This window comes from Nocardiopsis lambiniae (assembly GCF_031845465.1).
GTDB lineage: Bacteria > Actinomycetota > Actinomycetes > Streptosporangiales > Streptosporangiaceae > Nocardiopsis > Nocardiopsis lambiniae.
Map to the genome: position 1 here is coordinate 56175 of NZ_JAVREP010000006.1, position 115343 is coordinate 171517.

Genomic DNA, 115343 nt, shown 5'->3' on the forward strand with positions numbered 1-115343 from the left:
CCCTCGGTGAGGTGGGCGGGGGCCTGGCGGACCAGCTCGGCGCAGATCGAGTCGCCGGGCAGGTCGGACTCCCGATAGGTGTAGCGGGAGGCGTCGGGCGTGATGACGAACGGCGGGTTGGACACGATCAGGTCGAAGCGCTCGTCCTCGACCGGTTCGTACAGGGAACCCTGGAGCAGACGGACGTCGGGCACGCCCGACAGCGCCAGGCTGATCCGGGCCATCCGCAGGGCGCGCGGGTTGAGGTCGGTGGCGACGATCTCCCGGGTGCGGGAGGCCAGGTGCAGGGCCTGCACACCGCAGCCGGTGCCGACGTCGAGGGCGCGTTCGACGGGGCCGTCGACGATCAGCCGGGACAGGGTGGCCGAGGCGCCGCCCGCGCCCACCACGTGATCGGGGCGCGGCACGACGCCGGTGCCGGGGCGCACCTTGGGGTCGGAGACCACGAAGCCGGGTCGGCCCTCCTCCAGCTCCCAGGGGCCCAGGTGCACCAGGGAGCGCACGACGGGTCCGCCGGGGTGCTCGTCCACGGTGACGAGGCCCGCCCCCACGAGTTCGTCGACGGGCAGGACGGCGCGGGCGGCCCGGGCGGGAATGGGGCTCTGGAGCCACCACAGGCGCAGCAGCAGCCCGAGTCGCTCCTCGCCGCCGGTGGCGCGCAGCGCGGGCACGAGTTCCTCGCGCGCCAGCGCGCGGGCCGCGGCGTCGCCCAATCGGTCGCGAACGCCGGACACCGTGTAGTCGGCGTCGATGAGGATGGCGCGCAGTCGTTCGGCGAGTCCGCGGGGAAAGGCTGTCTCAGGCACCCGCCCATTATCGACCACGGGACCCACCAGGGCGTTCGATCAGTCCCTGGAGGAGATCCGCTCGGCGGCCTCGGCCCGTTTGCGCAGGAGGCGGGGGATGTAGAGGAAACCGAACACGCCCAGGCCCGTCCCGGTCGCGCACACGCCGATCCACCAGCGTTCGGACTCGGGCAGGCCCTCGCCCATGGCCAAGAGCACGATCAGCGCGATCACCCAGGCGACGGTGCCGATCGCGGCGGGGACTCGGTAATCGCTCTCGTGGACTTCGGGATCCGGCTGACGAGGTTTGCGCACGACTCCAGGCTAGCCGTACACATCGGAACGCTCCATGGAGGAGGTGAGGCGTCTGCTCTCACCAGGGAAATCTTCGTCACATCCGATCACTCGATCATCCGAACACATGGTGTTTTCTACGAAACTCCTGTGAAACGTGTGTCGGCTGTTGTATGAAGATGCAACTAATCTGGCGCAGAATCCTTGTTGTCCGGTAACACGACCAGGTCAGGCTGACACCGTGAACGCTGCAACCCCATCCCCCGACACAGTGTCCGAGGCGCCCTCGGGCCCCCTGGACCGCTTCTTCCGCATCTCCGAGCGCGGTTCCACCTTCGGCACCGAGATCCGCGGTGGCCTGGCGACCTTCTTCGCCATGGCCTACATCGTCGTCCTCAACCCCCTGATCATCGGCACCGCCGAGGACGTCAACGGCGAGACCCTGGGCATCCCCCAGGTCGCCGCCGTGACCGCCCTCGTCGCCGCGATCTCCTGCGTCCTCATGGGCGTGGTCAGCCGCTACCCGTTCGCCATCGCCGCGGGCATGGGCCTCAACGCGGTGGTCGCCTACGGGATCGCGCCGCTCATGCCGTGGTCCGACGTGTTCCTGCTGATCATCGTCGAGGGTCTGCTCCTGCTGATCCTGGTGCTGACCGGCTTCCGCACCGCGGTCTTCGCCGCCATCCCGCCCGGTCTGAAGATCGCCATCGCGGTCGGTGTGGGCCTGTTCCTGGCGCTCATCGGTCTGGTCAACGCCGGCTTCGTCCAGGCGGGCGCGGGCACCCCGGTGCAGCTCGGCGACGGCGGGCTCAGGGGCTGGCCGATCCTGATCTTCGTCATCGGCCTGCTCATCACCATCGCCCTGTACGTCCGCAAGATCCGCGGCGCGATGCTGCTGGGCATCGTCATCGCCACCGTGCTCGCCATCGCCGTGGAGACCGCGCTGGGCGACGGCGGCGATCGCCTGGGCTGGGGCCTGACCGTTCCCGCGCTGCCCGACGGTGTGGGCGGCCTGGTGTCGCTGCCGGACTTCTCGCTCGTCGGCCTGTTCGCCGACGGCGGCCTCAACGTGTTCGGGCGCTGGTCCGAGATCGGCTTCGCCACCGTGCTGATGCTGATCTTCACCCTGCTGCTGGCCGACTTCTTCGACACCATGGGCACCATGGTCGGCGTCGCCCACCAGGGCGGGCTGGCCGACGAGGACGGCAACATCGAGGGCACCCGCGAGGTCCTGGTCGCCGACTCCCTGGGCACGATCTTCGGCGGTGTGGGATCGGCCTCGGTCGCCACGATCTACGCCGAGTCCACCGCCGGCGTCGCGGAGGGCGCGCGGACCGGTATCGCCCCGATCGTCACCGGTCTGCTGATGGTCGTGGCCACCCTGTTCACCCCGCTGGTGACCCTGGTCCCGTTCGAGGCCGCCACCCCGGTCCTGGTCATCGTCGGTTTCATGATGATGACCCAGGTCGTGAACATCGACTTCAAGGACCCGGCGATCGGCCTGGGCTCCTTCATGGCCATCATCATGATGCCCTTCACCTACTCGATCGCCAACGGGATCGGGTTCGGGCTGCTCACCTACGCCTTCGTCAGCCTCGCCATGGGCAGGGGCCGCCAGGTCCACCCGCTGCTCTGGCTGATCTCGATCGTGTTCCTCGTCCACTTCGCCGAGGCGCCCATCTACGCCCTCATCGGCTAGCCGGCGACGGCCGCGGACCGACTTCCGCATCCGCCCCGCACGGCGGGAATTCCCGAGACGGTGAACGGCGTTGACCCGAATGATGAGTCAACGCCGTTTACTTTTTGTCGCCCGGAACGCTCCGGTCACCGCGTCGGCCCCCCTCCCACCCCCCGGGAGCGGCTGATGCGGCGTAGGGCCATGTTCCGTTCGCTGTCGGTGCGCAACTACCGCCTGTACGCGCTCGGACAACTGTTCTCCAACCCCGGCACCTGGATGCAGCGCATCGCCCAGGACTGGCTGGTCCTCCAGCTCAGCGGCGGCAGCGGCATCGCGCTCGGGATGACCACCGCCCTCCAGTTCCTGCCCATGCTCTTCCTCGGGCTGTGGGGCGGCGCCCTGGTCGACCGGCTGGGCAAACGCCGCCTGCTGATCTGCACGCAGAGCGCCATGGGCGTGCTCGCCGTCGCCCTCGGCGTGCTGGCCACCGTCGGCGCCGCCCAGGTCTGGCACGTGTACCTGTTCGCGTTCGGGCTCGGCCTGATCACAGTGCTGGACAACCCCGGACGGCAGGCCTTCGTCCCCGAGATGGTCGACCGGGAACTGCTGAGCAACGCGATCGCCCTCAACAGCGCCAGCTTCCAGCTCGGCCGGGTCACCGGCCCGGCCGTCGCCGGGCTGTTGATCGCCTGGATCGGCAGCGGTCCCGTCTTCCTCGTCAACGGCGTCTCGTTCGGGTTCACCATCGTGGCCCTGCTGCTCATCCGCACCGCCGAACTCAACCCCACCGAGCCGGTGCCCCGGGGCAAGGGGCGGATCCGCGAAGGGCTGGCCTACGTCAGGGGTCGCCGCGACCTCACGCTGCTGCTCCTGCTGGCGGCGTGCACGCAGTTCTTCGGTGCCAACGGGCAGAGTCAGATCGCCCTGATGGTCAACAACGTCTTCGAGACGGGGGCCGCCGCGTTCGGCGTGGCCGCCGCCTGCCTGGCGGTGGGGGCCCTCATCGGCGCGCTGCTGGCCGCCCGCCGCGAACGCCCGCGCCTGCGGCTGATCCTCATGGGCTCGATGGCCTTCGGCGTCGCCCAGATCGTGGCCGGCCTCATGCCCACCTATCCGACGTTCATCATCGTGCTGGTGCCCATGGGCATCGCCTTCATGACCTACGTGACCACCCTCAACGCCACGTTCCAGCTCACCGTGGATCCGCAGATGCGCGGCCGTGTGATGAGCATGTTCCTGCTGGTCTTCATGGGCGTGGCCCCGATCGGCGCACCGGTGGTCGGCTTCCTCGCCGACGCCTTCGGGCCGCGGACCGGCCTCGTCGTCGGCGGCGCGGTGACCGTGCTCGTGGTCGCGGTGCTCGCGGTACCGCTCTTCCGGGACAAGGGGGTGCGCCCGCGCGACCTGATCCCGGGACGCCGCCGCGCCGCCGCGCGGCGACCGGCACCCGCCGACAGGGGACGGGGCGTCGAGACCGCGGTGGAGGCCGGCGCGGGGGAGACCTCGCCCGCCCCCGAACGGCTCACCGACGAAGACCTCACCGCGCCCCGGTCCCGTTGAGTCCCGCCCCGGCCGGGAGGCCCCTCCCGGCCGGGGCGGACTCGGACGGCGACCGGGCGCACCGGGAAGGGCGCCGGAGGGGCCGGGGCCGCTCCCGCCGGCCCGGACCGGATGCGAGGATGCGGACATGAGACTGTTCGTGGCGCTGTCACCGCCCGCCGACGTGGTCGACGCCGTACTCGCCGCCCGCGCTCCGGGCCCGCGGCACACGTCCGACCTGCGCTGGACCCACCCCTCGGACTGGCATCTCACCCTGGTCTTCCTCGGAGAGGTCCCCGACGGGTCGCTTCCGGCACTCGCCGACGTCCTGGGCGCCGTCGCCGGTGATCACGCCCCCTTCGACCTCACCGTCGACGGGTGGGGCGTCTTCCCCCGCTCGGGCCCCTCCGCCGTCCTGTGGTCGGGCATCGGCGGGGACACCGAGGCCCTCGCCTCCCTCGCCGCCGACCTGCGCGCCGCCGCCGTCTTCACGGGTCCGCCCGGACAGGACCGCCCCTACGTGCCGCATCTCACCGTGGCCCGCTCCCGGCCGCCCCGCGACCTCACCGACCTGCGCTCCGTACTGGGCCGGGGCCCCCGCCACCCCTGGCCCGTGCGCGAGGTGCGCCTCATCGAGAGCCGACCCGGTCGCGAGGACCGTTACCGAACCGCCCGGACCTGGGCGTTAGGCTGGAAAACCGACCCGGGGATATCGCCAGAGCGGAGCACCGCATGAGCATGCTCACCAACAACCGCAAGCAGCGCTGGCTGCTGCCCGTGGTCCTGGGCTTCATCATGCTCCTGGTGCTGCTCGGCGCCCTGCTGGGCTGATCATGATCCCGGTGGGGTGGGGGAGGGGCCACCGCGTTCCCCGAACCGGGAGTCCCGCCATGGGCGTCTTCACCGGTGCCGAACCCGCCCACCTCACCCTCGCGGACCCGCCCGCGTCGCCACCGTCGGACCCGACGGTTCCCTCCGCGTGACACCCGTGGGCTGGTCCCCCGCCGACGACACCACCGTCGTGGAGATCAGCGGTCACGACGTCGCCGGAACGAAGGAGTTCCGCGACGCCCGGCCGCACCGCGTCGTGAGCCGGGGCCGGAGGAGGACGGGCGGCCCGTGCCGCGCAGCGCCCGCGACGTCGGCTGACGGAACGGCGGACTCAGGCCGCGGCGGACGCCAGCGCCACCGCGCGCGCGACCAGTGCCGCGTTGTCCTCCGCCTCTTCGCCGTCGGGCATCCGCATCGTGTCCTCCAGGCCGATGCGGATGTCCAACCCGGCGTTCAGCGCGTCCTCCAACATCGGCCAGGCGGTGGCGTCCGAACCGTGCAGCAGCCGGGGCGCGGACGGGCCCGCGCGGTCCAGCAGCGACAGGATCGCCTCGGCGTTGCGCCGGGCGTCCTCCACCGCGACCTGTGTGGGCTCCACCAGGACCGCGGTCACCGGCACCTTCGTGGCGATGAGGATGCGAGCGGCGTCCACCGTCCACACCCCCGCCTCCACGGCGACCCGGCGATCGTCCAGCAGATGGATGAGGTCCACCGAACCGGCCTCGTGCAGGTTCACCGTCACCGAGTCGGGCAACGACGGCGACGCCCACCGCTGCACCAGGTCGTAACGCCGCCACGGGTCGGACTCGGCGGACAGGGCCGTGGTCAACGAGATCGGGACGTCGGGGCCCTCGGCGCGGAACCTCTCCATGAGAGGGCCGACCACCTGCGGCTCCAGGGATTCGGCTCCCCCCGGATCGCGCGGATGCAGGTGGAGGGCGGTCGCCCCGGCGGCCACCGCCTCGTGGGCGTCGGTGATCAGTTGGTCCAGGGACACGGGAAGAGCGGGGTGCGCACCGGGGCGGCGGTCCCCGTTCAGACAGGCGACGATCCTCATGGCTCTCCTCACGGAACTCCGTATGCCGAATGTGCCCGTTCGCGCCGTCGCGCAAAAGCCGTCCCGGATGCGCGCCGCCCCCGTCCGCCCCTGGCAGGATTGCCGTCATGAGACGACCGCTCGTGTGCGCCGTGGCCGCGCTGTCCGTGTTCCTCCCGGCACCCGCCCTGGCGGAGCCGGAGATCCCCGACGGCGGGACCGGGTTCGACTACCCGCGCGGCGGCGAGGGGCCGGAGGGATCGGAGATCGCCTTCACCTTCCAGGACGAGCGGATCTCGGAGTCCAGCGGGATCGCGCCCTCGCTGCGGCACGAGGGCGTCTGGTGGACCCACAACGACAGCGGTGATCACCCCACCGACGTGTTCGCCGTCGACGAGGAGGGGAACACGCTCGCCACCGTGCGCCTGCTCCTGGAGCTGCGGGACTGGGAGGCGATCGCCGTCGCCCCCGGCCCGGACGGGGAGCCCGCGATCCACGTGGCCGACATCGGCGACAACTTCGGCGGGAGCTGGACCGAAGTGCGGGTGTACCGGTTCACCGAACCGGAGACCCTCGCCGACACGACGATCGAGCCCACGGTGCTGACCTTCGCCTACGCCGACGGTGGCCGCGACGCCGAGTCGATGATGATCGACCCGCGCGACGGGCGGCTGTACGTGGTGTCCAAGGAGTTCGCGGGCGGGCTGTACGCCGCCCCCGAGGAGATCGACCCGGCCGGCGTCAACACCCTGGAACGCATCGACTCGGCGCCGTTGTTCGCCACCGACGCGGCCTTCGGCCCGGACGGCACCCGTTACGCGATCCGGACCTACTGGGGCGTGACGATCTACGACTCCACGGACGGTGTGCCGGGCACCTCCATGGGCGCCTTCGACCTGCCCGAGTCCGACCAGGGCGAGTCGATCGCCTTCACCCTCGACGGCACCGCCCTCATGGCCGGTACCGAGGGTCTCTTCGCCCCCGTGTGGCGGGTCCCGCTGGAGGACCGCTACCGGACCGGCACGGTGGAGACGGAGGAGGAGGCCCGAGAGGAGAGCGCGTCCCCGTCGGAGACCGCCGAGGACGCCGGGGAGCGGGGGAGCGCGGTCCCCTTCATCGCGGCCGGGGCGCTGGTCGCGGTCCTCCTCATCGGCGGCATCGTCCTGCTCGCCCGCAGGGGCTGACGGGGGCCGGGACACGGGCCGCCCGGAAGGGCGACGGGGCGGCCGGTCATGGTGCGCCCTCCTCGTACCGGCGCCGCTCGCACCGGGCGCGTGGACGCCCGTGCCGGGGATCACGTCGACCGTGGCCACGGGCGCCGGGAAGGTCCCGGAGGCGGCGGAGGGCCCGGACGATCCCCTGAATCCACCCCCCGTTCGGGCCCTCTCGGCGTGCGGCGGGTCAGTCGTCCCCGCCGCCCCCGCCCTGGCCGTTCTGCGCGGCCTGCGCGGTGTCCAGGAAGTGTTCGCGCACCAGGAAGGCGTGCCGGGAGAAGTCCGTGAACACCCCGTCCACACCCAGCTCGAAGAACAGCTCGTACTCCGCCGCGAACGACCCGTAGTCCCCCGGGCCGCCGTCCGAGCGCAGCGGGCCGGGCAGGAAGTGGTTCTCGCTGCGGAACGTGTACGGGTGCACCAGCAGCCCCGCCTCGTGCGCGTCGTCCACCAGGGTGGTCGGCTCGACCGGGTCCCCGTCCTCGCCCAGCGGCACGATCAGGGTCTTGGCCGGGCCGATCGCGTGCGCGAACGAGGCCACCTCGGCCAGCCCGTCCGGCGTGGTGTAGTGCCGCCAGTGCTCCTCGGTGCCCAGGAGGAAGACCAGGGGCGACCCCGTCTCGGCGAGCTTGCGCAGGCTCTCCGCCTCGAACGACTGGAGGAACACCGGGACCCGCGGCTCCGGCCCGGTCAGCCCGGCCGCCTTGAGCGCGGCGATCAGCGGCGGCTCCAGTTCCAGGCCCTGCGACACGTGGTAGGAGGGGTGCTTGGTCTCGGGGTAGATCCCGATCGGCCGCTTCAGCTCCGCGGTGAGGGAGAACGCCAGGTCGATGACCTCCTCCAGGGTCGGCACCTCATAGGTCCCGTCCATCATGGCGTTCATCGTGCGCACGTCCTGGAGACGCTCCCGCGCGCGCAGCGTCTTGATCTCCGCCAGGGTGAAGTCCTGGGCGAAGAACCCCGTGATCTCCCGGCCGTCGATGGTCCGGGTGGTCCGCCGGTCGGCGAACTCCGGCCGGTCGGCCACGTCGGTCGTCTCGCCGATCTCCGACTCGTGGCGGCAGATCAGCCGACCGTCCTTGGTGGCGACCAGATCCATCTCGATGAAGTCGCCGCCGTGCCGGGCCCCCAGTTCGTAGGAGGCCAGGGTGTGCTCGGGCCGATGCCCCGACGCACCCCGGTGGGAGATGATCTTGATGGGGTTTTCCTTCTTGTTCCTGCGCACAGTCGACCCGTCCTGGAAATCCGGAAAAGGAGAGAAAAGGGAGGTCGGCCCGCCGTTGGCGGACCGACCTCCATTCTGCCCCTTCACACGGCCGGGACGTGGCCGGGAGATCGACGGGGGCGGAAGGGCTCAGGAGAGCCGGGTGAGCACGAAGTCGACGCACTCGGTCAACGCCTGCACGTCGGCGGGCTCGACGGCCGGGAACATCGCGACGCGCAGCTGGTTGCGGCCCAGCTTGCGGTAGGGCTCGGTGTCCACGACGCCGTTGGCGCGCAGCACCTTGGCGATCGCCGCGGCGTCCACGTCGTCGTTGAAGTCGATGGTGGCCACGACCTGCGAGCGCTTGGCCGGGTCGGTGACGAAGGGCGTGGCGACCGCGGACTTCTCGGCCCAGGTGTACAGGGTCGAGGAGGACTCGGCGGTGCGGGCCACGGCCCAGTCCAGCCCGCCCTGCCCGTTGATCCACTCCAACTGCTCGGCCAGGAGCAGCAGCGTGGCCACGGCCGGGGTGTTGTAGGTCTGGTCCTTGCGGGAGTTGTCGATCGCGGTGGTGAGCGAGAAGAACTCGGGGATGTAACGGCCGCTCGCGGCGATCTCCTCGACCCGGGCCAGCGCCTTGGGCGACATGACGGCCAGCCACAGCCCGCCGTCGGCGGCGAAGCTCTTCTGCGGGGCGAAGTAGTAGACGTCGGTCTCGGCGATGTCCACCGGCAGACCGCCGGCGCCGCTGGTGGCGTCGACCAGCACCAGGGCGTCCTCGTCGGCCCCGGCCACGCGGCGGATCGGCGCGGCCACACCGGTGGAGGTCTCGTTGTGGGTGAGGGCGTACGCGTCCACACCGGCCTCGGCGACGGCCTCACCGTGGCCGCCGGGGTCGGTGGTGATGACGGTCGGCTCGGCCAACCAGGGGGCGCCCTTGGCGACCTTCGCGAACTTGCTCGAAAACTCGCCGAACGAGAGGTGCTGGGACTTCTCGCGCAGCAGGCCGTGCGCGGCGATGTCCCAGAACGCGGTGGTGCCGCCGTTGCCGAGGACGACCTCGTACCCCTCCGGAAGGGAGAACAGGTCGGCCACTCCGGTGCGGACCCGTGACACCAGGGACTTCACGGGCTTCTGCCGGTGGGAGGTCCCCAGGTAACGGGATCCGGAGGAGGCCAGGGCCTCCAGCTGGGCCGGGCGGACTTTGGAGGGGCCACTGCCGAAACGGCCGTCGGAGGGCAGGAGGTTCGCGGGAATCTGAATCTCGGTCACACGTCCCAGGGTAGTGGTGGCACGGGTGATGTCGCCGGTCAGGGGTGTTATTAACACGCGTGAAAAAACGTGAGAACGGATCACCGCCTCACGATCCTCCGGGAGTGGCCGGTATGGGTCAGTGACAATTCTGCTTAAAAGGGTGAAACATCGGTGTCTTTTGTTGTCTAATGAGGTCGCTTCGGGGGGAGTGACCAGAACGATCACGACACATCGGTGAGGTGCCCGCGCGTGCCCGAGGAAGCGACCGGATCCGCGGAACGACGATCCCCCGAGGAACCCGGCCCCCAGGCCGACGCGCGTTTCCTCGCGATCTTCGACGCTCTGCGCGAACGCCCCGGCGGCGGTCGCCATCGGCGCCTGACCCGGATGGAACGTCGGGCGGCCCGCCGCAGGCGGGTCCGCGTGCACGACGGAGTGCAGCGCGGTGACCTTGCCGAACCCCCACCGGTGCTCGACCTGGTCCTCGACGACGCGGCCGACCGCGACGCCCTCCTCGACGCACTCGTGGAACGCTGTGGCAACCAGCCGCCGTGGCGGCTCCCGCCCGACGCCGGGGACACCCTCGACGGACCCCCCGACATCCGCGACCTGTGGGCCACCACCGACGAACTCTACGACCTCGTCCGGGCGCTCCTGGAAGCCGGCGACGCCGCGCGCCCCGGGGCCGAGGGCGTCCGCACGCCACCGCCTCCGCCCCGGTTCGCCCGTCTGCGTTCCCTTCTCCGGCTGCGCGACTGTGACCGCCGGGCCGTCCACGAGAGCATGCAGGGCAGCGTCGCCGGTCAGGGCGACCTCGAACTCGACACCGACCGCCGTACCCAGATCCACGTGGTGGCCGCGCTGCTGCGCATCCGCACCGAAGCGCGTCGCTCCGGTGAGACGAACCGCGCCGAAGCGGGCCGGGGGAGCTGGTTCCTGGCGCGCTGGGCCCAGGGCTACGTCCGTATCGCCCGAAGGGCCGCCATCTGGGTGGCCGCGCTGAGCGCCAAGGTCACCTTCAGCCGGCTCGACGAGAAGCTGCTCACCCCGCTCTCCTTCGTCGTCGGCGCGTTGGCGTTCCTCGGCCCCTTCGCCCTGGGCGCCTTCGGCCTGGCCGCGCTGTTCGGCTCGGCCCTCCAGGGAGTGAACAACTGGGTGACCGTCGGCGCGGCCGTCCTGCTCCTGATCGTCCACATCTCCCTGGCCCCCTTCCTTTTCCTCCCCTGGCGCGCCTACCGGTGGCTCGACGACCACGCGGACTACGAGGAACGCCCCCTCGGCGACCACCGCGCCCGCGGTGTCCACGTTCTCAACCTGCTCAAGAGCGAGGCCGGTCGCGTCGGTCGGCTCTACCCCCTGGCCGATCGGACACCGCCCCGACCCGGGCCCGTGCCGTCCGTTCCCCGCCGTCCCGGTCTGCTCCGCCCTCTCCTCGGCCTGGTGACCGGACGGTCCGCCGACGCGCCGACCGAACCGCCCGCCGCCGCCACCGCACCCCGCCCCGAGTCCGTGGAGGGGCCGCCGCGCGGGTACGAACCCCTGCCCGCCGTCCACCGCCTGATCGTCAACGCCCTCCTGGACGACCTCGCCGACTCCCACGGCGGTTCCGCCCGCTCCCGCTCGCCGCGTCGGGGCCGGGCCCAGCGCCCCGTCCTCCTGGTCGACCAGGACCGTCTCGGCCGGGTCGGCCGCTACCTCGTCCGGCTCATCGAGGACGAGCGGGTGCGCCGAACCCTGCCCGACCCGCTGCTCATCGTCCAGGTGCGCGCCTCGGACGGCCCGTCCCTGGTGGACCCGAACGTCAACGTGCTCCGCTACCCCTCCCTGCCCGGCACCGAGACCGACGGCAGGCAGGAGGAGCTCTCCCTGTGGCTGCGCGCCCGTCACGCCGCAGGCGTCCTGGGCGCCGCCCGTACCCTGAGCGTTCCCGTTCCCCGTCCGCCCGACGACCTCGACGGGCCGGGCCCCGCCGATCGGACCGTGCTCACCGCGGGGGCCCTCGCCTCGGCCTGGATCGGCGGAACGGGAGCGGGGATCTCCCTGCTCCTCCTCCTGCTCTGGGCGTTCGGGCCGGCCGTCATGGCGCCCGTGAACCCCTGCGTCCAGAGCTGGGTCTGGGACCCGGTCGGCATCCGACAGGACGGCAGGGACTGCTACGGCCTCACCTTCGGGGACTTCGTCTTCCACGAACGCCTGACGGAGGTGACCGAGCACATCCGGGAGCAGAACGAGGCCGTCGACAAGGCGGGACGCGACACGACCCACGTCACCGTCGCCTACTTCGGCGCGCTCAGCACCACCGGGGCGAACGACCTCACCCTGGCCGGGGTCCAGGGGGAACTCCTCGGGATCGCCCACCGGCAGGCCCAGCACAACGCCTCCGCCGACGCCTCCCTGCCCAGGATCAAGATCATGCTGGTCAACACCGGCCAGGGGTGGTCCCGCGCGCGGGAGGCCGCCGAGATGGTCGTCGAGCGGGCCGTCGAGACCCATCGCCGAATGGACCGCCCCGTCGCCGCCCTCGGTTTCGGGCAGAGCCTTCAGGGCACCACCGACGCGATCCGGGTCCTGGGCGGCGCCCGGATACCCACGATCGGCACCACCGCGACCTTCGACGACATCGCCCTGGACCCCTCCGGCAAGTACGGCCAGTACTTCTTCCCCCTGGCCCCCGCCAACTCCCGGATCGCCGAACAGGCCGCCGCGTGGGCCTACCACGGCGTGGAGTGGTCCGGCACGGAGCTGGTCGAGGGGGAGCCGGCCCCGGACCTGGAACCCGCGCGCACCGCCGTGGCCATCGCCGACAACCGGAGGGGGGAGAGCTACGGGCCCCACCTGGCGGTCCGGTTCATGACCGGGTTCCGGGAGCTGGGCGGCGAACCCTGGGCCGACCCCGAGGGCGGCGACCCGCCGCCGGTGGGTTTCGCCGACGGCTCTACCGGAGTGGTCCCCGGAGTGCTGCCCTACCAGGACGGGGGCGTGTCGCTCGCCGCCCACCTGGCACGGGTGTGCGCTCAGGATCCGCCCGACCTCATCTACTTCGCCGGACGCTCCACCGACTTCGCCGAGTTCCACCGGCAGTTGCAACAGGAGGGGATGTGCGTGGAGGCGGGGATCGACGTGCTCGGCGGTGACGACATCGCCAAGTTCGTCACCGACCACGCCGAGACGATCGGCATGGCCGGCGGCTACCCCGTCTTCTACACCCCGCTGGCCGCCAGCGGGGCTTGGAGTCGGTACACCGAGGGCAGCGAGCGAGCCTTCTACGCCGAGGCTGAGGCCCTGGTGGAGGAGTTGTACGCCGACCCCGACGACGGGGAGGGCGGGTCCCCGGGAATCCGCGCCGATCTCGACGCCGCCGACGGCGGGTCGCCGTCGATGACCCACGCCGCCGTCGCCGCCGACGCCCTCACCGTGCTCTCCCGGGCACTGCGCGGTATCGACCGCACCACGACCCGGGAGGCTTCGGTGGAGGGCCCCGCCGTGGAGCCCTCGCCCTTCCTCGGCACCGACGACGGGTACGAGGCCGAACGCGACGCGCTGGTGGAGCGGATCCAGAACACCTCCGGGCTGTCGGCGGTCTCCGGTCACATCGCGTTCGGGGAACCCGCGCTGGGCAACTGGCATCCCGAACGGATGGTGCAGCTCGTGGTGGTCGGGCCGCTGGGCGCCGACGGTCTGCGCCAGCACGTTGTGGCGGCCTGCGGGCGGATCAGCGCGGCCACGATCGACCCCGGACCGGGCTGTGTGTGACGCGCGCGGCCCGAGGGGCGGGTGGCGCCGACGGTCCGCGCCGCGAGAGGATGCCCCCTGTGGACCGTACAGACCCCGCCGAGCTGCGCGAACCCTACCTGGGAGCGCCCTTGCGCCGTGCCGATCTCGCCGATCACCCCATGAGCCAGTTCCACCTGTGGTTCGAGGAGGCCCGTGAGTCCGGCCTCGCCGAACCCAACGCCATGGTGCTCTCCTCCGTCGAGCCCGGCGGCGCGCCCCGGGCCCGCACGGTGCTCATGAAGGGGTACGACCGCACCGGTCTGCGTTTCTTCACCAACTACGCCTCCCGCAAGGGCCTGGCCCTGACCGCCGACCCCCGGGCGAGCGTGGTCTTCCCCTGGCATCCCGTCCGCCGCCAGGTCCTCATCGCCGGTCGGGTGGAACGCCTGAGCGACGCCGAGAACGACCGTTACTTCGCGTCCCGTCCGCGCGGTTCCCAGCTGGGCGCCTGGGCCAGTGAACGCCAGTCGCAGCCGGTCGCCGACCGCGAGGAGCTGGACCGTCTCTACCGCGAGTTCGAGACGGTCTGGCCCGAGGACGCCGAGATCCCCCGGCCCGCCTACTGGGGCGGCTTCCGGCTGGTCCCCGAGGAGGTCGAGTTCTGGCAGGGCGGAGCGGACCGCATGCACGACCGTTTCCGCTACCTGAGCGACGGGGAAGGCGCTTGGGAGATCACCCGCCTGGCCCCCTGAGCATCCGCCTCCCCGGTGTCGTCGACCCCCGGTGACCCGCCGCGTCGGGACCGGCGGAGACGGAAGGGCGCGGGGGCACCGCGCCCCGGGCGGCGGCCCTCTTCGAGCCGTGTCACCGGCACGAGGCGTCCTCGCCCGTTCCCGTCCTCGTGCGCGTCCTCATTGTTCGGCGGACTTTCGCCGACCGTTCGCCCACGCCGGGGGGAGATCCGGTGACCGGGGCCGGCCCCCGGGGAGAGGTCGTGCCCGGCGGGCCGACGCCGCGGGGTTCACCGAGGTCCGGACGGGGTGGTCCGGGCTCACCCCGGCCGGGTCGGACGTGTCGGCGCTGTTCGAGAGGGGTCGTGAACGGACCGCGGGGCACACGGCCCGGACACCGGGGTGAGGTGGGATCCGTCGCCCGCCCGAAGGTCCGCCCCCGTACGGAATTTCGGGTCCTTGCCATCACGATATGCTTGCGGTATCGGTGGTCGCTCCCGCGGTCGCGCGGACGCCCCGGTCCCGATCCGGCTTCCGGGAATCGCGTCGCCCCGACCCGTGTTGTGAGAGACCTGCCGTGCCCGCCGTGACCGTGCGCCGGGCGCAGAGTCATGGGAGGGGAGTCTTGACCGCACACGGGCTGATCGACACCACGGAGATGTACCTCCGGACGGTCTTCGAGCTCGAAGAAGAGGGCATCGTCCCCCTTCGGGCACGCATCGCCGAGCGCCTGCACCAGAGCGGCCCGACCGTCAGCCAGACCGTGGCCCGCATGGAGCGCGACGGCCTGCTTCGGGTCGAGAACGACCGGCACCTGGTCATGACCGCCGAAGGCCGCCGACTGGCCACCCACGTCATGCGCAAGCACCGGTTGGCGGAGCGGCTCCTCGTCGACGTCATCGGACTGCCGTGGGAGGACGTCCACATCGAGGCCTGCCGCTGGGAGCACGTGATCTCCGAGGCCGTGGAGGAGCGTCTGGTCACGCTGCTCAACGCGCCCTCGGTGTGCCCCCACGGCAACCCGATCCCGGGCCTGGACGAACTCGGCCTGGACGACTACTCACCGGAACCGTTCACCGACGACTCCATCGTGCCGATGATCGACGTCGCCTCCGGGGCGGACATCACCGTCACCGTTCGACGCATCAGCGAGCAGATCCAGTCCGACGCCGACGTCATGCGCACCCTGCGCGAGGCGGGGGTGCGGCCCGGGTTGGAGGTGGCGCTGCGCGGCACCGACGACGGGGTCCGCGTGATCGGGGGGGACGCCCCCGACACCGAACTGTCCTCGGCGATCGCCGGGCACATCTTCGTCGCGAAGCCGTGACATCGGAGGTCGGTTGCTCATCAGGATTGTCACATTGCGCTGCGAGAACGTTGACGGTGTTGCTACCCTCGCTCCAAGGTGCGGTCGTTCGGGTGACCCGGGGCGGGCATGCGTGCAGCTCATGACGGCGAGGTGGCGGCTAGATGACACGGTGGGGTGAGCCCTTCCGGGAAGGCGACGCGCTCGCCACGGCCGCCGTCGTGGACCGGGCGCAGATCGCCATCGTCGTCATCGACCGGTTCAGTCTCCTGCGCTACTGGAACCCCTTCGCGCGCGAACTCTTCGGTTTCGTCGGTGGCCGCGACTACGTCGGCCTCTCCCTGCTCGACATCGGCATTCACGAGTCCGACCGTGAGCACGCCTCCCAGTTGGCCCGCCGCGTTCTGCGCGGTGAGCCCTGGGAGGGCACCTTCGCCGTGCTCAGGGGCGACTCCACCTGGATCCACGTGCGCGCCCAGGCCGTGCCCATGCGCAACGACGACGGCGAGATCGACGGCATCACCCTCATCGCCCGCGAGGCCCTGCGCAGCGGGCGGGTCGAGGAGCAGTACGGCCTGCTGGAGCGGATCGGCAGCCGGCTGGCCAGCTCCCTGGAGTTCGATTCCACGGTGCGCGGCGTGGCGGGCATCCTGGTGCCCCAGTTCGCCGATCACTGTTTCATCGACCTGTACGACCACGACCGACTGGTCAGACAGGTGTCGGTGCACGCCGAGGGGTGGACGCCCCCGCCGCGCACCTGGTTCGACGTCGGGGAGGAGGTCCGCTACCCCGAGCGCCACTTCGTGACCCAGGCGCTGCGCCGTCTGGAGACGGTCGTCAGCAGCGACTACCTCTTCGAGAGTTCGCCCAACAACCGCTCCGACCGGGTCTCCCGACAGGTCGGCGTCACCTCCGCGATCGCCGCCCCGCTGCGCGCCCGGGGCGAGGTTCTGGGCGTGCTCACCCTCGCCCTTTCCGGGCTCTCCCCGCGCCAGAAGAGCACCTACGGCGGATTCGACCGCGACCTGGTGGGCGCCATCGCCTCCCGCGTCGCGCTCGCCATCGACAACGCGCGCCTGTTCGAGGAGGAGCGCAGCACCGCGCTGGCCTTCCAGAACAGCCTGCTGCCCAGTGACTTCCCGCCTCTGGACGGGCTCACCATCGCCTCCCGCTACCTGCCCGCCGGCCCGCTCCAGGCGCACGGCCACGGTGTCCAGACCCAGGTGGGCGGCGACTTCTACGACGTCATCCCGCTGTCGGCCGGCCGGGTGGGCCTGGTCATCGGGGACGTCGAGGGCCGCGGCCCGCACGCCGCGGCCGTCATGGGACAACTGCGCGCCGCGCTGCGGGCCTTCGCCCAGGCCGACCGCGAACCCGCCGACATCCTCCGCGAACTCGACGAATGGGTGCGCCGACTGGGTCGCCCCATCGAGGGCGGCACCTGGATCCCGAGCGTCAGCTGCCTGTACATGGTCTACGACGCCTGGTCGCGTGAGCTGTCCTACGCCAACGCCGGACACGCCTCCCCGTTCCTCATCACCTCCGACTCCGTGGAGGCGCTCGACCTGGAGGTCACCGACCGCATGCTCGGCGTGCGCGTCAAGGGCGGTGCCGGCGAGGACGTGGTCTACCACCAGGCGGAGCTGAGCCTGCCCACCGGCGCGACCCTGCTGCTGTACACCGACGGCCTGGTCGACCGCACCCCCCTCGGGGGCCGTCCCGACCCCGAGCGGGCGCTGAGCATGCTCACCGAGCGCGTCACCGAGGTCGCCGACAAGGACGTGGAGCAGATCGCCGAGGCGGCGGTGCACAGCGTCCCGGGCGCACTCGACGACGACACCGCGCTGCTGGTCGTGCGCACCGACTCCGACGAGCTGGCGCTGCGCGAGGGCTGGTTCCCCTCGGAGGCCTCCACCGTGGGCGAGGCCCGCCACCTGGCGGCCGACACCTTCAAGGAGTGGGGGATGGACCGGGACCAGGCCGAACTGGCCTGTCTGCTGGTCTCGGAGATCGTCACCAACGTCGTCATCCACGCCACCCCGCACCCCGTGCACCGGGAGTTCACCGGCAACGGGGTGCGCGACTCCGAGACGCCCTTCGAGGAGTCCGCCTCCTTCGACGAGTTCGACGAGGACTGGAGCGACCTTCTCGACGAGGTCGCGGAGGCCGACGAGGCGGACGCGGAGGCCGACGAGAAGGAGTTCCTGCTGCGCCTGCGTCGGGGCGCCTCCCGGGTGTGGGTGGAGGTCTTCGACCACGATCTGCGGCTGCCCCGCATCCGCAGCGCTGCCGCCGACGACGAGGGCGGCCGGGGCCTGTACCTCGTGGAACAGCTGGCCACCCGTTGGGGATCGCGACCGACCCCCGACGGCAAGGCGGTCTGGTTCGAGATGCCCATGCACACCCCCGAGGAGTCCTCGGCCGCGGAGGAGGGCGGGGTGCCCGAGGCGATCGAGGAGCACTCCGCCTCCGGGTGACCGTCCGGTCCTGGCGTGTGACCGTCCGGCTCCGCCCCGTGCCGTGATCGAAAAGACGTGGATTCGCCACCGATCAGGTAGGTAATTTGTACGGATCCCGTCCCCCGTTCACCACGGAGTGAGCCGATGTCCTCCCGTCCCCCGTCCATGTTCGTTCCGCTCGTCGCCGGCGCCGTCCTCATGGCGACCGCGTGCGCCCCCGCCGACGACGCGGCGGCCCCCGAGCCCGGGAACGCCGCCGAATGCGTCCCCGGCGACCTGCCCACCCTGGCCGAGGGCGTGCTCACCGTCGGCACCGACAGCCCCGCCTACCCGCCGTGGTTCGCCGACGACGACCCCACCAACGGGGAGGGCTTCGAGTCGGCCGTCGCCCACGCGGTCGCCGAGGAACTCGGCTACACCGCCGATCAGGTCACATGGACCACCGTGGCGTTCAACAGCGCCATCCAGCCCGGGCCCAAGGACTTCGACTTCGACATCAACCAGTTCTCCATCACGGAGGAGCGGGCGAAGGCGGTCGACTTCTCCAGCCCCTACTACGACGTCCGTCAGGCCGTCGTCGCGCTCGGCGACTCCGAGGCCGCCGGCGCGACCTCGGCGGCCGACCTGGCCGGCCTCACCATCGGCGCGCAGGTCGGGACCACCAGCTACGAGACCCTCGTCGAGACGATCGACCCCGAGGGCGAACCGCTGGTCTACAACAACAACGACGACGCCAAGCAGGCACTGGAGAACGGCCAGGTGGACGCGGTCGTCTTCGACCTGCCCACGGCGTTCTACATCACCGCCGCCGAGCTGGAGGACGCCGTCATCGTCGGGCAGCTCCCCCTGCTCGAAGCGGAGACCGAGCACTTCGGCCTGGTCCTGGACCTGGACTCGCCGTTGACGGACTGCGTCAGCGCGGCCGTGGACGCCCTGCGCGAGGACGGCACGCTGGCCGACCTCGAACAGGAGTGGCTGGCCGAGGCCGCCGACGCACCCGAACTGGGCTGACGTGACCGAACGGATCCCCACTCCCCTCGAAGTCGAGCGGGCCGCGCTGCGCCGTCGCCAGAGTGTGCGGTCGGTGCTCATCGGAGCGGTCTCCACCGCTCTGCTGGGCGCCGCCCTGGTGACCGTCGTGGTCGGTTCGCCCGGCTGGGAACGGGTGCGCGACACCTTCTTCGACGCGGCGGTGGCCCGGGACGCCCTGCCCGCGGTGCTCACCGGGCTGTGGCTCAACGTGCGCCTGCTCTTCTTCTGCGCCCTCGGAGCGCTCGCCCTCGGGCTGATCACGGCGATCCTGCGGACCCTGCGCGGTCCGGTGTTCTTCCCGCTGCGCGCGCTGGCGACCGGGTACACCTACGGCTTCCGGGGCGCCCCGCTCATCATCGTGCTGTACCTGATGGCCTTCGGGGTGCCCGGACTGCGTTTGGAGAACACCCCGAGCGTGCTGGTGCTCGGCGGGATCGCGCTGGTCATCACCTACGGCGCCTACATCGCCGAGGTGTTCCGGGCCGGCATCGAGTCGGTGCACCCGAGCCAGATCGCCGCGGCCCGCTCCCTCGGCCTCACCTACCCCCAGGCGATGCGCTGGGTGGTGCTGCCCCAGGCGGTGCGACGGGTCTCGCCACCGCTGCTCAACGACATGGTGGCGCTTCAGAAGGACGTCGGGCTCATCTCGCTGGCCGGACCCATCGACGCCATCCGCGCCGCGCAGATCGCCACGGCGCAGACCTACAACTTCACGCCCTACATCGTCGCCGGGGTGCTGTTCGTCCTCATGGCGATCCCGCTGGTGGCCTTCACCGACTGGGTGACGATGCGGGCGGCGCGACGGCAGTCGGCGGAGGGGGACCGATGAGCGAACTGGACCGCGCGGCCCGGCTGGAGGGCCCGGCCCCGGTACTGCGCCTGCGGGGGGTCCGCAAGGAGTTCCGGGGCACCGTCGTCCTCGACGGCCTGGACCTGGACGTGCCCGAACACGCCGTGGTCGTCCTCATCGGGGCCTCCGGTTCGGGCAAGTCGACCCTCCTGCGCTGCGCGAACCTGTTGGAGCCGATCACCGACGGCACCATCCACCTGGACGGGGAGCACATCACCGACCCCAGGGTGGACGCGGACCGGGTGCGGCGCCGGATCGGGACGGTGTTCCAGTCGTTCAACCTGTTCCCGCACATGAGCGTGCTGGACAACGTCACCCTGGCACCGCGCCGGGTGCACCGGCGGCCTCGTCGCGAGGCGGAGGACAGGGCCCGGGAACTGCTGGAGCGGGTGGGGCTGGCCGACAAGGCCGCCGAATACCCCGACCGGCTCTCCGGTGGCCAACAGCAGCGGGTGGCGATCGTGCGGGCGTTGGTCAACGGGCCGCGGCTGCTCCTCCTGGACGAGATCACCAGTGCCCTGGACCCCGAACTGGTGGGGGAGGTGCTCGACCTGGTGCGGGGGCTCCGCGAGGACGGCATGACCATGCTGTTGGCCACCCACGAGATGGGGTTCGCCCGCCAGGTCGCCGACACCGTCTGTTTCCTGGAGGGCGGGCGCGTCCTGGAGCAGGGGCCGCCCGAACGGGTGCTGGGAGAACCGGAACAACCCCGGACGCGACGGTTCCTCCAACGCATCATCGACGCCGGACGACTGTGATCCCTCCCCGTGCGTTCGTCGAACGCGCGGGGAACTTCCCGTTGCCCCCGTTGCGCGGGCCCGGTCCGCCCTGGTGTCATCGAAACGGCCGGGACCCTCGCACCCCCCGTTCGTCACTCCGGGTGACCGTGCGCCCCCGTGCGGTGTCTCCGGCCGTCGGCACGACCCCCCGTGCCGGGCACCGAGAGGAGAACCCCCTTGTCGCACCGTACCGAGGCCCCCGCTCCCTCCGGCGGTGGCACCGGGGCCCGCCGCGGCCCCACCCGTCTCGCGCGCCGGGCCCTGGCCCTGGCCGCCGCGCTGGTCCTCGTCACCCCGGGCATCGCCCTCGCCGCGCCCCCGGCGGCCCTGCCCGCCGCCCACACCGCCGAGGAGGCGAAGTGGCAGCCGGCCTTCGACTACGACACCGACGGCTGTTACCCGACCCCCGCCATCGGCCCCGACGGCAAGGTCGCCGGAGGGCTCAAGACGACAGGGGCCCTCAACGGCAACTGCCGTGACCGATCGGACCTGGACAACACGAACTCCTACTCGCGGTCCAAGTGCGACCCGAGCGGATGGTGCGCGTACATGTACGCTCTCTACTTCGAGAAGGACCAGGTGCTGCCGGGCTGCTGCGGCCACCGGCACGACCTGGAGCACGTCGTGGTGTGGGTCCACGGGGGACAGGCCCGCCACGTGTCCGCGTCGGCCCACGGGGGCTACGACACCCGGCCCGCCTCACAGGTGCTCTGGGAGGGCACCCACGCCAAGATCGTCTACCACAAGGACGGGCTCTCCACCCACGCCTTCCGGTTCGCCGCCGGACACGACGACCCGCCGGAGAACCACTACGGCGTCTGGCAGTACCCGGACCTGGTCGGCTGGGATCACTACCCCCCGGGCATCCGTGACATCCTCACCTCGGCGAACTTCGGCAGCGCCCAGCTCGACCTCAGGGACGGCTCGTTCCCCGGAGCCCTGAACAAGGCCAAACCCGCCGGCATCGACTTCGACCCCTGGGCCTAGGTTCACCGACCTGGGAGGCCGGCGACACCGGCCGGAACACGGTGGGAGGCCCTTCGGCGCCGACGCGGATCGGTGACATCCGCACCGGCTCACCGGAGGGCCCCGATACCCCGTGCCATCAGCCCCGAGGCCCGCCCGGCCCGCTCCGGGCGTGTCCTCGCCCCCGCGGGCCGCTCCGGACGTAGTGTGCCCACGTCCGGAGCGGGGGTTCCGGTGAACGGGGGGACATGGACGGCGCGGAATCGGGCACGATGGGCATGCTCCTCGCACTCCTCGTGGCGGCCCTGCTGGCCCCGCTGATCGGCCATCGGCTGGCACGGTGGGTGATCGTGCCGTCCGTGGTGCTGGAGATCGGGTTCGGGATCCTGCTCGGGCCCTCCGTGCTCGGCATCGTGCGGGAGAACGCGACGATCACCCTGCTGGCCGACCTCGGCCTGGCCCTGCTGATGTTCATGGCCGGGTACGAGATCGACTTCCGGCGGATCAAGGGCAGACCGCTCAACCGGGCCCTCCTGGCCTGGGCCTGTTCGGTCGCCCTGGGGCTCGGCATCGGCTGGGCGCTGTTCGGCGCGTCCCGGACCGCGCTGATCGTGGGCCTGGCGCTGACCACGACCGCCCTGGGCACCGTCCTGCCGATCCTGCGCGACTCCGGGGCGCTGGGCGGGGCGTTCGGCACCCGGTTCCTGGCCTCGGGCTCGGTCGGGGAGTTCGGGCCGATCGTGCTGATCGCCCTGCTGCTCAGCGGCTACCGCCCCTGGGAGGGCACGCTCCTCCTGGCCCTGTTCTTCGCCCTGGCCGGGGCTGCCGCGTGGGCCGCCACCCGGCCGCGCTCGGAACGGTGGGCGCTGTTGATCCGGGCGACCCTGGGATCCAGCGCCCAGGTGGCGGTCCGCCTGTGCATGGTGGTGATCGTGGCGCTGGTCTGGCTGGCGTCGGCCATGCATCTGGACGCCCTGCTCGGGTCGTTCGCGGCGGGGATCGTCGTGAAGCTGATGATCTCCGCGAACCACGAGGGGGAGGCGGAGCGCGTGGAGTCCAAGATGGACGCCATCGGCTTCGGGTTCCTCATCCCGGTGTTCTTCGTCGTCACGGGGGTGCGCTTCGACCTGGCCTCGCTCCTGGCGGAGCCGGTCCTGCTGCTGCTCCCGCCGGTGCTGCTGGTCGCGTTCCTGCTGGTGCGGGGCGGGCCCGAGTACCTCTTCTCGCGCGGGGACGTCCCCGAGGCCCAGCGTCCGGCGCTGGTGCTGTTCTCGGCCACGGCCCTGCCCCTGCTCACGGTCCTGACGACGATCGGCACCCGCGACGGCTCCATGGACGGCGCCCACGCGGCGGCCATCGTCGCCGCCGGCATGCTCAGCGTCCTGATCCTGCCCCAGGCGGGAGGCGCCCTGCTGCGCCGGACCGCCGGGACCGCCGCTCCGGCGGAGCGTTCCCGGGAAGAGGAATGAGCGGCCCGGTTCCGGCCCTCACCGCCAGGACCAGGCCCACAGCAGCAGGCACAGGAAGACGAAGAAGACGATGATCCCGCCCGTCGTCCAGGGGATGTGGACCCTGGGTCGCAGCTTGCGCACGCCGATGACGAGCAGCACGACCAACAGGCCCATGACGATGAGGCCGTCCCACGCACCGCTCATGACCGACTCGACCCTTCTGGACGGGGGTTGTCCGGCTACAGGCCCAGGCCGCGACCCACGATCTCCTTCATGATCTCGGTGGTGCCACCGTAGATCGTCTGCACGCGGGTGTCCTGCCAAGCCCGTGCCACCGGGTATTCCATCATGTACCCGTACCCGCCGTGAAGCTGGAGGCAACGGTCCATCACCTTGTTGCACAGTTCCGTGGTCCACCACTTGGCCTTGGCGGCGTCCTCGACGGTGAGTTCGCCCCGGTTGAGCAGCGTGATGGCGCGGTCCACGTAGGTGCGGGCGATGTCGACCTCGGTCGCCAACTCGGCCAGGACGAAACGGGTGTTCTGGAAGCGCCCGATCGAGCGGCCGAAGGCGGTGCGCTCACGGCAGTAATCGATGGTGTGCTGGAGCATGTACTCGGCCGAGGCCACCGCGCAGGTGGCGATGGACAGCCGCTCCTGCGGCAGGTTCTGGAGCAGGTGGATGAACCCCTGGCCCTCCCGGCCGATGAGGTTCGCCGCCGGAACGCGCACGTCGTCGAAGGACAGTTCGGCGGTGTCCTGTGCCTTCATGCCGATCTTGTCGAGGTTGCGGCCCCGCTCGAACCCCGGGGCGCCGCGTTCGACGACGATGAGCGAGAATCCCTGCGCGCCGGCGTCGGGGTCGGTCCGGCAGACCACGATGACGAGGTCGGCGTTGATGCCGTTGGTGATGAAGGTCTTGGACCCGTTGATCACCCACTCGTCCCCGTCGCGAACGGCGGAGGTGCGGATGCCCTGGAGGTCGCTTCCGGTGCCGGGCTCGGTCATGGCGATCGCGGTGATGAGCTCACCGCCGGCGAAGCCGGGAAGCCACCGTCGCTTCTGCTCGTCGTCGGTGAGGCCGACGAGGTAGGGGGCGATGACGTCGTTCTGGAGGGTGACGCCCAGGCCGCTGGCGTGGGCCTTGCAGACCTCCTCGTTGACGATGACGTTGTAGCGGTAGTCGTCGACACCGGTGCCTCCGTACTCCTCGGGGACCCCGTGGCCGAGCAGGCCCACCCCGCCCGCCTTGACCCAGACCTCGCGGGGGACGATGCCGTCCTTCTCCCACCGGGGATGGAAGGGCACGACCTCGCGCTTCAGGAACTCGGCCACCGTTTCGCGGAAGAGGTCGTGGTCGGCGTCGAAGAGTTCCCGCTTCATGCTCTGCTCCGGGGTGTCGTGGATCACGGTTGTCCGCCACAGTAACCGAACCATATTCGGTTTTGAAGAGGGTGAGCCAAGCGGCGGCAAAGTTCCCGCCGGTCCGGGTGTTCCGCACCATTCGCGACGCCCGTCCGCTTCTAAGGTGACCGCACGGTCCGGATGACGGAAGGCGGAGCCGATGCTCCAGGCCCACAGGGAGCGGCGCGAGCGCAAGGGCGGCCGGATCACGGTGATCATGGCCGCGCTCATGCTCACCGTGCTGCTGTCCGCGCTCGACCAGACGATCGTTTCCACGGCCCTGCCGACGATCGTCTCCGACCTGGGCGGACTCAACCACCTGTCCTGGGTGATCACCGCCTACCTGCTCGCCGTCACCGCCAGCACCCCGCTGTGGGGCAAGCTCGGCGACCAGTTCGGCCGCAAGAGACTCTTCCTGGCCTGCATCGCCGTGTTCGTCGTCGGTTCGGCCCTGTGCGGCCTGTCCCAGGACATGCTCCAGCTGATCCTCTTCCGCGGGCTTCAGGGCATCGGCGGCGGTGGACTCATGGTGCTGGCCATGGCGATCATCGGGGACGTCGTCTCCCCGCGCGAACGCGGCCGTTACCAGGGCCTGTTCGGGGCGGTGTTCGGCGTCTCCAGCGTGGCCGGGCCCCTGCTGGGCGGCCTGTTCGTGGACCACCTGTCCTGGCGGTGGGTGTTCTACGTCAACCTGCCCCTGGGCGTGCTGGCGTTCGCGGCGGTCGTCGCGGTGCTGCCGGCGACCCGGCCCACCGGTCGGCGGACCATCGACTACGCGGGGATCGTCCTGTTGGCCGCCACCGCCGTCTGCCTCACCCTGGTCGCAGCCTGGGGCGGTTCCGTCTACGACTGGGCGTCGCCACAGGTCATCGTGCTGGCGCTGGCCGGTGTCGTCCTCGGGATCGGCTGGTGGCTGTCGGCCCGCCGGGCCGTCGAGCCGGTGATGCCGCTGAGCCTGTTCCGCAACCCCGTGGTCGTGGTCGCCATGGCCATCGGGCTGTGCGTGGGGTTCGCGATGATGGGCTCGATGGCGTTCCTGCCGTTGTTCCTCCAGATCGTCCACGGTCTGTCGCCCACGGCCTCCGGGCTGTACCTGCTGCCCATGGTCATCGGCCTGTTCCTCACCTCCATCACCTCCGGTCGACTGGTCACCCGCAACGGCCGGTACAAGCCCTATCCCATCGCCGGGATGGCGGTCACCGCGCTGGGCCTGTTCCTGTTGTCGCGACTGGCCTCGGACACCTCCGACTGGGTGATGTGGGGTTCGTTCTTCGTCCTGGGCGTCGGCCTGGGCCTGGTCATGCAGGTCGTGGTGGTGGTCGTGCAGAACGGCGCCGACTACGCCGATCTGGGCGCGGCCACCTCGGCGGCGACGTTCTTCCGCTCCATCGGCGGGTCCTTCGGCACGGCCGTGTTCGGCGCGATCTTCTCCGGGCACCTGGCCGCGAACCTCGCCGCCCGCGCCGGGGCCATCACCCTGCCCCCGGGTGTGGACCCGGCGGCGCTGGAGAGCGACCCGCGCGTCCTGGACCGGCTGCCCCCACAGGCGCAGGCCTCGTTCCTCGACGCCTACGCCGACGCCATCGACGTGGTGTTCCTGTGGGCGGTGCCGGTGGCCCTGATCGGGTTCGTGCTCGCGCTGTTCCTGCCGGAGGTGCCGCTGCGCACCACGGTCGGACCGGGGTCCGCCGACCTGGGGGAGGCCATCCCGCCGGTGGCCTCGGGGAGCCGCACCGCCATCGAGCACGTCGAGCGGGAGATCTACCGGGTCTGCGGTCACGAGGGGGCCCGGGAGATGTACGACAGGCTCCGGGACGCCGCCGGGTTGGAGATCTCGCCCCGCGCCTGCTGGGTGCTCAGCCACCTGTCGGTGACCGGTCCGCTGCGCCGTTCCGAACTCGTGGAGATGTCCCGGCTGCCCGACGACCGCTGGGAGGCGGCGCACCGGGAACTGCTGGAGGCGGGCTACCTCGTCGACGACGGCGACCCCTGGGAGCTGAACCGCGAGGGCACAGAGGCCGCCCTGCGGATCTTCGACGCGCAGAGGATCGCGCTGCGCTCCCTGCTCGGCGACCACGGCCCCGAGGAGCATCCGGAGGTGGTGGCCGTGCTGGAGCGCATGACCACCGAGACCCTCGGCGACGAGGGTGACGCCGACCGGGTCCTGAAGGCGGACCGGCCCGGCTGAACTGCGCACACGCGCCGAACCCGCCCCCGGGGGCTTGTCGGATCCATGAAACCGAATACAGTTCGGTTCATAGGAAACGTCACCCAGGCCCTTGGAGGACCCCGTGGCCGAGGCATACATCGTCGGTGCCGTCCGCACCCCCGTCGGTACCAAGAAGGGCGCGCTCGCCGCCGTGCACCCGGCCGACCTCGGCGCGCACGTGCTCAAGGAACTCGTCGAGCGCACGGGCGTCGACCCGTCCGCGGTCGAGGACGTCATCATGGGCTGTGTCAGCCAGGTCGGCCCCCAGGCCCTGGACCTCGCCCGCACCGCCTGGCTGTCCGCCGGGCTGCCCGAGAGCGTCCCCGGCGTCACCATCGACCGTCAGTGCGGCTCGTCCCAGCAGGCCGTGCACTTCGCCGCCCAGGGCGTCATGTCCGGCACCCAGGACCTGGTCGTGGCCTCGGGCGTGGAGAACATGGGCATGGTCCCCATGGGCTCCAACGTCCAGTACGCCATCGACAACGGCCTGGACCTGTACGGCGACGGCTGGGTCGAGCGCTACGGCCTCCAGGAGATCTCCCAGTTCCGCGGCGCCCAGCTCATGTGCGAGAAGTGGGGCTTCAAGCGCGAGCAGTTGGAGGAGTACGCCCTGGAGAGCCACCGGCGCGCCGCCGCGGCCATCGCCGAGGGGTACTTCGACTCCCAGATCGCCCCGCTCGCCGGGGTCTCCCAGGACGAGGGCGTGCGCGCCGACACCACCCTGGAGAAGATGGCGGGCCTCAAGGCGCTGCGCGACGGCTGGGAGCTCACCGCGGCCGTGGCCAGCCAGATCTCCGTGGGCGCCGGCGCCGTGCTCATCGCCTCCGAGAGCGCCGTCGAGCGGCACGGGCTCACCCCGCTGGCCCGTGTCGTCCAGCTCTCCCTGGTCGGCGACGATCCGGTCTACATGCTCACCGCCCCGATCCCGGCCACGAGGATCGCGCTGGAGAAGGCCGGTCTGGGCATCGACGACATCGACGTCACCGAGATCAACGAGGCCTTCGCCCCGGTCCCGCTGTCGTGGATCGAGGAGCTGGGCGCCGACCCGGCCAAGGTCAACCCCAACGGCGGCGCGATCGCCCTGGGCCACCCGCTGGGCGCCACCGGCACCGTCCTCCTGACCAAGCTGGTCAACGAGCTGCACCGCACCGGTGGCCGCTACGGTCTCCAGACCATGTGCGAGGGCGGCGGCCAGGCCAACGTCACCATCATCGAACGCGTCTGACCCCGCGCCTCGCACCCCGGGCCGCGCCGCCTCCTCCGAGGCCGCGCGGCCCGCCCGCGTCCGGCGAACGCACGATCTCCGCGTTCGCCCCCGGACGCCCACCCGCTCCGGAACCATGGTCCCGGTGGCGCACGGAGCGAACGACGAAGCGGAACAACGCGGGACCGCGCTCGCCCGCGCGGGTCTCCTGGACGCCTCCGGAGCGCCCCGACGGCGTCCGGACCGGATCTTCTTCGAGCGGGCTCGCCCGGCCGCCGGAAGCGGTACACCGCTGCCCGACTTCTCCATCGGGGCGCACGCCGCGGTCTCCGGTCTCCGACTGCCGACCCGGGACGCGCGCGGATCGCGCACCTACTTCCCGACCGTCGAACTCATCTCGCCGAATCAGCGGGCCAGGGCGGGCCCGCCGGGGCCGTTGTGAAGGCCGAGCCAGGCGGCCATCTCGGTGAGGTGCTCCACCAACCGCGGCAGGGCGTCCTCCGGGGCGCCGTCCTCCAGGGTGATCCGCTGGGCGAGCAGGGTGCCCGAGGCGCGGTCGGCCTTGAGGTCGACCCGGGCCACCAGCTCCTCGCCGAGCAGGAACGGCAGCACGTAGTAGCCGTGCACCCGCTTGGCCGCCGGGGTGTAGATCTCGATGCGGTAGCGGAAGTCGAACAGCTCCTCGGCCCGATCCCGGGTCCACACCAGTGAGTCGAACGGGCTCAGCAGCGCCCGCGCGTTCACCGAGCGCGGTACGCGGGCGTCCTTGTGCAGGTAGGCGGTGCGCTCCCAGCCCCGGACCCGGACGGGCACGAGCTCGCCGGCCTCCACCAGGTCCGCGACGGCCCTGCGGGACTCGACCCCCTTGAGTCGGAAGTAGTCGCGCAGACACGGCTCCGTGGCGATCCCGTGCGCCCGCGCGGCGATGGCCACCAGCTCCCGGTGGGCGTCCTTCTCGGCCGGAGGGGGAGTGGCGTGCACCTCGGCCGGCAGCGCCCTCTCGGGCAGGTCGTAGCGACGCTCGAACCGGGAGTTGCGCCCGTTGGAGGTGAGGTCACCGATCCAGAACAGGTACTCCAGGCACCTCTTCACCTCCGACCAGTTCCACCCCCAGTGGTCCTTGGCGCGCGGCACGTCGTGGGCCAGGGCGGACTCCACCTCGCGGGCGGTGGCCGGGCCGATCCGGGCGACCTCCTCGTGCGCCGCCTTGAGCAGTTGCGGCCGCTCCTCGCGGACGCCGTTCATCCAGCCGACCTTCTCGGTCGTCCGGTTGCGTTCCATGCGGTACCGCATGAGCTGCCGGGTGGCCGGGGGCACCAGGCTCGCCTCGTGCGCCCAGCACTCGACCAGGCGCGCCGGACTCGACCCGACGGCGGTGGTGGTCGCGCGGTCCAGCAGCCCCGGGTCGTAGGCGCCCATCCGCGCGAACACCGGCAGGTACTGGCTGCGGGCCAGCACGTTCACACTGTCGATCTGGAGGATCCCGACCCTCCTGATCACCCGGCCCACATGGGCCAGGTTCGGCGTCCCGGAGGGCCGGGGGTCCGCCAGCCCCTGGGCGGCGATCGCGATCCGGCGGGCCTGGGCGAGGGACAGTTCCGCGTCGCGGCGGGGGTGCGGTTCGGGCATGCCGTCACGTTAGCCCCCGCCGCCGACATTGCGCGGCTCAGCCCATCCGTCGGTGCAGGTTCTCCTCCGTGGAGGGGCCCGGATCGGCCGGGGCGATCAGCGGCCCCGGCAGAGAGGGGTCGAGCACCCCCTCCTCCAGCCACGGGTAGGCGTCGTCCATCACCCGGCGGGCCAGCTTTCCGTCCACGTCGTCGGTGTTGGACCACAGGCCCTCGAACAGGGTCTCCACCCGCAGCCGCGACTGGCGGCAGAACACGTCGGCCATCTCGAACGGCCCGGCCCCCCGCTCGGGGTGGGTGTCCACGTCGTGGCGGGCGCGCACGATCACCGCGCTCATCGCGAACAGCTCCGCGCCGATGTCCACCACGCGGCCCAGGAACCCCTGTTTCACCTCCAACCGGCCCTGCCAGCGCGACATCCCGTAGAAGGTGGACCGGGCCAGTTTGCGGGCGGTGCGCTCCACGTACCGCAGGTGTCCGGACAGCGGACCGAACTCGACGTACGCCGACGGCAACTGCCCCCGGCCCACCGCCAGCGTCGGCAGCCAGGAGGCGTAGAAACCGGTCGCCTTGGTGAGCGCCCGGGCCTTGGTCGCCCGGTCCGCGTCCGGATCGATGATGTCCCCGGCCACCGTCAGGTGGGCGTCCACCGCCTCCCGGGCGATGAGCAGGTGCATGATCTCGGTCGATCCCTCGAAGATCCTGTTGATCCGCAGGTCGCGGAGCAACTGTTCGGCGGGGATCCCGCGTTCGCCGCGCGCCGCCAGCGACGCGGCGGTCTCGAACCCGCGCCCGCCGCGGATCTGCACGAGTTCGTCGGCGATCCGATAGGCGTGCTCGGACGCCCACAGCTTGGCGATGGCCGCCTCGATGCGGATGTCCCTGCGCTTCTCGTCGGCCATCCGGCTCGCCAGGTCGAGCATGGCCTCCATGGCGTAGGTGGTGGCGGCGATGTAGGCGATCTTCTTGGCGACCTCCTCGTGCCGGCCGACCGGCCGCCCCCACTGGACCCGCTCGCGCGACCACTCACGGGCGATCTTCGTGGCCCACTTGCCGGCGCCCACGCACAGGGCGGGCAGCGACAGCCTCCCGGTGTTGAGCGTGGACAGGGCGATGCGCAGTCCCTGTCCCTCCTCGCCGATCCGGTGGGCGGCCGGCACCCTGACCCCGTGCAGCCGGGTGAGGCCGTTCTCCAGCCCGCGCAGGCCCATGAAGCGGTTGCGCCGCTCCACGGTGATGCCCGGGGCGTCCCCCTCGACCACGAACGCGGTGATGCCGCCCCGGTGTCCGGGGCCCTCCGGTACCCGGGCCATGACCACGAGCAGGTCGGCGACGACGCCGTTGGTGGTCCACAGCTTCACGCCGTCGAGCCGGTAGGCCTCCCCGTCCTCGGTGGGCGTGGCGGTGGCCCGCAACCGGGCGGGGTCGCTGCCCACGTCGGGTTCGGTGAGCAGGAACGCGCTGATGGCCTCCCGGGCGCAGCGCGGCAGGAACTCCCGTTTCTGCTCCTCGGTCCCGAACATCGACACGGGCTGGGGCACGCCGATCGACTGGTGCGCGGACAGCAGGGCGCCGATCGCGGGGGAGACCGAGCCGACGAGGGTCAGGGCGTGGTTGTAGTGGATCTGGCTCAGTCCCAGGCCGCCGTACTCGACGGGGATCTTCATACCGAGGGCGCCCAGCTCGCGCAGTCCGGCGATGACCTCGTCGGGGATGCGATCCTCGCGTTCGACGCGCTGGGCGTCGATGCCCTCGCAGAAGTCGCGCAGTCGGGCGAGGAACGCCTCACCGCGTTCGCGTTCGGCCCGGTCGGGCCCGGGCACGGGGTGGATCAGGTCCAGGCGAAGCCGGCCCAGGTAGAGCTCCTTGGCGAAACCGGGCAGGTCGGAGGTGGCCTCGCGGGCCTGCTCGGCCACGGCTCTGGCGCGGCGTTCGTCGATCTCGGGGGTGTCATCGGCCGGGTCGTGGGCGCGGGCATCGGGGTCGACCGTCGCCATGGTCGTTCACCTCGTCCAAGGGGAGCTTGATGTGGTCTGCATCACAGCTCTACCCCCGTGCGGGCCGACCGACTCGCCACCTGCCGATCCTCCCGGGTCGCCCCGGGTGGCGCGTTGTGGAAAACCTTTGGCGAAATGCGAACCTCGGGGCCCCCTCAGCCGTCCTACGGTGCGCGACGGAAACGACCGGGCATGTGCTGGGAGTCCCGTCGGGCCCCGGTGCGGAGGACGGCCGCACCGGGGCCCACTTCCGTCGGCCCTCGCCCCCGCCTCTCCGTCGAGGCCCGCGCCTGTACGGTCGGTGTCGTCTCGAAGCCCTAGGCTTGCGCTGTGCGTATCGCGACTTGGAATGTGAACAGTGCCCGGGCCAGGGTCGAACGGATCGGCGCCTGGCTCGACCGGAGCGACGTCGACGTCCTCGCCATCCAGGAGACCAAGGCCAGGGACGATCAGTTCCCCGCCTCCGTCTTCACCGACCGCGGCTACGAGGTCGCCCACCACGGGCTCTCCCAGTGGAACGGCGTCGCGATCGCCTCGCGGGTCGGCCTGGAGGACGTGCGGATCGGTTTCCCCGGACAGCCCGGTTACGGCGACCCCGAGGAGGCCGAGGCCCGGGCCATCGGCGCCACCTGCGGCGGCGTCCAGGTATGGAGCCTGTACGTGCCCAACGGCCGGGAGATCGACCACCCCCACTACGCCTACAAGCTGCGCTGGCTGGAGGCGCTGCGCGAGGCCGGCACGGCCGCCCTGGCCGCCGACCCCGACGCGCAGATCGCCTACGTCGGCGACTTCAACATCGCCCCGCAGAACGACGACGTGTGGGACATGGCCGCGTTCGACGGCCTCACCCACGTCACCGAGCCGGAGCGGGAGGCCTTCCGCGCCCTCGTCAAGGCGGGGTTCGACGAGGTCGTCCGCGACCACGCCCCCGGCCCCGGTGTGTACACCTACTGGGATTACAAGGGGCTGGCCTTCCCCAAGCGCAGGGGCATGCGCATCGACTTCGTGCTGGCCTCGCCGGCCCTGCGCGCCCGGGTGAGCGGCGCGAGCGTCGACCGTGAGGAGCGCAAGGGCAAGGGCGCCTCCGACCACGCCCCCGTCATCGTCGGATTCGACGGTGAGGAAGGGCTGCCCCGCGACAAGAAGAAGGAGGAGGCGTGAGCGCACCCCGCGTCGCCGTCTTCGGCAGCGTCAACATGGACCTGGTCGCCTACGTGGACGTCGCGCCGGCCACCGGCGAGACCGTCACCGGCACCGCCTTCCGGCAGGTGCCCGGCGGTAAGGGCGCCAACCAGGCGGTCGCCGCCGCCCGGGCGGGCGCCGACACGGTGTTCCTCGGCGCGGTGGGCGATGACGCCTTCGGCGTCGAGCTTCGCGAGAACCTGGTGGCCGCCGGCATCGACACCACCGGCCTGCGCACCGTCACCGGTCCCTCCGGGATCGCCCACATCGTCGTGGACGGGCGGGCCGGCAACTCGATCATCGTCGTCCCCGGTGCCAACGGAGAGGTCGTCGGGACCGTGGCGGGGGACCGGGAGCTGATCGGCGGCGCGGACGCGCTCCTGCTCCAGTTGGAGCTGCCGATGGAGGCGGTCGTGGCCGCCGCGCGCGCCGGTCGCGCACTGGGCGTGCCGGTCCACCTGACCCCCGCCCCGGCGCGGGAGCTGCCCGACGAACTCCTGGAGTCGGTGGACGTGCTCATCCCCAACGAGCACGAGGCGGCGGCGATCACCGGCCGGACCGACCCGCGCGAGGCGATGACGGCGCTCTTGGAACGGGTGCCCGAGGTGCTCATCACCCTGGGCGGGGAGGGCTCCCTCTACGGGACGCGGGACGCCGAGCCCGTGCACGCCCCGGCGCTGAAGGTCGAGGCGGTGGACACCACCGCCGCGGGCGACACGTTCTGCGGCTCATTCGCGGTGGCCCGGGCCGAGGGCGCCGATCCGCGCGAGGCGATGCGCTTCGCCGCGGCGGCGGCGGCGCTGTCGGTCCAGCGGCCCGGCGCGAGTTCGTCCATGGCCTCCCGCGCGGAGGTCGAGGACCTGCTCAGGAGTCATGGCCGATCTGCTTGAGGAAGGGGGCGGGGTCCCGGTCCTGGAGACGGACCTCCAGCACGATGTCGACCTCGTCCCCGACCAGCCGCCCGCCCCAGGGCACCTCACCGCCGTCGCCGACCTTGTGGTCGGACAGGCGGATACGGGTGGAGGCGGAGAAGAACTGGCCGTACACGTCGCCGGGGAAGGCGTAGTCGGGAGCCTCGCCCACCCACTGGGCGTCCAGGGCGACGGGTGCGGTCGTGCCGTGCACGGTCAGGTCGCCGTGCAGCCGGAAGGCGTGGTGCCCGCGTCCGCCGGGTTCCACCCCGCTGGAGGTGAACCGCAGCTCGGGGTGGTTCTCCACGTCCAGGAAGTCGGCCGAGCGCAGGTGGGCGTCGCGCGCGCCGACACCGGTGTTCACACTCGCGGCGTCCATGACCACCTCGACCTTGGACGCGGTGGGATCCTCGGCGACCAGCACCCGCCCCCTGGCCCGGCCGAACGTGCCCTGCACCCGGCCGAAACGCAGGTAGTGGGCGACGAAGATGAGGCTGGAGTGGAGGGGGTCCAGGTGCCATAAACCCGGAGCGGGGCCGACCGGTGTGGATTCCATGGCGATTTCTCCTTTTTGTCTGAATGGGGTGTTTCAACACCCTAGGTCCGTCGTTCCGGCCCTACCCGGGGTTCTGGCGCGGTGAGGGGCGAGAGATCCGACTCGCTTCCTCCCGAAAAGCGGAGGAATCCTGGTGTACAAGGGAATTCGTCCGCTGTGAGAGTTCTCTCGGACGATGACCGGTCCGGGACCATGGCCACACCGACCGCGACCGTCCCGGCCGGCGCACGATCACCCCACCCGACGCACGACGAGGGGCCGGAACGCGCATCCGCGTTCCGGCCCCTCGTCGCGTGCGACGCGCCTACATGTGCTCGGGGGCCTCCACGCCCAGCAGGTCCAGACCCTGGACCAGTACCCGCAGCGCCAGCGCGATCAGGGTCAGCCGCGACTCGCGCTCGGCCTCGGTCGCCGCCGACAGCACCGGGCAGTGCTCGTAGAACGCCGTCAGCGACTGGGCCAGCTCGAACAGGTACGTGGACAGGCGGTGCGGCTGGAGCAGGTCGCCCACCTGCGCCACCACGGCGCCGAACTCCAGCAGCTTCAGCGCCAGCGCCCGCTCGGCCTCGTGGCCGATGGCGATGTCCGCCCGCGCCCGCTCCGGGGACAGGCCGCCCTTGCGGAAGATCGACCGGATCCGGGCCTGCGCGTACTGGAGGTAGGGGCCGGTGTTGCCGGTCAGAGCCAGCATGCGGTCGAAGTCGAAGGTGTACTCGGTGTCGTGCGCCACCGACAGGTCCGCGTACTTGACCGCGCCGATGCCCACCTGGCGGGCGATGGCCGCCTGCTCCTCGGCGGGCAGGTCGGGGCGGTTCTCCCGGACCACCGCTGCCGCCCGCTCGATCGCCTCGTCCAGCAGCGCCATGAGACGCACCGGGGCGCCGCTGCGGGTGCGCAGGATCTTGCCGTCGGACCCCAGCACGTTGCCGATCTGCACGTGCGTGACCTCGACGGAGTCGGGCAGCCAGCCCGCCTTGCGCGCGGTCGCCCACACCATCTTGAAGTGCATCGCCTGCGGGGCGCCCACCACGTACAGGACACGGTCGGCCTTGAGGTCGTCCACCCGGTGCCGGATGGTCGCCAGGTCGGTGGTGGGGTACCCGTAACCGCCGTCGCTCTTGCGGACGATCAGCGGCACCGGCTTGTCCTCGCGGCCGGTGAACCCCTCCAGGAAGACGCACAGGGCGCCCTCACTGATCTCGGCGATGCCCTTGGCCTCCAGGTCGTCGCACACCTCGGCGAGCATGGCGTTGTAGGTGCTCTCCCCGGCGAGGTCGTCGTCGGTGAGGGTGACGCCCAGCTCGGCGTACACCTTGTTGAAGTAGACCTTGGACAGTTCCACCAGTCCGCGCCACAGGCGCAGCGTCTCGTCGTCGCCGCCCTGGAGGGCGACCACCCGGCGCCGGGCGCGGGCCGCGAAGCCGTCCTCCTCCGGGCCGGAGGTGTCGAACTTCGTGCGCGCCGCCTGGTAGAAGGCGTTGGGGTCGGTGGTCAGCAGCCCCGCCTCGGGGGAGTCCTCGCCGACCTCCAGCAGGTGCTCGATGAGCATGCCGAAGGGGGTGCCCCAGTCGCCGATGTGGTTCTGCCGGATGACGTCGTGGCCGAGGAACTCCAGGGTACGGGCCAGGGAGTCGCCGACCACGGTCGTGCGCAGGTGGCCGACGTGCATCTCCTTGGCCACGTTGGGCGCGGAGTAGTCGATCGGGATGACGAGCCGGTCCTGGGCCGGCACGCCCAGCCGCTCGTCGTCCAGCAGAGCGCGGGTCCGTCCGGAGATCCAGTCGTCGCGCAGGGTCAGGTTGACGAAGCCCGGCCCGCTCACCTCGACGGCCGAGCAGACGTCGGAGACATCGAGGTGTTCCATGATCGCCGCGGACACCTCACGCGGCTTTCGGCCCAGTCGCTTGGCGAGCGCGAGCGCTGCGTTCGCCTGGTAGTCGGCGAACTGGGACGGGCGGATGACGGGGTCGGTGTCGGCGTACTCGGGACCGAAAGCGGCCCCGAGGGCGGACTGGACCCGTCGCGAGAGTACTTCCTGCGGGTCGGCCATGCCCCAAGCGTACCGAGCACGGAGGAGTGCGCTCAGCGGTTTTCCGCGGGCCCCTCCGACTGGGCGAGCCGGTGCAGCCATCCGGTCGGGCGGGTGTGCAGGCGGCGGCGGACGTGCTCGCCGATGTCCCCGGCGGCCAGGTCGTGGGCGAGGCGGCAGGCGTGGGCGATGCCGCGGGCCCGGCTGTCGCCGTGGGCGATGACGACGGTGCCGTTGAGGCCCAGCAGCGCGGCGCCGCCGTAGGTCTCGCTGTCCAGGCTCTCCCGCAGCGCGCGCAGCGCCTTGCGCTGGAGCAGTGCCCCGGCCTTGGCCGCCATGGAGGAGGTCAGGGCGGTGCGGACGGCGTCCATGGCGAACGAGGCGGTCCCCTCGACCGTCTTCAGCGCGACGTTCCCGGTGTGCCCGTCGGTGACGATCACGTCCACCTTGCGGGCGAGCAGGTCGTGGCCCTCGATGTTGCCGCGGTAGTCCATGACCGTGGAGTCCTCGGCCGCCGCCGCCAGGAGTTCGGCGGTCCTGCGGACCAACTTGTTGCCCTTGCCCGGCTCGGAGCCGATGGTGAGCAGGCCCACACGCGGGCGCTGCACCTTGAAGGCGGTCTGGGCGTAGGCGCATCCCAGATGCGCGAACTGCACCAGCATCTCCGGTTTGGCGTCGGCGTTGGCACCGGAGTCCACCATGATCGTCGGTGTCTCACCGGTGGGCAGGGTGACCGCCAGGGCCGGGCGCAGCACCCCGTGCTGGGTGCGCAGCCGTACGGTGGAGGTGGCCACGATGCCGCCGGTGGAGCCGGCGGAGACCAGGGCGTCGGCGTCTCCGCGCCGGATCAGTCGACAGGCGACGGCGGCGCTGGAACGGGGACGGCGCCAGCTGGCCAGCGCTCCCTCGTGCATGGCCAGGCTGTCCTCCGCGTGGACGACGGGGATGTCGCGCAGGGCGTCGTGCCTGGTGAGAAGGCCGGCGATCTGGGTACGCCGGCCGACGAGCACGACACGCAGACCCAGTTCGCGCACGGCCATGACGGCGCCTTCGACGATGTCCTCGGGCGCGTTGTCGCCGCCCATGGCGTCGACGGCGATGATCGGTGGCGAGGTGCGCCGCGGGGCGACGGACGCGTCCGCGTCGGAGGTGCCGGTCACGTGGCGTCCTTCACGGTGGGGTGGTCGGTGGGCACGCACCGTCTGCGCAGGTCCCCGCGCTGCTGCGGGCACACGCCGACGGGTGCGCGGGTGGTCTGGCAACACCGTACCGGGTCATCGGGCGGGTCCCGTGATTCGGGTTGTTCGTCCATTCATGCGAGGATGCTTGCTATATGTGCAGCTCAGGGCTGCATTTTGCTCTATTCGGGTACAAAGACCCAAGTAGGGGTATATCCGCTCGCTGGCCTGGTCGTGTGTGACACACCGGGCACGTGTGACAACCGAAGAGCAATTCCCGTTTCCGGAGGTCCCCGGGGTGCCCGCACAACGGACCCCCGGATCAGCCCTGCCCTGACCACGATCCCCCAGGGCGGTCCTGACCCACATGCATGAGAGGAGAGGCGTGAGCGTTACGCCAGAGGCGGCACTGTCCCCGTCCACCGGACGTCGGTTTCGTGCCTACACGACGAAACACATCGACGAGCTCACAGCGCGAGCCGGTCTCACCGCCGATGAGCGGCTCGCCGTGCAGGCGGTGGCCACCGTCCTGCCCTTCCGGGTCAACGGTTACGTCCTCGACGAACTGATCGACTGGGACGCCGCACCCGACGACCCCATCTACCGGCTGGTCTTCCCACAGGCCGACATGTTGCCCCAGAGCGACGTGTCCCGGATCGCCGATCTCATCCGGTCCGGAGCCCCCCGCAAGGAGCTCAACGAGGCGGCCAACGCCGTCCGCGCCCGGCTCAACCCGCACCCTGCCGGGCAGATGGACCTCAACGTCCCCAAGGTCGACGAGGAACCGATCCCCGGGATCCAGCACAAGTACAAGGAGACCGTGCTCTTCTTCCCCAAGCAGGGGCAGACCTGTCACGCGTACTGCACGTACTGTTTCCGCTGGGCCCAGTTCGTCGGCGACGCCGACCTGAAGTTCGCCTCCAGCGAGATCGACCAGTTGGTCGAGTACGTGCGCTCGCACCCCGAGATCACCAGCGTGCTCTTCACCGGCGGCGACCCGATGATCATGAGCGAGGGGGTGATCTCCAAGTACATCGAGCCGTTGCTGGAGATCGAGCACCTGGAGGCCATCCGCATCGGTACGAAGGCACTGGCCTACTGGCCGCAGCGCTTCGTCACCGACCCCGACGCCGATGACACGCTCCGGCTGTTCGAGAAGGTCGTGGCCTCGGGCAAGAACCTGGCGTTCATGGCGCACTTCTCCCACCCGAACGAGATGCGGCCGCAGATCGTGCAGGACGCCGTGCGGCGCATCCGCTCCACCGGGGCGATCATCCGCACGCAGGCGCCGTTGATCCGCACGATCAACGACGACCCGGCGACCTGGGAGGGAATGTGGCGCACCCACGTGCGCCACGGCATGGTGCCCTACTACATGTTCGTCGAACGCGACACCGGTCCCCAGGACTACTTCGCGGTGCCGTTGGCGGAGGCCTACGAGATCTTCCGCAACGCCTACAAGAACGTCTCCGGCCTGGCCCGCACCGTCCGCGGTCCGTCGATGTCGGCGACTCCGGGCAAGGTGTGCGTGGACGGCGTCACCGAGGTCGCCGGCGAGAAGGTGTTCGCGCTCCACTTCATCCAGGCGCGCGACCCCGAGCTGGTGGGCAGGCCCTTCTTCGCCGAGTACGACGAGAAGGCCGCCTGGCTGTTCGACCTCAAGCCGGCGCTGGGCGCCACCCACTTCCCGTGGGAGAAGGCCCCGGTGGGTCTGGGCGGCGGAGCGGACCTCGACCCCACCCGCCTGTAGCGGCGGACCCGGTTCGGCGGAGGAAGCGTCCCAGGCCCGCGCAGGGCATCGATCCGTGCTCCCCGCCGTCTCCGGTCCGTGAACGGTGAAACGAGGAGCCCGGCACCCCTTGAAGGGGCGCCGGGCTCCTCGCGCGTCCGCACCGTGGACGGAAGGCGGTCACCGCGCTGCCGGGGTCCGGCGCGGTGGCCATCGGCGCGGACGGCTTTCCGGGAAGGTCCGTGTCTCGGGGTCTTCGCCCCTCTCGCCCGCCGTGGGGCGGGACCGGGCGCCCGTGGCGTCAGCTCAGGAGGGCGTCGAAGTCACCGGTCTTGGCACCGCGGACGAAGGCCTCCAGCTCGGCGTGCGTGTAGACCAGCACCGGCCCGCGGGGGTCGCGCGAATTGCGCACCGCGAAGCCCCCGTCGGGGAGGGTCGCCACCTCGACGCAGTTCCCATCGGGGTTGCTCCAACTGCTCTTGGTCCACTCGACCTTGGGCAGACGGTCGGCGGGAACGCCGTTGTAGATGGTGTGCATCTCGACCTCCTGGAACTTCGGGGGACGTGTGAGCGGGGGTGTCCACGTACGGTGCCGCCGACACGTCGGGGCGGTCGTGTCGGGTCACCGGGCCACCGGGGGCGGAGGTTGGGGGAGAGATCTCCCCTTTTGCGGTTATCCGTCCTCGGTGCGCGCCCAAAGCGTAGCTTATGCACGTGCATACGTGATTACGTCGGTAATCACGTATGCAAGGGCGATGGGAAGGGAGGCGCATGTCACGGCTAACGCGGGCCCCGGGCGGCGAGGTTCCTCACCGTCCGATCGTTTCCCAGTCGTGGCCGAAGCCGGTCATCGATCCTCGGACCGTGTGCGCACACGGCGAACGCCCGGACGCGGAGCGGTACCGGGCGTTGGGTGAGGGGCCGGGGGACGGGTGGGGTGCGGGTGGCGGCCGTCAGCCGTCGTAGCGTTCGAGGGCGGAGCGCAGGATCCCCTCGGTGGCGGAGGGCGGCGGCGCCTGGGTGGCCAGGTGGTCCATCGTCTGGGCGTACAGACTGGTGTCCTCGTACTTGTCGAAGTACAGGGAGCTGCTCAGCTGTTCGAGGTAGACCACGTCGGGCAGCTGCGGTGTGGGGAAGCGCAGAATACTGAACGGTCCCCCGGCCGCCGGGTGCCCGCCCATGGTGAACGTGGCGATCTGGACGGTGATGTTGGGCCGGCGGGACATCTCGATGAGATGCTCGATCTGGCCGCGCATCACGGCGGCGTCGCCGTAGGGCCGGTGCAGCACGGCCTCGTCGACGACCGCCCACAGACGCGGGCCTCCGCCCTCGGTGAACCTGCGCTGTCTGTGCATGCGCATCTGCACGCGACTGTCGATGTCCTCCTCGGAGATCGCCGATCGGGACAGGCGGATGACGGAGCGGGCGTACCCCTCGCTCTGGAGCAGACCGGGGACGAACTGGACCTCGAAGGTCCTGATGACCGAGGCGGCCTCCTCCAGCCCCACGTAGACACCGAACCAGTGGGGCAGCACGTCGCTGTACTGGTGCCACCAGCCCTGCGCGTTGGCGCTGGTGATGAGACCGAGCAGGGCCTCGCGCTCGCCGGCGTCGTCGACCCCGTACAGCTTGAGCAGGTCCTCGACGTCGCGGTGCTTGAAGCTGACCTGCCCCAGTTCCATGCGACTGATCTTGGCGTGGGAGGCACGGATGGCGTATCCGGCGTCGTGCCGCGAAATGCCCTTCTCCTGGCGCAACTTGCGGAGCTGCGTTCCGAGAAGAATGCGCAGCACGGTCGGGCCACCACTGGAATTGGCCAGGAAATCCCGTGTGACCTGGAAGTTCTCTGCGTGATCGGCGACCACATCGCCTCCCTGTAACGGCTTTGGTGCAAGCGACCGCTCAGTATACCGAGGGGCTTCTCCCGGGAACAGGGGTTCGGAGGTGCGCGCTTCGGCGCCTTCTGTGCCACCTGTTAACCCGGATGCCCGTGTGTGAATTCTTGGATGAGGATCTACCGATAAGGGTTGTTCGTCCTATAGGCTTGCCGGGCGTTGATCTGCACGTGCATATGTGTCTTACATATGTAAGACACACTATGCCTCGCAGGCAAGGCCGAGCGAACCCGCATCACCACTCGTGAGGACCGTGATGAACGCAGAGCTGGTGTCGTCGGAGCAGGGCTCCGGGACATCCTGGAGCCGTCCCTCCCTGGCGGAGGCCCCCCGTGTCCCGGGCGGGCGGTGGACGGACCCGCTGGGCGGTGTGCCCATCGGCCGTACCGAGCGCGCCTCCGACACCGTGACCCGCTCCTTCGGCTCGGTCCCGGACTCCGTGAGCGAGGCCCGCCGCTTCGCCGATCGGGTCCTGGCGGAGTGGGGTGTGACGGAGGTCGGCGACGACGTGCGGCTCATCGTCTCCGAACTGGTCGGCAACGCCTGCCGACACGCGCTCTCCCCCGGCCGCGGTCCCGAGGCGACCCCCGTGGTGGTCCGGCTCGGCCGCACCGACGACCCCCGTGAGGTGGCCTGCCTGGTCGCCGACTCCAGTGACCGCCTCCCGCGCAAGGTGGACGCCCACCACTTCGCCGAATCCGGCCGTGGCCTGAGCCTGGTCGCCGCGTTCAGTCGCGAGTGGGGCTGGAACGCCCTGAGCGGTGGCGGGAAGATCGTGTGGGCCGTGTGCGGCGGGCGCGACTGACCCGCCTCTCCCCGGACCCCCGCCCGCGCTCCGCCGCCCTCGAACACCACCGCCGTCCCCCATGTCGCCGACGGCTCCTGTGGGGCCGTTCGGGCGAGTAGGCTGTCAACGCATGTCGGTATTCGACCGATCGCGTCCGACTGGGGAAGTTTTCCGACGCGGGGAACGAGGCGTGGACGTGCCGGACACGGGACGGGACAGGTTCATCTGCGACGGCGCCACCGTCGTCGCACTGGGCGGTGAGCTCGACCTCGCCACCGCCGAGAAGGCGTACGAGGCCATCGCGGCCGTCGCGGTGCGGGGCTGCGTGGTCGTCGACCTGTCCGAGGTGGCCTTCATCGACGCCTCCGGGGTCAACGCCCTCATCAACGCGATGCGCGTCACCACCCGGGAACGCCACCACCTGGCCCTGGCCCGCCCGCCGCGCCAGCTCTCGCGCATCCTCGACGTGCTGGACCTGCACTCCCTGCTGCCGACCCACGCCGACCTGGCCTCCGCCGTCGCCGCCCACGCCGGTAGCCGCGCCGCCGCCCACTGATCGGCCGTCCCGACCCGGCGAACGCGGCGGGGCGCGCCCGACCCCGTCGGACGCGCCCCGCTCCCCGGGGAGACGACTACTCCACGGTCACGCTCTTGGCCAGGTTGCGCGGCTGGTCCACGTCGTTGCCCTTGGCCAGGGCCAGCTCACAGGCGAACACCTGCATCGGCACCGTCGCCACGATCGGCTGGAGCAGGGTCGGCACCGCGGGGATCTCGATGATGACGTCCGAGTACGGGCGCACCGACTCGTCGCCCTCCTCGGCGATGACGATGGTGCGGGCACCGCGGGCGCGCACCTCCTGGATGTTCGACACGATCTTGTCGTGCAGCACGCTGCGCCCCTGCGGCGAGGGGACCACCACGACGACCGGAAGACCCTCCTCGATCAACGCGATCGGCCCGTGCTTGAGCTCGCCGGCCGCGAACGCCTCGGCGTGCATGTAGGCCAGTTCCTTGAGCTTGAGCGCGCCCTCCATCGCCACCGGGTAGCCGACGTGGCGGCCCAGGAACAGGACGGTGTCGGCGCCGGACAGCGACCGGGCCAGCTCGCGCACCGGCTCGATCGTGTTCAGCACCTTCTCCACCTGCTCGGGCATGGTGGCGAGCTGGGCGATGACGGCGTCGATCTCGTCGCCGAACTTCAACCCGCGCACCTGGGCCAGGTACAGGCCGATGAGGTAGCAGGCGATCAACTGGGTGATGAAGGTCTTGGTGGCGGCCACCCCGACCTCCGGGCCGGCGTGGGTGTACAGCACGCCGTCGGACTCGCGCGGGATGGTGGACCCGTTGACGTTGCAGATCGCCAGCACCTTGGCGCGCTGCTCGCGGGCGTAGCGGACCGCCATGAGGGTGTCCATGCTCTCGCCCGACTGGGAGATGGCGATGACCAGGGTCTGCCGGTCCAGGATCGGGTCCCGGTAGCGGAACTCGCTGGCCACCTCGACCTCGCACGGGATACGGCACCAGTGCTCGATGGCGTACTTGGCGATCAGACCCGCGTGATACGAGGTGCCGCAGGCGATGATGACGATCTTCTCGACCGAGCGCAGCTCCGCCGGGGACAGGCGCATCTCGTCGAGGGTCAGATCGCCCTCCACCGACAGCCGGCCCAGCAGGGTGTCGGCGATGGCGCGCGGCTGCTCGACGATCTCCTTGAGCATGAAGTAGTCGAAGCCGTCCTTCTCGGCGGCGGAGGCGTCCCAGTCGACGTGGTACTCGTTGACCTCGACCTCGTGGCCGTCGTAGTCGGTCACCCGGACCGAGTCCGGGCGCAGCTCCACGACCTGGTCCTGACCCAGCTCGACCGCCTCGCGCGTGTGCGCGATGAACGCGGCCACATCGCTGGCCAGGAAGTTCTCCCCCTCGCCGCGGCCGACGACCAGCGGAGAGTTGCGACGGGCGGCCACCACGAGGTCCGGGTCGTCCACGGAGACGGCCACCAGCGTGAAGGCGCCCTCCAGCCGCTTGCACACCGAGCGCATGGCGGCGGCCAGGTCCTTGTCGCCGCGCTTGACCAGCTCGACGTTCAGCAGGTGGGCCGCCACCTCGGTGTCGGTCTCGGAGAGGAACTTGCGGCCCTCCTCTTCGAGTTCCAACCGCAGGGCGGCGAAGTTCTCGATGATGCCGTTGTGAACGATCGCCACCCGGCCGTCGTTGTCCACGTGGGGGTGGGCGTTGACGTCATTGGGGGCGCCGTGGGTGGCCCAGCGGGTGTGTCCGATCCCGGCCCCCTCGCCGGAGATCGGATGCTCCTCCAGCGCTCGACGCAGGTTCGCGAGCTTGCCCGCCCGCTTCTGCGTGTGCAGGGCGCCCTCGCCCAGCACCGCGACACCCGCGGAGTCATATCCGCGGTACTCCAACCTCGCGAGTCCGTCCACGACGACCTGGAGCGCCGATTGAGGCCCGACGTAGCCAACGATTCCGCACATGGCCGCCAGCGTAGGCGAAAAAGGACGCCGAATCGACCAACCACCGCTTGATACCAATGCTTGTTTTCGCAGGTAACGGTATAGACCATTTGGTGTACCACGGGTAGACCGCGCAGGTGGGGGGCGTGGCGGGGGTCCGAGTGGAACCGATTCCACCCGCCCGCACCCGGCCAAAAAAATATTGTCCGACCTCTGCGTGAACGTGTGCTTTCGACCACGTTCCGTTCTCGGTTCGGGCTTACCCGGGGCCGGCCGCTCGGAGCGGGGTAGGGGCTCGTCTAGGGTGGTCATTCGTGTCTCACGCGACGAAGAACGGCTTCTCGACGCCGTACGTGGAACTGGACCGAGGGGCCTGGGCGGCCTTGCGGGCCTCCACACCGCTGTCCTTGACCGAGGCCGAACTCGCCCGGCTCCGAGGTACCACCGACCCCACGTCCCTGGAGGACGTGCGGGACATCTACCTGCCGCTGTCCCGGCTGCTCAACCTCTACGTCGCCGCCACCCAGCAGCGGCACGCCGCCGTGCGCGGCTTCCTGGGGGAGAGCGACCGCCCCTCGCCGTTCATCATCGGCGTCGCCGGCAGCGTCGCGGTCGGCAAGTCCACCACCGCGCGGCTCCTGCGCTCCCTGCTCGCCCAGTGGCCCAACCACCCCGACGTCGAACTGGTCAGCACGGACAACTTCCTCCACCCCAACGCGGTGCTGGAGGCACGCGGCCTCATGCGCCGCAAGGGTTTCCCCGAGAGCTACGACCGGCGCTCCCTGGTCCGCTTCGTCTCCGAGATGAAGGCCGGCGCGGATCGCATCGACATCCCCGTCTACTCACACCTGTCCTACGACGTCGTCCCCGGCGAGCGACAGACCGTGCACCGCCCCGACATCCTCATCGTCGAGGGCATCAACGTCCTTCAGCCCGCCACCGCCGGCCGACTGGCCGTCTCCGACTTCTTCGACTTCTCGATCTACGTCGACGCCAAGGTCGACAACATCCGCAACTGGTACCTGGACCGGTTCCGGGAACTGCGGCGCACCGCCTTCTCCGACCCGCGCTCCTACTTCCACCACATGGCCACCACCCTGCGCGAGGAGGAGGCCCTGGAGTTCGCGGCCAACACCTGGCGCACCATCAACGAGATCAACCTCGTCGAGAACATCCGACCCAGCCGGGGGCGGGCCACCCTCGTCCTCTACAAGGGCGACGACCACCGGGTCAGCCGGGTCCGACTGCGCAAGACCTGAGACGTTCGACGCGTCGGGCGTCGCGCGGAGGACCGGCCGCGCCGCGGGCGTCCGACGAGCGCGGCGACGGCCGACGAGCGCGAACACCGGACATGCCCTAGGCTGGGTCCCTTCCACGGCCCACCCCCAGGGGACGCCGTGCGCTTCACGAGGATCGGAACGAACCGGGCCCCAGGGCGACCGGGGCGGGACCCGCGCACGCGCGAGGCCGTGCCCCGCCCGTCCCGCCGAGCCCTCCCGAGGTCCGTCATGACCACGACCGATCCCACCACCACGCCCCTCGACCCCGAGCTGGCCGCCGAACGCTCCGCGCTCGACGCCGCCCGCGAGGCCCTGCGCCTGATGCGCGAAGAGGTCGAGAACACCGATCTGATGCTCGGTGACGTCTTCACCGACAAGGTCGCCAACGCCGCCCTCACCCGCGGCCGACAGCGCCGGCTGGCCGCCCTGGCCGACGTCCCCGGCGCGCCCCTGTTCTTCGGCCGTCTCGACTTCGACCCCGGTACCGTCTTCGTCGACGAGGACGCGGGGTCGGATCCCGACCGCGTGCACATCGGCCGCCGACACGTCCACGACCCGGCCGGTCGACCCCTGGTCCTGGACTGGCGGGCGCCGCTGTGCGTCGCCTACTACCGGGCCTCGCCCACCGACCCGATGAGCGTGCGGATCCGTCGCCGCTACGGGTTCACCACCGTCGACAACGGGCCCCGGGCCGACCCCGAGGTGGTGCTCACCGCCTTCGAGGACGAACACCTCGTGGGAGCGCCCGAAGCCGACGACCGGACGGGCGACCTGCTGGCCGCCGAGATCGAACGTCCCCGCACCGGGCCCATGCGCGACATCGTCGCCACCATCCAGCCCGAACAGGACGACCTGGTCCGCGCACCCCTGGGCACCACCCTGTGCGTGCAGGGGGCGCCGGGCACCGGCAAGACCGCGGTGGGCCTGCACCGCATCGCGTTCCTGCTCTACACCGAACGCGAGCGCCTGTCCCGCGCCGGAGTGGCGATCATCGGGCCGAACCGGTCGTTCCTGTCCTACATCCGCGACGTGCTGCCCGCGCTGGGCGAGGTCGACGTCACCCAGACGACCATCGTCGACCTGCTCGCCGCCGGTCTGCCCGAACGCTCGCGTCCCGCCGCCGGATGGGTGCGCCGGGTCGAGGAACCCTTCGCCGCCCGGGTCAAGGGCGACGTCCGCATGGCCGAGGTGCTCCGCCGCGACCTCTGGTCGCACCTGCGCGAACCCACCGAGACCCTCATGGTCCGTCGCGGTTCGCGCCGGTGGCGGCTCTATCCGGAGGACCTGCGCCCCCTCCTGGACGAACTCGCCGGCCGCGGCGTCGCCTACGGCTCCGGGCGCGACCTGCTGTCCCACCGCATCGCCCACGCCGTGCTCTCCCTCATGGAGTCCGAGGGGGAGGTCTGCGACGACCGCACCCACGAACAGGTCCGCCGCGACCCCGCGGTGCGCTCCATGGTCACCGCACTGTGGCCCAAGACGGACCCGCTCTCACTGGTGCTCGGCCTGCTCACCGACCCCGAACGGCTGGCCCGCGCCGCCGACGGGCTGCTCACCGCCGAAGAGCGTGCCGCCGTCCTCCTGCCGGGGAGGCCGCGCGGACCCAGGTCGGCCCGCTGGTCGGAGGAGGACCTCGCCCTCATCGACGAGGCCGCCGCGCTCATCGACCGCCCGGCGGGGCTGGGGCACATCGTCGTCGACGAGGCGCAGGACCTCAGCCCCATGCAGTGCCGGTCCGTCGGCCGCCGCTGCGAATCGGGATCGCTCACCGTACTGGGCGACATCGCGCAGGGCACCAGCCCCTCGGCCGCCCGCACCTGGTCCACCCTCCTGGAACACCTGGGCAAACCCACCGGACACCTGAGCGTCCTGGACCGGGGTTACCGGGTGCCCGCCCAGATCATCGACTTCGCCGCCCGACTCCTCCCGCGCATCGCCGCCGGCCTGGGCGCGCCCGTCGCGGTCCGCCGCGCCCCGGGCTCGCTACGGGTGACCCCGGCCGCCGACGGTCTGGCCCCGGCGGTGGCCGCGGCCTGCCGGACCGCCCTGGCGGGCGAGGGCTCGGTGGGTCTCATCGCCGCCGACGCCCACCTGCCCGCGCTGTTGGGGGAACTGGAGGCCGAAGGCCTGCGGGTGCCGCTGCTGGACGACGGGACCGGCCTGGACGCCGCCCGCCTGGTCGCCGTCCCGGCGGGTCTGGCCAAGGGCCTGGAGTTCGACGCGGTCGTGGTCGCCGAGCCCGCCGCCATCGCCGAGGCCGAGGAGCGCGGCCTCAACCGCCTCTACGTCGTCCTCACCCGCGCGGTCAGCACCCTCCACGTGGTCCACGCCCGCCCGCTCCCCGCCGACCTCGCCGACGAGGAGGTCAGCGGCTGACGGAGGTGCGGTGAGCGGTGCCGGCACGTTTCCAGGGGCCGGGCAGGACACCGGCGGTCAGCAGCCACAGGGCGACCGTGACCAGGTGCGCCCGCTCCAGGAAGCCGAGCGCGACGCCCGGGCTCCCGTCGCCGCCGGAGACCCGGACGGCCAGGGCGAGCACGGCGACGGCCGCCAGCGCCTGGAGGACGGCGAGCACCGCCACCCACACCCACGCGGAGTCACCCGCCCGACGGCGGTTCACCGCCAGGGAGACGACGCCGACCAGCGCGGCCAGGATCGTCACGGTGGCGATGACCGGCTGGGTCGCGGTGGCCCCGCCCACGCCCTCGGCCAGGGACTCCGACGCGCAGGCGACGTCGGTGGAGACCACGCACCGTCCCGGGAGCAGCGAGGCGACGAACGATGCGGTGCCGAACACCGCCATCGCCCACCACGACACCGCCGGTCGGCGGTTCGCCTCTCGCGCTCCCAGGGTCAGACCCAGGCCGGCCGCGAGCACCACCAGGATCGAGCCCGTGCGATGGGCGCTGTCCAGGAACCGGCCGAACGCCGAGTCCGGATCGGCCAGGGCGCCCTGCACGCCGCCGCCCCCGCCGGGCAGCACGACCTCCAGGGTCCACATGCTGTACACGATGGCGGCGGCCACCGCCGCGACGCGACCGTCCCTGTAGTCCCAGTGCCAATGTCCCGAGTAAGACATCGCACCCTCCGTTCCCACCCGCGATCCCCATCATCGACTCTCGGACGGAGAGGCTGTGAGCGCATCCGGTCACACCGGTCCGTTCCGGGGCCTTATGCCCCGACCGGCGCTCCCTCACCCGCCGGTCGACCCCGTGGCGGCCAACTCGCGGCGGCACCGTTATGCGCGGATGCGCCTGCGCGCGGCATCATGCAGTGACGGAGGCGGACGACGGTTCAACCGATGAAGGAGCGCACGCGATGGACGATCCGACCACGACACGTTGGCTGATCGTGGGGGTCGACGGTACCGATTCCAGCCGCCACGCGCTGGAATGGGCGGCACAGCAGGCGGCGCTGCGCGGGCTGGGAGTGCGGATCGTGGCCGCCGCGGGGGCCCTGACCTCGGTCGGCGTGTTCGGAGCGCACACCCGGGTCGACCCCGTGGCCCCTCCGGACGAGACCGACACCGGCGACGCCGAGCGCCTGCTCGCCTACGCCGCCGACTGGATCTCCCGGCTCTTCCCCGAACTGCGGGTGGAGACCCGCCTGTCGTACGCCCGCCCCGTCGAGGCCCTCCTGGTCGAGGCCGCGGGGGAGGGGTCGGCCGCCGTGGTGGTGGGCTCGCGCGGGCTGCGCGGGATCGTCGCCGCATTCGTCGGCTCGGTCGGCATCGAACTTGCCGCCCGCTCTCCCGTGCCCGTGGTGGTGCTGCCGCACGAGCACGCCGCCGCGCACGGTGTCCGGGGCCGGGTCATCGTCGGCATCGACGGCTCCGAGCCCAGCCGCCGAGCCGTCGAGTTCGCGTTCGCCCAGGCGGCCTTCGCCGATACCGAACTCGTCGCGGTGAGCGCCTGGCAGCCCCTGGTGGCCTTCGCCGCCGCCACCGGACCGATCCCACCCGAACTGTTCGACGACAACACCGCCGCCGAGGCCGCCCGCCAGTCCCTGGCCGAGGAACTCTCCGACGCCCGCCTGCGCCACCCGGAGGTCACGGTCCACAGCCGGGTGGTCCGTGCCCACCCGGTGGTGGCCCTGCTGGAGGAGGCCACCCCGGCCGACCTCATCGTGGTGGGCTCCCGCGGCCGGGGCGGGTTCCGCGGCCTCCTGCTCGGATCGGTCAGTCACTCGGTGCTCCACGGCGCCCGGGGGCCCGTCGCCATACTGCGCTAGCCGCACTCTTCCGGACCTCCGTCCGTCTCCGCCCCCGGCGGCCGGCGCCACCTCCCCCGAAGACCTCTCCTCCGCCGGCCCCCGGGGGGCGCCCGCGCCTCAAGCCTCGGGAACGCTCATGCGCAGTGCCAGGGCCGGGCACATGCGCACGGCCCGGTCCGCGTCCGCCTCCCACGAGGCCGGGACGGGCAGGTCCGGGTCCTCCGGGAACCCGTTGGCGTCCAACCGGACCAGTTCCGGCAGCAGTTCCGCGCACAGGCCGTGGCCGTCGCAACGCGACCAGTCCACGGACAACCGGGCGTACCGGTCCGCGGGCCCGTCGGGCAGTGGCAGCGCACCGCGCACCGGTCGGCCGCACCCCCCGCCCCACGCGTGCGCGGACACGTCCGAGGCGAACGCCCGCAGCGCGCTGCGGGCGAACACGGCGGCGCCGTCCGGGTGGGCGCAGGCCCCCTTGCCCTCGCCGACGCCCGACGCCGCCTCCACCGCACCCGGGTCGCCCTCCCCGCCGATGAGGGCGAGGAACGCGTCCGCCAGCGCGGGCAGCCCGCGCACGCACGGCCCGCACTGCCCGGCACTCTCCCGGGCCAGGTACCGCAGTGTCCGCGCCGTCTCGCCCAGCGGGCAGACGTTCTCGGCCAGCGGCAGCACGATGCCCGCCCCCAGCGTGCCGCCGACCTCGGCCAACCCCGCCCTGGACAGCCGGGCACGGGCCACGGCGGGCGGGGCCAGCCACGCCCCGTGGTATCCGCCGACCAGTACGGCCTGCGCGGGCGGTGACCCGCACACCCCCAGCACGTGGACGAGCGGAGTGCCGGCCGGTGCCTCCACGACGGTGTCCCCGCCGACGGTGAGCAGCACCGTTCCGGGTTGGTCGGGGGTGCCCACGGCGGCGTAGGCGTCGGCCCCGCCCGCGGCGAGCAGGGCCAGCTGGGCGTAGGTCTCGGCGTTGGAGAGCAGGGTCGGCAGTCCGCCCACCCCGCTCTCGCTCGTCCGGCGCGGGCTGCCCGGTGGCAACGGTGTTCGGCCGTTGATCCCCTCCACGAGGGCGCCCGCCTGCCCGGAGACGAACCGGTGCGGCATCCGCACCACCCGGAACGCCGTGGCGGACCGGCGTTCGGCCACCGCCTCCCGCAGCGACTCCCCGACCGGGTCGACCTCCGAGCGTCGGGTCCCGCGGTCGGCGATCCCGATGACCACCTGGGGCGAGCCCAGGGCCCGCGCCGCCAGTTCGGCCCCGTCCAGGACCAGGTGGGGGACCCGGGTGAGCAGCATCCGGTCCTTGGCGCTCCCCGGTTCGCCCTCGGCGGCGTTGACCACGACCCGGGGCCCGCACCGTCGGCGCGCCACCGCCGTCTGCACCGCCCGCAGCTTGCGCGCGAACGGGAAGCCCGCGCCCCCGCGCCCGCGCAGTCCGCCCAGTCCCGCCAGGGTGATGAGCTCGTCGACGGCCAGATCCGGCAGCGGTCCGTGCAGGTCCACATGGGTCCCGTGAGCCACTCGGCGATGGTGGTCCAGTCCCCGGGTGAGCCGGGGTTCGCCGAGGGTCAGGGTGCGCGTCCGGTTCACGGTCGACCCCCGGGGCGCAGCGACGACCAGAAGGCCAACTCGTCACCGACGGCGCCTTCGTCGGGCGGGGCCGGCGGGACGAGCGGTTCGGAGGCGGCGCGCCGCCCCTCCCCGGTCCGGTGCGGACGCCCCGTCACGACCAGACGCACGACCAGCGCGGCGCACACCGCGAGCAGGCACAGCAGGTAGCAGATCAGCACCCACCCGGGGACGGTGCGGCCGGCGGTGAGGCCGTGCACCAGGGCGAGCGGCCAGCACAGGTAGGCGCTCACGTGGACGAGCCGCCACGCCCACGGGCGGGCGCCGCCGACGAACCCGCCGCGCAGCATCCCGGTGACGGTGATGATCAGGAGGAGGTCGGTGGCGATGATCCCGCAGGCCACGGCCGGATCGACGCCCCACGGCAGGAGGGCGTGCCTCGGGAGCAACCCGGTGAAGGCGATCTGGAGCACCACGTGCGCGACCAGGAACCCCACCGAGATCAGGGCGACGGAGCGGTGCGCCGCCTGGAGGAGGGCCCGGGCCCGGGGGGCGGCCACGAGCCGGTCGGCGGCGGCCAGCCCCAGCACCGTCGCCGCGGTGAGGCCGACCAGGGCCAGCACCCCCGACGACGACCACAGCAGGTCCTGGACATGGCGCAGGAGCACGGCGTGACCGGGGGCGGTCAGCGCCAACAGGGTGTTGGCCGCCACGATCCCGATCAGCAGGGACGGCCACGGTCCGAGGCGGATCCGGCGATCGGCGCGGGTGGCGAGCGGCCGTCGGACACGGGGGGCCGGGCGGCCCCGAAGCCGTTGGAGGAGATCGAACATGACGCCCCTTCGGGCACGAGGGGAGGGGCGGCCCCGGGGGAGGGCGACACAGGGTTCGCGGGGCCCGTCAGCGGACGAAGTTAGCACCGGAACGGCGCTTCGTGGAGACCCTTCCCCGTTTTCTTTACCTTCTCAGGAAAGGATCTCCGTGCCAGAAGTTTTTTTCTTCACGGAAAATTGCTGATCAGCCATGTGATCTGAGTGTGATCTGATCTCGTTTTCCTGCGAACTCATCCGGGTCGGGTCATACTTGCCCATCACCGAGAGGTAACTCTCGCAAAAAGTTGAGGCGACCGACCATTGGATGGGATGCCCATGACTCGCTACAAGGCCTATCTCTTAGGGCTCGGAGCTGCTGCTTTGATCGCGGCCACCGGATGCGGAGGGGGTGTCGACGACGCTCCCGCGGAACAGGAATCCGAGTCCGGTCGTGGCCCTTACGACTCCGGCGAGGTCGAAGAAAGCCATGGTGGACACGAAACGGACACCGAAAACGTTCCGGAACTCGGCACCGCGGAGAACGATGTGCTCGGCACCCTGATCACCGACGGGAACGGGAACACGCTCTATCTGTTCACCCAGGACTCCGCCGAATCATCGGCGTGCACGGGGGAATGTGCGCAGAATTGGGTGCCGTTGCGCACCTCCGACGACGGCGCCGGCGCCCCGGCCGAGATCGCCGGGGACCTGTCCGCCGACCTCGTCGGCTCGGTCGCCCGCGACGACGGCGACCCCCAGGTCACCTACGGGGACCGGCCGCTGTACACCTACACCGGGGACGCCGCCCCGGGCGACGTCAACGGCCAGGGGGTCGGTGACACCTGGTTCGCCGTCACCTCCGAGGGCGCCCCCGCCGAGGCCGCGGCCGGCGACGACGGATACGGCGGTTCCTCCTACATCCGCCGCCCCGAGGGCTGAGGGCGGTGGCGGCGGCCCGGGACCGCGCCCCGTTGACGCGACAGGTGCGCCGGAACGCGCCCCACACCGTCGAACTCGTGGGTGTGGTCGGATTCCTGCTGGTCACCACGTTGACCGTGTTCATGATTCTCCCCAACGGCACCAGCAGCGTCTCCGGGGTGTTCTGGAGCGAATGGAGCGCCACCGAGTACGGTCCGCTCGGCCCCGCCGACGTCGACGCGCTGATCAAGGTGCGTCAGGCCGGCCTGTGGGAGATCCCGGTGGGCCAACAGGCCGCCGACCGGGCCCAGAGCTCCCGGGTCCGCGAGGTGGGGGCGACGATCGCCGACGACCACGTCCTCATGGACGAACAGGTCCGCGACGTCGCCGCACGGCTCGACGTCCGGTTGCCCAGCACGCCCGGCGAGGATCAACAGCGCTGGATGGACGAGCTCACCGGACTGTCCGGCGCCGAGTGGGACCGGGTGTTCGCCGACCGACTGCGGGCCGCGCACGGCAACGTGCTCACCGTGCTGGCGGAGGTGCGCGCCGGCACCCGCAACGAGCTGGTCCGCTCCTTCTGCCAGCACGCGATCCTCATGGTCCTGCGGCACATCACGCTCCTGGAGAGCACCGGCCTGGTCGATTACGGGGCACTGCCCGAACCCAGGCCGCCCGAACGGCGCCCGGAGCCCTGAACCCGCGCCGTGCGCGCCCACGGCGGTGCCGCGAGGGTGCCGTCCACCGGGGTCCGCGTCGGCGGCCCCGCCGAGAAACCCGCTTCAAGGAAGCACAAGGGAAACTACAGAGGAGTTCCGAACCCATGGACGAACGACCACGGGGGTACCGCCCCTCGCGCGCGCTGACGGCCGTGTCTGCACTGGCCCTGGTGCTGGGCGGTCTCGCCCTCACCGCGACCGCCATCGACCCTCCCGAGGAGGGGACCCTGGTGGGCGACCACCGGTGGAAGGACGAGGGGCGCCCCGGGGGCGACGGCGGCCACCGCGGTCCCGGTGGGCACCGGGACGGCAGGGGCGGCGGCGACGCCGGCGGAGACGACGACACCGGCGGCCACGGAGACCACGGCGACGGTCCCGTCACCGGCCCCGACCCGACGCTCTTCGTTCCCATCGAGGAGGCGCCACCCGCCCCCGACGCCCCCGAACCCGACGGGAACGCCTCCACCGGCTCCCTCACCCTCGACTGCGGCGTCAACGAGAACGGGGTGCACAACTCGGAGAACGTCATCGTCGCCCCCGGCGTGGAGCACGGCGCCCAGCACACCCACGACTACGTGGGCAACCAGGACGTCCAGCGGTTCACCGAGGACGTCGACGCCAACAACGCGATCCTCGCCGAGGGCGACACCTCCTGCGAACGCGACGACCGTTCCATGCACTACTGGCCGGTCCTGCGCGACCTCACCGCCGAGGGCGGGGACGCCGACCGGCCGGGCGGCGGCCTCGACGGCAACATCGGACGGATCATCACCCCCTCCTCGGTCACCATCGAGTTCCTGGGCAACCCCCGGGGGCCGGTGGCCGCCATGCCGGAGTTCCTCCAGATCCTCACGGGCAACGCCCGGGCCTTCACCGCCGACGGCGCCGGCGCCGCCGCCCGGTGGACCTGCACCGGCTTCGAGGACCGCGCCTTCCCGGACCGCTACCCGCTCTGCCCGGAAGGGAGCGACGTGGTCCGCGTCCTGGAGTTCCCCAGCTGCTGGAACGGAGCCGACTTCCAGAGCGACGACAACCGCTCGCACATCGTGTTCCCCGAGGAGGACGGCGCCTGCGCGGAGGGTTTCACCGCCGTGCCCCGCCTGCGCCACACCCTCGTCTACGAGGTGCCCGAGGGGCCCGACTTCGCCCTCGACGGGTTCCCCGAGCAGGGCCGCCACCCGATCACGGACCATTCCGACCACATCAACGTCATGCCGCCCGACCTGATGGCGGAACTGGTCGAGTGCGTCAACGCCGGACGTGACTGCTGACGCTCCCGCGTCCCGGGGTCCCGGGGTCTCCGCAGGCCGGAGCCCGGGACCCCGGACACAGGTCCACTCGCCGCCCGGTACCCGGTGTGACGAACCACACGGTGTGTCCTTCTGTGTTCGGGACTTTCCCGCGTCCGAGGGGAAGTGGTCGCCGCCTGCGGTGGCACACCCGCCACGAGAGTCTCCTCCGGCGCAGGGGTGAGCCCTCGGAAAGCCTTGTGGCGCAGCGGAACCGGCCTCACATGTCCCACATGATTAGACCATTGGCCTATACCAATTGGTCACCGCGGGGGGACGTCGTTCATGATGCGAGGGATCTCGATTCACAAAGGAGCCGCTGTGACTGTCGGTATTGATGTGGGCGTGGCCCCGACCGAGCACGAAGAACTTGTGTCCTGGGTTCGCGAGGTCGCGGAGCTCACCCAGCCCGACAACGTCGTCTGGTGCGACGGTTCCGATGAGGAGTGGACCCGCCTCACCGACCTCCTCGTGGAGCAGGGCACCTTCAAACGCCTCAACCCCGAGAAGCGCCCCAACAGCTTCTACTGCACCTCCGACCCCACGGACGTGGCCCGCGTCGAGGACCGCACCTTCATCTGCTCCGAGCGCGAAGAGGACGCCGGCCCCACCAACAACTGGGTCGCCCCCGACGAGATGCGCGCCACCTTCGGCGAGGTGTTCCGGGGCTCCATGCGCGGTCGCACCATGTACGTCGTGCCCTTCTGCATGGGCCCGCTGGGCGGCCGGATCTCGCAGCTCGGTGTCGAGATCACCGACTCCCCCTACGTCGTCGTCTCCATGCGCGTCATGGCCCGCATGGGGGACGCCGCCCTGCGCCTCATCGAGGAGCGCGGCGACTTCGTCAAGGCCGTCCACTCCGTCGGCGCCCCGCTGGAGCCGGGCCAGGAGGACGTCGCCTGGCCCTGCAACGCCACCAAGTACATCTCGCACTTCCCCGAGACGCGTGAGATCTGGTCCTACGGCTCCGGCTACGGGGGCAACGCCCTCCTCGGCAAGAAGTGCTACGCGCTGCGCATCGCCTCGGTGATGGCCCGCGACGAGGGCTGGCTCGCCGAGCACATGCTGATCCTCAAGGTCACCTCGCCCGAGGGCGCGACCCACTACATCGCGGCAGCCTTCCCGAGCGCCTGCGGCAAGACCAACCTCGCCATGCTCCAGCCGACCATCCCCGGCTGGAAGGTCGAGACCGTCGGTGACGACATCGCCTGGATGCGCTTCGACGCCGAGGGCCGCCTGCGCGCCATCAACCCCGAGGCCGGTTTCTTCGGCGTCGCCCCCGGCACCGGCGAGAAGACCAACGCCAACGCCGTCGACACCCTCTGGGGCAACAGCATCTTCACCAATGTCGCCCTCACCGAGGACGGCGACGTGTGGTGGGAGGGTCTCACCGAGGAGCCCCCGGCGAGCCTCACCGACTGGAAGGGCCGTCCCTGGACCCCGGCCTCCCCGGAACCGGCGGCCCACCCCAACTCCCGCTTCACCACCCCGGCCGGCCAGGCGCCGACCATCGCCGACGAGTGGGAGGACCCGGAGGGCGTACCGATCTCCGCCATCCTCTTCGGCGGCCGTCGCGCCACCGCGGTCCCGCTGGTCACCGAGTCCCTCGGTTGGCGGCACGGCGTCTACCTGGGCGCCAACGTCTCCTCGGAGAAGACCGCCGCCGCCGAGGGCACCGTGGGCGAGCTGCGCCGCGACCCGTTCGCGATGCTGCCCTTCTGCGGCTACAACATGGGGGACTACTTCGCCCACTGGATCAAGGTGGGCGCCGGCGCCGACCAGGCGAAACTGCCCCGGATCTTCTACGTGAACTGGTTCCGCAAGGACGCCGACGGCCGTTTCGTGTGGCCCGGCTTCGGCGAGAACAGCCGCGTCATCAAGTGGATCGTCGAGCGCCTGGAGGGCACCGTCGAGGCCGTCGAGACCCCGATCGGCCTGCTGCCGACCGAGGACGGCATCGACACCGAGGGCCTGGACCTGTCCGCCGAGGACCTGCGGTTCCTGCTCTCCGTCGACACCGACGTCTGGAAGCGGGAGGCCGACCTGGTCCCCGAGTTCTTCAAGACCTTCGGCGACCACCTGCCCGGTGAGCTCTGGGACGAGTACCACGCTCTGCTGGACCGACTCGGCCGGTAGCGGCCTCCCGCCGACCCCTCTTCCGCGCTTCGAGGGTCGGCCGCGACGAGGGCGCGGACACCGCACGGTGTCCGCGCCCTCCGGCGCGTCTCAGGGCCGGTCGTCCGCCGGTCCCTCTCCCTCGTGGAAGGGCGACCATTCCTCGGCGGCGGTCAGCCCGGACTCGTCGACGGAGAACAGGCGGGCGAGCACCCGGGACGGCATCGTGGTCATACCCGAGCGGGCCGGCGCCCCGGCGAGCGACCCCTCGAAGGCCGGACCTCCTCCGTGCCGCTACCGGGAGGCCCCGGGACGGGGCCCGCCGCCGCTCCGGGGCTTTTCCTCGTCATCAACGCGCAAGTTTTCAGAAATCCATTGGAAAACCTTGCGTGAGTGATCCGGGTCTCATTACCGTGCGGGTGGACGTCCCCACCCTCCGAGAGGACCCACACCCCCATGAGACCCCCGCACGCACACTCCCGCCCGGGGCCCGGACCCCGGCTCCTTCGTGCGGCCGGCCCGATCGCCGCCGCACTCGCCCTGGTACTGCTCGCCCCCGGCGGCGCCGTCGCCTTCACGGCGCCCGCCGAACCGCCGGTGTCGGAGGGGGTGGACCTCACCCGGCAGCGCGCCCACTGGATCGACGCGACCACCGTGCTCTGGCCCGCCGACCTCGACCCCGGCGGTTCCTACGCCCTGGTGGCCTCCGCCGACGCGGACTTCGCGATCGACGACGGCCGGATCACCGGCGACCACGATCTCCTGGAGCTGACCCCCGACCCCGACGGACTCACCGAGGAGCAGCGCGCGGCCCGGCCCCACCTGGCCGACCTCTCGGTCCTGGAGGCGGGGGAGATCGGCGAGGCGCGCCTGCGCACCGTCCTCACCGAACGCCTCACCGTCGTCGAGCGCGACGCCGACGGCACCGTCACCGCCGCCACCGGGGTGCAGCTCCCCGGGGTGCTCGACGACGTCTACGCCGCCGCGGCCGACGCCGACCTGGGCGTCACCTGGGACGCCAAGGGCCTGCCCACCCTCTCCCTGTGGGCCCCGACCGCGCGCTCGGTGAACCTGGAGCTGTTCACCGCCGCCACCGGCGGCGTCCAGCGCACCGTCCCCATGCGCCGCGACGACCGGACCGGGGTGTGGTCGGTCAAGGGCGGCGCCGCGTGGGAGGGCCGCCACTACACCTTCGACGTGCGGGTGTTCTCCCCCTACGCCGACGACGGCCGCGGCGCCTTCGCGGCCAACCGGGTCACCGACCCCTACTCGGTCGCCCTGTCCACCGACTCTGCCCGTTCCCGGCTGGTCGACCTCGACGACCCGGACCTGGCGCCCGCGGGCTGGGCCGACCTGACCAAGCCCGACCCCGTCGGGTTCGAGGACGCGGCGATCCACGAGCTGCACGTGCGCGACCACTCCGTCGCCGACCCCACCGTGCCCGCCGACCTGCGCGGCACCTTCGCGGCGTTCGGCGAGGCCGACAGCACCGGCATGCGCGACCTGGCGGCGCTGGCCCGGGACGGCATGGACCACGTCCACCTGCTGCCCGTCTTCGACATCGCCTCGGTTCCAGAGGACCCCGCCGACCGCGCCGAGTCCCCGTGCGACCCGGGGTCCTTCGCCCCCGACTCCGCCGAGCAGCAGGCCTGCGTCGGCGAGATCCGCGACCGGGACGCCTTCAACTGGGGCTACGACCCGTACCACTACACGGTCCCCGAAGGCTCCTACGCCACCGACCCGGACGCCCGCATCACCGAGTTCCGCACCATGGTCGGCGGCCTCAACGGCGCCGGGCTGCGCGTGGTCATGGACGTGGTGTACAACCACACCCACCAGGCCGGGCAGGGAAAGCAGTCCGTGCTCGACCGGGTCGTCCCCGGCTACTACCAGCGGCTCAACGCCGACGGTGGTGTGGAGACCTCCAGTTGCTGCCCCAACACCGCGCCCGAACACCTCATGATGGGCAGGCTGGTGGTGGACTCGGTGGTCACCTGGGCCCGGGACCACAAGGTCGACGGCTTCCGGTTCGACCTCATGGGCCACCACCCCAAGCAGAACATGCTCGACGTGCGCGCCGCCCTTGACGCCCTCACCCCGGAGGAGGACGGCGTCGACGGGGAGGCGGTCCTGCTCTACGGCGAGGGCTGGAACTTCGGAGAGATCGCCGACGACGCCCGGTTCGAGCAGGCGACCCAGATCAACATGGCCGGTACCGGCATCGGCACGTTCAACGACCGGCTGCGCGACGCGGTCCGCGGCGGCGGCCCCTTCGACGCCGACCCCCGCGTGCAGGGCTTCGGCAGCGGCCTGTACACCGACCCCAACGCCTCGCCCGCCAACGGCACGGAGCAGGAGCAGGTGGACCGGCTGCGCCGTTACCAGGACCTCATCAAGGTCGGCCTGACCGGCAACCTGCGCGACTACCGGTTCACGGACTCCTCCGGCAGGGAGGTCACCGGCTGGGACGTCGATTACAACGGCGCCCCCGGCGGGTACAACCTTTCCCCGCAGGAGGCGGTCACCTACGTCGACGCCCACGACAACGAGACCCTGTACGACGCCCTCGCCTACAAGCTCCCGCCGGACACCCCGATGCAGGACCGGGTACGGATGCAGGCGCTGTCCCTGGGCACCGCGCTCCTCGGGCAGGGGCCGGTGCTGGTGCACGCGGGCAGCGAGCGGCTGCGTTCCAAGTCGCTGGACCGCAACTCCTACGACTCCGGTGACTGGTTCAACCGGTTCTCCCGGGACTGCGCGCAGGGCAACAACTTCGGCGTCGGCCTGCCGCCGGCCTGGGACAACGAGGACAAGTGGGTGTACGCCCGCCCGCTGCTGGCCGACCCCGCGCTGGTCGCGGACTGCGCGGCGATCGACGCCTCCCGCGACCGCTTCGGCGAACTGCTGCGGATCCGCGAGTCCACCCCGGCGTTCTCCCTGGGCACCGCCGAGGAGATCCAGGAGCGACTCTCCTTCCCCGCCGGTGACGCGGGCGAGATCCCCGGGGTCATCACGATGCACATCGACACCACCGGCCTCGACGAGGAGTGGACCTCGGTGACGGTGGTGTTCAACGCGTCCCCGGATCCGGCGGAACCGCGGGTCGACGCGCTCATCGGAGGTGACGTGGCCCTGCATCCGGTGCAGGCCGGGTCCGACGACGAGGTCGTGCGCGGATCCGCGCACGACCCGGACAGGGGTGCCCTGAACGTGCCGCCGCGCACCGTCGCGGTCTTCGTGGCGGACTGACCCCGACGCGGGGGTCGGTGGCCGGGCCCACCTCGGTCACCGACCCCCGGACGCGCGGCGCCCGACGTACAGGTGCGGGTGTTTTCGTGAACGGCTGAGAGATCACTTCACCGCGTGCTAATGATGTTACCGACAGTGATGAAATCTGCCCTCGGGAACCCTCATGCTCACCCTGCTCCTCGTCCTCGCCGTACTGGCCACCATGGTGGCGGGGGCCGCCCTGGCCGTCGGCCGCTTCCGTGTCGACGATGAGGGATCCGGCGGCGCCGTCGGGGTCGTCGTGGCCCCGTGCGTGCTCGCCCTCTACCTCGGCTCGGCGGCGATGGGGGTGGTGATCGCCTGGGAGGGCTTCAAGGGGGCCGAGGACGGCATCATGACCGAGGTCGGCTCCGCCCAGTCCCTGTACTGGAGCACCGTCGCACTGCCCGAGCACGAGGCCGCGGAGGTGCGCGAACGGCTGCGCGCCTACCTGGGGTCCGTCGTCCAGGACGACTGGCCGGCCATGCGGTCCGCCGACGGTCTCAGCCAGGAGGGCGACGCGGCCTATGCCGACCTGGCGGCCTCGGTGCGGTCGCTCTCGGTCTCCGACACCGGTGACGGGCTGGACCGGCTCACCGCCCGTCAGGAGCTGAACTCGCTGGGGGAGGCCCGGCTCGAACGGGCCGACGCCGCCACGGAGGGCATGCCGCCCCTGCTCACCGGTATCGCCGCGCTGTCCGCCATCGCCGTCGCGGTCCTGCCCTTCGCCATGATCCGGCGCGGCTCCCGGGTCGCCTACTTCTGGGCCGGCGCCAACCTGGTGTTCGTGTTCGTCACGGTCCTGCTGCTGTTCTACATGGGTCACCCGTTCAGCGGCATCCTCTCCCACGACGCGGGCGGGATCGAGGACGCCCTGAGCGGGCTCGACCACATCGACCGGGCCCTGACGGCCCCTTGACCGACTACTGACGGCTCGCGCGCCCGGCGGCCCGGGCGGCGCCGGCGACGGCCACGATCACCACGACCAGGATCACCGCCATCGTGCGCATGGGGGTGAAGGAGGACGCCCCGGTCCCCGTACCGCCTTCGGACGTGTCGAGCAGCGCACCCGCCGGAGCGGCCTGGGCCACCGGCTCCTCGTGCCGTGCCGCCACCGGCGGCTCGGACGCCGGCCGTTCGGGATCCGGGGCGCCGGGTGTGACGGAGGGGGCGGCGATGACGGGTGCGGTCCCGGGGGTCGGCGCGGGTTCGGGGTCGGTTCCCGGCTCGGCGCCGGGGGCCCCGGGGCGCGGTCCGGGAACGCGCGGCTGCTCCTCGGACGGCGGCTGCTCCTCGGCGGGGGGCGGCGGCTCGTGGGGCGGGGGATCGACGGGGGGCGGCGGCTCCGGGGCCGGCGCGGTGGGGGCGGGTCGCGGCGGCCTCTGGGAGGGGCACGGGGGCGCCTGACCCGAATGGACCACCACACGGGTCCCGTCGGCGCAGACCAGTACGTGGGAGACCGGGCTCCGGCCGACTTCCACCTCGACGCTCTCGGGACCGCTCGCCACCCGGACCCCCGGAGCGTCCACCCGCACCCCGTCCGACGTGGAGACCGTCACCGGACCCTCGGGTCCAGGGGGTGTGTCGGCCGGTCGGGTGGTGGCCCCGGCCGCCGTGGCGCCGCCGATCAGCAGCAGTGCCACCGTGAGGGCGGTCAGGGTGCGGCGGGGGGAAGGCATATGACTCCTCGTGCTCACGACATTACACTTGGAGATCGTACGTGTTCGCCGCGCTCATCGGGCCGGAACCATGGTCTTCGAGGGGCACGGCCCTCACGGGGAGTGCAGGCGCAGGACCGCGTGCTCGGCCCAGTCCGGCGGTCGGGTCAGCCGGGAGACCGCCATCATCGTCGCGAACGCCAACGGGATCGTCCACGCCGCCGGCTGCGCCAGCAGCACCGTCGCCCACCCCGACGGGGTCGGCAGCAGGATCGACCACCCCACCGCCCCGGTCGCCGTCACACCACCGACGATCAGGCCGGACGCGGCGCCGGGCAGGGTCAACCGCCGCCACCAGATCCCCAGGACCAGCAGCGGGCAGAACGTCGACGCCGCCACCGTGAACGCCCACACCACCAGCACGTTGATGTCGATCGCCTCGGCCGGCAGCGCCAGCAGCACCGCCACACAGGCGCCCACCGCCACCGCCAGCCGCAACCGCGGCACACTCCCCTGGAACAGGTCGTGCGACAACCCGCCCGCCAGGGCCAGCAGCAACCCCGACGACGTGGACAGGAACGCGCCGAACGCGCCCGCCGCCACCAACGCCGTCAGGATCGTGCCCGCCGAACCCGGCACCGCCTGCGCGGGCAGGACCACCGCCACCGTGTCGGTGCCCTGCAACAGCACCAACTGCGGGGTCAGTACTCGACCGAGCAGCCCGTACACCACCGGGAACAGGTAGAACAGGCCGAGCAGCGCGATCACGCCCACCGCCACCCGGCGGGCGGTGCGCGCCGTGGGGCTGGTGTGGAAGCGCATGATGACGTGCGGCAGTCCCATGCAGCCGAGCGTGATCGCGAGCAGCGTCGACCACGTCTCGAACAGCGGATACCCGCCGGAGTCCAACAGGGGTGTGCTCCACCGCTCACCGCCCAGGTCCGGCAGCCCTTGTGGATGGGGTACCGCCGCCCCCTCCGGGAACACGTAGCGGGTGCCCTCGGACGCGGTGTGGTCGCCGGCGGCCAGGTCGATCGTCGTGCCGTCCGGAGCGGTCACCGTCACCGGTTCGTCCAGACCGAAGCGGGTGTCGACGGTGAACTCCACCGGCGTCGTCTCCGGGAAGTGCGTCCCCCACTCCGGATGCAACGCCTGGGCGCGCACCTCCGGACCCGCGTACGCGGCCAGGTAGATCGCCGGCACCGCGATGAACAGCAGCTTGATGACGTAGTGGAACGCCTGCACGTAGGTCGCCGAACGCATCCCGCCCGCGGCGATCGACCCGCTCACCACGATCCCGGCCAGGAGCACGCCCACCCAGTACGGGGTGCCGCTGACCAGGGCCAGCACGACGCCCGCGCCCTTGAACTGGGGCACCAGGTACAGGAGCATGATCACCAGCACCACGAAACCGCACAGTTTGCGCAGCCGTGGCGCTCCCAGTCGGTACTCGGCGAAGTCCGGCACCGTGAACGCCCCCGACCGGCGCATCGGCCCGGCCACCAGCGCCACCACCGCCACGTAGCCGGCGCAGAACCCCACCGCGTACCACATGGTGCCCAGGCCGTTCTTGAGCAACAGCCCGGCCAGGCCCAGCACGGAGGCGGCCGACAGGTACTCGCCGGCGATCGCCATGGCGTTCCAGTTCGGCGACACCCGTTGTGAGGCGACCAGGAAGTCCGAGGTGGAGCGGGCCGCGCGGACACCGTAGATGCCCACGACGAGACTGGTGACCACGACGAGTCCGATGGCCAGGACGGAGATCACGGGGTCGTGTCGTCCTTCCCTCGGCCGGCCTCCGCGCACTCCTCGGCGCGTTCGGCCGTCCGCACGTGCCACAGGGCCAACAGGAACAGCAACGGGTACACCGCCACCACCAGAAGCAGCCACGACAGCGGGACCCCGCCCAGGCGCACCTGGGTCAGCACCGGCCAGAGCGCGAACGACCCGCTCATCCCGAACAGCAACAGCGACAGCAGTGACACCGTGCGCACCGCCGCCCGTCGCTGGATCCGGAACAGCCGCCGTGCCGCCTCGGTGTCCACCGGTTCCGGGATCGGCAGCAGATGCTGGGCCGGGCGGTTGCCCCGCGCCAACGCGATCCGGGTCTGCGGGCTGGTCAGCTTCTCCCGTCGCGGGCTCATGGCGTCTGCCGGGGCGGGTGCTCGGGGTCGCCGTCCCCGGCCCGGGGCGGCTGGGCGTTGGCCGCGCGCCCCAGCTGGTCCCGTCGTGCCGCCTCCAGCAATCGGGAGCGCAGGTGACGTCCGTGCCTGCGGCTCACCGGTACGTCGCCGGCCGGGGTGCCCGCCACCAGGCCGGCGGAGGAGGTCACCCGCAGATCGCGCACCCACGGGATGGCGATGAGGAACCCCCGGTGCACCCGGACGAACCCGGCCGACGCCCACACCTCCTCCAGGTACGACAGCGACAACCGGATGAGATGGCCCCCGTCGGCGGTGTGCAGCCGCACGTAATCGCCCTGGGCCTCGACGAACTGCACATCGTCGCGTTTGACGAACACGGTCCTGCGCCCCGTGTCGATCTGCACCACGTGCAGATCCTCCGCCGGCGGGGCGGACTCCTCGGGGCGGCGCAGTTGCGCGATCCTCCCCACCGCCTCGGCCAGCCGTTCCGGGCGGATCGGCTTGAGCAGGTAGTCCACGGCGCCGATGCCGAACGCCTCCACGGCGTGCGCCTCCGACGCCGTCACGAACACGATCGACGGCGGTTCGGACATGACGCTCAACACCCGGGCCACGTCCATGCCGTCCAGCCCGGGCATGAGGATGTCCAGGAAGGCCGCGTCGATGCTCTCCACCCCGAGCAGACGTACGGCGGCGGCCCCGTTGTCGGCCACCAGTACCTTCGCCACCTCGGGCATGTCCCCCAACAACGACGCCATCTCCTGCCGCGTGGACGCCTCGTCCTCCACGACCAGGACCCGGAGCGCGGGCTTCACTGCGCCACCACCCCCCGGGTGAACCTCGGTACGCGCACGGTCACCTTCGTCCCTTCGCCCAGCGCGGTCTCGATCACCAGACCGTACTCGGGTCCGTAGACGGCCCGCAGCCGCTGGTCGACGTTGGCCAATCCGATGCTGCGCGATTCGGGTCCGGTGCCCGCCAGCAGGGACCGGGCCAGGTCGGGGTGCATGCCCACCCCGTCGTCCTCGATCTCGATGACGCACAACGGTCCCTCGCCGAACCCCGAGACGCTGATGTGCCCCCGCCCCTCCTTGCGTTCCAGGCCGTGCCGGATCGCGTTCTCCACGATGGGCTGCACGACCAGGAAGGGGATCGCGACCGGCAGCACCTCCGGGGCCATCCGCACGGTGATGTCCAGGCGGTCGTGGAACCGCGCCCGCTGGAGTTCGAGGTAGGTCTGGACCGCCTCCAGCTCGTCGGCGACCGTGGCGTAGTCGCCCTTCTCGGAGAAGCCGTACCGCAGGTAGTCGGCGAAGTCCGACAGCAGGTGCCGGGCCCGATCGGGGTCGGTGCGCACCAGGGCCGCGATGACGGCGAGCGCGTTGTGCACGAAGTGGGGGGAGATCTGGGCGCGCAGCGTGCGCAGGTCGGCGGCGGCGATCCGGTCCCGGGCCCGGCGCAGCGCCGCGTGGTCCAAGGAGTCCGAGACCAGGGCGGCGGCGGCCTCCACGTCCGCCTCCACCGGGTCTCCGCAGGCCACCAGCGCCCCGGCCAGTTCGTCGGCGACCGTCAACGGGACGGCGTACACGGTGGTGCCGTCCCCCAGTCGGGTCCGGGCGTTGCCGCCGTACTCGAAGACCTGCGCGAGAAGGGATTCCACCTCTTCGGGATCCGGCCGTCCGCCGTGCCCCGCGACCGGCCCGTCCAGGTCGGCCAGGACGACGCCGTCGGCGGAGAGCAACCGCCGCAGCCGTTTGGCGGCGGCGTGCACGCTCCTGCCGTGCAGACCGTCCCGGAGGTCGACGCCCAGTGCGTGGACCTGGCGCATCAGTTCGACGCTCGCCCGCTGCTCCGACGCCGCGGGGCGGCGACGCCGGGAGGGGGACAACCACGACGGCCACCGGTACGACACATGACGACGATATCCCAGCAAAGTGTGTCGATGCTCACGTTGCCCGGGTCACCTTTCGGTATCCGTCGGAATCTCCGTGCGGGCACGGGTCCGGAAGCGGGCCGGGCCCGCCGTCCCGTGGGAACGGCGGGCCCGGTGGGGAGGGGATCAGAGGCGGTGACCTGGTGCCGGGGGAAGGGTGGGCCCCCGGAGGGAGTGGTGGCCACCGATGGCCACCCCGGATCCCGTGTGGATCTCCTGTCAGTGGTCGGCGGCCTTCTCCGCGCCCGCGCCGGACAGGGCGCGGACCTGGAGCAGGGCGAACTTCTCGAAGTCCTGTTCCTTGGAGGACAGGGTTCCGATGACGGCGCACAGGAGACTGATCGGCACCGACACCAGAGCCGGGTTGGGCAGCGGGAACCAGGAGAAGTCCACGCCCTGGATGAGCGCGGTCTCGGACCCGGAGACCACCGGCGAGAAGAACACCAGGCCGACGGCGCTGATCAGACCGCCGTAGATGCCGGCCAGGGCGCCTCGGGTGTTGAAGCGCTTCCAGAACAGGCTCAGCAGCAGGGTCGGCAGGTTCGCCGAGGCGGCGATCGCGAAGGCCAGCGCGACCAGGAAGGCCACGTTGAGTCCCTGGGCGAAGACCGCCAGGACGATCGCCACCGTACCGACGCCGAGGGCGGCGATCTTGGCGACCCTGACCTCCTCGGTGCCGGTCGCCTTGCCGCGACGGATCACCGCGTTGTAGAAGTCGTGCGCCAGGGACGACGAGGACGCGATGACCAGACCGGCGACGGTGGACAGGATGGCGGCGAAGGCGGCCGAGGCGATGACCGCCAGCAGGACCGCGCCCGCCATGTCGCCGCCGATGCTCTGACCCACGGTCTGCGCCAGCTGCGGGGCGGCCGTGTTGCCCGCGGGGTCCTGGGCGCGGATGGCCTCGTGCCCGACCAGGGCGGCGGCGCCGAAGCCCAGCACCAGCGTCATCAGGTAGAAGGCGCCGATGAGACCGATGCCCCAGTTCACCGACTTACGGGCGCTCTGGGAGTCCGGGACCGTGTAGAAGCGGATGAGGATGTGCGGCAGGCCCGCCGTACCCAGCACCAGGGCCAGGCCCAGGCTGATGAGGTCGAGCTTGTTCCACATGGTCTGGAGCGGGTCGCCCGCGACCTCGACGCCGTAGCGCAGGCCCGGCTCCAGGAAACCGGCCTGGCCGCTGGCCTGGGCCGCGTCACCCATGAGGGCGCCCAGGTTGAAGCCGTACAGGGCCAGGGTCAGCACCGTCAACAGGGCGGCACCCGACATGAGGATGACGGCCTTGACGATCTGCACCCAGGTGGTGCCCTTCATGCCGCCGAAGGCGACGTAGACGGTCATCAGCAGGCCGACGACGACGATGCCGGCGATCTTCGCGGTGCCGGCGTCCATGCCCAGGAAGGTCTGGCCCTCCTGGATGCCCAGGAGCAGGGCGATGAGCGCGCCCGCACCGACCATCTGCGCCAGGAGGTAGAAGATCGACACCACGAGCGTGGAGATCGACGCCGCGGTGCGCACCGGGCGCTGCTGCATCCGGTAGGAGAGCACGTCGCCCATGGTGTAGCGGCCGGAGTTGCGCAGCAGTTCGGCGACGAGCAGAAGCGCGACCAGCCAGGCGACGAGGAAACCGATGGAGTACAGGAAGCCGTCGTAGCCGAACAGGGCGATCATGCCGGCGATGCCGAGGAACGAGGCGGCGGACATGTAGTCGCTGCCGATCGCCAGGCCGTTCTGGAGCGGGGAGAAGCTGCGTCCACCGGAGTGGAAGTCGGTCGCCGACTTGGTCTGACGGCTCGCCCACACGGTGATCCCGAGGGTGGCGGCCACCATGAGGGAGAACAGGATGATCGTGACGACGCGGGAGCCGTCACCGGCGGCGGCCTCTTGGGCGAAGTGCATCATGCGGAGCCCTCCTTCTCGCGGAGGGCCTCGCGCACCTCGGCGGCGGCGGGGTCCAGGTGGCGGCGGGCGTAGAGGGTGTAGCAGATCGCGATGCCGAAGGTCGACGCGAACTGGAGCACCCCGAAGACGAGGGCCACGTTCACATTGCCGAAGAGCACCGTGCCCATGACGTCCCGACCGAAGGCCGACATGAGGACGTACAGGAGGTACCAGGCGAGGAAGGCGATGCTCATCGGGAAGATGAACCGGTACAGCCTCTGCTTGAGCTGAAGGAAGCGCGGGTCGGAGTGCATGGCGATGGCCGCCTCCGCGCTCAGGGCCGTACCGTCGCCGTTGGGCGGCGGTGAGGCGTCCTTCGAGGACCGCTCGATCGTCATGGGTACTACCTCCGGGGGATGGCGGGACGGTGCGGTGTCAAGACTCGGTTTCTCGGATGTGACCTGTATTACTCGGCACTGTAAGCAGGCGCACTATCGAGCAGCAGGGGGTGCGCGTCCGCGCGCGCCGAACGCGGAGGTCGCGCGGCGAGCGGTCGCCCACCGCGCGATGAACGGTCGATCGAGGGGACGAACGGTCGGCCAACGGTCCCCGCGTGTGGGGAAGCCCTCCGAGGAGGGCGGAAGGTCCCGCCCGGACGGGACGTTGTACCGTGCACACCATCACCGCCCGCGCCCTCGCGCGGGCCAGGTCCCGAAGGACCCCGGACGAGGTGCGCCGTACCCGGTCAGGACAAGACGGCGTGGAACATCCGTTCTCGTCGTGGAGGTGTGTCGATGGCCTGGCTCGTACTGGTGATCTCCGGTCTGCTGGAGACCGCGTGGGCGACCGCGCTCAGCGCGTCGAGGGGTTTCACCCGACCGTGGCCGACCGTCGCGTTCGGCGTCACACTGGTCGCCAGCATGGCGGGACTGGCCTATGCCCTGCGCACCATCCCGGTGGGCACCGGATACGCGGTGTGGGTGGCGATCGGCGCCGTCGGCACCGCCCTGGTGGGCATGTTCTTCCTGGGTGAGGGGTTCAGCGTGCCCAAGGCGCTGTGCCTGCTGCTCATCGTGGCCGGGGTGGTCGGCCTCAAACTCCTGCACTGACCCCGCCTCGCGCACGCACCCCCGACGAAGGTCGGGGGTGCGCCCCGTCGGCCGGGGCCGGGAGCGGTCAGGGGGTGTCGGGGAGGACCACCCGGTGGGCCCCGGCGTACACGTTCATGGAGGTGCCGCGCAGGAACCCCACCAGGGTGATGCCCGCCTCCCGGGCCAGCTCCACGGCCAGCGACGACGGCGCCGACACCGCGGCGACCACCGGGACGCCGGCCATCCACGCCTTCTGCACCAGCTCGAACGACGCCCGCCCCGACAGCGCGAGCACCGCTCCCCGCAGTGGCAGCGCACCCTCCCGCAGGGCCCATCCCACGGTCTTGTCGACCGCGTTGTGCCGCCCCACGTCCTCGCGGACCACCAGGAGCCGGCCCCCGGAGTCGAACAGCCCCGCCGCGTGCAACCCGCCGGTGCGCCCGAAGATCCTCTGCTCCCCACGCAGCCGTTCCGGCAGTTCCGCCAACGTCGCGACGTCCACCCGGACCGGGTCGTCGGCCACCGGCCACCGTGCCCGCAGGCGCACCGCGTCCAGGCTCGCCTTCCCGCACAGGCCGCACGAGGACGTCGTGTAGAAGTTGCGTTCGAGCGACGTCTCCGGCAGCGGCACCCCCGGTGCCAGTGCCACATCCACCACGTTGAACGTGTTGGAGCCGTCCTCGGTGGCGCCCGCGCAGTAGCGGACCGCCCGCACGTCCTCGGTGGCCACCGCCACGCCCTCGCCCACGAGGAAGCCGGTGGCGAGGTCGAAGTCGTGGCCGGGGGTGCGCATGGTGACGGTCAGGGGATCTCCGTTGAGCCGGATCTCCATCGGCTCCTCGGCGACCAGGGTGTCGACCCGTTCGGTGGCGACCCCGTACCTGATCCGCAGGATCCTGTCCCGTACCGTGACCCGACCCACCGTCACCACCGCCCTCGTCCGCACCGCGTCGACGTCCGGTGCCCGTCCACGCTACCGGGCGGTCGACCGGTAGACGCCGCCATCGGCGCTCCGCTCCAGATACCCCTCGTCGACCAGGTACCGGCGCAGCGCCGAGTGGTCGTCGAAGCAGCTTCGCAGCGCGGTGTCGACCTGTTTCTCGTCGTACTCCGTACCGGGGGCGAACAGGGTGCGGGTGATCCGGTCGAGCACGCCCAGACGCAGCGCGCGGCGGGTCGGCATCGCCTTCAGCCGGCCGTCCCGGAACAGTTCGTCCACGGGATCCCCGGGCCTGGCGGGCCGCTGGTCGCGCAGCGCGGTGGCGAACGCGTCGGGCACCCACGTCATCCGGCCCTCCTCCTCGCGGACCAGGCCCGCCGAGGCCAACCGGGCCAGATGGCGGGCGGCGATCGGCCCCGCCGCCGCCACCTCCTCGGCGGGCACACCGGCTGCCCCGGCGACGATCACGCGGGCGTACAGCTCCAACCGTTCGGGGGCGGCGAGGGCGGAGGCGATCTGTGTCGGATGCGGCACGGTGGGCTCCCAGGGGTCTCTCGGGCGCGTGTCCGGGTCCGGAGTCCCCGGACCGTCGGCGCATGCGCACCCTAGAACGGTCGCTTCCGATCGGACCAGGGATTTTCGTCCCCGCCCGGATCAGGACAGCAGTTCCTCCACGACCCTGGCCACCCCGTGCTCGTGCGCGGGCGGGGCCACCCGCAGCCCCAACCCCGGATCCAGCAGCCCGGGGTGCCCACTGGCCATCGCGTACCCGGCCCCGGCCCATGTCAGCGCGGGCAGGTCGTTGGGCATGTCGCCGAAGGCCACGACCTCCTCGGCGGACACCCCCCATCGCTCGCACACCATCGCCAGGGTGCTGCCCTTGTCGACCCCCGAGGCGCTCAGCTCCAGCAGTCCCGACCCGCCCGAGTACGTCACCTCGGCCAGCGCCCCCACGGCCTCCACGGCGGTCTCGTGCAGCAGGTGCACCGGTGTCTCCTGGGACTGCACCAGGAGTTTGGTGATGGGCTTGGCCCGTGCCAACAGGGAGTCGGTGGAGTCGACCACCTCGCGCACCCAGTCGCGCGACATCCAGGGTGCGAGCCGGTACTCGGCGTCGTGGTAGAAGTCCGTGCCCGTCTCCACCCCGAAGCCCACGGTGGGCATGACACCGCGCAGCCTGGTCACCACGTCCCCCGCGGTGGCCACCTCCAGTGCCCGCAGCATCGGTTCGGCGCCGGGCAGTGAGGCCACCGCGCCGTTGCCGCACAACACCGCCGAACAGGTGAACTGCGCGGCGATGTGCCGGGTGGTGCGCGGGGGGCGCGCGGTGGACAGGACCAGCTTCACGCCGGCGGCCACGGCGGCGGACAGGGCCCGGCGGTTGCGTTCGGAGACCTGACCGTCGAGGCCGAGGAGGGTGCCGTCGAGATCCGTCGCGATGACCCGGGGAAAGACCATGTGTCGAATTATGTCGGTCGCCGCCGACGCTCCGGAAGGCGGCCACCGCCTCAGGTGACCAACGGGAGCATCCGTGGGCGCGCCGCCGGAACGCGTTCCACGATCCCGCCCCGGAAGACCTCGTACAGGTCGAGCGACTCCAGGTGCACGTACCCGATATGGCAGTCGCACGTGGTCAGCGGGCATCCGCGCGGGCCGAGCCGGGCCCGGAACGAGTCGTCGTACAGGTTGCCCATCGACTCGGAGACGAAGTGGCAGCGGCGCACGTTCCCGTCGCCGTCGACGGACAGCACACTGTCACCGGTCCGACAGGGCAGTCCTCCGCTGACGTGCGGGTGACGGCTGTAGTGGAAGTGCGGGTCCAGCGCCCGCCAGTCGTCCGCCTCGGTGTCGGTGTAGGTCCGCCCCTCGGCGGCGTTGACCCACAGGTACACCTCTTCGGGCAGGTCGGCGCGCATCCGCCGGGCCGCCGCCAGGTGCTCGGGCTCTCCCACCACCCCCACGCTGAACCGTACCCCCAGCTCCACCAGGCGCGTCGCCTTGGCCAGGAAGCGTTCGTGGGCGACCTGGCCGGGGTGGTAGGTGGTCCACAGCGCCACGGTGGAACGGTCGCAGTCGGCCAGCCACTCCACCCGGCCGCTCAGGTTGGTCTGGATCGCGACCCGTTCCACGTGCTCCAGCGCGCTCAACCGGACCAGCGCCCGCCGGTACCAGGACCGCACCAGGCCCTCGCCCCACGGGGTGAACAGCACCGAGATCCGGGTCCCGGGGTCCTCCCCGGCCCGTGCGGCCACCCAGTCCTCGAACCGCTCCAGGGCGGCCCGGTCCGCCCGCAGCGTCTCCGGGACGTCGCGCCGCTTGGCGAACGGGCAGTAGGGGCAGTCGTAGTCGCAACTGGCCAACGGACCCCGGTACAGCAGCGTCAGGTGGGGCGGCAGCGGCCGTGCGACGTCGGCCGTCATCGGGCCTCGTACTCGGCCATGAGGGCGTTCACCCGTTCCGAGAAGAACAGGGGCCCGATCGCGTCGGAGTGCGCCAGCCCCTCCTCGGTCAGCACGATCCGCTCGGTGGCGTCCCCCGCGACCCAGCCGCGCCGGTCCAGCGCGGCGAAGAGCCCGGGGAAGTCGTCCCGGGGACGCCCGCCGAACCGGGCCGTGTACCCGGCCGTGTCCATCCCCTCGGCCCGCAGCAGCGACTGGAGCAGGTGGCGTCGCCGCCGCTCGTCCTCGTCCAGTACGAACCCCACCTCGGCGTGCGCGAAGTCGGCGGGGTCCCGGCCGGTGTAGTCGTCGATGATCGACCGCACCCTCCCCACCCCCACCGCGTAGTCGAAAGAGTAGTGCGTGGAGGCGGTGTACGACCGGGCCCCGCATCCCAGGCCGACCATGCCGTCGGTCTGGCAGCAGTACTCGGGGCCCTCCACCGAGGGGGCGTCGGTCCGTCGGAACATCCGCATCGACACCTGCTCGTATCCGTGTTCGCGCAGGTGATCGCGGCCCTGTCGGTACAGGCCCAGCCGGTGGTCGTCCCACGAGCCGCCCCGTCGGCCCAACCCGGTGAGCGGTCGCACGTACAGCGGATAGAGATAGATCTCCTCGGGCTCGTGCTCCAGGGCGGTGTCCAGGGAGTACGCCCAGGTCCGTTCGTCCTGGCGGTCGATCCCGTAGATGAGGTCCACGTTGAGGTCGGCGGTGGTGTGCGCGCGGATCGCCGCCAGGGCCCGGTCGACCTCGGCGCGTCTCTGCGGCCGGCCGGCGGCGTGCGCCTCGGAGTCGATGAAGCTCTGCACGCCCATGCTGACCCGGGTGACCCCGCGCGCCTCCAACACCGCCAGGCGGTCGTCGGTGGCGGTGGCCGGCGAGGTCTCCACCGACATCGGGACGGCCGTCAGGTCCAGCCCGAACGCCGACTCCAGCACGTCGTAGACCCGGGCCAGCTCGTCGGCCTCCAGGTAGGTGGGGGTGCCTCCGCCCAGGGCGGCCCGCGCGAACCCGGCGCCCTCCGGCAGCACCTCCGCGACGGTCCGCGCCTGCCGCTCGAACGCGTCCAGGTAGGCGGCCACCTGTGCGGCGGGGGGCGTGGACCGGGTGAACAGGTTGCAGAACCCGCACCGCATCTCGCAGAACGGGATGTGCAGGTACAGCGACAGCGCCCGCACGTCCTCGTCCCGCCACAGGTCGGCGAGGAGCGGTCGCCGCCCGAACGGCCGGTAGGAGCTCTTGTGCGGATAGGCGTAGACGTAGGACCGGTAGGGGGAGTCGGGGGCCACGGGCTCGGTGGCCGGGACCAGGGACAGGGTCACGCGATCGTCTCCTCGGTGTCGGCGGGCACGGCGGTTCCGCTCGGCACGGTGTAACCGTGGGGCAGGAAGAAGTGGGCGTAGGGCACCGTCCACACGACCTCGTGCCCGATCCGGTGCCCGACGTGGCCGTCCTCGCCGTAGGCGGTGCCGTGGTCGGAGCACACGATCGCGAAGCAGGGGCGGTGCGCGGACATCGCCTCCAACAACGGCGGCAGTCGCCGGTCCACGTACTCCAGGGCGGCGGCGTGGCTCTCCCGGGTGTCCCCGGCCTCCGCGGTCGCCCCGGGCAGGTGGAACCAGTTGGGCTGATGCAGGGCGGCCACGTTGAGCAGCAGGAACAGCGGTCGCTCCACGGGTCGGGCCCGGGTGATCTCCACGGCCCGCGCCACCTGGTTCTCGAAGGAGCGCGGGTCGGCGACGCCGAAGGACTCCTCCCAGTGGCTCTCGGCGAACATGTCGGGGATCACCGAGCCCACCGCCGACCTCCGGTTGAAGAACCCGGTGCCGCCGACGCACGCCGTGTGGTAACCCTCGGCGGCCAGGCCGGAGGCCAGGTCGGGGGTGTCGAACGTCCACGTGCGCGGGGCGGTGGACACGCTGCCGGGGAACGAGGCCGCGAACAGGCGCGGGTGCGGTCCGGGCGCGGCGGGTGTGGGCAGGAAACCGGCGAGCATCGCCAGGTGGGAGGCGTAGGTGAAACTGCCGGGCGCGTGCCGTTCCTCCCACCGGCCGCCGGGCAGCAGCCGTGCCAGGTGGGGGATGCGCCCGGCCTCGGCCAGTTCGACGGCGACGTCGTACCGCAGGGTGTCCAGGGTGAGCAGCAGGATGTCGTGGCCGCCCACGACGGCGTTCATGTCGGGAAGGGTGGTGTCCATGGTGTCCTTCAGGATGCCCGGGCGGTCGGGGCCGCCGGGACGGGGTGGCGGCCGGTGTCCAGGGCGTGCAGTTGTTCGGCGTAGGTGTCGCGGCCCTCGTACAGCACCCCGGGGATGAGGTCGCCGAACGCGTTGACCTCGCAGATCGCGAACGACCGCCAGCCGGGGGTGGCCATCAGGTCCACCCCGGCGTGCAGGGTGGCGAAGCACCCGGCGGCGGCCTCGGCGACGGCCATCGCCTCGTCCCAGCGGTCCGGGCCGACCTCCGCCCTCAGCGCCTCCAGGTCGCCGCGGGCGTTGCCCAGGTGCAGGTTGGTCATGGGGGAGTCGGAGGAGCGCACCACCACGTGGCGCGCCTTCCCCGCGGTCACGACCACCCGCAGGTCGATGGTCTTCCCGGCGAACCCGGCCTTGGGCACCCACCGCTCCACGTGCAGCCCGTCGGGGGCGAGAGCGTCCACCACGGCGGCGACGTCCTCCTCCCGGGTGTAGGTGCACAGCCGCAGACTGTTGAACAGGGCGGGGCGGCCCTGGCCGTCCCGGGTCAGGTGGGCGGAGGTGACGGCGCTGACACGGCCCCCCGGGGCGGTGGCCAGGGCGATCACCCCGGACGCGGACGAGCCGTGGGCGGGTTTGACGAACACCCGGCGCCAGCGGCGCTCCTCCATGGCCTCCCGCAGTGCCCGGTAGCCCCCGAGGGGACCGGCCAGCGCGGGCGGCACCGGCACCCCGGCGGCCTCCAACCGGGCGTGGCAGCGGCGCTTGTCGCACATGACCACCAGGTCGTCCACGTCCTGGAGCAGGTGCGCGCCGGGGGCGGCGGCGACCGTCTCGGCGAGCCGGTCCAGCGCGGACCGGAACCCGGTGTGGTGGTCGCCGGTGCCCTCAGCCCGGTAGGGGTCGGGGTCGCGGTCCCAGCCGCGCAGGGAGCGCTCGGTGGCGACATCGCCGCCGGGGGAGTCCACCCGGACCAGGGCGTCGTCGGGCACCTCCACGGGGCCGGAGGCCAGGTCGCGCCAGGGCAGCACGACCGGCTCGGCCCACCCGGAGGCCGCGGCGGCGGCCCGGAACAGCTCCAGCCGCCGGTTCCCGGGGACGCCGACCACCACCAGGGGGCGTTCGCGGATCACTCGGAGACCGCCGTGTAGTAGTGGAGTTCGCCGTCCCATTCCTCGGGGGTCCGCGGGGCGGACAGGTTCACGCGCACACCGGGCAGGGCCGCGCCGATCTCCGTCCGCACCTTCTCGGACAGGAAGTGGTGGTGCAGGTCCAGCAGCTCCAGGTGGGCGAACGCGTCGGCGTGCTCGACGATCGCGCGACCGCCCTCGTCGGTGAGGTCGCCCAGCCCGAGGCCCAGCGACCGCACCCGTTTCAGCACCTCCGAACCCGCCAACGGGGCGATCCAGGAGTCGACGCCCTCGGTGTTGAGCAGGCCCAGGTACTCCAGTTCGGGGAACGCCTCCCCGGCCAGCAGTGGCGCCAGATCCTCGGGTGCGGCACCGCCCCCGTACTCGTCGGCGCCGAGCCACAGCTCCAGGCGTCGCAGGCCGGGCAGGTCGGAGGCGCACACGTCGCGCACCACCTCGGGGCGCAGACCGCCGCTCTCCACGGTCAGTTCCCGCAACCACCGGTGTTCGGGCAGGCGCAGGCCCAGGGTCCCGGAGCCGCCGCGCACCACCAGCCGGCGCAGCTTCGGGAACGCCGCCACGAGGGGTGCCAGGTCGGACAGGTCGATCCAGGAGATCTCGTTCTCCGACTGGAGGATCTCCCCGAAGAACAGGGACCTCAGCTCCGGCCAGTGCGGGGCCCGCTCGCGCAGCTCCCCGGCGACCTGTGCCGCGTCCATCTCCCCTTTCCCGTCGGGGGTGTGGCCGACGATGAGGGCGCGCACCTTCCGCGGGGGGACCAGTTCCACGAACCGGTCCAGGTACTCGGGCAGGGTCTCGAAGGGACGTCCCTTCCCCCGCAGGGTGAAGTGGTAGGGCGGTGGGACCGTGCGCAACCGCCAGGCGAAGGAACCCGGGTCGGCCAGGGCCCGGAAGAGGGGTTCGTGGGAAGGGGGGAGTTCGGCGTGGGGCTCACCGCGGTCGCGCGCCCAGCGCATGGCGGTGTCGAAGTCGTCGCGGATGCTCTCCCATGAGGTGAACTCCGCGACGGGAAGCCCGGCGAACTCGGTGATGTGGCGGGTGTTGGGCATGATCCACTCTGTAGGGGCCGAGCAGTCGGGGGTACTCGGGTTCGTCCTCGTCGACATCGGGTTCTCGGGGACCGGACAGGTCGACCCGCGCCCCGGCACGCCTTCGGCGGCCCGCGCGCTCTCCTTCTCGGACAGGCGGTGACACGGGTCCAGCGGTTCCCGGTGGGCGAACGCGCCGACGCGTCGGGTGATCGCCCGCCCCCGCTCACCGGTGGCGTGGGCCGGGGGGTCGTGGTCGGCCGACCCCGGAGGGGTGCGCCGGATGGGTGGCGTGGGTCATTCCGTCACCGAGGGGTAGAGCCGGTCGCCGTTCGGGACCTGCCGGTCGCCGACACGGACGTCGACGCCCGCCTCGGTGAAGGCGTTCCGGACCCGCCCCTCCATCTCCTCGGACATGTAGTGGTGCTCCAGGTCCAGCCGCCCCAGTTCACGGAAGACCGGGGCGTCGAGCAGCACCCGCGCGCCCTCGTCCGTGAGCGTGCCCATCGACAGGTCGAGAGAGCGCAACCGCCCCACCACGGGTGCGTCGGCCAGGGCGCGCACCCACACGTCGCTCTCCTCGGCGTTGCGCAACCCCAGGTGGTTCAGGTTCGGGAACGCCTCACCCGACAGCGTCCGGGCCAGGTCCTCGGGCGTGGTGTCGCCCCGGTAGTCCTCGACCCCCAGCCACAGTTCCAGCCTCTCCAGCCCGGGCGCCTCGGCGGAGTCGATCCCCCGGGCGACCGGGGCGGGCAGGCCCCCGCTCTGCACGGTGAGGGAGCGCAGCGCGTCGTGCCGACCGATGTCCAGACCCAACTGGCTGGTCTCGTGCATGTAGGGGTCGCCGGTGCCGCGCACCGTGAACTCGGCCAGGTTCGGGAACGCCGCGAAGAGCGGGGACAGGTCGGGCTGATGGATCCAGGAGATCTCCGACTCCTCGACGACGATGTCCCCGATGAACAGCGCCCTCAGGGCGGGGAACGCGGCGGCGTGCTCCAGGAGCGCGTCGCGGGCGGGGGTCCCGGGTTCCTCCGACTCGGAGGAGCCGGCCGGTCCGATCACCATGGCCCTGACCGCCGTGGTGTCCGCCGCCTTCACGAAGTCACCGAAGTACTCGGCGAACTCCTCCTCCGGCTCATAGCTGTCGACCCCCAACCGCCAGGCGTAGGCGTCCGGGGCGCGCAGGGCCGCGAGCTGCGCCAGCGGATCGACGGACCCGTACCGGGGTTCCTTCGAGGACATCTCCTTCGTGGACGTGTACTCGAACACCGGAAGTCCGGCGAACTCGCTGAGGTGAGCGTTGATCATGGGTATCGCTCCTGGCATGGGGCATCGGGTGAGCCATGTCTAGCACCCGGGGATGACGGACCGGCGAACTCGTCGGTGTCGTTCCGGGGTCTTCCACCGGCCCCTCGGCGGGCCCGGGTCACTCGGTGACCGACGGGTAGGAGCCGTCACGTTCCGCGTTGAGGCGTTCGGACAGGTCCACCTCGACCCCGACGGAGGTGAAGGCGTCACGGACGTGTACCTCCACCTCCTCGGACAGGAAGTGGCGGTGCAGGTCCAGACGGCGCAGCTTCCGGAACCCCGGGGCGTCGAGGAGGACCCGCGCGCCCTCGTCGGTGAGGGTGCCCATCGACAGGTCGAGGTCCTCCAACCGTTCCAGGATCGGGGCCTCGGCGAGCGCCCGCACCCACATGTCGGTGTGCTCGGCGTTGCGCAGGCCCAGTGACCGTACCCCGGTGTGGACCTCGCCGTTCAGCAACGGCGCCAGTGCCTCGGGTGAGGTGTCGCCGCCGTAGTTCTCCACGCCCAGCCACAGTTCCAGGTGTTCCAGGGCGGGGTAGTCGCCCGCGAGCACCTGGCGGGCCAGGTCCGCGGGGAGCCCGCCGCCCTGGAGGGTCAGGGAGCGCAGCGCCGGGTGCCCGTCAACCGGCAGGGACAGGGAACCCGTACCCCGGATGCCGAGGCGTTCCAGGGAGGGGAAGGAGGTCACGAGCGCGGACAGGTCGCCGTGTTCGAGCCAGGAGGCCTCGCACTCGTCATAGGTGAGGTCGGCGTAGAACAGCGATCGCAGCCCGGTCCACCGGGGGGCGCACGCCACCAGGGCGTCCCGGATCGGTTCGGGTTCCATGACCTCCATGGTCTCCTCGAAGTTCCCGATGACCAGGGTCGACACCGATTCCGGCGGCACCTCGGAGCAGAACCGCTCGTAGTAGCGGCGCACGAACTCACCCTCACCGGGCTCCCATCCCTCGGAGTCGCGCAGTCGCCAGGCGAACGAGCCCGGGGTGCGCAGGGCGGCGAGCATCGCCAGCGGGTCCGTCATCTCACGGCGGCCGTTCGGCTGTTTCCCGGCCCACTCGCGCTGGGCGGCCATGCCCTCCGGGGAGCGGTACTCGTACACGGGCAGCCCGGCGAACTCGGTCATGTGGGCGTTGAAGGTCACGGTGGACACCTTCCGGGTGTGTGGTGGGGGTGGTGATCGGAGGGGCGGAACGGGCTCACTCGGTGACGGAGGGGTAGTACCGGTAGGTCCAGCCGTCCTCGTCGTCCTCCCACTCCTCGTCATCGTCGTCGGGCTCCTCGCGCTGGGAGACGTCGATCGCGACGCCGGCCGCGGTGAAGGCCTCCAGGACACGCTTCTCCATGTCCTCGGACATGTAGTGGCGGTGCAGGTCCAGGCGGCGGAGTTCGCGGAATCCCGGGGTGTCGAGGAGGATCCGCGCGCCCTGGTCGGTGAGGGTGCCCATCGACAGGTCGAGGTCCTCCAGACGGCCGAGGATCGGGGCGTCGGCGAGCGCCCGCACCCAGCGGTCCGTGTACTGGGCGTTGCGCAGGCCCAGTGACCGTACCCCGGTGTGGACCTCGCCGTTCAGCAGCGGGGCGAGGTGTTCGGGTGAGGTGTCGCCGCCGTAGTTCTCCACGCCCAGCCACAGTTCCAGGTGTTCCAGGGCGGGGTAGTCGCCCGCGAGCACCTGGCGGGCCAGGTCCGCGGGGAGCCCGCCGCCCTGGAGGGTCAGGGAGCGCAGCGCCGGGTGCCCGTCCACCGGCAGCTCCAGTCCGCCGGTGCCGCGCACCGCGAACCGCTCCAGGCCCGGGAACGCGGCCAGGAGCGGCCCCAGGTCGCCGTGGTTCATCCAGGACACCTCGCAGTCCTGGTAGGTGAGGTCGGCGAAGAACAGGGAGCGCAGCCCGCTGAGCCGGGGCGCGCACGCCACCAGGGCGTCGCGCACCGGCTGGGAGTGCCCGGTGCTGATCGTCTCCGGGAGATAGCCGACGACCAGGGTCGTCACCGTCCCCGCGGCGGTCTCGGCGGCGAACCGGCCGAAGTACCCCTCGACCCCTCCCGACGCCTCCTCGGTCTCGGTGCCCCGGGAGTCGCGGAGCAGCCAGGCGAAGGCGCCGGGATCCCGCAGGGCCGCGAGCGTCGCCAGGGGGTCGTCCGCCCGCTGCGTCGGTCGGTACTCGAACACGGGAAGCCCCGCGAACTCGGTCAGGTGGGAATTGAACGTCATGGGTTCCTCGGGGGGCGTGAAGGGAGGAACCAGGAATAGCAGAACCGGGTGACGAACGCCGCGAGGGTGGGTCAGTCCCGCGCCACCGAGCCCCGCGTCGCACGCGCGTGGCAGCCCGACTCCACGCTCTTCTCCAGTATCCGGCGCAGCTCCGGGCACTCCAGCGCGTCCCCGGAGGAGCATTCCACCGCGTGCGCCACCAACTCCCGGGCGACCCGCAGCCGCTCCAGCCGCCCGTCCAGCTCGGCCAGGTGCTCGGCCAGCACCTCGCCGCGCCGCTCCGCGCGCGGAGCGCCGACCCACTCCCGGATGCGCTCCAGGCTCATCCCCGCCTCCTGGGCGCTCAGGATCAGCGCCACCCGCAACCGGTGCCCGGACGTGTACCGGCGCTGCCCGCCCACCCGGCGGACGGGCTCCAGCACCCCCATCGCCTCCCAGTGCCGCAGTACGTGCGGGGCCAGACCGAAACCGGCCGCGAGATCCCCGATGGACAACTCCTCAGCGCTTGACCTCATGTCGACATGAGGTTCCACACTGGGGGCCCGTGTCAAGGGGCGTGGGACGGGAACACCCGAGAGAGAGGGAATCACCATGGACGAGCGCACCGAACACGTCCGCGACGACTGGAACCGCATGGCCGCCGGGTACGACCGGGGCGAGCGCCTGCAACGGCTGTTCATGGGCCGCGTCCGGGCACGGCTGTGCGGCGCGGCCAGGGGACGGACCCTGGAGGTGGCCGTCGGCACCGGCCACGACCTGCCGTACCACCCCGACGGCGTCGAGCTCACCGGCCTTGACCTGAGTCCCGCCATGCTGGCGGCTGCCCGGCGACGGGCCACCGCGCTCGGCCGCCCGGTCACCCTGGTGGAGGGCGACGCCCAGGACCTGCCGTTCGGCGACGGTGACTTCGACACCGTCCTGTGCGCGCTGGCCCTGTGCGCCATCCCCGACCAACGGCGGGCCCTGACCGAGATGCACCGGGTGCTGCGTCCCGGCGGACGGCTCCTGCTCGTCGACCACATCGAGTACACCCGATGGCCGATGCGGCTGCGAGAGGCCCGCAAGGAGCGACCCCGCCGGTTGCCCCGCGCGGTGGCCGAGGAGGTCGGGTTCGCGGTGGACCGTCACGACCGGACCGCCCTCGGGCTCCTGGAGCTGGTCGTCGCCCATCGTCCCTGAACGCGTCGGGGACACGCGGTGTCGTGGCGGGCATCCCCGTCGCCCCGATGTGAGAGTGGTGTCATGGCCACACACAGTGAACTGCGCGACTTCTGGGAACGCCGCCTGGAGAAGGACTGGACCGAGAGCGGCGTCGGTTACCGCGCCCTCGGGCGCCCTTTCAACACCTGGATGTACAAGGTCCGCGAGGAGGTGTTCCTGCGCCGGGTGGGGCACCTGGGACTCATCGACCCGAGTGTCCTGGACGTGGGCAGCGGCACCGGCTTCTACGTCCGGCTCTGGGAGAGGCTGGGCGCCGCCGACATCACCGGCTGCGACATGACCGACGCGGCGGTGGAGCGGCTGCGCGCACGCTTCCCCGGCCACCGGTTCTCCCGCCAGGACGCCGCCGACCTCGACGCCTTCGACGACGACGCCTTCGACGCCCTGTCGTGCATGGACGTCCTGTTCCACATCACCGACGACGAACGCTACACCTCGGCGATCGGCGAGTTCGCCCGGGTCCTGCGCCCCGGCGGGACCCTCGTCATCTCCGAGAACTGCCTCCAACGTCCCGAGCAGCGCGGTGAGCACCAGGTCAACCGCACCCTGGAGTGGATCGCCGGCACCCTCGACAAGGCCGGGTTCGACCTCAGGCTGCGCGTGCCCATGCTGATGTTGATGAACGCCCAGGTGGACGCGTCCGTGCCGTGGCGCAAGACGTGGGGCGGGGCCCTGCGCGCCGCCACCCTCACCGGCCCCACCGGCTGGCTGGCCGGGGCCGCGCTCTACCCCTTGGAGCGGCGCCTCGTGCGCCGGCGCCGCGAGAGCCCGACCACCGAGCTGCTGGTGTGCCGGCTGCGGGGCTGAGACCCGGATCCGGCCTCCGAACCCCACGGGGCGTTTCCGGTGCCCACGACCCGACACGAACGGGTCGTAGGGGATCCCGTGGGGCCCGACACGTTACGGTTGGTGTCCACCTTGTGCCGGAAACGGCGGTCATGGGGACCGGACGCCCGACCGGGGGTCCGCCCTGCTCGGGAGGCGATCGTGCAACGCTCCACCATCAAGTCCGTGGCCAAGTGGGGACTGCTCGGTCTCCTGGCCACCCAGATCGCGGTGGCGGCGACGCTCATGGGCATCAACCACTGGCGGCGGAAGGTGCGCCCCCACCGGGCGTTCTTCCCACGGACGGAGCCGGAGGCGCTCCCCGTCGGGGACACCACCGCCACGGTGTACACGTACGGCGGGGACCTCTACGAGGACATGCTCGCGGCGATCCGGGGGGCCCGGCGCCGCGTCCTCTTCGAGTCCTACATCGTCAAGGACGATCAGGCGGGCAACGAGTTCAAGCGGGCGCTCATCGAGGCGGCATCACGCGGCGTCGAGGTGTACGTCATCTACGACGGGTTCGCGAACCTCGTCGTGCCCCGGTCGTTCTTCCGTTTCCCGCCCGAGGTCAAGGTGCTGCGCTACCCCGCTTTCCGGCCGGGTGTGCTGCTGCTCAACGTCCGCAAGTCCGGGCGGGACCACCGCAAGATCCTCACCGTGGACGGGGAGGTCGGGTTCGTCGGCGGTTACAACGTCGGCTCCCTGTACGCCACCGAATGGCGCGACACCCACCTGCGGGTCGACGGGCCCGCGGTGTGGGAGCTGGAGAACGCCTTCGTCGACTTCTGGAACTCGAACCGGAGCGCGCGCCTGCCCGAGCTGGGCATGTTGGGCGACCCGGAGTGGGACGCCCGGTTCCGGGTCCACCGCAACGTGCCCGAACAGCTCATCTACCCCATCCGGGCGATGTTCCTGGAGGCCATCGACCGGGCCAAGGACCACATCCTCATCACCCAGGCCTACTTCATCCCGGACCGGGAGCTGCAACGGGCCCTGGTGGACGCGGCCGGGCGCGGCGTGGACGTCAACATCCTCATCCCGGAGAACTCCAACCACGTGCTGGTCGACTGGCTGGCCCGGGGGCAGTACTCGGTGCTGCTGCGCGGCGGGGTGCGCCTGTGGCTGTACCAGGACGCCATGGTGCACGCCAAGACGGCCACCGTGGACGGCCGCTGGACCACCATCGGCACCGCCAACGTCGACCGGCTGAGCCTGACCGGCAACTACGAGATCAACACGGAGATCTTCGACGAGGGCGTGGCCCGGCATCTGGAGGAGGTCTTCGCCAACGACCTCACCAACGCGCGGGAGCTCACCGAGGAGGAGTGGCGGGGACGGCCCTTCGCCGCGAAGTTCAGCGAGATCATCCTGGCACCGTGGCGGCCCTTCCTCTGAGGGGCGGCGGGTTCGGGCCTTCGGGTCCCGGCGCGTCCGGACCGGGACCGCGTCCGGGGGACGGGATCAGCGGCGTCGGAACCGCTCTCCCGGCGGTGGCACCAGGCTGCTCGAAAAGAACGGGTCGGGCTCGACCTTGCGGGGGCGCGGGCCGCCCCAGTGCTGGGGGCCGGGGTGCGGCGGGCGGTGGAGTGCGGCGGCGATGGCGGACGGGGAACCGCCCCGCTGCCGGGAGCGCGCTCGGGAGTCGTCCGACGGCTCGTCGGCGTGGTCGTCGCGGCGCGGTCCGTCCGCAAGGTTCATTCCCGTGGCCCCCCGAATGGTGCTGGTGCTACCGCAGCCATCATCGAACGGCGACGCTCCGTTGTCATGGCGACACGGCGTACCCGCGGGAAGTCGGTGCCGACGGGTGAACGGTGCGCGGTGGATCGGCGGGTCCGGACCCGCCGCGGATCGGCCGCGGTCCCCCGCCGGGGCCGATCCCGCCGGTGCGGTCGTCAGCGCGGGGGCGAGCCGGGCGCGGCGGCCCCGTGGCCGAAGTCCTCTGCGACGAGCCGGGACGCCCAACGGCGCAGGGCCTCCTCCACCGGCGGGTGCGCCAGACCCGCGGCCCGCGCCAACCGGTCGGCGGAGGCGGTGTCGTAGCGGTCCTCCGAGAGGAACGACAGCCCTTCCGGGTCCACGCCCGTGAGCGCTCGCGGCAGTCGGCGAACGAGGCTGACGGGGACCGTCACGCGCGGGCGCCGCACCCCCAGGTGGTCGGCGATCAGGGACATCATCTCCGGCAGCGGAGGCGTCGCCCCGTCGAGGACCGTGTGCGACCGGAGGGGCCCCTCGTCGTACTCGGGGACGGCCGCGATGAACGCCGCCAGGTGGTCCACGGTCACCACCGGCAGGAAGGTGCGCGGGCTCCCCGGGAGCACCGCCAGCCGTCCGCGCCACAACCGTTCCACCAGCATGGACGGTCCGATGTACTGTCCCGCCTCACCCGTCGCCGAATGTCCGATCACGGTCGCCGGGCACACCATCGTCACCGGCACCCCCCGGTCTCCCGCGAGCAGCCGCACGGCCGTGTCCCCTTCCACCTTCGAGGCCTCGTAGGCGCCGAGACGCCGGTACAGGTCTCGCGAGGCCGCCGTCGGCAAGGGGAACCCGGGAAACGGCTCCCGCCCCACCCGGTACCCGGACACGTGCACCAACCTGCGCAGCCGGGGAAGGGAGGCCGCCCGATCGAGCACGTTCACCGCCCCCGTCACGTTCACCGCGCGGGCCTCGTCCACGGGCATCCCGAACCGGTACAGCGCCGCCGCGTTGAACACGTCCCGCACCCGTGCGAGCGACTCCCCGTCCGCGACGGAGAGTCCCAGACCGGGTCGGCCGATGTCGGCGGACACCGTGGTCAGCCCGGTGTCGTCCGCGCCGTGGTCGCGCAGCCACCGCCGCAGCCACTCGTCACGGCCGCCGCGTACCGTCGCCGCCACCGGTCCGCCCCTGATGAGCAGTTCCCGGACCACCCAGCGGCCGACGAACCCCGTCGCACCCACGACCAGGCTCTCCGGTGCCTCGTGCTCGATCATCGCCACTCCTTATCAATAGACCGATCTACATATTCTTTGTTCGTGGAGCAGGGCGGGCCCCACCTGTGTCCGGGTCGCGATCAGGCCGCGAGCAGCGTTTCGACGGCACGTGCCGCCCGGTCGAGCGGCGCCCGGTCGTGCCGGGTCCGTGCCAACAGCAGGGCGCCCTCGACCTGGGCGAGCGCCGCCTCCGCCGCCGTGTCCGCCTCCGGGCGCGAGCGCCCTTCGACGACCAGTCGATCCGCCAGCGCGCGCTCCCAGCCCGCGTAGACGGCCGCGCAGATCTCACGCAGCCGTTCGTTGCCCCCGCGCTCCGGTGAGCCGGAGACCTCCAGGGCCACCGTCGCCACGGGGCATCCCTTGTCGTAGGCCGAGGCCTCCAGGCGCGTGGCGAGGACGTCGAGCAGGCGTCGGACGATCCCGACCGCGTCGAGGCCCTCGGCCTCCGCCGCGGCGAGCAGATCGTCCACCTCCCGGCCGCCCTCGGCCAGCGCGTCGGCGACCAGTTGGTCCTTGCCGTCGGGGAAGTGGAAGTAGAGGGAGCCCCTCGGCGCCCCGCTCTCCGCCAGCACCCGGTTCAGGCCGGTGCCGAAGTACCCCTGGGCCTCGATCAGTGCCCGGGTGGCCGCCACCAGTCGCCCGCGTGTCTCCTCGCCCTTGATGCCCACGCGTTCAGAGTAGACCGGTCGTCATATTTTGGCAATGGGGCGGGTCGGGTGCCCGGGGAACGCGAACGGGCGCCGTCCCCGGAGGAACGGCGCCCGTTCGCGCACGGCGGCCCCAGCAGGATTCGAACCTGCGACACCCGCTTTAGGAGAGCGGTGCTCTATCCCCTGAGCTATGGAGCCATGGGTCTGGTGGAGGTATGCGTTGCCCCGCCACCGGGCCAAGCCTAACCCAGGATAGGCGTTCTCCGGGTGTCGATGGGCGTCCGGGCCCTGCGAGTGGGGGACCCTGCGTGCATGGCGGAGTACTCTGACCTACGATTGGTTGTCCTGGTGGCGTTGTGATGTTCTTCATGAGGACTGGGGGGTTTCGCCCTTCAGTGTCCCGAAGCCACACGGTGCGGTCGGGGTCTTCGACCCGCGACACCGTGATGACCAGCCATGACATCGGAGACCGGAAAGGGCGCGTGGAACCGGGGAGCCTCTTCCCCTGGATATCGCGCCGCTCGGTCGGCCGTTCTCACGTGACCGCAAGTGGACATGTAGTACGTTGCCTTGCGGCCACGGGTAGGCGTTCGAGGATTAGTAGCAGCCGGAGGAGCATTCGTGCCGTTCACCTCTGATTCGGTACTGCGGGGAACCCGCGTACCGGAGGGCGGGACGCTGGTCGCGCTCGCCGGCCGTCACCGTGCCCGGTTCGCGCGGACCGTGACGTTGCTGCTCGTGACCACGCTGCTCGTCGTTCCGCCGCCGCCGCTGGCCGTCGCGCCCGCCGAGGCCAGCCTGGAGGACCTTCGCGAACGGGCGGAGCAGTCCGCCCAGGAGCTGGAAGAGGCCAACGACGAGTACGTCGAGCGCCAGGAGGAGTTGGAGGAGGCCCAGGAGGAACTCGTGGAGACCATCCACGAACTCCAGCAGACCGAGCTGGAACTCGGCGAGATGCGCGAGCCGCTGGCCCGGCTCGCCAGCACCCTCTACCAGCAGCCGAGCGCCGGCGCCCTGGGCGCCCTGGTCGCCGGTGACCTGGACGAGGACCTCCAGACCCAGTCCTACGCGGCCAAGCTGTCGGAGAACAACCAGACGCTCATCCAGGACGCCACCGATCTGCGCGACGAGCAGATCGAGCTGGCCGGGCAGGCCCAGGAACTCCAGACCACCACCCAGCTGGAACAGGCCTCCCTGGCCGCCGAGGTGGACCGGCTGCGCGAGCAATCGGAGGAGAGCAGCCAGGCGCTCACCGACGAGCTGGAGGCGCTCGGCATCGATCCCGACGCGTACATGGCCGCCGCCAACTGCGATCCGAGCAAGGCCTCACTCGCCCAGGGGCACCCCAACGGTCTGCTGCCGTCGGAGGCCCTGTGCGCGCTTTACGACGACAAGTTCCTGCGCGCCGACGCCGCCGTCGACTTCCTCGAACTCAACATGAAGTACGTGGACCGCTTCGGCGAGAACATCTGCATCACCAGCGCCTATCGGGACCTGCCCAACCAGCACCGCGTCTACGCCGAGCAGCCGCCCGGCTTCGCGGCCGTCCCCGGCACCAGTAACCACGGTCTGGGCCAGGCCATCGACCTCGGCTGCGGTATCCAGAACTTCCGCTCCGAACGGTGGAACTGGATGGAGACCAACGGCGCCGATCACGGGTGGATCCACCCGGCCTGGGCCAAGTCCAGTCCGTTCGAGCCCTGGCACTGGGAGTACACGCGCTGAGCGTCCCGGGGGCGGCCCGACGGACCGCCCCCGGAGTGGTCAGGAGACGGTCTCCGGGACGACCTCACCGGTGCAACCGGAGCACCGGACGGCCTTCTTGCTGATGTCGCTGAAGCAGTACGGGCATTCGCGAGTGGTGGCCTCCTCGGCCTTGATGAACTTCTGCATCAGCTTGGCCAGCGGCAGCACCACGAAGAAGTACACGATCGACGCGGTGATCAGGAACGAGATCAGCGCGTCGATGAACGCGCCGTACAGGAACCGGCTGCCGTTGACCTCGAAGTAGAGATCGCCGAAGGTCGGGACCCCGCCGAAGATCCCGATGAGCGGGGTGATGAATCCTTCCGTGAACGCGGTGACGAGGTTGGCGAAGACCGTACCGATCACGACCGCCACCGCGAGTTGCACCAGGTTCCCCTGGAGCAGGAACTTCTTGAAGCCTTCCATGGCAAAGCCCTACGTGTCTCGTGCGTGCTGTGCGGAGCGCCCTCACCGGGGTGTCGTGCCCGCTCGGAGCGGGCGCGGGGGCATGGGGGAGAGCGCCCGGCCAGCTTTCACGACAAAAGGTCAGTGGTCAACCGCGGATGGTGATGGACAGCCGGGACCCCGTGGCGTGTCCGGCCAGTTCCCGGGCCTCCTCGGGGGTCGCCGCGATGAGGATGAGCGCACCCGCCTCGCCTCCGTGACGGGTCTCGGCCGGGACCGCCAGCACCGGTCGGGCGCCGACCACCTCCGTCGCCGGTCCCGCCCGGGCCGGGGCGAACTCGTCGTGGCCCCGGGCCGCCAGCACGTCCACCCGGTCTCCGGGGGAGAGCAGGGCCACCGCGCCGGGATCGGCGACCCGGACCGGGACGGCGACCAGGTCGTCGCCGTAGGGCCGTGTCGGTGGATCGGCCAGCCGGGCGTCGGTGATGACCTCCCCGCGGCGTACCGGGGCGTTGAGGGAACGGCCGACGACCTCGGTGGACGGGGGCAGGGCGCCTCGGGGCGCGGTGGACTCGGGCAGGGCCGCGCGGGTGAGATCGCCCTCGGAGAGCGGGCCGGAGGCGTCCAGGTCGCGGGCGGCGACCAGCACCTCGACGGTGGTCGGGGGCGGCGGGCGTACCGCGAGTACGCCGCCGATCAGCGCGGCGGCGGTCAACAGGGCGGCGAGGGTCCGCCGGTGACGGTCGACGAACCGGGTGAGCGCCCGGCGGTGACGGTAGGGGAGACGGGGGGCGTTGGTCATGCCTCAACGCTAGGTCGCCGGAGGAGGGGTGGGCCGGTTGTCCACAGGCCCTTTTCCGAGGAGGTCGGTCGTCTGGGCGGACACCGTCCCGGGCAGGCCCGTGCCGCAGGCACCGTGCCGGGATGTCGGGCGGGCCGGTGCGGCGGGGACCCGTTCCGTCGTCCGGGGCCGCTACCGGGGGCGTGGTCGGACGTCGGTGGTCCCGGTGCGCCGGTCCAGCGGTCGCGCCGGGTGCGCCGTCGCGGCGGGGGCCGGTTCCGTCGTCCGGGTCCGGACGCGCCGCGCGCCGCCGAGTACTCGGCGGCGCGGAGTCCGATCGATGGCGGAGGCCGTCAGCCGGCGGTCGCCGCGGTCGTCGTGGCGGTGGTCGCCTTGCTCTCGCTCTTGGGGGCGGAGGTCGACTCGGTGCTCTTGGTCTCGGTGGTGGAGGACTTGCCCTCACCGGAGGAGCCCGTCGAGGCGGCGCCCGCGCCGGAGCCGGTCAGGGAGGAGCTGTTGGAGGTCTTGCCGCTGTCGGTGCGGTAGAAACCGGAGCCCTTGAAGACGATGCCGACCGCGGAGTAGACCTTGCGCAGGCGCCCCTCGCACTCGGGGCAGACGGTCAGGGCGTCGTCGCTGAAGCTCTGCACGACCTCCATCTGGGCGCCGCACTCGGTGCACGCGTACTGATACGTAGGCACTGTTCGGGTCCTCCTTGCTGGCACTCTCGCCCGTTGACTGCTAAATAGTACGCGCTCGGCGGCCGGGGCCGTGACAGCACCTCATGGGGAACGCACTCGTCACAGGGAACGCACACGTCGGGGGCGTCGGTGGCGACCGGAACACGATCGTCGGTGACAACGCCCCCGACCGTCCGGTTAATCCCCTCGATTCCGGTCCGGCCACACCCCGGAGTCGAAGACGCGCAGTCCGCCGCCCGGCGTGATCACGGCGTCCACCCTCAGGTCGTGCGCCTCTCCGGGGACCTCGTCCACGAACTCGTCGTCGTACACCACGGCGATCGCCGGACAGTGGGGCCCCCGCAACGCCAGCGCCCGGTCGTAGCATCCGGCGCCCCGCCCCAGTCGGCCGCCGGACCGGTCCACCGCCAGCGCCGGGCACACCATGGCGTCCACGGTGGCCGGCGCCCCGACCCCGTACCGGTGCCCGGTCGGCTCCAGCAGTCCGTGCCCCGCCGGGGCCAGGCTCTCCGGGCCGTCGTAGGCCGCCCAGTCCAGGTTCCCGTCGGGCAGGAAGATCGGCAGCAGCACGTACGTGCCCCGTTTCCACAGCGCCGTGATCAACCGGTGGGTGCCCGGTTCGGTGCCCACCGAGTGGTAGCAGGCCACGGTCCCGCTCATGGCCAGCCAGGGCAGGTCCGTGAGAGCGTCGCGCACCACCGAGCCGGCGCGCTCGCGCTCCCCGGAGTCCATCGCCCGGCGCGCGTCCAGGAGCCGCCGCCGCATCCTTCGCTTCTCCGACCGTGCCGTCTCGTCCATGCCCCCAGTCTGGCAGCGGACCTCCACCGATCCCTTCCGGTGAACACCGGGTGGCATTCGGGAGGCTTCGTCCGGAAACCGTCGGGACTTCTCGGGGCGCCGGTCGGGTCGTGGCGCACCGGGTGACCGGCGACTGGCCTAGAGTGCCGACATGAACGCCAGCGACCAGACACGGACCGACAACGCCCCCGCCCCCGTCACCAAGGCGGTCATCCCGGCGGCCGGCCTCGGCACCCGCTTCCTCCCGGCGACCAAGGCCACTCCCAAAGAGATGCTCCCGATCGTGGACAAGCCCGCGATCCAGTACGTCGTGGAGGAGGCCGTCGCCGCCGATCTGCGCGACGTTCTCATGATCACCGGGCGCAACAAACGCTCCATCGAGGACCACTTCGACCGCGCCTACGAGCTGGAGGAGGCGCTGGAGGCCAAGGGCGACACCGAGCGGCTGCGCTCGGTCCGCGAGCCCAGCGGTCTGGCCCAGGTGCACTACGTCCGTCAGGGCGAACCGCGCGGCCTGGGGCACGCGGTCCTGTGCGCGGAGGCCCACGTGGGCGACAACCCGTTCGCCGTCCTGCTCGGCGACGACCTCATCGAATCCGCCGACCTGCTGCGTCGCATGATCGAGGTCCGGCACCGACACGGCGGCAGCGTCGTGGCGCTCATGGAGGTCGAGCCCGAACAGGTCTCCCTCTACGGCTGCGCGGGCATCGAACCCACCGACGAGGACGACGTCGTCATCGTCACCGACCTGGTGGAGAAGCCCGCGCCCGAGCAGGCCCCCAGCCGGTGGGCCGTCATCGGCCGTTACATCTGCGACCCGGCGATCTTCCCGATCCTGCACGAGACCCCGCCCGGCCGGGGCGGCGAGATCCAGCTCACCGACGCCCTGCTCGAACTGGCCCGCCGCAAGCCCGAGGACGGCGGCACGGTCCACGGTGTCCTGTTCCGGGGCCACCGCTACGACACCGGCAACAAGGCCGACTACATCCGTACCGTCGTCGACTTCGCCTGCCGCCGCCCCGACCTCGCCGACGAGCTGCTGCCGTGGCTGCGCGAGTTCGTGGACCGCCAGGGGACGTGACGCACGGTCCGGGGACGGGCGCCGTGCGCGGGCCCCGGAGGTGGTGACAATGGGGCGTGGGCGCCGCCGGGATCGTTCGGCGGCGCGCGCGTTCCGACCACGAACCCGAGGAGCCCCCGTGAAGAGCGTCGAACAGCACATCGCCGACATCCTGGCCGTGGTCGCCGACCCGCGGCCGGTCGAGGTCGATCTGCTCCGGGCGCACGGCACCGTCCTGGCCGAGACCGTCTCCTCGCCGGTGTCCCTGCCCAATTTCGACAACTCCTCCATGGACGGCTACGCGGTGGTCGCCGCCGACCTGGAGACGGCCTCCACCGACGCCCCCGTGGTCCTGCCGGTGATCGCCGACATCGCCGCCGGGGACGCCTCGCCCGTCGCGATCCGTCCCGGCCTGTGCGCGCGCATCATGACCGGCGCGCCCCTGCCCATGGGCGCGGACGCGGTCGTCCCGGTGGAGTGGACCGACGGCGACGTCGTGCGGGCCGCCTTCGGCCGCCCGGTCCGGGTGGGGGACTCCATCCGCCGCGCGGGCGGCGACGTCGAGGCCGGCACCGTGGTCCTCCGGCCGGGCGCGCGCATCGGCTCCGGAGAGATGGGCGTCCTGGCCGCCGTGGGCCGGCGCACCGTCTCCGTCTTCCCCCGACCCCGCGTGGTGGTGCTCTCCACCGGCGAGGAACTCGTCGAACCGGGACGTCCCCTGGGTCCCGGCCAGATCTGGGAGTCCAACAGCTTCATGGTGGCCGCCGCCGCCCGCGACGCCGGCTGCGACGTGCACCGGCACGGGTTCGTGGGCGACGACCCGGCCACGGTCCTCGACGTCCTGGAGGGCCTCCTGGTCCGCGCCGACCTGATCATCACCACCGGTGGGGTGAGCATGGGCGCCCACGACGTCGTCAAGGAGGTCCTGACCGGCCAGGGGACCGTCGAGTTCACCCAGGTGGCCATGCAGCCGGGCAAGCCCCAGGGGTTCGGCGTCATCGGACCGGACCGCACCCCCATCGTCACCCTGCCGGGGAACCCGGTGAGCGCCTTCGTCTCCTTCCAGGTGCTGGTGCTGCCGGCGCTGCGCCGCCTGCGCGGGCTGCCGCCCACCTCCCTGGAGGGCGTTCGGGCCCGGTTGGCCGCACCGGCCACCTCGCCCGGGGGCCGCCGCTCCTTCCTGCGGGGCGTCCTGGAGACGACCGGCCCCGACCGTGAGGCGACGGTGACCCCGCTGACCCGACAGCAGTCGCACCAGTTGTCCGCGCTCACCACCACGAACGCGCTGATCGTCGTGCCCGAGGACGTCACGGAACTCCCGGCCGGAGCCACCGTCGAGGTTCTGGTCCTGCCCCGCCCCGCCTGACCGGGGAGGGCCTCCGGAGTCCCCGGCGCCGGGTCGACCGGGGTGGGTCGGGGCCGGACGGGGTCGACGTGCCGTACCTTCGTGGAGGGCGCGGCGCGACCGCGTCCCCACGGTTGCGAACACGGAGGACGACGATGAGCGACACCCCACGACCGGACGGGCACCCCGGCGGGCTCACCCACCTGGACGCGTCGGGCGCGGCGCGCATGGTCGACGTCTCCGCCAAGGACGTCAGCGCCCGCACCGCCACGGCCACCGGCACGGTGCTGCTGAGCGGCGAGGCCGTCGCCGCGCTGCGCGGGGGAGGGGTGCCCAAGGGCGACGCCCTCGCGGTGGCGCGGATCGCGGGCATCCAGGGGGCCAAACGCACCCCCGACCTGGTCCCGCTCTGTCACCCCATCGCCGTGCACGGCGTGGACGTGGAGCTCACCGTCGTGGACGAGGGCGTCGACATCCGGGCCACCGTGCGCACCGCCGATCGGACCGGGGTGGAGATGGAGGCGCTCACCAGCGTCATGACCGCCGCCCTGGGCCTGGTGGACATGGTCAAGGCCGTCGATCCCGAGGCCGAGGTCACCCGGGTCCGGGTGGAGGAGAAGACCGGCGGTAAGAAGGGCCACTGGAGGCGGAGCGGTGAGTGAGACCCGTGCGCCGCGTGTGGCCGTCGTGACGGCGTCCAACCGGGCGTCGGCCGGTGTCTACCCCGACAGGTCCGGTCCGGTCATCGTCGAACGGCTGCGCGCCCTCGGCTGCGAGCCGCTCGGGCCGTGGGTGGTGCCGGACGGCCCACCGGTCGCGGAGGCCATCGAACGGGCCCTGACCGAACACGCCGAGGCGGTACTGACCACCGGCGGCACCGGGGTGACCCCCCAGGACCTCACCCCCGAGGCGACCCGGTCCCTGATCACCTACGAGGTCCCGGGGATCGCCGAGGCGATCCGGGCCGCGGGACGGGAGAAGGGGGTGCCGACCTCCATCCTCTCCCGCGGCCTCGCGGGTGTGATCGTGCGCGGTGACCGGCGTCTGCTCGTGGTCAACCTCCCCGGGTCACGGGGAGGCGCGAGCGACGGGATGGACGTTCTGGCACCGGTGCTGGGACACGCCCTCGACCAGTTGCGTGGTGCTGATCACCCTCGTTCCGAATGAGCCGGGCAATGACACAAATCACATCTCGGGCATTCCGTCCGCAGAGAATTCCTTGACCCGCACCCTTATTTCCGGAGCGGAACCATCCGCATTAGACCCCGTCCGTTTCTGGTGTGCCGGGTGACCCCCGACGCGCCGTGCCCGAGGAGTGGAATACTGGAGACCCCTGTCGGCGCCCGAACGCCGGCGGCCTCGGCGAAGGGACGGTCGTGAATCGCAGACAAGGGTGGCCCGTCACCTTGGAGGATGGGCCGGTCGTACTCCGGCCGCTCCGTCTCCGCGACGCCACCGCCCTGCGCGACACCCGTGCCCGCAACGCGGAGTGGCTACGCCCCTGGGAGCCGACCTATCCGGAGATGCCCCTGCGCACCACCGGCCTGTCCCCCTACATCGCCATGATCCAGGCCGTCCGCGGAGAGGCCCGCCAGGGGCTGTCCATGCCGTGGGCGATCCTCTACGGGGGGCGCTTCGTCGGTCAGCTCTCCGTGGGCGGCATCGTCTGGGGATCGGCTCGATCGGCGCAGATCGGCTACTGGATCGACAGTGCCCACGCGGGGCGCGGTATCACCCCGACGGCCGTGGCGCTGGCCGTGGACCACTCCTTCTTCCGCGCCGGACTGCATCGGATCGAGGCCAACGTCCGTCCCGAGAACAAGGCCAGCAGACGGGTCGTGGACAAGCTGGGCTTCCGGGACGAGGGTGTGCGCAGACGCCAACTGCACATCGACGGCGACTGGCGCGATCACATCTGTTACGCGCTCACGGCCGAGGAGGTGCCGAGCGGGCTGCTGCACCGGTGGCGCATGGGGAGAGCCCCGGGGTCTCCACCGGAGCCCGATTCCGGCCCCGGTTCCGCTTTGGGGCCACAAGGCCCGAACGGCGGCGGAGATCCCCACCACCCGGCGAGTCCGCACCCCGGTTCGAACTGAACGTGGCACGATCTCGGGTGTGACCGGAACTTAAACCTCTCTTTAGCGACATTGATCAATTACTTTGCGTTGAATTGGCATTGCTCTGTGCAGTCATCCTTTGACCTGCGCCGAAGCCCAGTCGCCCCGGATGGCCGAAACTGAGAGTCCACAATCTTGCGACACTCCGGTCAGAATGTGGCGCATTTATGGACACGGGGTCGTACCGTGCGGAACATAGACGCATTGACGATGCGGGCAGCGCGCGGATATGCCCGGGACCACTCCCGGGAACGTCCGAGGTCAGGAACCCCGTCCCCGGGACGGACGTTCCCCTCTCCGGACGAGCCGCGCGGGGCGGTGTCGACGACGTGTCGAGCAACGTTCACTGGCCGTCATCGTGAGGAGGGGTGATGAGCAGCTCTCCTCTGTATTTGGCCATCGTGGTCGTATGGCTCATCGTCCTCGTGCCGATGCTGCTGCGGAAGGACCCCGTGGACGTCGTCCACGAGGAACCGCGGCGCGAGGACGAGGACATGGAGACCATGGAGGATGCCGAGGTTCCGGAGGACGACGAGGAGGGGATCGAAGGCGAGGTCCTTCTGATGGGGGAACCGGCGCCGCCCGTCCCGATCATCCGGGAGCGCCGCTCCCGGGTGATGGCCCGTCGGCGACGCCGCACCACCGCGCTCGTCCTCCTCGCCCTGGGCACGGTGATCGCCGTCGCGTTCGGACTGGGGCCCTGGTGGGTGATCCTGCCGCCGGTGCTCCTGCTGGGCGGTCACCTGGCCCTGCTCCGCGAGGCCGCCAAGGCCGACGCCGAACACCGGGCCGCCGTCATCGAGGTCCGGCGCCAGGTCGCCCTGCGGGCACGGAGGGCGGTCGAGCGGGAGGAGCGTGAGGAGCGGGAGGCCGAACGCGAGGCCGAGATCATCGCCCTGCGCGATCGCCGGAACCAGGTCTACGACCAGTACGCCGACGCCCGCCTGCGCGCGGCCGGCGACTGACCCGGGCCCGGGGGTGCCCCCGAGCCGGTTCGGAGCATCCCCGGATCCCTGCTAGGCTTATCTCGTCTTCAAGGGGCTATGGCGCAGTCCGGTAGCGCACCTCGTTCGCATCGAGGGGGTCTGGGGTTCAAATCCCCATAGCTCCACCGAAGAAGAGAAGGTCCTCTCCCTTTCCGGGGAGGGGACCTTCGTCGTTTCCCGGGAGGGTGTTCGGGCCCCGAAGGCGGGACGCCGCCGTGCCGCGGGGGCTTCGTCGTATCCGGGGCGGTCGGGCCCACCCGGGCGTGAGCGCGCGGCGCCGTCACGACCACCGTGGAGCCCTCCGGTCTCGGACGTCCCGGGCCGGTTCGGCTGTTGGGCGGGGGCGTGCGACGGGGGCCCGTGCGCGGCACGGGCCCCCGTCGGCCTCGGGTGGTCGGCTATCCCCTCGCGCGGGGTGTCGATTCCGGACCGGAGCCCCGAGTGTCACCGGCGAAGCGGCTATCCCCTCGGGCGGGGGCCGGTGCGCCACCAGAATACTGCGCGGACTTCGATCCCGGGCGGGATCGGCCGATTCCGGACCGGTCAGGACACGTACCGGGCGTGGACGGCGTCGATGTCCGCCTCCTCGTCCGGGACGGCCGGGGGCCCGGGCGGGTCCTTTCTGCTTCAGGTGGGCCTTCCAGGGGTCGCGCGGGCAACGGATGGACGTACTCCTCGGTATGCGGGTCAACTCATCAGAGAACGGACCTCCTGTGGGGTGGATTGCGCCCTGGGGAAGGGGGGTCGTCGACTTTTCCAGAAAAGAGACCAGCAATATATCGAGGTTTCGTACGTCCATAACAGGGGTCGGGGGTCGGGGGAGTCACCTGGGGGGCGAGGTAATCTGTCGCGAAGTAATTACGGAGAGTGATGTCCGGCCGCTGCCCCTTCGAGGTCCCGTTGATCGAGGTCGAGGGGCCGGTTCGGAAGGGTTTATCCGAGCGTCCTCGACATGCAGGGTGGAGGGATCCTCATTCCGGTTGGTATGGGGTTCCGCGGCTCCTCCGGTCGCCGGATACCGCAATCCCCCCGTGCTCACCCTCGGTTATGGGGGAGTATCTGATTTTGCCATTGAGCGGCCTTGTTTTTGCAGGTCGTCGGGGAGGGTGTGCTCTGCGATCGCGAATGCGTGCCGCTGATCTGCGGTTCCGCGGGGGTCGTGTAGTCGGATCGCTGCCCTTCTGTCCTTTGTGTTCTAGTTCGTCATAAAAAGATGAACTTCGACTGAGGGTCTTGCCGAGGGTGGTCGGGTGGTCCACAGTGGTCCAGGGATGGGCTGAAACCACACGAAAGGTACATGCCATGATCAAGCAGACGCTTTGCGCCCGCGAGAGCGGATGGGTTTGGCTCTGACACGTGGTCCCGGAGGGCCCGGTCGCCCGACGACCCCTGATCACGGTCGTCGGGGCGGCCGGGCCCTCGCGTATTCCCCGGCGGGGCCTGTGAGGATTTGACGCCACGGACCCTCGGGTAGGGAGAGGGCGAGACCCCCGGCCTCGGGCCGGACAGCGCCGATCGTGAAGGGGCGGACCATGTCCGATTCCCCCCAGTACCCTGATGGCCATCGGTACCCCGAGGAATCGGAGCCGACCGGCGGCTACGAGCCCCCGCCCCTGCCGCCCCGACCCCGTTTCGACCCGCCGACCCCCGAACCCGCGCGCGAGGAGCCCCCGCCCGTCGCCGCCGAACGCTTCCGGCGCACCAGCCCCGCCCGACTGCGCGCCATCCCCGTCGAACGCGGTCGCGGGTACTGGCGGTTGATCACCGGGACCCTCGTGTACGTGATGATCGTCGGCGGAATGGCGGACTACGTCGACCCCTCCGCGCGGGCCGTCGCCCACCTGGTGTTCTGGGCGCTCATCGCGGTCGCGTTCGGCGTCACCGTCGCTCGCGAACGCCGCAACGACTGGTCGCCGGAACCGCGCTGGCCCTGGGCGGTCGCCGCCATCGGCGGGGCGTTGATCACCGAGGTCCTCATCATCGCCGTCGGCTCGCCCGCCATCATCGTCGGCTCGATCATCCTGGCGGCCCTGGGACTCTTCGTCCTCATGCTCGCCGGATGACGGGACGGGTCACGGTCAGGTGGCCTCGTCGTCGAAGGGGGGCCGTTTGCCGTTGAGCCGGGCCACCGGTTTGGCCTCGGGCTCCTCGTCGCCCTCCCAGAAGTGCTTCTGCACGAACCGCTTGGGGTTGAGGTCCTGGACGTCGAAGTCCTTGTACTCCGGCCCCAGGCCCTCCTTGATGTCCTTGGACGCGGAGTTGGCCATGGTCCGCAGCTGGCGGAGCACCCGGCCCACCTGCTGGGCGGCCTTGGGGAGCTGGTCGGGCCCGAAGATCAGCAGCGCGAGCAGGAGGAGGACGACGAACTCTCCTCCGCTGATGTTGAACATGCGCGATCCTCGTTCTTCGTGTACCGACCGGCTTCAAGCAGGTTAACCGGTATCGGTGCGGTTGGGTAACCGTGCCCGGATCGGCGGGGTGACACGGGAGTGAACGGGCCGGGACACGGCCGACCCCCCGCCCCGAGGGAGGGACGGAGGGTCGGGAACGCGTGTGGTGGGAACGGTCGAGCCCGTTCCGCCGGGCCCGGGGGCCCGCCACGATCGTCAGATCGCGCGGACGTCCGCGGCCTGCGGGCCCTTGGGGCCCTGAATGATGTCGAACTCGACCCGCTGGTCCTCTTCCAGGTTCCGGAAGCCGCTGCCCGAGATCGCCGAATAGTGAACGAACACGTCGGGCTGACCGCCCTCGACGGCGATGAACCCGAAACCCTTTTCAGAGTTGAACCACTTCACGGTGCCCTGAGCCATGTGCTCTCCCTTGGGGACTACAACGGGGCCGCACCCTGCTGGCCCCGGGTCGCCGGGCGCCGAACCGACGAGATCATCCCCCGTAAAAGCGCCCACGTGAAGTTCCGCGAGGCGCCTCGGGCATCCATGGAAACTACAACAGCAACCAGTTGCAGACAGTACCAGGGAGGGGGGTCCCCTGCCGAGGCTTTCGGCGCGGGAATCCCCCCTGTCCGCTTGTCCTGTTTCGGCTACGCGAAAGCATTGATTTCCTTCCGCGCTGCCACTAATGGAGAAGCGGACCGTTCTTCGTCAAAGCCGGTCACGCCACCGCGTCGCGACCGTAGATCCACACTCGGAACCACAGACGGTCGTTCCACTGTTCGGCGTCCAGCGGATAGGCGGCCAGCACCGGGTACAGGTAGGCGAAGTGGGCGATGATCAACAGCATCACGACACCGAAGACCACACCGCCGACCGCCCGCAGATAGGGCGAGAAGCGCGGGCTCTCCTCGCCCGCGCCCATCACCAGTCCCAGCATCAGCACGATCGCCAGGACCAGGAAGGGCAGCATCGGCAGCGCGTAGAAGAGGAACATGGGGCGGTCGGGGAAAGCGAACCACGGCAGCCACCCGGCGGCCACGCCCAGCAGCACCGCGCCCGCCCGCCAGTCGCGGAAGGTCACCCACCAGCCCACGAGCACCGTCAGGGCGACGATGGACAGCCACCACACGATCGGCGTCCCGATGGAGACGATCGAGGTCACGCAGTCCCCGCTCGGGCAGCCCACGGCCTCACCGTTGTAGTGGAACATCACCGGCATCCGCATGATGATCCACTCCCACGGCTGGGAGATGTAGGTGTGGTCGCTGCTCAGGTTCTCGTGGAAGCCCATCATGGCCTGGTGGTACTTCCACAGGCTCACCAGGGCCTCCACGGGGGAGGCCAGGAAGCCCGGCAGGAAGTCCGGCGCAAGGCCGTCGGCCTCGTCCCGCCCGTACCCGCCCCGGGTGAACAGCCAGCCCGACCACGACACCACGTAGACGACCCCGGCCACCACCACGGTCTGCACGAACGCCGGGATCGCGTCGAAGCCCAGCCATCGCAGGGCCGGGCTCCGCTGACCGGCGCTGCTGCGCGCCCCGTAGTCCCACGCCACGGTGAGCAGGCCGAAAGCCGCGATGAAGAACAGGGCCGACCACTTGGTGCCCACCGCCAGACCGAAGCACAGCCCGGCCGCCAACCGCCACCAGCGCATCCCCAACCAGCCGACCGCGGTCACGTTCACCCCGGACTCGGCCAGCCGCGCCAGGCGTTCCCTTGTCCTGTCCCGGTCGACCACCAGGCAGGCGAAGCCGGCGAGGATCCACAGGGTGAGGAAGATGTCGAGCATCGCGACGCGGCTCAGCGTGAAGTGCAGGCCGTCCAGCGCCAGGATCACACCGGCCGTGCAGCCCAGCAGGACCGAGCGGGTCATCCGGGTGGCCACCCTGACCAGGATGAGGACCGAGGCGATACCGGCCAGGACGGACGCGAAACGCCACGCCTCCGGGGTCATGGACTCACCGAACGGGAACAGCGCCCACAGCCGGTCGCCCAGCGCGATCATCCACTTGCCCACCGGCGGGTGCACGATGAAGTCGCCGCCGCCGGCGAAGATGTCCGTCTCGCCGTTCTGGAGCAGGACGTCGGCCTTGACGGGTTCCTCGATCGTCTCGTGCTCGTAGCCGAACCTCCAGAGGCCGTAGGCGTCCTTGGCGTAGTAGGTCTCGTCGAAGTAGATCCGCTCGGGCTGACCGAGACCGACGAACCGGAGGGCGCCGGCGAAGGCCGCGACGAGAACCGCGCCCAGCCAGGCGATCCACGCCGGGGTGGGGTCGGCGGGCAGGAACCGTGCACGCAGGGGGGACCGACGCGGGGGAGCGGGTGGGGTCGAATCGACCTCGGAGGAAAGTGCGGTGGTGGTCATCTCGGCTCGTAGGTTGGGGTCGGAGATGGTCGTCCGTGTGCGGACGCGCCGGCAAACAGGTTTCGGGTGGTGTGGTAGAGCCACCGTAGCGTGACAGGACGGGGATCACAGTGGTTGAGGGCGACCGTACGGCGGAGCGGGTGGGGACGCTGACCCTGGCCGGGCTCCCCATCGGGAACATCGAGGACGCGCCGCCCAGGCTGCTGCGCGTCCTGACGGAGAGCCGGGTCATCGCGGCCGAGGACACCCGCAGGCTACGTCAGTTCGCGACCCGGGCGGGGGTGCGTCCCGGTGGGGCCGAGGGGGCCCGGATCGTTTCCTATTACGACGCCAACGAGAGCCGCCGCACGGAGGAACTCCTCACCGACCTGCGCGAGGGGAGGGACGTCCTGGTGGTCACCGACGCCGGCATGCCCGGGGTGTCCGACCCCGGTTACCGGCTGACGGCGGCCTGTGCGGCGGAGGGCATCCCGGTCACGGCCGTACCGGGGCCGTCGGCGGTGACCACGGCGTTGGTGGTCTCCGGACTGCCCACCGACCGATTCTGCTTCGAGGGCTTCCCCCCGCGCAAGGGCCTGTCGGGATATCTGACCGAGCTGGCGGGCGAACGCCGCACCATGGTGTTCTTCGAGAGCCCGCACCGGGTCGCCGCCACCCTGGCGGCGATGGCGGAGGCCTTCGGGGCCGACCGGCGGGCGGCGGTGTGCCGCGAACTCACCAAGACCTATGAGGAGGTGCGGCGCGGCGGACTCGCCGAGCTGGCGGTCTGGGCGGCGGACGGGGTCAGGGGCGAGGTCTCCGTGGTCGTCGAGGGGGCCCGGCCCGCGGGCGGGGCGGCCACCGACGAGGAGCTCATCGCGGCGGTGGCCGCGCTGGAGGAGGACGGCGAGCGACGCAAGGACGCGATCGCCCGGGTGGCCAAGGAGGTGGGCGTGCCCAAGCGCCGCGTCTACGATCTCGTGCACGGGATCGCCGCCGACGATGGGGAGTGACCCGGAACCTTTCCGCCGGTGGCGCGTCGAACCCGACGGAACGCCTTTCACCCATGAGGAGACATGACCATGCGCAGCGCACTCTTCCAGCAGGCACGGGAGATCGGTCAGCCGGGGATGCACCTTCAGAACCACAAGATGCTCCGGGTCGGCCTGAACGGAGAATTCCACGCGCGCCAGGGGGCGATGGTCGCCTACCAGGGCAACGTCGACTTCGACTACCAGGGCGCGGGCAGCGTGGGCCGGTTCCTGAAGAAGGCGTTCACCGGCGAGGGCATGCCCCTGATGAGGGTGAGCGGTCAGGGTGACGTGTTCCTGGCCCGCGACGCCTGGGACGTCCACCTCATCGACCTGGAGGGCGACGACGCCATCACCGTCAACGGCGACAACGTGCTGGCCTTCGAGTCCGGGCTCTCCTGGGACATCCAGCGGCTCCAGGGCGCCGGCATGACCGCGGGCGGTCTGTTCAACACCACGTTCACCGGCCGGGGGCGCATCGCCATCGCCTGCCACGGCACCCCGGTGCTGCTCGACATCGACCAGCCGACCTTCGTCGACACCGACTCCGCCGTCGCCTGGTCGGCCTCGCTGCGCACCGGGGTGCGCCGCACCATGAAGATCGGCGCCCTCATCGGTCGCGGCAGCGGCGAGGCGTTCCAGCTGGCGCTGGAGGGTCAGGGCTTCGTCCTGGTGCAGGCCTCCGAGGGGGCGCCCGTCCCGGTCCAGGCGGGCTGACCGGACCGCGTACACGGAGCGCCCGGAGTCCGTCGATACGCGCTCCGCGATGGCCGGGCCCGTGCACGGAGGGCCCCGGAGACGAACGTCCCCGAGGCCCTCTCAGCGCCTTCTCGGCCCTCCGCCGACGCGTCGGGCCGTGTCCGGGCGGCTAGACGACGGCGCCGTCGTCGGCATCGCGGGCCGCCTTGGCGGCGACGCGCTGCTTGGCCTTGCGCTCCTTGATGACGTGCGGCGGCGGCGTCCTGTCCCACCTCTGCAACCAGATGGCCAGCGGGACGGCGACGAACACCGTCGACACCACACCCGTCGTCAGACCGATCAGCATCGCGATGGAGAAGTCCTGGAGCGAGGACCCGCCGAAGAAGGTCAGGAAGCCCAGGATGATCCACGCGCCGACGGTCGTGTTGACGGTACGGGGCAGGGTGTTGATGATCGCGCGGTTGGCGATCTCCGTGAACGACGACTTCTCGTCACGCGCCCACTCGTCGCGGATGCGGTCGAACACCACGACCGTATCGTTGACCGTGAAGCCGATGACGCTCAGGATCGCGGCGAGGAACACCCCGTCGATCGGCTTGCCCAGCCAGATGAACAGGCCGATCACCAGCAGGATGTTGAACGCCAGCGACAGCATCGTGGAGACGCCGAACGACCAGCGGAAGCGCCAGGCCAGGTAGATCATCTGGAGGGCCAGCGCCGCGCCCAGCGCGATGAGCGCCCGGTTGCGCAGCTCGTCGCCCATGCTCGGGCCGATGAGCTCGTCGCTCACCACCTCGGCACCGCCGGTCGCCTCCGACAGCGCGTCGGTGATCGAGGCCGCGTCGGCGTCGTTGAGCTGACCGGTGCGCACGGAGATGTCGCCGTCGCCGGCCTCCTGCACCACGGCCGTGTCCGAACCCGCGAAGCCCAGGTCCGAGACGATCGCGCGGGCCTCGTCCACGCTCACCGGGTCGTCCCCGGTGATCTCGTACTCCAGGACCCGGCCGCCGGTGAACTCCACGCCCAGGTTGACGTTCTGCACGACCGGGCCGACCAGCGCGGCCACCACCAGGGCACCCGCGACCATGAGCGCCTTGGAGCGGTGCTTCATGAGGTCGGGGCTCTTCTTCACCAGCCAGGTACGGACCGGGCCGATCCGGTCCAGGCCGCTGATGGCCGGGTGCTTGCGCATGAACGCGCGGCGCACCGCCCACTCCACCAGCACGCGGGCGATGATCAGCGCCGAGAACATCGACACGAGCGTACCGATGCTCAGGGTGACACCGAAGCCCTGGACGGTGCCGGAGGCCAGGAAGAACAGCAGGCCGGCGGCGAGCAGGGTGGTGACGTTGGTGTCGATCACCGCGCTCCACGCCTTGCCGGTGCCCTCCACGAAGCCCTTCTCCAGGCTCGGCGGGATGGCGCGACGGCGACGTCGGGCCAGGGCGCCACCGGACTTGCCGGTGTCCTCATCGCCGTCCTGGCCCTCCTTCATACCGGCCGAGCGGTTGGCCTCGTAGACCGACCGCTGCCGCTGGTACTCCTCGCGGGCGCGCTCGAAGATCAGCACGTTGGCGTCGATGGCCATGCCGATCGCGAGCACGAAACCCGCCAGACCGGGCAAGGTCAGTGTCGCCCCCAGCGCGACCAGCGCGCCGTAGGCGATCAGGGTGTAGAACGCCAGCGCGATCGAGGCCAGGAAACCGACCACGCGGTAGACCAGCGTGATGTACAGCGCGGTGAAGGCGATACCCAGGATCGCCGCGATGGCGCTGGCCTGGATGGCCTCGGCGCCCAGGGTCGGGCCGACCGTCTGGCGCTGGACCTCGGTGACCGGCAGCGGCAGCGAGCCGCCCTCGATGAGGACGGCCAGCTCGTTGGAGGTCTCCCGGGTGAAGGTGGGGCTGGTGATGGTGGTCGAGCCACCCGGCATACCGGTCTCGCAACCGATCTCCGGGTTCACCTCCGGGGCGGAGATGATCTGGTCGTCGAGCACGATCGCCACCCGGCGGCGCGGGTCGCCCTGCGGGTAGCAGGCCGCCTCGCCGGTGAGCTCGCGCCACTGGTCGCGGCCCTCGCCCCGGAAACTGACGTTGACGACCCACTGGGCGCGGTTGACGTTGTCGAGGCCGGCCTCGGCGCTGGACACCCGGTCGCCCTTGATGACGGTCTCGCCGAGCTGGAGGTAGTTGCCGTCGGCGTCCGGGAGCGTCACGGCGACGTCCTCGGGGTTCTCGGCGCTGGGGCCGGCGGGGGCCTGGCCCTGGCCGCCGCCCATGCCGCTGATGAGGTCCTGGAGCTCCTGGTCGGTCAGGTCGCCTTCGCCGGAGCCCTCCTCGGTGCCTTCCTGGGCGTCAGCGCCCTCCTCGGTGTCGGAGGGGGCTCGGGCCTCGTCCGCCTCGCCCCGCGGGGCGTTGGCGGAGTCGCCGGGGGCCTGGACGCCCTGGCCGCCGGCCTGCCCCACGCCCAGGACGGGGTGGAACGACAGCTGGGCGGTCTGGCCGACGATCTGGGCGGCCTCGGCCGGGTCCTGCACGCCGGGCAGTTCGACGATGATCCGGTTCTCACCGGATCGGGACATGGTCGCCTCGGCCACGCCCAGGCGGTCGATGCGCTGGCGGAGCACCTCGACGACCTGGTCGGTGTTCTCGGAGCTGGCCGGGGTGCCGTCGGGGCCGTCCTGGGTCTCCAGGACGATCTGGGTGCCGCCGCTCAGGTCGAGGCCCAGGCGGGGCGGGATGAACCACGCCGCGCCGAACGCGACGAGGATGACGAGCAGGGATATGAGGGCGCGCGTCCAGCGCGCCCCGGCTCCCGTTTGAGTGGACAAGGGGTCGGTACCTCTCACTGCGAAAAAGAACGAAGACGGTGGATCCGGACGCGCGGTGGGCACGATCGGCCGGGGGACGGCGTCCGGGAGATGGGATCAGAAGGGGGTCGCGGTGAGAGGCGGGGCCCGGGTCGGCGGCAACGTCTCCGGCGCCGCCTGCACGGGCGCCGGTTCGACGCACGGTGGGTCGGCCGGCCACCAGGGCTGGTCCCACACGACCAGGCGCAGGACGCGACCGGGCAGGGCGTCGGGCATGTCCCGCACCCCCGACCGGGGCTCGCAGGTGGTCGGTTGCGGACCGACGGTGACCCGATGGCCGTCGGCGCTCGCGTACTCCCCCTCGTCCCGGGCCGGTTCGGCGGGGCCGTCGTGGGGTGTGCTGGCCACCCCGTACGAGGGCAGTACCGGCAGGGCCGGTTCGCCGGCGGTGATCACGGGAACGGAGAACACGACGAGCAGGGCCATCCCGGCGGCCACGGTCCGGGCGTGGGCGCGGACGATACGGGTCAGTGCACGGGGAACCGTGATGACCACCGCCTAAGGTCCGGGAGCGCCGAGGGGCGTCGAGTCGCGTGCGTCACAATGCGCGTGTTCGTCCAGCAGAGCATACGGGCACCCGTGGCCCCCGGGGAATCTCCCGTCCCGGAGCGTTCGTCCACACCACCGCCGAGGGAGTGCGTGTCAGGGCCTTCGCGGCTTTAGGCTTAGGCCATGTCGTCGAATCGTCACATCCTGACCGCGGTCGCTTGGCCTTACACCAACGGACCGCGCCACATCGGTCACGTGTCCGGCTTCGGAGTCCCCTCCGACGTCTTCTCCCGCTTCCAGCGAATGTCGGGGAACCACGTGCTGATGGTCAGCGGCACGGACGAACACGGCACCCCGATCCAGGTGCTCGCCGACCAGGAGGGTGTCACCGCCCGCGAACTGGCCGACCACTACAACCGGATCATCGCCGAGGACCTGGTCGCCCTCGGTCTGTCCTACGACCTGTTCACCCGCACCACCACCGGCAACCACTACGACGTGGTGCAGAGGCTGTTCACCACGCTGTACGAGAACGGGTACGTCTTCGCCCGCACCACCAAGGGCGCGATCTCCCCGTCGACGGGGCGCACCCTGCCGGACCGCTACATCGAGGGCGTCTGCCCGATCTGCGCCTACGACGGCGCGCGCGGTGACCAGTGCGACAACTGCGGTAACCAGCTGGACCCCATCGACCTCATCTCCCCGCGCTCCAAGATCAACGGCGAGACCCCCGAGTTCGTGGACAGCGAGCACTTCATGCTCGACCTGCCGGCGTTCGCCGGCGTGCTCGGCGAGTGGCTCAAGGGCAAGGAGGGCGACTGGCGCCCCAACGTCCTGAAGTTCTCCCTGAACCTGCTGGACGACCTCCAGCCGCGCGCGGTCACCCGCGACCTGGACTGGGGCGTGCCCATCCCGCTGGACGGGTGGAGCGACAACCCCGGCAAGCGGCTGTACGTGTGGTTCGACGCCGTCATCGGCTACCTGTCGGCGTCCATCGAGTGGGCGGAGCGCACCGGCGACCCCGAGGCGTGGCGGCGCTGGTGGCAGCAGGGGGACGCGCCGGACTCGTTCTACTTCATGGGCAAGGACAACATCGTCTTCCACTCGGTGATCTGGCCGGCCATCCTGCTCGGCGTGAGCGGCAAGGGCGACCGCGCCGGCGAGCCCGGTCCGCTCGGCGTGCTCGACGTGCCGACCGAGGTGGTCTCCAGCGAGTTCCTCACCATGGAGGGGCGCAAGTTCTCCTCCTCGCGGCGTGTGGTCATCTACGTCCGCGACTTCCTGGAGCGCTACTCCGCCGACGCGCTGCGCTACTACATCATGGCCGCCGGGCCCGAGACCCAGGACACCGACTTCACCTGGGCCGAGTTCGTGCGCCGCAACAACGACGAGCTGGTCGCGGCCTGGGGCAACCTGGTCAACCGCTCCATCTCCATGGCGGCCAAGAACCTCGGCGCGATCCCCGAGGCCGGTGAGCTCACCGACGAGGACCGCCGGGTGCTCGACGCCTCCAGGACGGCGTTCGACACGGTCGGCGCGCGTCTGGAGCGGTCGCAGTTCAAGGCGGGTCTCCAGGAGGCGATGCGCACCGTCGCCGAGGCCAACAAGTACATCTCCGAGCAGGCCCCGTGGGCGCTGAAGAAGACCGACCCGGAGCGGATGGCCACCGTGCTGCACGTGGCGCTCCAGCTGGTCCACGACGCCAACACCCTGCTCACGCCGTTCCTGCCGGAGTCGGCCAACAAGGTGTACGCGATGCTGGGCGGCGAGGGCACCTGGACGGGCATGCCCCGGCTGGACACCGGCCACGACCACATCGGCGGCTCGGCGGAGAAGGTGGACTACCCGGTCATCACGGGTGACTACGCCGGCGACGCGGCCCGCTGGGAGTCGATCCCGATCGTGCCGGGCACCCCGCTGAACCGGCCCGAGCCGCTGTTCGCCAAGCTCGACCCGTCCATCGTCGACGAGGAGCTGGCCCGTCTGGAGGGCGGCGCGGAGTAGACGACCGGCCGGATGACACAGGGCCCTGGAGGACCGCTGAGGACTGCCAGGGCCTTCGTCTCGTGTGGAACGCTCACCTGTTGAGACCGAAGACTTCTATCGTCTCCCTCCCTGTGGGGTCATGCCCTGGTACTCACCGGTGGACAGTGTCAGCCGCAGGTGCTCGGTCGGTTCGTCCGAAGTGGGATCGATCAGGAGGGGATCTCCGTCACCGTCACGGGGGAACGTCTCTCGTTTCTCATGGCTGTTGCAGTGAGAGCAGGCCAGGAGGAGGAAGTGCCGGCCCACGCACCTAGAATCTGCACGATGAGTCGAGAAGGAAGGCGGGCCTCCATGGGCAAGCGGTCGGGGAAGGCCGTCGAGGCGCGCAACGCGCAGACGCCGCCTCCGGCTCCGGAGCCGTTGCGGGTCCCGGTGGCCGACGCGCACACCCACATGGACATGCAGACCCCGGAGGTCCCGGAGATCATCGCGGCGGCCGAGGCCGTCGGGGTGACCCCGCTGCTCCAGGTGGGCGTGGACCTGCCGTCGTCGCGGTGGGCGGTCGAGGTCGCCGCCGCGCACCCCGGGAAGGTGTGGGCGGCGGTCGCCCTGCACCCCAACGAGGCCCCGCGCGTCGTGCACGGCGACGGCGCGGCCGGGGTGGAGGTGGACGACACCGACTGGGCGGGCAAGACCCGGTCCGCGGGCGGCCCCGAGGCCCTGGAACGGCAACTGGCCGAGATCGACGCGCTGGCGGCCCTGCCGCAGGTGGTGGCGGTCGGCGAGACCGGCCTGGACACGTTCCGCACCGGTCCGGAGGGCACGCGGGCCCAGGAGGACTCCTTCCGGGGGCACATCGCCATCGCCAAGGCGCACGGCAAGGCCCTGATGATCCACGACCGGGAGGCGCACGAGGACGTGTTCCGCGTGCTGGCGGAGGAGGGCGCCCCGGAGACGGTGGTGTTCCACTGCTTCTCCGGCGACGCCGACATGGCCCGCCGTTGCGCGGATCTCGGGTACTTCATGAGTTTCGCGGGGAACGTGACGTTCGCCAGCGCCGATCCGCTCCGCGAGGCCGCGAAGGCGGCCCCGCCGGAGCTGATGCTGGTGGAGACGGACGCGCCGTTCCTGACGCCCAAGCCCTACCGGGGGCGGCCCAACGCCCCCTACCTCGTTCCGCACACGTTGCGGACGTTGGCCCGGGTCAAGGGGCTGGACGAGGACGTGCTCGCCGGGATCATCGCCGGCAACGCCAAGCGGGCCTTCGGGTTCTGAGGACCCGAAGGCCCGGACGGTCGGCGTTCTTCCAGTGGCGGATCCGTTCGGCGCGCAGTCGCACGTCCCCCCGGGACCGGTTCCGTTCCGCCTCGCGGCGCAGCCTGTTCCAGCGCTCCAGTCGGCGCAGGTCCAGTTCGCCCTCGTCGACGGCGGCCCGGACCGCGCATCCGGGCTCGCTCTCGTGGGCGCAGTCCCGGAAACGGCACCGTTCGGCCAGGTCGGTGACGTCGGAGAAGGTGCGATCCACGCCCTCGGTATCGCCGGGGACGTCGATGCGGCGCACGCCCGGGATGTCCAGGACGATCGCCCCGCCCGGCAGGAGGAGCAGCTGCCGGTGGGTGGTGGTGTGCCGTCCCCGCTTGTCGCCGCGCACCTCCCCGGTGTCCATGAGGTCGCCACCGGCGATCGCGTTGACGAGGCTGGACTTGCCCGCCCCCGAGGTGCCGAGCAGCACCCAGGTGGAACCCGGGCGCAGCCGCTCCGCGAGTTCCGGCAGTCCTTCACCGGTGTGCGCGCTGACCACGTGCAGGTCGACGCCGGGGGAGACGGAACGCACGAGTTCGACGACCTCGGGCAGCCGGTCCCCGGCGAGTTCGGCCTTGGTGACGGCGACGACGGGCGTGGCGCCGCCGGTCCGGACCAGGCTCAGGAACCGTTCGAGGCGACCCATGTTCGGCCCCTGGTCGGCGGCCTCGCAGATCAGCACGTGGTCGACGCCGGCGGCCAGCACCTGGTCGTGGGAGTCCTTGGCGATGCCCTGACGGACGAGTGTGCCGGAGCGTTCCAGCACGGCCTCCACCAGCCAGGCGTCGCCCGAGCGGCGCACGGCCACCCAGTCGCCGGTGCACGGTGCCAGGGTGGGATCCCGTCGGGCCGCCTTGAGGACGGCGGGGGAGTGGTCGGCGGGGACCTCCTCGGGGAGGTTCACCACCGAGCCGCCACGGCGGGCGGCCGAGACGCGTCCGGGCACCAGGAGGTGTTCGGACGCGTGGGAGACGGAGTCGAAGGCTGCCGCGACGCTCGAGTTCCAGCCCAGGGCGGTCAGCGGATGCGAGGGCGTGTCGGTGACACGGGTGTTCACGGTGTGGCTCTTTCCTCGGGGAAGGCGAGCCGGGCACCTGTGGAGAAGGTGCGCTCAGGGCTCGCGGAAGATCGGGAGATGGGGCTTTCGGGCATGGACGAACACGGGCATCGGTCGTCCTCCTCTCCGTCTCGTTCCGCGGCACGCGCACGCGGACCCACCGAAAGTACCCTCGGCGGGTCCGCGGAGGCCACCGGTTTTCCCACCGGCCCTCTGACGGGTCAGCGGCGACGGCTCCAGACGTCGTCGGACGAAGGCCGCACGACCGCCGAGGTGGAGCCCACCGGGGGGGCCGAGGCGTGGCGGGGCGCGTACCCGGCCTCCTCGGGGCGCACGACGGTCTCGGCCGGGTCGGGGGCCGCGTGTCCGGGCCGGCGGGCGTAGTCGACGCGCTCCTCCTCGACCCCCAGGAGGAGGAAGAGGCTACAGACCAGCAGGAACACGAAGAGCACGACGATCATCGGCAACAGCAGGTCGGGCACCGTGGATCCCTCGGGCGCGCCGTAGCGGGTGAAGTCGGGTGCCTCGACGTGCACGCCGGCCATCCCGGTGTAGTGCATCGAGGTGACGGCGACGCCCATGAGCAGGGAGGCGCCGATGATCGGGACGACCCCCCTGAGGCGGGATGCGAACCACAGGGCGACGGTCGCCGCGATGAGCGCGATGACGCAGGAGGCGATCACGTGGCGCGGGTCCTGGTGCAGTTCACCGTGGACGTTCATCGAGGCGACGCCGATGTAGTGCATGGCGAGGACGCCGCTCCCCAGCAGGAGGCCGCTGAACAGCAGCCAGGGGCCGGTCCGCTTGTGGAGGGTCAGGACGAGCGCACCGCCCATGACCACGATCGCGATGACACCGCTGGCGATGGTGAGCGTCGGATCGTAGCGGATCGCCGTCCCCGACAGGCGGAAACCCATCATGGCGATGAAGTGCATGGACCACACGGCCATGCCGCCGAGGGAGAGGGCGGCGAGGCCCGTCCACTGCCATCGGGCCAGACCGGTGGTCCTGCGGGCCCGGTAGGCGAACGAGAGCCCGAGGAAGGATCCGATCGCGGAGACGGTGAGGGCGATGGCGGGGGTCAGCCAGTCCTGGCCGAAGACATCGTCGAGCACGGGACTCTACTTTCCATGACCTGTGTCACATTCGGCACGGGTTATGGATGTTAGGCACGAATCGCCCCGTTGGCCAGGGGGTCTCTGAAATCCGTTCGGTCTGACGCGGTGAATTTTTTCGAAAGGGAGGAGGTTTTTCGCCTGTTGGGTCCGATGTCCGTATGGGAATCAGCGGCCCGTCGAGCGGAAGGAATCGAAACCGTGACGAGGAGAGTACTCTCCGTTCCCATTTCCCCTTTCCCCCGGGTCCTCCGAAATCCGCTCGGCCGGGGCGGAGGCCCGTCGAGGGGTGTCCTCCACGCCCAGCATCAGGAAGAGGCTGCACACGAGCAGGAAGACGAACAGGCCCACCACGAGCGGCAGCAGCAACTCCGAGGAGGTGGCCCCGTCGGGGACGGCCATCACGTGCCCGTGGTCCTCCACCGTGGCGCTCATCCCGAACATGCCGGTGTAGTGCATGCAGGAGACGGCCACGCCCATGAGCAGTGAGGCAATGGTGATGGCGGGCAGGCCGTCGACGCGTCGGGCGAACCACAGGGCCACGGTCGCCGCGGCCAGGGCGATCACCGACGCCGCGACCACGTACAGCGGGTCGTGGTGGAGTTCGCCGTTCAGGTTCATCGAGGCCATGCCCAGGTAGTGCATGGCGACGATGCCGGAACCGGCGATGGCGCCGCCGGCCAACAGCCAGGCCGTGGTGGCGCGACGGATGGTCAGGTACAGCGCCACGCCCATGACCAGCACGGCTATCACGCCGCTGGTGAGCGTCAGCCCGGTGTCGTAACGGATCGCGGTGCCGGAGACCTGGAAGCCCATCATGGCGATGAAGTGCATGGACCACACGGCGGTGCCGCCCAGACAGATCGCGCTGAGGATCAGCCACTGCCAGCGGGCGAAACGGCCCGTGGTCCTGCGCGCCCGGACGGACAGCATCAGGCCGATGAAAGAACCGATGACCGATACCGCGTAGGCGATCACCGGAGTCCACAGTCCGTCGGTGAAGTGGTCGATCATGCTGGGCCGTCCCGGTGCGACAGTGGCGGTTCTTCCTGGTGAGGAGATCATAGAAAGCGGACCCGGAAATGAAAACCGCCCCATATCACATGAAACAATGTCGGTGTGCCGGTGGTGGCGGGGGCGGTCGGTCCCATCGGACGTGTCACGGAAGGTGACCGTGACCTGCGTGTCACGTATCACTCCGCGGTGTCGCGATCACGGGGAGCGGTGTGTGCGGCGAAGACCCTGGAAGGCGATGGTGGCGAGGGCGTCGGCGATCTCCTCGGCCGCCAGTCCCCGGTCGGGCTTGTACCACTCCACGACCGAATTGACCATGCCGAACAGCAGCCGGGCGGCCACCGCGGGGTCGACGTCGTCACGGATGTCGCCGTCCACGATGCCCTCGCGGACCAGGTCGGCGATCAGGTGGTCGAACTCGCGGCGCCGCTCCAGCGCGTGCTTCTCCACCTCGGTGTTGCCGCGCACCCGCAACAACAGGGTGACGTGCGGGAGCAGTTCGACCAGTACCCGCACGCTGCCCCGCAGGACGTGGTCGAGGCGGTCCACGGCCGGACCGGTGGTCGACTCCTCCTCGCGGGTGACCGCGAACAGGGCGTCCAGCGCCAGGTCCAGGGATCGGCGCAGCAGCTCGGTCTTGCTGGAGACGTGGTGATAGATGGCGGACTTGGTCACGCCGAGCGCGCGTGCCAGGTCCTCCATGCTGGTCCCGTCGTAGCCGCGCTCGTTGAAGACACGGGCCGCCACGTGCAGGACGGAATCGGCGTCGTGTCCGGGGCGTCCGGAGCGGCGCCTTCCGGATCGCGGGGGCGCGGACTCGCCAGGGCTGGTTCGGGGCACGGTCGTCGAATCTACCTCGTGTGGCCCCCCGGTCGGGGGGTGAACACCGGATCGACGGGTGACGTGTCGTGGACGCCACACGGGGATCCGGTGACCGAACGAACGGTCGGTCGGTAGGGAGTCTACGGGGGATCGCGGCGCATCGGTAGAGGTGACGGCCCTGAAGGCGGGCTTCGACCACCTTCGGGCCCGGCGCCTGCGCCGGGTGGGGGCGGATCCGTAACGCTAAGGATCCGTTAAGTGACTGGTGCCCTTTTTTGGTGAGTAGTAGCTTTTCTTCGCTTTCTTTGGACAAAGGGCACTTTCTGTCCTCAAGCGAAGAAGAAGAGACTCCCCATGGCCATCTCACGTCGTCACGCCCTGCGTGCCTCCCTGCTCGGGAGCGCGGGGGCCGCCCTGGCCACCGCGGCCCCCGCGTCGGCCTGGGCCGAACCCGACGCACCCTTCGACGGGGGCGCGCGCCAGGCCCTGCGACTGCTCAAGGAGGGCAACCGGCGCTGGCGCCGGTTCGCCTCCCGTCACCCCAACGAGGGCCGGAACCGCCGGATCGAGGTCGCGCAGGGGCAGAACCCCTTCGCCCTCGTCCTCGGTTGCGCCGACTCCCGAGTCCCTCCGGAGCTGGTCTTCGACCGGGGTCTGGGCGACCTGTTCACCGTCCGCTCCGCCGGCGAGGTCCTCGACTCCTCGGTGCTCGGCAGCGTCACCTACGCCGTCGAACACCTGGAGGTCCCCCTCATCGTCGTCCTGGGGCACTCCTCGTGCGGCGCGGTGAGCGCCGCCGTGGACACCCACCGCACCGGTGAACTCCCGCACGGGCACGTCGGTTACCTGGTCGAACAGATCCTGGAGGTCGTCGAGGCCACACCCGACGAGGGCGGCGACTTCCTCGACGCCTGCGTACGGGCCAACGCCGTCCACGTCGCGGACCTGCTGCGCACCGACGACGAACTGCGCCCCTTCGTCGAGTCCGGCCGTCTGGACATCGTTCCGGCCCGCTACGACCTGAACGGGTACGGGGTCGACTGGCTCTGACCCGGGTCCGGAAAACCAGGGAGGTAGGTCCCTAAAAACCCACAAGATGATAAAAGTGATCGCCCATGCCATTCTGGGCGATCACTGTTTTCCAAGGTTTTTCCGTGCACATTCATCCTCAATCGTTTTCGTTGCGACATTGTCGACCTACCTCTTTCACCAGGCACTACTTCATTAATTTCTGAAAACCCTGCGAACCCGGGTGAGTCGCCTTATTCTCGTGCTGTCCGTACAAGGGCGTCACCCGTGATCGATGTGTCACGGGTCGCCCGGCCCCGTCTTCGCAAAGGACCGACGTGCGCGCCATCGACCGACAGATGAGGGACATGCTCCAGACGCCCGGGGTGCGCAGCGTCCACCTCGTCGATTGGCGGAGCGGGCACACCCTCGCCCGGACCGGTGACGACGACCGCGCGGAGGACGCCATCGCGATCCTCCGCGCCGTGCACACGGGACCCTTGTGCGCCACGCAGGAGATGGAGGACGTCGTCGTCTCCGACGCCGACCACCATGTCCTGCTCGCCGTCCTCGCCGGGTCGGACGACCTGTGCCTTCGGGCACGCGTGGCGCGGCACGAGGGCAACCTCGGCTTCGCCCTACGACGCCTGCGCCTCCTCGCCCGCACCGCGCAGGTGCCCGTGCCCCACCGCGATCGGCCGCCGGCCCGGGGCCGGGGCGTCCCCCGGCCCCGGATCGCCACCCCCGTGGACCGGAGCGTGCTGGAACGCGTCCTCACCGCCCTGCGCACCCTGTCCACGGACCACCCAGGCACCGCCCGGGCGGTGATCACGTGACCGGTGGAGCCTCCCCGCGCCGCAAGGTCCAGGGGCTGCGCCGTTGGATCGCCGATCGGGGCCGGACGCGCCGAACCACCCAAAGGAGAGAGAACGACATGCCGAACATCGAATCCGGTCTCAAGGAGATGATGGAGATCGAGGGGGCGGTCGGTGCCGCCGTCGTCGACTACAGCAGCGGGATGGCGCTGGGCACCCTCGCCTCCACCAACACGCTCGACCTCACGGTCGCGGCGGCCGGGAACACCGAGGTGGTCCGCGCCAAGATGCGCACGATGGACCAGCTCGGCCTCAACGACGCCATCGAGGACATCCTCA

At 71.3% G+C, this 115343-nt stretch carries 105 protein-coding genes, 2 tRNA genes and 1 riboswitch (2 of these 108 cut by a window edge); of the genes, 51 read left to right on the top strand and 56 right to left on the bottom strand.

What is annotated here, in order from left to right; all coding sequences use genetic code 11:
* Window positions 1-806, bottom strand: partial view of a class I SAM-dependent methyltransferase gene (locus RM479_RS11015; protein WP_311511616.1) — the 5' portion only. 691 nt of this gene lie to the left of the window's left edge; 806 of the gene's 1497 nt are visible here — the first part of the coding sequence; the start codon lies at window positions 804-806; its stop codon lies beyond the left edge, outside the window.
* Between the two features lie 39 nt (window positions 807-845).
* Window positions 846-1100 carry a DUF2530 domain-containing protein gene (locus tag RM479_RS11020; RefSeq protein ID WP_311511617.1) on the bottom strand — a complete coding sequence of 85 codons (255 nt, stop codon included), beginning with the start codon at window positions 1098-1100 and terminating at the stop codon, window positions 846-848.
* A 220-nt stretch (window positions 1101-1320) separates the two neighbouring features.
* Here RM479_RS11020 and RM479_RS11025 point away from each other — a divergent pair, with 220 nt between their 5' ends.
* The 3 genes from RM479_RS11025 (at window position 1321) to thpR (ending at window position 5032) form a co-directional block, all read left to right on the top strand.
* Window positions 1321-2778 (top strand): NCS2 family permease, encoded by a 1458-nt coding sequence (locus RM479_RS11025; protein ID WP_311511618.1) that lies wholly within the window; start codon window positions 1321-1323, stop codon window positions 2776-2778.
* A gap of 165 nt (window positions 2779-2943) precedes the next feature.
* Entirely contained in the window at window positions 2944-4317 is a 1374-nt protein-coding gene (locus tag RM479_RS11030; RefSeq protein WP_311511619.1) for an MFS transporter, read from the top strand.
* A 127-nt stretch (window positions 4318-4444) separates the two neighbouring features.
* The gene (gene thpR, locus RM479_RS11035) at window positions 4445-5032 is read left to right on the top strand and encodes an RNA 2',3'-cyclic phosphodiesterase (RefSeq protein ID WP_311511620.1); all 588 of its coding nucleotides are present in this window, start codon (window positions 4445-4447) and stop codon (window positions 5030-5032) included.
* A gap of 426 nt (window positions 5033-5458) precedes the next feature.
* Here the strand turns inward: thpR and RM479_RS11040 are convergent, their stop codons facing one another.
* A complete protein-coding gene (locus tag RM479_RS11040; protein ID WP_311511621.1) occupies window positions 5459-6184 on the bottom strand; it encodes a 3-keto-5-aminohexanoate cleavage protein in 726 nt (241 codons plus the stop codon).
* Between the two features lie 107 nt (window positions 6185-6291).
* Between RM479_RS11040 and RM479_RS11045 the strand changes: the two genes are divergently transcribed.
* Window positions 6292-7347, top strand: a complete 1056-nt coding sequence (locus tag RM479_RS11045; protein WP_311511622.1) for a hypothetical protein — start codon at window positions 6292-6294, stop codon at window positions 7345-7347.
* 217 nt (window positions 7348-7564) lie between these two features.
* On the opposite strand, the gene RM479_RS11050 is transcribed toward RM479_RS11045, so the two are convergent.
* Both RM479_RS11050 and serC read right to left on the bottom strand, forming a co-directional pair.
* Window positions 7565-8602, bottom strand: coding sequence for a glycerophosphodiester phosphodiesterase family protein (locus RM479_RS11050; protein WP_311511623.1), 1038 nt, complete (start codon window positions 8600-8602; stop codon window positions 7565-7567).
* Between the two features lie 129 nt (window positions 8603-8731).
* Entirely contained in the window at window positions 8732-9853 is a 1122-nt protein-coding gene (serC, locus tag RM479_RS11055; RefSeq protein WP_311511624.1) for a phosphoserine transaminase, read from the bottom strand.
* Window positions 9854-10084: 231 nt separating this feature from the next.
* On the opposite strand from serC, the gene RM479_RS11060 reads away from it, so the two are divergent.
* The 9 genes from RM479_RS11060 (at window position 10085) to RM479_RS11100 (ending at window position 23141) form a co-directional block, all read left to right on the top strand.
* Window positions 10085-13588, top strand: coding sequence for a hypothetical protein (locus RM479_RS11060; protein ID WP_311511625.1), 3504 nt, complete (start codon window positions 10085-10087; stop codon window positions 13586-13588).
* 59 nt (window positions 13589-13647) lie between these two features.
* The gene (gene pdxH, locus RM479_RS11065; RefSeq protein WP_311511626.1) at window positions 13648-14301 is read left to right on the top strand and encodes a pyridoxamine 5'-phosphate oxidase; all 654 of its coding nucleotides are present in this window, start codon (window positions 13648-13650) and stop codon (window positions 14299-14301) included.
* A gap of 604 nt (window positions 14302-14905) precedes the next feature.
* On the top strand, window positions 14906-15607 hold the full coding sequence (locus RM479_RS11070; RefSeq protein ID WP_311511627.1) for a metal-dependent transcriptional regulator: 702 nt from the start codon (window positions 14906-14908) through the stop codon (window positions 15605-15607).
* 143 nt (window positions 15608-15750) lie between these two features.
* Window positions 15751-18063 (top strand): ATP-binding SpoIIE family protein phosphatase, encoded by a 2313-nt coding sequence (locus RM479_RS11075; protein WP_311511628.1) that lies wholly within the window; start codon window positions 15751-15753, stop codon window positions 18061-18063.
* Window positions 18064-18189: 126 nt separating this feature from the next.
* The gene (locus tag RM479_RS11080) at window positions 18190-19056 is read left to right on the top strand and encodes an ABC transporter substrate-binding protein (RefSeq protein ID WP_311511629.1); all 867 of its coding nucleotides are present in this window, start codon (window positions 18190-18192) and stop codon (window positions 19054-19056) included.
* Between the two features lies 1 nt (window position 19057).
* Window positions 19058-19906, top strand: a complete 849-nt coding sequence (locus RM479_RS11085; RefSeq protein WP_311511630.1) for an amino acid ABC transporter permease — start codon at window positions 19058-19060, stop codon at window positions 19904-19906.
* Window positions 19903-20685 carry an amino acid ABC transporter ATP-binding protein gene (locus tag RM479_RS11090; protein ID WP_311511631.1) on the top strand — a complete coding sequence of 261 codons (783 nt, stop codon included), beginning with the start codon at window positions 19903-19905 and terminating at the stop codon, window positions 20683-20685. Before RM479_RS11085 ends, RM479_RS11090 begins: the two co-directional genes overlap by 4 nt.
* A gap of 198 nt (window positions 20686-20883) precedes the next feature.
* Entirely contained in the window at window positions 20884-21693 is an 810-nt protein-coding gene (locus RM479_RS11095) for an NPP1 family protein (protein ID WP_311511632.1), read from the top strand.
* A gap of 227 nt (window positions 21694-21920) precedes the next feature.
* Window positions 21921-23141: a cation:proton antiporter gene (locus tag RM479_RS11100; protein WP_311511633.1), complete on the top strand. Its 1221-nt coding sequence runs from the start codon at window positions 21921-21923 to the stop codon at window positions 23139-23141.
* A gap of 18 nt (window positions 23142-23159) precedes the next feature.
* Here the strand turns inward: RM479_RS11100 and RM479_RS11105 are convergent, their stop codons facing one another.
* On the bottom strand, window positions 23160-23327 hold the full coding sequence (locus RM479_RS11105) for a hypothetical protein (protein ID WP_274808317.1): 168 nt from the start codon (window positions 23325-23327) through the stop codon (window positions 23160-23162).
* A gap of 35 nt (window positions 23328-23362) precedes the next feature.
* Entirely contained in the window at window positions 23363-24505 is a 1143-nt protein-coding gene (locus tag RM479_RS11110) for an acyl-CoA dehydrogenase family protein (RefSeq protein ID WP_311511827.1), read from the bottom strand.
* 181 nt (window positions 24506-24686) lie between these two features.
* On the opposite strand from RM479_RS11110, the gene RM479_RS11115 reads away from it, so the two are divergent.
* The 3 genes from RM479_RS11115 to RM479_RS11125 all read left to right on the top strand — a co-directional run bounded on the left by RM479_RS11115 (window position 24687) and on the right by RM479_RS11125 (window position 28381).
* A complete protein-coding gene (locus RM479_RS11115) occupies window positions 24687-26714 on the top strand; it encodes an MDR family MFS transporter (protein ID WP_311511634.1) in 2028 nt (675 codons plus the stop codon).
* Window positions 26715-26817: 103 nt separating this feature from the next.
* Window positions 26818-27960, top strand: coding sequence for an acetyl-CoA C-acetyltransferase (locus RM479_RS11120; RefSeq protein ID WP_311511635.1), 1143 nt, complete (start codon window positions 26818-26820; stop codon window positions 27958-27960).
* Between the two features lie 124 nt (window positions 27961-28084).
* Window positions 28085-28381, top strand: a complete 297-nt coding sequence (locus RM479_RS11125) for a hypothetical protein (protein ID WP_311511636.1) — start codon at window positions 28085-28087, stop codon at window positions 28379-28381.
* Here the strand turns inward: RM479_RS11125 and RM479_RS11130 are convergent.
* Together RM479_RS11130 and RM479_RS11135 are read right to left on the bottom strand one after the other, a co-directional pair.
* The gene (locus RM479_RS11130) at window positions 28345-29568 is read right to left on the bottom strand and encodes a winged helix-turn-helix domain-containing protein (RefSeq protein WP_311511637.1); all 1224 of its coding nucleotides are present in this window, start codon (window positions 29566-29568) and stop codon (window positions 28345-28347) included. The genes RM479_RS11125 and RM479_RS11130 overlap by 37 nt on opposite strands.
* A 37-nt stretch (window positions 29569-29605) precedes the next feature.
* Window positions 29606-31564, bottom strand: a complete 1959-nt coding sequence (locus tag RM479_RS11135; protein WP_311511638.1) for an acyl-CoA dehydrogenase family protein — start codon at window positions 31562-31564, stop codon at window positions 29606-29608.
* A gap of 330 nt (window positions 31565-31894) precedes the next feature.
* On the opposite strand from RM479_RS11135, the gene RM479_RS11140 reads away from it, so the two are divergent.
* Together RM479_RS11140 and rbsK are read left to right on the top strand one after the other, a co-directional pair.
* Window positions 31895-32725: an exodeoxyribonuclease III gene (locus RM479_RS11140; protein ID WP_311511639.1), complete on the top strand. Its 831-nt coding sequence runs from the start codon at window positions 31895-31897 to the stop codon at window positions 32723-32725.
* Window positions 32722-33636, top strand: coding sequence for a ribokinase (gene rbsK / locus RM479_RS11145; protein WP_311511640.1), 915 nt, complete (start codon window positions 32722-32724; stop codon window positions 33634-33636). The genes RM479_RS11140 and rbsK overlap by 4 nt, the downstream gene beginning before the upstream one ends.
* Here rbsK and RM479_RS11150 read toward each other — a convergent pair.
* From RM479_RS11150 to RM479_RS11165, 4 genes are all read right to left on the bottom strand, one after another.
* Window positions 33611-34213, bottom strand: a complete 603-nt coding sequence (locus tag RM479_RS11150) for a YceI family protein (RefSeq protein WP_311511641.1) — start codon at window positions 34211-34213, stop codon at window positions 33611-33613. The two genes, rbsK and RM479_RS11150, sit on opposite strands and share 26 nt — an antisense overlap.
* Window positions 34214-34517: 304 nt before the next feature.
* Entirely contained in the window at window positions 34518-36263 is a 1746-nt protein-coding gene (gene argS, locus RM479_RS11155; protein ID WP_311511642.1) for an arginine--tRNA ligase, read from the bottom strand.
* 32 nt (window positions 36264-36295) lie between these two features.
* A complete protein-coding gene (gene plsX, locus RM479_RS11160; protein WP_311511643.1) occupies window positions 36296-37402 on the bottom strand; it encodes a phosphate acyltransferase PlsX in 1107 nt (368 codons plus the stop codon).
* Window positions 37399-37554 (bottom strand): hypothetical protein, encoded by a 156-nt coding sequence (locus tag RM479_RS11165; RefSeq protein WP_274808306.1) that lies wholly within the window; start codon window positions 37552-37554, stop codon window positions 37399-37401. The genes plsX and RM479_RS11165 overlap by 4 nt, the downstream gene beginning before the upstream one ends.
* A gap of 374 nt (window positions 37555-37928) precedes the next feature.
* Between RM479_RS11165 and RM479_RS11170 the strand changes: the two genes are divergently transcribed.
* A complete protein-coding gene (locus tag RM479_RS11170; protein ID WP_311511828.1) occupies window positions 37929-39170 on the top strand; it encodes a KamA family radical SAM protein in 1242 nt (413 codons plus the stop codon).
* Window positions 39171-39450: 280 nt separating this feature from the next.
* Here the strand turns inward: RM479_RS11170 and RM479_RS11175 are convergent, their stop codons facing one another.
* Together RM479_RS11175 and RM479_RS11180 are read right to left on the bottom strand one after the other, a co-directional pair.
* Complete coding sequence (locus RM479_RS11175; RefSeq protein WP_311511644.1) at window positions 39451-39687, bottom strand: DUF397 domain-containing protein; 237 nt, start codon at window positions 39685-39687, stop codon at window positions 39451-39453.
* A 415-nt stretch (window positions 39688-40102) separates the two neighbouring features.
* Window positions 40103-41014: a helix-turn-helix domain-containing protein gene (locus tag RM479_RS11180; protein ID WP_311511645.1), complete on the bottom strand. Its 912-nt coding sequence runs from the start codon at window positions 41012-41014 to the stop codon at window positions 40103-40105.
* Window positions 41015-41300: 286 nt separating this feature from the next.
* On the opposite strand from RM479_RS11180, the gene RM479_RS11185 reads away from it, so the two are divergent.
* Window positions 41301-41849 carry an ATP-binding protein gene (locus RM479_RS11185; protein WP_311511646.1) on the top strand — a complete coding sequence of 183 codons (549 nt, stop codon included), beginning with the start codon at window positions 41301-41303 and terminating at the stop codon, window positions 41847-41849.
* 172 nt (window positions 41850-42021) lie between these two features.
* A complete protein-coding gene (locus tag RM479_RS11190) occupies window positions 42022-42387 on the top strand; it encodes an STAS domain-containing protein (protein WP_311511647.1) in 366 nt (121 codons plus the stop codon).
* A gap of 76 nt (window positions 42388-42463) precedes the next feature.
* Here RM479_RS11190 and glmS read toward each other — a convergent pair whose 3' ends face one another.
* Complete coding sequence (gene glmS / locus RM479_RS11195) at window positions 42464-44317, bottom strand: glutamine--fructose-6-phosphate transaminase (isomerizing) (protein WP_311511648.1); 1854 nt, start codon at window positions 44315-44317, stop codon at window positions 42464-42466.
* 332 nt (window positions 44318-44649) lie between these two features.
* On the opposite strand from glmS, the gene coaA reads away from it, so the two are divergent.
* Together coaA and RM479_RS11205 are read left to right on the top strand one after the other, a co-directional pair.
* The gene (coaA, locus tag RM479_RS11200) at window positions 44650-45555 is read left to right on the top strand and encodes a type I pantothenate kinase (RefSeq protein ID WP_311511829.1); all 906 of its coding nucleotides are present in this window, start codon (window positions 44650-44652) and stop codon (window positions 45553-45555) included.
* 249 nt (window positions 45556-45804) lie between these two features.
* Window positions 45805-47952 (top strand): HelD family protein, encoded by a 2148-nt coding sequence (locus RM479_RS11205; protein ID WP_311511649.1) that lies wholly within the window; start codon window positions 45805-45807, stop codon window positions 47950-47952.
* Here the strand turns inward: RM479_RS11205 and RM479_RS11210 are convergent.
* Entirely contained in the window at window positions 47942-48655 is a 714-nt protein-coding gene (locus RM479_RS11210) for a DUF998 domain-containing protein (protein ID WP_311511650.1), read from the bottom strand. The genes RM479_RS11205 and RM479_RS11210 overlap by 11 nt on opposite strands.
* 239 nt (window positions 48656-48894) lie before the next feature.
* Here RM479_RS11210 and RM479_RS11215 point away from each other — a divergent pair, with 239 nt between their 5' ends.
* Entirely contained in the window at window positions 48895-49806 is a 912-nt protein-coding gene (locus tag RM479_RS11215; protein WP_311511651.1) for a universal stress protein, read from the top strand.
* Between the two features lie 99 nt (window positions 49807-49905).
* Here RM479_RS11215 and RM479_RS11220 read toward each other — a convergent pair whose 3' ends face one another.
* Both RM479_RS11220 and RM479_RS11225 read right to left on the bottom strand, forming a co-directional pair.
* Window positions 49906-51306: a ferredoxin gene (locus RM479_RS11220; protein ID WP_311511652.1), complete on the bottom strand. Its 1401-nt coding sequence runs from the start codon at window positions 51304-51306 to the stop codon at window positions 49906-49908.
* Window positions 51307-51371: 65 nt separating this feature from the next.
* Entirely contained in the window at window positions 51372-52187 is an 816-nt protein-coding gene (locus RM479_RS11225) for a hypothetical protein (protein ID WP_311511653.1), read from the bottom strand.
* A gap of 525 nt (window positions 52188-52712) precedes the next feature.
* Here RM479_RS11225 and RM479_RS11230 point away from each other — a divergent pair.
* From RM479_RS11230 to RM479_RS11245, 4 genes are all read left to right on the top strand, one after another.
* Window positions 52713-53105 (top strand): COG4315 family predicted lipoprotein, encoded by a 393-nt coding sequence (locus RM479_RS11230; RefSeq protein WP_311511654.1) that lies wholly within the window; start codon window positions 52713-52715, stop codon window positions 53103-53105.
* 32 nt (window positions 53106-53137) lie between these two features.
* Window positions 53138-53782, top strand: a complete 645-nt coding sequence (locus RM479_RS11235; RefSeq protein ID WP_311511655.1) for a DUF4142 domain-containing protein — start codon at window positions 53138-53140, stop codon at window positions 53780-53782.
* A gap of 125 nt (window positions 53783-53907) precedes the next feature.
* The gene (locus RM479_RS11240; protein ID WP_311511656.1) at window positions 53908-55074 is read left to right on the top strand and encodes a DUF1996 domain-containing protein; all 1167 of its coding nucleotides are present in this window, start codon (window positions 53908-53910) and stop codon (window positions 55072-55074) included.
* A 357-nt stretch (window positions 55075-55431) separates the two neighbouring features.
* On the top strand, window positions 55432-57228 hold the full coding sequence (locus tag RM479_RS11245; RefSeq protein ID WP_311511830.1) for a phosphoenolpyruvate carboxykinase (GTP): 1797 nt from the start codon (window positions 55432-55434) through the stop codon (window positions 57226-57228).
* 90 nt (window positions 57229-57318) lie between these two features.
* Here RM479_RS11245 and RM479_RS11250 read toward each other — a convergent pair whose 3' ends face one another.
* Window positions 57319-57441, bottom strand: coding sequence for a hypothetical protein (locus RM479_RS11250; protein ID WP_311511657.1), 123 nt, complete (start codon window positions 57439-57441; stop codon window positions 57319-57321).
* A gap of 222 nt (window positions 57442-57663) precedes the next feature.
* On the opposite strand from RM479_RS11250, the gene pulA reads away from it, so the two are divergent.
* Complete coding sequence (gene pulA, locus RM479_RS11255) at window positions 57664-60456, top strand: pullulanase-type alpha-1,6-glucosidase (RefSeq protein WP_311511658.1); 2793 nt, start codon at window positions 57664-57666, stop codon at window positions 60454-60456.
* A 163-nt stretch (window positions 60457-60619) separates the two neighbouring features.
* Complete coding sequence (locus tag RM479_RS11260) at window positions 60620-61393, top strand: bestrophin-like domain (protein WP_311511659.1); 774 nt, start codon at window positions 60620-60622, stop codon at window positions 61391-61393.
* Window positions 61394-61397: 4 nt separating this feature from the next.
* Here RM479_RS11260 and RM479_RS11265 read toward each other — a convergent pair whose 3' ends face one another.
* The 7 genes from RM479_RS11265 to RM479_RS11295 form a co-directional block, all read right to left on the bottom strand.
* Window positions 61398-62153, bottom strand: coding sequence for a hypothetical protein (locus RM479_RS11265; protein WP_311511660.1), 756 nt, complete (start codon window positions 62151-62153; stop codon window positions 61398-61400).
* Window positions 62154-62246: 93 nt separating this feature from the next.
* Window positions 62247-63899: a sodium/solute symporter gene (locus tag RM479_RS11270; protein ID WP_311511661.1), complete on the bottom strand. Its 1653-nt coding sequence runs from the start codon at window positions 63897-63899 to the stop codon at window positions 62247-62249.
* Window positions 63896-64276, bottom strand: coding sequence for a hypothetical protein (locus RM479_RS11275; RefSeq protein WP_311511662.1), 381 nt, complete (start codon window positions 64274-64276; stop codon window positions 63896-63898). The genes RM479_RS11270 and RM479_RS11275 overlap by 4 nt, the downstream gene beginning before the upstream one ends.
* Entirely contained in the window at window positions 64273-65091 is an 819-nt protein-coding gene (locus tag RM479_RS11280; protein WP_311511663.1) for a LytR/AlgR family response regulator transcription factor, read from the bottom strand. The genes RM479_RS11275 and RM479_RS11280 overlap by 4 nt, the downstream gene beginning before the upstream one ends.
* Window positions 65088-66104 carry a sensor histidine kinase gene (locus RM479_RS11285; protein WP_311511664.1) on the bottom strand — a complete coding sequence of 339 codons (1017 nt, stop codon included), beginning with the start codon at window positions 66102-66104 and terminating at the stop codon, window positions 65088-65090. The genes RM479_RS11280 and RM479_RS11285 overlap by 4 nt, the downstream gene beginning before the upstream one ends.
* Window positions 66105-66428: 324 nt before the next feature.
* On the bottom strand, window positions 66429-68108 hold the full coding sequence (locus RM479_RS11290) for a solute symporter family protein (RefSeq protein ID WP_311511831.1): 1680 nt from the start codon (window positions 68106-68108) through the stop codon (window positions 66429-66431).
* On the bottom strand, window positions 68108-68488 hold the full coding sequence (locus tag RM479_RS11295) for a DUF485 domain-containing protein (RefSeq protein WP_311511665.1): 381 nt from the start codon (window positions 68486-68488) through the stop codon (window positions 68108-68110). Before RM479_RS11295 ends, RM479_RS11290 begins: the two co-directional genes overlap by 1 nt.
* A 304-nt stretch (window positions 68489-68792) precedes the next feature.
* Window positions 68793-68855: riboswitch (guanidine-III (ykkC-III) riboswitch) on the top strand.
* 29 nt (window positions 68856-68884) lie between these two features.
* On the opposite strand from RM479_RS11295, the gene RM479_RS11300 reads away from it, so the two are divergent.
* Window positions 68885-69199, top strand: coding sequence for a DMT family transporter (locus RM479_RS11300; protein WP_311511666.1), 315 nt, complete (start codon window positions 68885-68887; stop codon window positions 69197-69199).
* Window positions 69200-69266: 67 nt separating this feature from the next.
* Here the strand turns inward: RM479_RS11300 and fdhD are convergent, their stop codons facing one another.
* The 8 genes from fdhD to RM479_RS11340 all read right to left on the bottom strand — a co-directional run bounded on the left by fdhD (window position 69267) and on the right by RM479_RS11340 (window position 76953).
* On the bottom strand, window positions 69267-70103 hold the full coding sequence (fdhD, locus tag RM479_RS11305; RefSeq protein ID WP_311511832.1) for a formate dehydrogenase accessory sulfurtransferase FdhD: 837 nt from the start codon (window positions 70101-70103) through the stop codon (window positions 69267-69269).
* Between the two features lie 51 nt (window positions 70104-70154).
* Window positions 70155-70655 carry a DUF2087 domain-containing protein gene (locus RM479_RS11310; RefSeq protein WP_311511667.1) on the bottom strand — a complete coding sequence of 167 codons (501 nt, stop codon included), beginning with the start codon at window positions 70653-70655 and terminating at the stop codon, window positions 70155-70157.
* Between the two features lie 120 nt (window positions 70656-70775).
* Entirely contained in the window at window positions 70776-71579 is an 804-nt protein-coding gene (locus tag RM479_RS11315) for an HAD family hydrolase (RefSeq protein WP_311511668.1), read from the bottom strand.
* Between the two features lie 50 nt (window positions 71580-71629).
* Complete coding sequence (locus tag RM479_RS11320) at window positions 71630-72541, bottom strand: STM4011 family radical SAM protein (protein WP_311511669.1); 912 nt, start codon at window positions 72539-72541, stop codon at window positions 71630-71632.
* A complete protein-coding gene (locus RM479_RS11325; RefSeq protein WP_311511670.1) occupies window positions 72538-73881 on the bottom strand; it encodes an STM4012 family radical SAM protein in 1344 nt (447 codons plus the stop codon). Before RM479_RS11325 ends, RM479_RS11320 begins: the two co-directional genes overlap by 4 nt.
* On the bottom strand, window positions 73878-74756 hold the full coding sequence (locus tag RM479_RS11330) for an STM4013/SEN3800 family hydrolase (protein ID WP_311511671.1): 879 nt from the start codon (window positions 74754-74756) through the stop codon (window positions 73878-73880). The genes RM479_RS11325 and RM479_RS11330 overlap by 4 nt, the downstream gene beginning before the upstream one ends.
* A gap of 8 nt (window positions 74757-74764) precedes the next feature.
* Complete coding sequence (locus RM479_RS11335; protein ID WP_311511672.1) at window positions 74765-75886, bottom strand: STM4014 family protein; 1122 nt, start codon at window positions 75884-75886, stop codon at window positions 74765-74767.
* Window positions 75883-76953 carry an STM4015 family protein gene (locus RM479_RS11340; RefSeq protein WP_311511673.1) on the bottom strand — a complete coding sequence of 357 codons (1071 nt, stop codon included), beginning with the start codon at window positions 76951-76953 and terminating at the stop codon, window positions 75883-75885. The genes RM479_RS11335 and RM479_RS11340 overlap by 4 nt, the downstream gene beginning before the upstream one ends.
* On the opposite strand from RM479_RS11340, the gene RM479_RS11345 reads away from it, so the two are divergent.
* Window positions 76952-77095, top strand: a complete 144-nt coding sequence (locus tag RM479_RS11345; RefSeq protein WP_311511674.1) for a hypothetical protein — start codon at window positions 76952-76954, stop codon at window positions 77093-77095. The genes RM479_RS11340 and RM479_RS11345 overlap by 2 nt on opposite strands.
* Before the next feature lie 134 nt (window positions 77096-77229).
* Here the strand turns inward: RM479_RS11345 and RM479_RS11350 are convergent, their stop codons facing one another.
* The 4 genes from RM479_RS11350 to RM479_RS11365 form a co-directional block, all read right to left on the bottom strand.
* Window positions 77230-78240 carry an STM4015 family protein gene (locus tag RM479_RS11350; RefSeq protein WP_311511675.1) on the bottom strand — a complete coding sequence of 337 codons (1011 nt, stop codon included), beginning with the start codon at window positions 78238-78240 and terminating at the stop codon, window positions 77230-77232.
* 118 nt (window positions 78241-78358) lie between these two features.
* Window positions 78359-79381 (bottom strand): STM4015 family protein, encoded by a 1023-nt coding sequence (locus RM479_RS11355; RefSeq protein ID WP_449589951.1) that lies wholly within the window; start codon window positions 79379-79381, stop codon window positions 78359-78361.
* Between the two features lie 55 nt (window positions 79382-79436).
* Window positions 79437-80450, bottom strand: coding sequence for an STM4015 family protein (locus RM479_RS11360; protein ID WP_311511677.1), 1014 nt, complete (start codon window positions 80448-80450; stop codon window positions 79437-79439).
* Between the two features lie 71 nt (window positions 80451-80521).
* A complete protein-coding gene (locus RM479_RS11365) occupies window positions 80522-80965 on the bottom strand; it encodes a MerR family transcriptional regulator (RefSeq protein ID WP_311511678.1) in 444 nt (147 codons plus the stop codon).
* A gap of 76 nt (window positions 80966-81041) precedes the next feature.
* On the opposite strand from RM479_RS11365, the gene RM479_RS11370 reads away from it, so the two are divergent.
* The 3 genes from RM479_RS11370 to RM479_RS11380 all read left to right on the top strand — a co-directional run bounded on the left by RM479_RS11370 (window position 81042) and on the right by RM479_RS11380 (window position 83894).
* On the top strand, window positions 81042-81629 hold the full coding sequence (locus RM479_RS11370; protein ID WP_311511679.1) for a class I SAM-dependent methyltransferase: 588 nt from the start codon (window positions 81042-81044) through the stop codon (window positions 81627-81629).
* 63 nt (window positions 81630-81692) lie between these two features.
* Window positions 81693-82478, top strand: a complete 786-nt coding sequence (locus RM479_RS11375) for a class I SAM-dependent methyltransferase (RefSeq protein ID WP_311511680.1) — start codon at window positions 81693-81695, stop codon at window positions 82476-82478.
* A 180-nt stretch (window positions 82479-82658) separates the two neighbouring features.
* Window positions 82659-83894 (top strand): phospholipase D-like domain-containing protein, encoded by a 1236-nt coding sequence (locus RM479_RS11380; protein WP_311511681.1) that lies wholly within the window; start codon window positions 82659-82661, stop codon window positions 83892-83894.
* A 66-nt stretch (window positions 83895-83960) separates the two neighbouring features.
* On the opposite strand, the gene RM479_RS11385 is transcribed toward RM479_RS11380, so the two are convergent.
* The 4 genes from RM479_RS11385 to RM479_RS11400 form a co-directional block, all read right to left on the bottom strand.
* A complete protein-coding gene (locus RM479_RS11385; protein ID WP_311511682.1) occupies window positions 83961-84197 on the bottom strand; it encodes a calcium-binding protein in 237 nt (78 codons plus the stop codon).
* 194 nt (window positions 84198-84391) lie between these two features.
* Entirely contained in the window at window positions 84392-85471 is a 1080-nt protein-coding gene (locus RM479_RS11390) for an SDR family oxidoreductase (RefSeq protein ID WP_311511683.1), read from the bottom strand.
* 80 nt (window positions 85472-85551) lie between these two features.
* Complete coding sequence (locus tag RM479_RS11395) at window positions 85552-86139, bottom strand: TetR/AcrR family transcriptional regulator (protein ID WP_311511684.1); 588 nt, start codon at window positions 86137-86139, stop codon at window positions 85552-85554.
* A gap of 107 nt (window positions 86140-86246) precedes the next feature.
* A tRNA-Arg gene (locus tag RM479_RS11400) sits at window positions 86247-86319 on the bottom strand.
* 423 nt (window positions 86320-86742) lie between these two features.
* On the opposite strand from RM479_RS11400, the gene RM479_RS11405 reads away from it, so the two are divergent.
* Window positions 86743-87846, top strand: a complete 1104-nt coding sequence (locus RM479_RS11405) for a D-alanyl-D-alanine carboxypeptidase family protein (protein ID WP_311511685.1) — start codon at window positions 86743-86745, stop codon at window positions 87844-87846.
* A gap of 39 nt (window positions 87847-87885) precedes the next feature.
* Here the strand turns inward: RM479_RS11405 and RM479_RS11410 are convergent, their stop codons facing one another.
* The 4 genes from RM479_RS11410 to RM479_RS11425 form a co-directional block, all read right to left on the bottom strand.
* Window positions 87886-88293: an MscL family protein gene (locus tag RM479_RS11410; RefSeq protein ID WP_274808257.1), complete on the bottom strand. Its 408-nt coding sequence runs from the start codon at window positions 88291-88293 to the stop codon at window positions 87886-87888.
* A 127-nt stretch (window positions 88294-88420) separates the two neighbouring features.
* Entirely contained in the window at window positions 88421-89074 is a 654-nt protein-coding gene (gene cpaB, locus RM479_RS11415; RefSeq protein WP_311511686.1) for a Flp pilus assembly protein CpaB, read from the bottom strand.
* A gap of 332 nt (window positions 89075-89406) precedes the next feature.
* Window positions 89407-89754: an FmdB family zinc ribbon protein gene (locus tag RM479_RS11420; RefSeq protein ID WP_311511687.1), complete on the bottom strand. Its 348-nt coding sequence runs from the start codon at window positions 89752-89754 to the stop codon at window positions 89407-89409.
* Window positions 89755-89931: 177 nt separating this feature from the next.
* Window positions 89932-90552: a 5-formyltetrahydrofolate cyclo-ligase gene (locus RM479_RS11425; protein ID WP_311511688.1), complete on the bottom strand. Its 621-nt coding sequence runs from the start codon at window positions 90550-90552 to the stop codon at window positions 89932-89934.
* 151 nt (window positions 90553-90703) lie between these two features.
* Here RM479_RS11425 and galU point away from each other — a divergent pair, with 151 nt between their 5' ends.
* The 8 genes from galU (at window position 90704) to RM479_RS11465 (ending at window position 98123) form a co-directional block, all read left to right on the top strand.
* Window positions 90704-91633, top strand: coding sequence for a UTP--glucose-1-phosphate uridylyltransferase GalU (galU, locus tag RM479_RS11430; protein WP_311511689.1), 930 nt, complete (start codon window positions 90704-90706; stop codon window positions 91631-91633).
* A gap of 118 nt (window positions 91634-91751) precedes the next feature.
* Window positions 91752-92978, top strand: coding sequence for a molybdotransferase-like divisome protein Glp (gene glp / locus RM479_RS11435; protein WP_311511690.1), 1227 nt, complete (start codon window positions 91752-91754; stop codon window positions 92976-92978).
* 134 nt (window positions 92979-93112) lie between these two features.
* Complete coding sequence (gene moaC, locus RM479_RS11440) at window positions 93113-93619, top strand: cyclic pyranopterin monophosphate synthase MoaC (RefSeq protein WP_311511691.1); 507 nt, start codon at window positions 93113-93115, stop codon at window positions 93617-93619.
* A complete protein-coding gene (locus RM479_RS11445) occupies window positions 93612-94124 on the top strand; it encodes a MogA/MoaB family molybdenum cofactor biosynthesis protein (RefSeq protein ID WP_311511692.1) in 513 nt (170 codons plus the stop codon). The genes moaC and RM479_RS11445 overlap by 8 nt, the downstream gene beginning before the upstream one ends.
* 209 nt (window positions 94125-94333) lie before the next feature.
* Window positions 94334-95053: a GNAT family N-acetyltransferase gene (locus RM479_RS11450; RefSeq protein WP_311511693.1), complete on the top strand. Its 720-nt coding sequence runs from the start codon at window positions 94334-94336 to the stop codon at window positions 95051-95053.
* A 392-nt stretch (window positions 95054-95445) separates the two neighbouring features.
* Window positions 95446-96039 carry a divisome protein SepX/GlpR gene (sepX, locus tag RM479_RS11455; RefSeq protein WP_311511694.1) on the top strand — a complete coding sequence of 198 codons (594 nt, stop codon included), beginning with the start codon at window positions 95446-95448 and terminating at the stop codon, window positions 96037-96039.
* Between the two features lie 72 nt (window positions 96040-96111).
* Window positions 96112-96185, top strand: a tRNA-Ala gene (locus tag RM479_RS11460).
* A 1407-nt stretch (window positions 96186-97592) separates the two neighbouring features.
* A complete protein-coding gene (locus RM479_RS11465) occupies window positions 97593-98123 on the top strand; it encodes a hypothetical protein (protein WP_311511695.1) in 531 nt (176 codons plus the stop codon).
* 15 nt (window positions 98124-98138) lie between these two features.
* On the opposite strand, the gene RM479_RS11470 is transcribed toward RM479_RS11465, so the two are convergent.
* The 3 genes from RM479_RS11470 to RM479_RS11480 form a co-directional block, all read right to left on the bottom strand.
* On the bottom strand, window positions 98139-98450 hold the full coding sequence (locus tag RM479_RS11470) for a sec-independent translocase (protein ID WP_274808246.1): 312 nt from the start codon (window positions 98448-98450) through the stop codon (window positions 98139-98141).
* Between the two features lie 216 nt (window positions 98451-98666).
* A complete protein-coding gene (locus tag RM479_RS11475) occupies window positions 98667-98870 on the bottom strand; it encodes a cold-shock protein (RefSeq protein WP_274808245.1) in 204 nt (67 codons plus the stop codon).
* A gap of 301 nt (window positions 98871-99171) precedes the next feature.
* Window positions 99172-100818 carry a dolichyl-phosphate-mannose--protein mannosyltransferase gene (locus RM479_RS11480; protein ID WP_311511696.1) on the bottom strand — a complete coding sequence of 549 codons (1647 nt, stop codon included), beginning with the start codon at window positions 100816-100818 and terminating at the stop codon, window positions 99172-99174.
* A gap of 110 nt (window positions 100819-100928) precedes the next feature.
* Between RM479_RS11480 and rsmI the strand changes: the two genes are divergently transcribed.
* Together rsmI and RM479_RS11490 are read left to right on the top strand one after the other, a co-directional pair.
* Entirely contained in the window at window positions 100929-101810 is an 882-nt protein-coding gene (gene rsmI / locus RM479_RS11485; RefSeq protein ID WP_311511697.1) for a 16S rRNA (cytidine(1402)-2'-O)-methyltransferase, read from the top strand.
* A 69-nt stretch (window positions 101811-101879) separates the two neighbouring features.
* Window positions 101880-102545 (top strand): AIM24 family protein, encoded by a 666-nt coding sequence (locus tag RM479_RS11490; RefSeq protein WP_311511698.1) that lies wholly within the window; start codon window positions 101880-101882, stop codon window positions 102543-102545.
* A 151-nt stretch (window positions 102546-102696) separates the two neighbouring features.
* Here the strand turns inward: RM479_RS11490 and secD are convergent, their stop codons facing one another.
* Both secD and RM479_RS11500 read right to left on the bottom strand, forming a co-directional pair.
* Window positions 102697-105357, bottom strand: coding sequence for a protein translocase subunit SecD (secD, locus tag RM479_RS11495; RefSeq protein WP_311511699.1), 2661 nt, complete (start codon window positions 105355-105357; stop codon window positions 102697-102699).
* A gap of 96 nt (window positions 105358-105453) precedes the next feature.
* Window positions 105454-105891, bottom strand: coding sequence for a hypothetical protein (locus tag RM479_RS11500; protein ID WP_311511700.1), 438 nt, complete (start codon window positions 105889-105891; stop codon window positions 105454-105456).
* A gap of 177 nt (window positions 105892-106068) precedes the next feature.
* On the opposite strand from RM479_RS11500, the gene metG reads away from it, so the two are divergent.
* Window positions 106069-107889, top strand: coding sequence for a methionine--tRNA ligase (metG, locus tag RM479_RS11505; protein WP_311511701.1), 1821 nt, complete (start codon window positions 106069-106071; stop codon window positions 107887-107889).
* A gap of 333 nt (window positions 107890-108222) precedes the next feature.
* On the top strand, window positions 108223-109146 hold the full coding sequence (locus RM479_RS11510; protein ID WP_311511833.1) for a TatD family hydrolase: 924 nt from the start codon (window positions 108223-108225) through the stop codon (window positions 109144-109146).
* Here RM479_RS11510 and rsgA read toward each other — a convergent pair.
* The 4 genes from rsgA to RM479_RS11530 all read right to left on the bottom strand — a co-directional run bounded on the left by rsgA (window position 109109) and on the right by RM479_RS11530 (window position 113106).
* A complete protein-coding gene (gene rsgA / locus RM479_RS11515) occupies window positions 109109-110230 on the bottom strand; it encodes a ribosome small subunit-dependent GTPase A (RefSeq protein WP_311511702.1) in 1122 nt (373 codons plus the stop codon). The genes RM479_RS11510 and rsgA overlap by 38 nt on opposite strands.
* Before the next feature lie 221 nt (window positions 110231-110451).
* Entirely contained in the window at window positions 110452-111345 is an 894-nt protein-coding gene (locus tag RM479_RS11520; protein WP_311511703.1) for an MHYT domain-containing protein, read from the bottom strand.
* Window positions 111346-111513: 168 nt separating this feature from the next.
* On the bottom strand, window positions 111514-112359 hold the full coding sequence (locus RM479_RS11525; protein WP_311511704.1) for an MHYT domain-containing protein: 846 nt from the start codon (window positions 112357-112359) through the stop codon (window positions 111514-111516).
* A 198-nt stretch (window positions 112360-112557) separates the two neighbouring features.
* Window positions 112558-113106: a TetR/AcrR family transcriptional regulator gene (locus RM479_RS11530; protein ID WP_311511834.1), complete on the bottom strand. Its 549-nt coding sequence runs from the start codon at window positions 113104-113106 to the stop codon at window positions 112558-112560.
* A 429-nt stretch (window positions 113107-113535) separates the two neighbouring features.
* Between RM479_RS11530 and RM479_RS11535 the strand changes: the two genes are divergently transcribed.
* The 3 genes from RM479_RS11535 to RM479_RS11545 form a co-directional block, all read left to right on the top strand.
* The gene (locus tag RM479_RS11535) at window positions 113536-114231 is read left to right on the top strand and encodes a carbonic anhydrase (protein ID WP_311511705.1); all 696 of its coding nucleotides are present in this window, start codon (window positions 113536-113538) and stop codon (window positions 114229-114231) included.
* Between the two features lie 317 nt (window positions 114232-114548).
* The gene (locus RM479_RS11540) at window positions 114549-115025 is read left to right on the top strand and encodes a hypothetical protein (RefSeq protein ID WP_397221978.1); all 477 of its coding nucleotides are present in this window, start codon (window positions 114549-114551) and stop codon (window positions 115023-115025) included.
* A 98-nt stretch (window positions 115026-115123) separates the two neighbouring features.
* Window positions 115124-115343, top strand: partial view of a hypothetical protein gene (locus tag RM479_RS11545; RefSeq protein ID WP_311511707.1) — the 5' portion only. It continues 152 nt past the right edge of the window; only the first 220 of its 372 coding nucleotides appear in the window; the start codon lies at window positions 115124-115126; the stop codon falls past the right edge of the window.

Bases quoted from the DNA above. Each gene is read 5' to 3' on its own strand.
- RM479_RS11030 (WP_311511619.1), top strand. From the start codon at position 2,944: ATGCGGCGTAGGGCCATGTTCCGTTCGCTGTCGGTGCGCAACTACCGC.
- thpR (WP_311511620.1), top strand. From the start codon at position 4,445: ATGAGACTGTTCGTGGCGCTGTCACCGCCCGCCGACGTGGTCGACGCC.
- RM479_RS11040 (WP_311511621.1), bottom strand. From the start codon at position 6,184: ATGAGGATCGTCGCCTGTCTGAACGGGGACCGCCGCCCCGGTGCGCAC.
- RM479_RS11045 (WP_311511622.1), top strand. From the start codon at position 6,292: ATGAGACGACCGCTCGTGTGCGCCGTGGCCGCGCTGTCCGTGTTCCTC.
- RM479_RS11075 (WP_311511628.1), top strand. From the start codon at position 15,751: ATGACACGGTGGGGTGAGCCCTTCCGGGAAGGCGACGCGCTCGCCACG.
- RM479_RS11080 (WP_311511629.1), top strand. From the start codon at position 18,190: ATGTCCTCCCGTCCCCCGTCCATGTTCGTTCCGCTCGTCGCCGGCGCC.
- RM479_RS11090 (WP_311511631.1), top strand. From the start codon at position 19,903: ATGAGCGAACTGGACCGCGCGGCCCGGCTGGAGGGCCCGGCCCCGGTA.
- RM479_RS11100 (WP_311511633.1), top strand. From the start codon at position 21,921: ATGGACGGCGCGGAATCGGGCACGATGGGCATGCTCCTCGCACTCCTC.
- RM479_RS11105 (WP_274808317.1), bottom strand. From the start codon at position 23,327: ATGAGCGGTGCGTGGGACGGCCTCATCGTCATGGGCCTGTTGGTCGTG.
- RM479_RS11110 (WP_311511827.1), bottom strand. From the start codon at position 24,505: ATGAAGCGGGAACTCTTCGACGCCGACCACGACCTCTTCCGCGAAACG.
- RM479_RS11115 (WP_311511634.1), top strand. From the start codon at position 24,687: ATGCTCCAGGCCCACAGGGAGCGGCGCGAGCGCAAGGGCGGCCGGATC.
- RM479_RS11130 (WP_311511637.1), bottom strand. From the start codon at position 29,568: ATGCCCGAACCGCACCCCCGCCGCGACGCGGAACTGTCCCTCGCCCAG.
- RM479_RS11135 (WP_311511638.1), bottom strand. From the start codon at position 31,564: ATGGCGACGGTCGACCCCGATGCCCGCGCCCACGACCCGGCCGATGAC.
- RM479_RS11150 (WP_311511641.1), bottom strand. From the start codon at position 34,213: ATGGAATCCACACCGGTCGGCCCCGCTCCGGGTTTATGGCACCTGGAC.
- argS (WP_311511642.1), bottom strand. From the start codon at position 36,263: ATGGCCGACCCGCAGGAAGTACTCTCGCGACGGGTCCAGTCCGCCCTC.
- RM479_RS11165 (WP_274808306.1), bottom strand. From the start codon at position 37,554: ATGGACGAACAACCCGAATCACGGGACCCGCCCGATGACCCGGTACGG.
- RM479_RS11175 (WP_311511644.1), bottom strand. From the start codon at position 39,687: ATGCACACCATCTACAACGGCGTTCCCGCCGACCGTCTGCCCAAGGTC.
- RM479_RS11185 (WP_311511646.1), top strand. From the start codon at position 41,301: ATGAACGCAGAGCTGGTGTCGTCGGAGCAGGGCTCCGGGACATCCTGG.
- glmS (WP_311511648.1), bottom strand. From the start codon at position 44,317: ATGTGCGGAATCGTTGGCTACGTCGGGCCTCAATCGGCGCTCCAGGTC.
- RM479_RS11205 (WP_311511649.1), top strand. From the start codon at position 45,805: ATGACCACGACCGATCCCACCACCACGCCCCTCGACCCCGAGCTGGCC.
- RM479_RS11210 (WP_311511650.1), bottom strand. From the start codon at position 48,655: ATGTCTTACTCGGGACATTGGCACTGGGACTACAGGGACGGTCGCGTC.
- RM479_RS11215 (WP_311511651.1), top strand. From the start codon at position 48,895: ATGGACGATCCGACCACGACACGTTGGCTGATCGTGGGGGTCGACGGT.
- RM479_RS11225 (WP_311511653.1), bottom strand. From the start codon at position 52,187: ATGTTCGATCTCCTCCAACGGCTTCGGGGCCGCCCGGCCCCCCGTGTC.
- RM479_RS11240 (WP_311511656.1), top strand. From the start codon at position 53,908: ATGGACGAACGACCACGGGGGTACCGCCCCTCGCGCGCGCTGACGGCC.
- RM479_RS11250 (WP_311511657.1), bottom strand. From the start codon at position 57,441: ATGACCACGATGCCGTCCCGGGTGCTCGCCCGCCTGTTCTCCGTCGAC.
- pulA (WP_311511658.1), top strand. From the start codon at position 57,664: ATGAGACCCCCGCACGCACACTCCCGCCCGGGGCCCGGACCCCGGCTC.
- RM479_RS11260 (WP_311511659.1), top strand. From the start codon at position 60,620: ATGCTCACCCTGCTCCTCGTCCTCGCCGTACTGGCCACCATGGTGGCG.
- RM479_RS11265 (WP_311511660.1), bottom strand. From the start codon at position 62,153: ATGCCTTCCCCCCGCCGCACCCTGACCGCCCTCACGGTGGCACTGCTG.
- RM479_RS11275 (WP_311511662.1), bottom strand. From the start codon at position 64,276: ATGAGCCCGCGACGGGAGAAGCTGACCAGCCCGCAGACCCGGATCGCG.
- RM479_RS11285 (WP_311511664.1), bottom strand. From the start codon at position 66,104: ATGCGCCAGGTCCACGCACTGGGCGTCGACCTCCGGGACGGTCTGCAC.
- RM479_RS11290 (WP_311511831.1), bottom strand. From the start codon at position 68,108: ATGCACTTCGCCCAAGAGGCCGCCGCCGGTGACGGCTCCCGCGTCGTC.
- RM479_RS11295 (WP_311511665.1), bottom strand. From the start codon at position 68,488: ATGACGATCGAGCGGTCCTCGAAGGACGCCTCACCGCCGCCCAACGGC.
- RM479_RS11300 (WP_311511666.1), top strand. From the start codon at position 68,885: ATGGCCTGGCTCGTACTGGTGATCTCCGGTCTGCTGGAGACCGCGTGG.
- RM479_RS11315 (WP_311511668.1), bottom strand. From the start codon at position 71,579: ATGGTCTTTCCCCGGGTCATCGCGACGGATCTCGACGGCACCCTCCTC.
- RM479_RS11320 (WP_311511669.1), bottom strand. From the start codon at position 72,541: ATGACGGCCGACGTCGCACGGCCGCTGCCGCCCCACCTGACGCTGCTG.
- RM479_RS11330 (WP_311511671.1), bottom strand. From the start codon at position 74,756: ATGGACACCACCCTTCCCGACATGAACGCCGTCGTGGGCGGCCACGAC.
- RM479_RS11345 (WP_311511674.1), top strand. From the start codon at position 76,952: ATGATCCACTCTGTAGGGGCCGAGCAGTCGGGGGTACTCGGGTTCGTC.
- RM479_RS11340 (WP_311511673.1), bottom strand. From the start codon at position 76,953: ATGCCCAACACCCGCCACATCACCGAGTTCGCCGGGCTTCCCGTCGCG.
- RM479_RS11350 (WP_311511675.1), bottom strand. From the start codon at position 78,240: ATGATCAACGCTCACCTCAGCGAGTTCGCCGGACTTCCGGTGTTCGAG.
- RM479_RS11360 (WP_311511677.1), bottom strand. From the start codon at position 80,450: ATGACGTTCAATTCCCACCTGACCGAGTTCGCGGGGCTTCCCGTGTTC.
- RM479_RS11365 (WP_311511678.1), bottom strand. From the start codon at position 80,965: ATGAGGTCAAGCGCTGAGGAGTTGTCCATCGGGGATCTCGCGGCCGGT.
- RM479_RS11370 (WP_311511679.1), top strand. From the start codon at position 81,042: ATGGACGAGCGCACCGAACACGTCCGCGACGACTGGAACCGCATGGCC.
- RM479_RS11375 (WP_311511680.1), top strand. From the start codon at position 81,693: ATGGCCACACACAGTGAACTGCGCGACTTCTGGGAACGCCGCCTGGAG.
- RM479_RS11385 (WP_311511682.1), bottom strand. From the start codon at position 84,197: ATGAACCTTGCGGACGGACCGCGCCGCGACGACCACGCCGACGAGCCG.
- RM479_RS11390 (WP_311511683.1), bottom strand. From the start codon at position 85,471: ATGATCGAGCACGAGGCACCGGAGAGCCTGGTCGTGGGTGCGACGGGG.
- RM479_RS11410 (WP_274808257.1), bottom strand. From the start codon at position 88,293: ATGGAAGGCTTCAAGAAGTTCCTGCTCCAGGGGAACCTGGTGCAACTC.
- cpaB (WP_311511686.1), bottom strand. From the start codon at position 89,074: ATGACCAACGCCCCCCGTCTCCCCTACCGTCACCGCCGGGCGCTCACC.
- RM479_RS11425 (WP_311511688.1), bottom strand. From the start codon at position 90,552: ATGGACGAGACGGCACGGTCGGAGAAGCGAAGGATGCGGCGGCGGCTC.
- galU (WP_311511689.1), top strand. From the start codon at position 90,704: ATGAACGCCAGCGACCAGACACGGACCGACAACGCCCCCGCCCCCGTC.
- moaC (WP_311511691.1), top strand. From the start codon at position 93,113: ATGAGCGACACCCCACGACCGGACGGGCACCCCGGCGGGCTCACCCAC.
- sepX (WP_311511694.1), top strand. From the start codon at position 95,446: ATGAGCAGCTCTCCTCTGTATTTGGCCATCGTGGTCGTATGGCTCATC.
- RM479_RS11465 (WP_311511695.1), top strand. From the start codon at position 97,593: ATGTCCGATTCCCCCCAGTACCCTGATGGCCATCGGTACCCCGAGGAA.
- RM479_RS11470 (WP_274808246.1), bottom strand. From the start codon at position 98,450: ATGTTCAACATCAGCGGAGGAGAGTTCGTCGTCCTCCTCCTGCTCGCG.
- RM479_RS11475 (WP_274808245.1), bottom strand. From the start codon at position 98,870: ATGGCTCAGGGCACCGTGAAGTGGTTCAACTCTGAAAAGGGTTTCGGG.
- RM479_RS11480 (WP_311511696.1), bottom strand. From the start codon at position 100,818: ATGACCACCACCGCACTTTCCTCCGAGGTCGATTCGACCCCACCCGCT.
- RM479_RS11490 (WP_311511698.1), top strand. From the start codon at position 101,880: ATGCGCAGCGCACTCTTCCAGCAGGCACGGGAGATCGGTCAGCCGGGG.
- metG (WP_311511701.1), top strand. From the start codon at position 106,069: ATGTCGTCGAATCGTCACATCCTGACCGCGGTCGCTTGGCCTTACACC.
- RM479_RS11510 (WP_311511833.1), top strand. From the start codon at position 108,223: ATGGGCAAGCGGTCGGGGAAGGCCGTCGAGGCGCGCAACGCGCAGACG.
- RM479_RS11525 (WP_311511704.1), bottom strand. From the start codon at position 112,359: ATGATCGACCACTTCACCGACGGACTGTGGACTCCGGTGATCGCCTAC.
- RM479_RS11535 (WP_311511705.1), top strand. From the start codon at position 113,536: ATGGCCATCTCACGTCGTCACGCCCTGCGTGCCTCCCTGCTCGGGAGC.
- RM479_RS11540 (WP_397221978.1), top strand. From the start codon at position 114,549: ATGAGGGACATGCTCCAGACGCCCGGGGTGCGCAGCGTCCACCTCGTC.